Origin of the sequence: Sinorhizobium sp. 22678, assembly GCF_052044265.1 — a bacterium.
Taxonomy (GTDB): Bacteria; Pseudomonadota; Alphaproteobacteria; order Rhizobiales; family Rhizobiaceae; genus Sinorhizobium; species Sinorhizobium meliloti_A.
On the sequence record NZ_JBQEMS010000007.1, the window covers coordinates 1 to 83,032 of the forward strand.

Annotated in this window: 65 protein-coding genes and 5 pseudogenes; 31 read left to right on the forward strand and 39 right to left on the reverse strand. The window is 60.2% G+C overall.

Annotation, left to right across the window (positions count from 1 at the left end; genetic code table 11):
• The 4 genes from ACTJKL_RS12295 to ACTJKL_RS12310 all read left to right on the forward strand — a co-directional run.
• Positions 1 to 897: molybdopterin dinucleotide binding domain-containing protein (locus ACTJKL_RS12295; protein ID WP_440852975.1), on the forward strand; the 897-nt coding region annotated here is incomplete at its 5' end.
• Complete coding sequence (locus tag ACTJKL_RS12300) at positions 867 to 1,370, forward strand: nitrate reductase cytochrome c-type subunit (RefSeq protein ID WP_100673470.1); 504 nt, start codon at positions 867 to 869, stop codon at positions 1,368 to 1,370. The genes ACTJKL_RS12295 and ACTJKL_RS12300, both read left to right, overlap by 31 nt.
• Positions 1,371 to 1,373: 3 nt before the next feature.
• Positions 1,374 to 2,075, forward strand: a complete 702-nt coding sequence (locus ACTJKL_RS12305) for a cytochrome c3 family protein (RefSeq protein ID WP_100673471.1) — start codon at positions 1,374 to 1,376, stop codon at positions 2,073 to 2,075.
• A gap of 367 nt (positions 2,076 to 2,442) precedes the next feature.
• The gene (locus ACTJKL_RS12310) at positions 2,443 to 2,880 is read left to right on the forward strand and encodes a hypothetical protein (protein WP_440852976.1); all 438 of its coding nucleotides are present in this window, start codon (positions 2,443 to 2,445) and stop codon (positions 2,878 to 2,880) included.
• A gap of 22 nt (positions 2,881 to 2,902) precedes the next feature.
• On the opposite strand, the gene ACTJKL_RS12315 is transcribed toward ACTJKL_RS12310, so the two are convergent.
• Positions 2,903 to 3,547, reverse strand: coding sequence for a helix-turn-helix domain-containing protein (locus ACTJKL_RS12315; RefSeq protein ID WP_440852977.1), 645 nt, complete (start codon positions 3,545 to 3,547; stop codon positions 2,903 to 2,905).
• A gap of 133 nt (positions 3,548 to 3,680) precedes the next feature.
• Positions 3,681 to 3,959, reverse strand: coding sequence for a hypothetical protein (locus ACTJKL_RS12320; protein WP_440852978.1), 279 nt, complete (start codon positions 3,957 to 3,959; stop codon positions 3,681 to 3,683).
• Positions 3,960 to 4,106: 147 nt separating this feature from the next.
• On the opposite strand from ACTJKL_RS12320, the gene ACTJKL_RS12325 reads away from it, so the two are divergent.
• Positions 4,107 to 5,864, forward strand: coding sequence for a hypothetical protein (locus tag ACTJKL_RS12325; RefSeq protein WP_440853084.1), 1,758 nt, complete (start codon positions 4,107 to 4,109; stop codon positions 5,862 to 5,864).
• A 45-nt stretch (positions 5,865 to 5,909) separates the two neighbouring features.
• Here ACTJKL_RS12325 and ACTJKL_RS12330 read toward each other — a convergent pair whose 3' ends face one another.
• A complete protein-coding gene (locus ACTJKL_RS12330; RefSeq protein WP_411921339.1) occupies positions 5,910 to 7,049 on the reverse strand; it encodes an AI-2E family transporter in 1,140 nt (379 codons plus the stop codon).
• Positions 7,050 to 7,494: 445 nt separating this feature from the next.
• Here ACTJKL_RS12330 and ACTJKL_RS12335 point away from each other — a divergent pair, with 445 nt between their 5' ends.
• The 4 genes from ACTJKL_RS12335 to ppk2 are packed head-to-tail and all read left to right on the forward strand — an operon-like array spanning position 7,495 to position 11,856.
• Positions 7,495 to 7,995: a hypothetical protein gene (locus tag ACTJKL_RS12335; protein ID WP_440852979.1), complete on the forward strand. Its 501-nt coding sequence runs from the start codon at positions 7,495 to 7,497 to the stop codon at positions 7,993 to 7,995.
• A gap of 3 nt (positions 7,996 to 7,998) precedes the next feature.
• Positions 7,999 to 9,228, forward strand: coding sequence for an HlyD family secretion protein (locus tag ACTJKL_RS12340; protein WP_411921337.1), 1,230 nt, complete (start codon positions 7,999 to 8,001; stop codon positions 9,226 to 9,228).
• 16 nt (positions 9,229 to 9,244) lie between these two features.
• The gene (locus tag ACTJKL_RS12345) at positions 9,245 to 10,942 is read left to right on the forward strand and encodes a SulP family inorganic anion transporter (protein ID WP_440852980.1); all 1,698 of its coding nucleotides are present in this window, start codon (positions 9,245 to 9,247) and stop codon (positions 10,940 to 10,942) included.
• Positions 10,943 to 10,998: 56 nt separating this feature from the next.
• Complete coding sequence (ppk2, locus tag ACTJKL_RS12350; protein ID WP_411926995.1) at positions 10,999 to 11,856, forward strand: polyphosphate kinase 2; 858 nt, start codon at positions 10,999 to 11,001, stop codon at positions 11,854 to 11,856.
• A gap of 169 nt (positions 11,857 to 12,025) precedes the next feature.
• Here the strand turns inward: ppk2 and ACTJKL_RS12355 are convergent, their stop codons facing one another.
• From ACTJKL_RS12355 to ACTJKL_RS12380, 6 genes are all read right to left on the reverse strand, one after another.
• Positions 12,026 to 12,496 carry a histidine kinase gene (locus ACTJKL_RS12355; protein WP_100673480.1) on the reverse strand — a complete coding sequence of 157 codons (471 nt, stop codon included), beginning with the start codon at positions 12,494 to 12,496 and terminating at the stop codon, positions 12,026 to 12,028.
• 117 nt (positions 12,497 to 12,613) lie between these two features.
• On the reverse strand, positions 12,614 to 14,107 hold the full coding sequence (locus ACTJKL_RS12360) for a Na+/H+ antiporter NhaC family protein (RefSeq protein WP_411921334.1): 1,494 nt from the start codon (positions 14,105 to 14,107) through the stop codon (positions 12,614 to 12,616).
• Position 14,108: 1 nt separating this feature from the next.
• On the reverse strand, positions 14,109 to 15,071 hold the full coding sequence (gene arcC / locus ACTJKL_RS12365) for a carbamate kinase (RefSeq protein WP_411921333.1): 963 nt from the start codon (positions 15,069 to 15,071) through the stop codon (positions 14,109 to 14,111).
• 2 nt (positions 15,072 to 15,073) lie between these two features.
• Positions 15,074 to 16,078, reverse strand: coding sequence for an ornithine carbamoyltransferase (locus tag ACTJKL_RS12370; protein ID WP_411921332.1), 1,005 nt, complete (start codon positions 16,076 to 16,078; stop codon positions 15,074 to 15,076).
• Between the two features lie 39 nt (positions 16,079 to 16,117).
• Complete coding sequence (gene arcA, locus ACTJKL_RS12375) at positions 16,118 to 17,347, reverse strand: arginine deiminase (RefSeq protein ID WP_440852981.1); 1,230 nt, start codon at positions 17,345 to 17,347, stop codon at positions 16,118 to 16,120.
• Positions 17,348 to 17,396: 49 nt separating this feature from the next.
• Positions 17,397 to 17,852: an amino acid permease gene (locus tag ACTJKL_RS12380; RefSeq protein WP_440852982.1), complete on the reverse strand. Its 456-nt coding sequence runs from the start codon at positions 17,850 to 17,852 to the stop codon at positions 17,397 to 17,399.
• Between the two features lie 418 nt (positions 17,853 to 18,270).
• On the opposite strand from ACTJKL_RS12380, the gene ACTJKL_RS12385 reads away from it, so the two are divergent.
• Positions 18,271 to 18,516, forward strand: a complete 246-nt coding sequence (locus tag ACTJKL_RS12385) for a hypothetical protein (RefSeq protein WP_440852983.1) — start codon at positions 18,271 to 18,273, stop codon at positions 18,514 to 18,516.
• A 110-nt stretch (positions 18,517 to 18,626) separates the two neighbouring features.
• Here ACTJKL_RS12385 and ACTJKL_RS12390 read toward each other — a convergent pair whose 3' ends face one another.
• Both ACTJKL_RS12390 and ACTJKL_RS12395 read right to left on the reverse strand, forming a co-directional pair.
• The gene (locus ACTJKL_RS12390) at positions 18,627 to 18,773 is read right to left on the reverse strand and encodes a hypothetical protein (protein ID WP_440853087.1); all 147 of its coding nucleotides are present in this window, start codon (positions 18,771 to 18,773) and stop codon (positions 18,627 to 18,629) included.
• Positions 18,774 to 18,835: 62 nt separating this feature from the next.
• Positions 18,836 to 19,063, reverse strand: a pseudogene (locus ACTJKL_RS12395) (LysR substrate-binding domain-containing protein); the annotation flags it as partial.
• Between the two features lie 302 nt (positions 19,064 to 19,365).
• Here ACTJKL_RS12395 and ACTJKL_RS12400 point away from each other — a divergent pair.
• A pseudogene (locus ACTJKL_RS12400) lies at positions 19,366 to 19,608 on the forward strand (integrase core domain-containing protein); the annotation flags it as partial.
• Here the strand turns inward: ACTJKL_RS12400 and ACTJKL_RS12405 are convergent.
• The 6 genes from ACTJKL_RS12405 to ACTJKL_RS12430 all read right to left on the reverse strand — a co-directional run bounded on the left by ACTJKL_RS12405 (position 19,605) and on the right by ACTJKL_RS12430 (position 31,557).
• Positions 19,605 to 21,953 carry an ethanolamine ammonia-lyase gene (locus ACTJKL_RS12405; RefSeq protein WP_411921328.1) on the reverse strand — a complete coding sequence of 783 codons (2,349 nt, stop codon included), beginning with the start codon at positions 21,951 to 21,953 and terminating at the stop codon, positions 19,605 to 19,607. The pseudogene ACTJKL_RS12400 and the gene ACTJKL_RS12405 sit on opposite strands and share 4 nt — an antisense overlap.
• Before the next feature lie 66 nt (positions 21,954 to 22,019).
• Entirely contained in the window at positions 22,020 to 23,339 is a 1,320-nt protein-coding gene (locus ACTJKL_RS12410; RefSeq protein ID WP_440852984.1) for a glucoamylase family protein, read from the reverse strand.
• A 2-nt stretch (positions 23,340 to 23,341) separates the two neighbouring features.
• Positions 23,342 to 27,214 (reverse strand): GH36-type glycosyl hydrolase domain-containing protein, encoded by a 3,873-nt coding sequence (locus ACTJKL_RS12415; protein WP_440852985.1) that lies wholly within the window; start codon positions 27,212 to 27,214, stop codon positions 23,342 to 23,344.
• Between the two features lie 43 nt (positions 27,215 to 27,257).
• Positions 27,258 to 29,720: a phosphoketolase family protein gene (locus ACTJKL_RS12420; RefSeq protein WP_440852986.1), complete on the reverse strand. Its 2,463-nt coding sequence runs from the start codon at positions 29,718 to 29,720 to the stop codon at positions 27,258 to 27,260.
• Between the two features lie 58 nt (positions 29,721 to 29,778).
• Positions 29,779 to 30,807 carry an alcohol dehydrogenase AdhP gene (adhP, locus tag ACTJKL_RS12425; RefSeq protein WP_440852987.1) on the reverse strand — a complete coding sequence of 343 codons (1,029 nt, stop codon included), beginning with the start codon at positions 30,805 to 30,807 and terminating at the stop codon, positions 29,779 to 29,781.
• Positions 30,808 to 30,885: 78 nt separating this feature from the next.
• Positions 30,886 to 31,557 (reverse strand): CBS domain-containing protein, encoded by a 672-nt coding sequence (locus ACTJKL_RS12430; RefSeq protein WP_440852988.1) that lies wholly within the window; start codon positions 31,555 to 31,557, stop codon positions 30,886 to 30,888.
• A gap of 848 nt (positions 31,558 to 32,405) precedes the next feature.
• On the opposite strand from ACTJKL_RS12430, the gene ACTJKL_RS12435 reads away from it, so the two are divergent.
• Complete coding sequence (locus tag ACTJKL_RS12435) at positions 32,406 to 33,362, forward strand: phosphate acetyltransferase (protein ID WP_411921322.1); 957 nt, start codon at positions 32,406 to 32,408, stop codon at positions 33,360 to 33,362.
• A gap of 4 nt (positions 33,363 to 33,366) precedes the next feature.
• The gene (locus ACTJKL_RS12440) at positions 33,367 to 34,551 is read left to right on the forward strand and encodes an acetate/propionate family kinase (RefSeq protein WP_411921321.1); all 1,185 of its coding nucleotides are present in this window, start codon (positions 33,367 to 33,369) and stop codon (positions 34,549 to 34,551) included.
• Between the two features lie 289 nt (positions 34,552 to 34,840).
• Here ACTJKL_RS12440 and ACTJKL_RS12445 read toward each other — a convergent pair.
• Positions 34,841 to 35,006 (reverse strand): annotated as a pseudogene (locus ACTJKL_RS12445) (arginine deiminase); the annotation flags it as partial.
• 679 nt (positions 35,007 to 35,685) lie between these two features.
• On the opposite strand from ACTJKL_RS12445, the gene ACTJKL_RS12450 reads away from it, so the two are divergent.
• From ACTJKL_RS12450 to ACTJKL_RS12465, 4 genes are all read left to right on the forward strand, one after another.
• Positions 35,686 to 37,080, forward strand: coding sequence for a DUF3300 domain-containing protein (locus ACTJKL_RS12450; protein ID WP_440852989.1), 1,395 nt, complete (start codon positions 35,686 to 35,688; stop codon positions 37,078 to 37,080).
• Between the two features lie 18 nt (positions 37,081 to 37,098).
• Complete coding sequence (locus ACTJKL_RS12455) at positions 37,099 to 38,043, forward strand: DUF2950 domain-containing protein (protein ID WP_411921319.1); 945 nt, start codon at positions 37,099 to 37,101, stop codon at positions 38,041 to 38,043.
• A 65-nt stretch (positions 38,044 to 38,108) separates the two neighbouring features.
• The gene (locus tag ACTJKL_RS12460; protein ID WP_440852990.1) at positions 38,109 to 38,324 is read left to right on the forward strand and encodes a hypothetical protein; all 216 of its coding nucleotides are present in this window, start codon (positions 38,109 to 38,111) and stop codon (positions 38,322 to 38,324) included.
• Complete coding sequence (locus ACTJKL_RS12465) at positions 38,321 to 38,998, forward strand: VIT family protein (protein WP_440852991.1); 678 nt, start codon at positions 38,321 to 38,323, stop codon at positions 38,996 to 38,998. Before ACTJKL_RS12460 ends, ACTJKL_RS12465 begins: the two co-directional genes overlap by 4 nt.
• 606 nt (positions 38,999 to 39,604) lie before the next feature.
• On the opposite strand, the gene ACTJKL_RS12470 is transcribed toward ACTJKL_RS12465, so the two are convergent.
• From ACTJKL_RS12470 to ACTJKL_RS12490, 5 genes are all read right to left on the reverse strand, one after another.
• Positions 39,605 to 40,543, reverse strand: a complete 939-nt coding sequence (locus ACTJKL_RS12470; RefSeq protein WP_411921316.1) for an amino acid ABC transporter substrate-binding protein — start codon at positions 40,541 to 40,543, stop codon at positions 39,605 to 39,607.
• A gap of 33 nt (positions 40,544 to 40,576) precedes the next feature.
• The gene (potE, locus tag ACTJKL_RS12475) at positions 40,577 to 41,932 is read right to left on the reverse strand and encodes a putrescine-ornithine antiporter (protein ID WP_411926984.1); all 1,356 of its coding nucleotides are present in this window, start codon (positions 41,930 to 41,932) and stop codon (positions 40,577 to 40,579) included.
• Positions 41,933 to 41,961: 29 nt separating this feature from the next.
• Positions 41,962 to 44,325 (reverse strand): ornithine decarboxylase, encoded by a 2,364-nt coding sequence (speC, locus tag ACTJKL_RS12480; RefSeq protein ID WP_440852992.1) that lies wholly within the window; start codon positions 44,323 to 44,325, stop codon positions 41,962 to 41,964.
• Positions 44,322 to 46,583 carry an Orn/Lys/Arg family decarboxylase gene (locus ACTJKL_RS12485; RefSeq protein WP_411921313.1) on the reverse strand — a complete coding sequence of 754 codons (2,262 nt, stop codon included), beginning with the start codon at positions 46,581 to 46,583 and terminating at the stop codon, positions 44,322 to 44,324. Before ACTJKL_RS12485 ends, speC begins: the two co-directional genes overlap by 4 nt.
• Positions 46,584 to 46,813: 230 nt before the next feature.
• Positions 46,814 to 47,740: a cation diffusion facilitator family transporter gene (locus tag ACTJKL_RS12490; protein ID WP_440853085.1), complete on the reverse strand. Its 927-nt coding sequence runs from the start codon at positions 47,738 to 47,740 to the stop codon at positions 46,814 to 46,816.
• Positions 47,741 to 48,022: 282 nt separating this feature from the next.
• Here ACTJKL_RS12490 and ACTJKL_RS12495 point away from each other — a divergent pair, with 282 nt between their 5' ends.
• The 4 genes from ACTJKL_RS12495 to ACTJKL_RS12510 all read left to right on the forward strand — a co-directional run bounded on the left by ACTJKL_RS12495 (position 48,023) and on the right by ACTJKL_RS12510 (position 54,794).
• Positions 48,023 to 49,339, forward strand: coding sequence for an amino acid permease (locus tag ACTJKL_RS12495; RefSeq protein WP_440852993.1), 1,317 nt, complete (start codon positions 48,023 to 48,025; stop codon positions 49,337 to 49,339).
• 782 nt (positions 49,340 to 50,121) lie between these two features.
• Positions 50,122 to 52,233, forward strand: coding sequence for a mechanosensitive ion channel family protein (locus ACTJKL_RS12500; RefSeq protein ID WP_440852994.1), 2,112 nt, complete (start codon positions 50,122 to 50,124; stop codon positions 52,231 to 52,233).
• Positions 52,234 to 52,717: 484 nt separating this feature from the next.
• Complete coding sequence (locus ACTJKL_RS12505; RefSeq protein ID WP_440852995.1) at positions 52,718 to 53,851, forward strand: patatin-like phospholipase family protein; 1,134 nt, start codon at positions 52,718 to 52,720, stop codon at positions 53,849 to 53,851.
• Positions 53,852 to 54,389: 538 nt separating this feature from the next.
• A complete protein-coding gene (locus ACTJKL_RS12510; RefSeq protein ID WP_440852996.1) occupies positions 54,390 to 54,794 on the forward strand; it encodes a tyrosine-type recombinase/integrase in 405 nt (134 codons plus the stop codon).
• Positions 54,795 to 54,901: 107 nt separating this feature from the next.
• Here ACTJKL_RS12510 and ACTJKL_RS12515 read toward each other — a convergent pair whose 3' ends face one another.
• Both ACTJKL_RS12515 and ACTJKL_RS12520 read right to left on the reverse strand, forming a co-directional pair.
• Positions 54,902 to 55,387, reverse strand: coding sequence for a YidB family protein (locus tag ACTJKL_RS12515; RefSeq protein WP_440852997.1), 486 nt, complete (start codon positions 55,385 to 55,387; stop codon positions 54,902 to 54,904).
• Between the two features lie 28 nt (positions 55,388 to 55,415).
• On the reverse strand, positions 55,416 to 55,667 hold the full coding sequence (locus ACTJKL_RS12520; protein WP_411921308.1) for a GlsB/YeaQ/YmgE family stress response membrane protein: 252 nt from the start codon (positions 55,665 to 55,667) through the stop codon (positions 55,416 to 55,418).
• Between the two features lie 446 nt (positions 55,668 to 56,113).
• On the opposite strand from ACTJKL_RS12520, the gene ACTJKL_RS12525 reads away from it, so the two are divergent.
• Complete coding sequence (locus ACTJKL_RS12525) at positions 56,114 to 56,464, forward strand: DUF2200 domain-containing protein (protein WP_411921503.1); 351 nt, start codon at positions 56,114 to 56,116, stop codon at positions 56,462 to 56,464.
• A 164-nt stretch (positions 56,465 to 56,628) separates the two neighbouring features.
• Here the strand turns inward: ACTJKL_RS12525 and ACTJKL_RS12530 are convergent, their stop codons facing one another.
• The 5 genes from ACTJKL_RS12530 to ACTJKL_RS12550 all read right to left on the reverse strand — a co-directional run bounded on the left by ACTJKL_RS12530 (position 56,629) and on the right by ACTJKL_RS12550 (position 61,580).
• Entirely contained in the window at positions 56,629 to 57,216 is a 588-nt protein-coding gene (locus ACTJKL_RS12530) for a DJ-1/PfpI family protein (RefSeq protein WP_440852998.1), read from the reverse strand.
• 120 nt (positions 57,217 to 57,336) lie between these two features.
• Positions 57,337 to 58,305 carry a substrate-binding domain-containing protein gene (locus tag ACTJKL_RS12535; protein WP_411921306.1) on the reverse strand — a complete coding sequence of 323 codons (969 nt, stop codon included), beginning with the start codon at positions 58,303 to 58,305 and terminating at the stop codon, positions 57,337 to 57,339.
• Between the two features lie 29 nt (positions 58,306 to 58,334).
• Positions 58,335 to 59,330 carry an ABC transporter permease gene (locus ACTJKL_RS12540; RefSeq protein ID WP_440852999.1) on the reverse strand — a complete coding sequence of 332 codons (996 nt, stop codon included), beginning with the start codon at positions 59,328 to 59,330 and terminating at the stop codon, positions 58,335 to 58,337.
• A complete protein-coding gene (locus ACTJKL_RS12545) occupies positions 59,296 to 60,891 on the reverse strand; it encodes a sugar ABC transporter ATP-binding protein (protein WP_440853000.1) in 1,596 nt (531 codons plus the stop codon). The genes ACTJKL_RS12540 and ACTJKL_RS12545 overlap by 35 nt, the downstream gene beginning before the upstream one ends.
• Complete coding sequence (locus ACTJKL_RS12550) at positions 60,888 to 61,580, reverse strand: GntR family transcriptional regulator (RefSeq protein ID WP_411926980.1); 693 nt, start codon at positions 61,578 to 61,580, stop codon at positions 60,888 to 60,890. The genes ACTJKL_RS12545 and ACTJKL_RS12550 overlap by 4 nt, the downstream gene beginning before the upstream one ends.
• A gap of 94 nt (positions 61,581 to 61,674) precedes the next feature.
• Between ACTJKL_RS12550 and ACTJKL_RS12555 the strand changes: the two genes are divergently transcribed.
• The 5 genes and pseudogenes from ACTJKL_RS12555 (at position 61,675) to ACTJKL_RS12575 (ending at position 68,576) form a co-directional block, all read left to right on the forward strand.
• On the forward strand, positions 61,675 to 62,703 hold the full coding sequence (locus tag ACTJKL_RS12555; RefSeq protein ID WP_440853001.1) for an Ldh family oxidoreductase: 1,029 nt from the start codon (positions 61,675 to 61,677) through the stop codon (positions 62,701 to 62,703).
• Positions 62,700 to 63,899, forward strand: a complete 1,200-nt coding sequence (locus ACTJKL_RS12560; protein ID WP_440853002.1) for an iron-containing alcohol dehydrogenase — start codon at positions 62,700 to 62,702, stop codon at positions 63,897 to 63,899. Before ACTJKL_RS12555 ends, ACTJKL_RS12560 begins: the two co-directional genes overlap by 4 nt.
• 16 nt (positions 63,900 to 63,915) lie before the next feature.
• Positions 63,916 to 65,379, forward strand: coding sequence for an NAD-dependent succinate-semialdehyde dehydrogenase (locus ACTJKL_RS12565; protein WP_440853003.1), 1,464 nt, complete (start codon positions 63,916 to 63,918; stop codon positions 65,377 to 65,379).
• A 15-nt stretch (positions 65,380 to 65,394) separates the two neighbouring features.
• Positions 65,395 to 66,233: pseudogene (locus tag ACTJKL_RS12570) on the forward strand (alpha/beta hydrolase).
• 249 nt (positions 66,234 to 66,482) lie between these two features.
• A complete protein-coding gene (locus ACTJKL_RS12575; protein ID WP_440853004.1) occupies positions 66,483 to 68,576 on the forward strand; it encodes an oxidoreductase in 2,094 nt (697 codons plus the stop codon).
• Positions 68,577 to 68,640: 64 nt separating this feature from the next.
• On the opposite strand, the gene ACTJKL_RS12580 is transcribed toward ACTJKL_RS12575, so the two are convergent.
• The 8 genes from ACTJKL_RS12580 to ACTJKL_RS12615 form a co-directional block, all read right to left on the reverse strand.
• Complete coding sequence (locus ACTJKL_RS12580; RefSeq protein ID WP_440853005.1) at positions 68,641 to 69,618, reverse strand: 3'-5' exonuclease; 978 nt, start codon at positions 69,616 to 69,618, stop codon at positions 68,641 to 68,643.
• A 126-nt stretch (positions 69,619 to 69,744) separates the two neighbouring features.
• Complete coding sequence (locus tag ACTJKL_RS12585) at positions 69,745 to 70,425, reverse strand: DUF2161 domain-containing phosphodiesterase (protein ID WP_440853006.1); 681 nt, start codon at positions 70,423 to 70,425, stop codon at positions 69,745 to 69,747.
• Between the two features lie 158 nt (positions 70,426 to 70,583).
• Positions 70,584 to 71,588, reverse strand: a complete 1,005-nt coding sequence (locus ACTJKL_RS12590; protein ID WP_100673505.1) for a TRAP transporter substrate-binding protein — start codon at positions 71,586 to 71,588, stop codon at positions 70,584 to 70,586.
• Between the two features lie 51 nt (positions 71,589 to 71,639).
• Positions 71,640 to 72,917: a TRAP transporter large permease gene (locus ACTJKL_RS12595; RefSeq protein WP_411921296.1), complete on the reverse strand. Its 1,278-nt coding sequence runs from the start codon at positions 72,915 to 72,917 to the stop codon at positions 71,640 to 71,642.
• Positions 72,917 to 73,450, reverse strand: a complete 534-nt coding sequence (locus ACTJKL_RS12600; RefSeq protein WP_100673507.1) for a TRAP transporter small permease — start codon at positions 73,448 to 73,450, stop codon at positions 72,917 to 72,919. The genes ACTJKL_RS12595 and ACTJKL_RS12600 overlap by 1 nt, the downstream gene beginning before the upstream one ends.
• Positions 73,451 to 74,647 (reverse strand): fumarylacetoacetate hydrolase family protein, encoded by a 1,197-nt coding sequence (locus ACTJKL_RS12605; protein WP_100673508.1) that lies wholly within the window; start codon positions 74,645 to 74,647, stop codon positions 73,451 to 73,453.
• Positions 74,648 to 74,794: 147 nt separating this feature from the next.
• On the reverse strand, positions 74,795 to 75,520 hold the full coding sequence (locus ACTJKL_RS12610; RefSeq protein WP_275598201.1) for a FadR/GntR family transcriptional regulator: 726 nt from the start codon (positions 75,518 to 75,520) through the stop codon (positions 74,795 to 74,797).
• Positions 75,521 to 75,534: 14 nt separating this feature from the next.
• Entirely contained in the window at positions 75,535 to 76,980 is a 1,446-nt protein-coding gene (locus ACTJKL_RS12615) for an FAD-binding oxidoreductase (protein WP_100673510.1), read from the reverse strand.
• A gap of 195 nt (positions 76,981 to 77,175) precedes the next feature.
• Between ACTJKL_RS12615 and denD the strand changes: the two genes are divergently transcribed.
• The 4 genes from denD (at position 77,176) to otsA (ending at position 82,682) form a co-directional block, all read left to right on the forward strand.
• The gene (denD, locus tag ACTJKL_RS12620) at positions 77,176 to 78,159 is read left to right on the forward strand and encodes a D-erythronate dehydrogenase (RefSeq protein ID WP_440853007.1); all 984 of its coding nucleotides are present in this window, start codon (positions 77,176 to 77,178) and stop codon (positions 78,157 to 78,159) included.
• Positions 78,156 to 79,037, forward strand: a complete 882-nt coding sequence (locus ACTJKL_RS12625) for an NAD(P)-dependent oxidoreductase (RefSeq protein WP_440853008.1) — start codon at positions 78,156 to 78,158, stop codon at positions 79,035 to 79,037. The genes denD and ACTJKL_RS12625 overlap by 4 nt, the downstream gene beginning before the upstream one ends.
• An 8-nt stretch (positions 79,038 to 79,045) precedes the next feature.
• Complete coding sequence (locus ACTJKL_RS12630) at positions 79,046 to 80,824, forward strand: IlvD/Edd family dehydratase (protein WP_440853009.1); 1,779 nt, start codon at positions 79,046 to 79,048, stop codon at positions 80,822 to 80,824.
• A 466-nt stretch (positions 80,825 to 81,290) separates the two neighbouring features.
• Entirely contained in the window at positions 81,291 to 82,682 is a 1,392-nt protein-coding gene (otsA, locus tag ACTJKL_RS12635) for an alpha,alpha-trehalose-phosphate synthase (UDP-forming) (RefSeq protein WP_100673514.1), read from the forward strand.
• A 52-nt stretch (positions 82,683 to 82,734) separates the two neighbouring features.
• Here otsA and ACTJKL_RS12640 read toward each other — a convergent pair.
• A pseudogene (locus tag ACTJKL_RS12640) lies at positions 82,735 to 83,032 on the reverse strand (transcription elongation factor GreAB); the annotation flags it as partial.

An 83,032-nucleotide genomic window follows, 5' to 3' on the forward strand; every position in this document is an offset into this window, starting at 1 on the left:
GAAGGCGCCTACGGCAATGCGGAGCGCCGAACCCATGTCTGGCACCAACTGGTGAATGCCCCCGGCGAAGCACGTTCCGATCTCTGGCAAATGGTGGAGTTCTCCAAGCGCTTTACCACCGACGAAGTGTGGCCGGCCGAGACCCTCGACGCCAATCCGGGCTATCGGGGCAAGACCCTCTACGATGTGCTCTTCAAGAACGGCAATGTCGACCGTTTCCCCGCAAGCGAAATCAATATGGAATATGCCAACCGGGAAGCGGAGGCCTTCGGCTTCTACATCCAGAAAGGCCTTTTCGAGGAATATGCCTCCTTCGGGCGCGGACACGGGCATGACTTGGCGCCCTATGACCGCTACCATGAGGAACGGGGCCTGCGCTGGCCGGTCGTCGACGGCAAGGAGACGCTCTGGCGCTACCGGGAAGGGTACGATCCCTACGTGAAGCCTGGGGAGGGCGTGAAGTTCTATGGTCGCCCGGACGGCAAGGCGGTGATCCTCGCCGTTCCCTACGAGCCGCCGGCGGAATCTCCCGACGACGAATACAATGTCTGGCTGGTGACGGGTCGCGTCCTCGAGCACTGGCACTCCGGCTCGATGACGATGCGGGTGCCGGAACTCTACAAGGCGTTCCCCGGTGCCGTCTGCTTCATGAATGCCGGTGACGCCCGCGATCGCGGTATCAACCAGGGCGCCGAGGTCAGGATTGTTTCCCGCCGCGGGGAGATTCGAGCGCGCGTTGAAACGCGCGGCCGCAACCGCATGCCGCCCGGCGTCATCTTCGTACCCTGGTTCGACGCCAGTAGGCTGATCAACAAGGTGACGCTCGACGCAACCGATCCCATCTCCAAACAGACGGATTTCAAAAAATGCGCGGTCAAAATCGTCTCTGTCGCATGATGAGAACCCCTGGACCGACGCTGGGGGCGCTGTTGGCGATCCTGTTCGTCGCAACGGGAGCAATCGCGCAAATGGCCGACAAACGGGTGCCGGAGCTTTCCGGCCCGCCGCAGGAAATGGGCGAAGTAGAGGCGCACCCGATCCCGAAATGGGTCGTCGACGACGTCCGCAAGGAGCGCGCCTATCCCGACCAGCCGCCGGTCATCCCGCATTCGATCGAGGGCTACCAACTTTCGGTCAACACCAACCGATGTCTTTCCTGCCACAAGCGCGAACTCACGCAGGAGTCCGGCGCGCCAATGATCAGCGTCACCCATTACATGACGCGCGAAGGCCAGATGCTCGCGGACGTTTCGCCGCGGCGCTATTTCTGCACAGCCTGCCACGTGCCGCAGGCCGACGTGCGACCGCTCGTCGGCAACACCTTCCGGGACATGAGCGAGATGGGCGTCAAACAGGCGGGGAGCGAGTAGGCCATGGCCCGCATCAAGCGCCTCCTGCTCTGGGTGTGGAAGATTCTGACCACGCCGGCCGCAACGCTCAGCCTCGCCTTTTTGACACTCGGCGGCTTCGTCGGCGGTGTGGTCTTCTGGGGCGCCTTCAACACCGCCTTGGAGCTTACCAACACGGAGGAGTTTTGCGTCTCCTGTCACGAGATGCGGACCAACGTCTATGAGGAGCTGACGCGCACCATCCATTTCTCCAACCGCTCGGGGGTCAGGGCATCCTGTCCCGACTGCCACGTGCCGCATGAATGGACGGACAAGATCGCCCGCAAGATGCAGGCCTCCAAGGAAGTCTGGGGCAAGATTTTCGGGACCATCAACACCCGCGAGAAGTTCCTAGACCACCGCCTGGAACTCGCCAAGCACGAATGGGCGCGGCTCAAGGCTAATGACAGCCTGGAATGCCGCAACTGTCACTCGTCACCGGCGATGGACCTGTCGAAGCAGACGCAGCGCGCCGCAGAAATCCATACCCGCTATCTGCTGCCGGGCAGGGCGACCTGCATCGACTGCCACAAGGGCATCGCCCACGAGCTGCCGAACATGGAGGGCGTCGAGCCCGGCTGGAAACTCCCGCCCGAACTCGAAGGAGAGACGATGCCTTCTGCTTCGGCAATCAACGATCTTAAAAAGGCAATGAATGATGCCCACAGGGTAGCCTATGGAAACTGATGAGCAGCTCGCAAGATTGCGCGAAGCGTTCCAAACTGCTGATGGAACGCTTGCGAGCGGCTTCGCTACGAACGAGCTACAACACCTATGGGGACACGATCCTGGCGCGCGTGCCTGAAGCTTCGATGCTTTCCTGTATTCTAACTGACTTTAGCGCTGCCCGGTATAACTGAGGCCATTCGACGGTTTACTGGGAATTGTCGACCGCTCTTGATTACAATCAACGACGACAATGGTTCGCGAGCTTAAGGTAGCTGCAATGCGTGCTTTTGAGGCGCTCTTTCGAGAAAACCAGGTTTTTGGGCAGTTTCACTGTGGACCAGACGCTGCCCCCTGGTCTTTCTAAGAGAGACTATGGAGATCACAGATGCGACCATTGCTGGGCATTTTGGTTGCCCTACTGGCAATCGGGGCAGAGCACTCCAACGCCGCTGCAGGAGAGGAAGCTATGCAGGACTCAACCGAATACATTCCAACTCTCCGCGAGATCATGACGAAGATTGAGCTCAGTCGCTCCAAACTCTGGTATTCCGTAAAGCTGAGGAACTGGATGTTGGCCCGCTACCAACTTGGAAAAGTCAAAGCTGAATTTGGCGCCGCCACGCGATTTCATCTCCTACCGGCTTCAGCACTTGCCGGCACTAATAATGTTGTGGATTTGATTGAGAGCTCCATAAGGGCAAAAGACGACGAGCTATTTGAAGAGTCCTTTGCCAAGATGACGGCCGAATGCAACAATTGCCACAAGGCAGCAGGGAAGTCTTTCCTGCACGTTGGGACGCCCAGTGCTTCGCCTCTGCCGTGACAAAATTCCAATCGAGCAAACACTAGAGACATAAGTTCTGAAGCACGCGGTACTCCACGATTTCAATGCCTCGAGCGCCGTGCAACTTGATGATGCCCTTGTTCTTCAGCTTTGTAAGCGAACGCGAGACGGTTTCGATCGTCAGCCCGAGGTAGTCGGCAACATCAGTGCGGGGCATGAACAAGTCGAACCGATGCGAATGACCTGAGCGATCCGACATTTCGAGCAGGAAGGCAGCGACCCTTTCAACGGCACTTTGGCGGCCAATGACCAGTTGGTGTTCCTGAGCAGACACGAAATTCTCCAACACCGCAGGAAATAAGCCCTGCCATATGTGCGGGCCTTCGTGGAGACTGACGCTCTTTAAGCCAGTGACGCCTATCGCTTCGGCGGTGGACCGGTGCAGGTCCTCGTTCTGCAAGCCGAACCAGTTTCCCCCAAAATGGAATGCTAGGATCTGTCGTCTCCCGTTTGCAAGCACGCGGTACACGCGGACGGCCCCGTATTCTACGTGGTAGGCTTGACCAGCCTTCTCTCCGGACGAGTAGATGCTTTGTCCGTCGACAAAGCTGCTGATCCGCCTCGACTCGAGGCCACCATGCGTGCGCCGTCCCACGTGGATGGCGCCCGTAAGCCTTCGCGAGGAAGGCAACAATGAAGTGTGCATCAATTCGACTCCCAAACTATGCCCGTCGCCCGCCTACGACCCGATACGGCAGATCTTCATTGTGTTCGCGCGTTGAGCGCGAACTCCGCTCTCACCACGGCTCTGACGCCCAGGTGAACAGAAAAAGCTCGAATTAGATGGGACCACTTGGCGCCCCGAGGGCCTGCTCAATTTCCGCCGCGAGGCTCTCTACCAGGCTCCTGAACTCCGCGCGACGCTCGTCGCGAACATGGAAAGGGAGCTGATCGGCGTGAGCAAGCGCATTTTCTGCGGCAGCGAAGTCCTCGCACATCCCCCTGAAACTCTCATCGCGGATCGACAACTCCCTAATCTGCAATGAGCGCGCCGGGAATCGACGCAAGGCTGCTGCCAGGCCGTGTTCTCCGTCGCTCCCTCCCAATCGAGCGTTCATTTCGCTCCTCCCCTCCGGATTCGAAATGAAATACAACTTTAATATATCGCTGTAATATATATTCCCTTTGGTCGGGTGCGGACGTAAGATACGGGAGTTTACAATTCCGCTGGACACAATCTTGCATTGTGGCCATGGGGGACGGACATGCTACACGCAGACCAGCAGGGCGTCCGGGTCGACCCCACAACTGCTCTACCCACGGACGCGGAAATTCTTGCACAACTCGATCGAATTCGGTTCAGCACCGAGTTCGAAGCGCCGGAACGCGCCCGCAAATTTCTGGCCTATGTCATTGAGGAGACGCTCGCAGGCCGCTCGGACCGCATAAAGGCCTATTCGATCGCAACCGAGGTCTTCGGCCGCGACTCTTCTTTCGATGCACAGACGGATCCGGCCGTACGGATTGAAGCGGGCCGTATTCGACGGGCGCTCGAACGCTACTACCTGGTCGCGGGGCGGATGGACCCTATCGTTATACGAATACCGAAAGGCGCCTACGTGCCGACATTCGAAAGGCACGGCAACGCACAGGCCGAGGCCGCTCTCGACCCCTTCGCGGACGCGGGTCCGATTTCCTCCGTTGAGCGCTCTCGGCAGATATGGATTTGGGGCGGGATGGCAGCGCTCGCTTTCGCACTCGGTGGTCTCGCCGCAAACACCATGCTTCCCCCAACAACGACTGCAGAAAATACCGTGAACAGCAATCGTGTTCGGCCAAACATCCCGAAACTGATTGTCACACCATTCGAGGATCTCTCCGGAACACCGCAGTCAGCCATGATCACACGAGGGCTTGCCGACGAGGTCGTTGGAAAGATCGCCAGGTTCAAGGAGATCATCGTCGTCACCCATCACAAAACAAGGGACTCACCGGAGACGGCCGACGACCCCGCCTATGCGCTGGAGGGGCGGGTTCGCATCGACGGCGGAAGGCTTCGGCTTGGAATACGGCTTGTCCACCGGTCCGATGGATCGGTGGTGTGGGTGAGCAACTACGATGAAAGTTTGGAAACGCACAAGATAATCGATCTTCAGGAGAATGCCGCCGCCGCGGTGGCGACCGCTGTGGCACAACCCTATGGCGTCGTCTTCCAGGCAAACGCGACACAGTTCACACAGTCGATTCCGGACGATTGGGAAGCATATGCCTGCACTTTGGCCTATTACGGCTATCGCAGTGATTTGAACCCGCAAACGCACGGGTCCGTTCAAGAGTGCCTTCAGCATGCGACTCGACAATTCCCAAACTACTCCACGGCTTGGGCGCTTTTGTCGATGACTTTTATCGACGAGCTTCGATTCCGGTACCGCCTCGAACCTTCGTCATCAGTATCGTTGGAGCAGGCGATCGAGGCGGCAGCGCGGGCCGTAGAACTGGATCCGCAGGACGTTCGCGCTCTGCAGGCGCAAATGCTCACTTTGTTCTTCCGTGGCGAAGTCGATGCAGCCCTGGCTGTTGGCGCGCGCGCGTTTGCCATCAATCCGAACGACACTGAACTCGCCGGCGAATATGGTTTCCGGCTCGCGCTTTCCGGTCAATGGCGTCGCGGCTGCGAGCTCGTGTCCGAGACTGTGGCGCGGAACCCCGGTCCGGTGGGATATTTCGAGTCAGCCTTGGCGGTCTGTTCCTATATCAACGGCGATTACGTGGCCGCTGAGCGGTGGGCGCGCTTGGCCGACCTTCGCGCGAACCCAATCTATCGAGTTATATTGCTCGCCATACTTGGAAAGCTCGGCAAGACGGACCAGGCGCATGAGGAGCAGAAATGGCTTGAGGCGAACGTGCCAGGCTTCCTCAATAACATCCGAAAGGAGGTCGCCTTACGGATTCGCCGTCCCGAAGACCAAAAACGCTTCATCGAGGGGTTGCGTGAGGCGGGTGTATCAATACCGGAAATGTGAACAATGGTCGTTGCCGGAAGGACAATCCAATTCGACCAACCACGCTCATGTTGCACGCGGCAATCGTGAAGACGCGGGCATAGCCCTTTCCGCCGCCGTATCCGGACGCATCCAGATCATCAGCAAGTCGTGGAACACACTCAGGATAATCGGTCCCAGGAACAGGCCGATCAAGCCATACGAAAGCGTACCTCCGAGCACCCCTAGCAAGATGACAAGCGTCGGGGTTGAAAGGCCGCGCGCCACGAGGATCGGCTTCATCACATTGTCAATGATAAAGAGCGGCATGAGCAAAAGCGTGAGCAGGACGGCCGGACCGAAGTCCATCTGCACCCAAGCCCAGATCATCACTGGCACTAACACCAGCGCAGGCCCGATCTGGACGATGCAGAGAATGAGGACCATGAAGGCGATCGCACCGGGTGCGGGAACCTTGAACAGATGCAGGACTAACGCGCAGAGAAACGCCTGCAGCAGCGCGACGCCGATTACGCCGCGGGCTACGTTGCGGATCGTTGCCGCCGCCAACCGGACGAAACCAACGCCTCTGTCTCCACCCACCCTGTCGGCGAGGCCTTCCGCAGTCTCCGCGAGACGCTCCCCGGATCTGAAGAGAAATCCAGCAACAAGGACGGAAACCACGAAGCCTAGCAAGTCGATACCTATACTTGCGAGCTTGCCCAAAACCTTGCTCCCCGCCTGCAGCAGCGACGGCTCGATTTGCCTCAGAGCGGCTTCAAGGTTGTCTGATGCCATGCTCCAGCCAGCATGAATGCGTTCGCCGACCAGCGGCCAGTTCCGGATACTTTCCGGCGGTACAGGCACCAGCAGCGAACCCTCGTCCAGCCTTGCAAGCAGCGCCTGAACTCCTTCTGCAAAGCTTATGGCAATCGCCGCGAGCGGGCCGACGATGATGACCAGACAGACCAGCGTGATCAGGGTCGCTGCCAATCGAGGCCGCTGCCCAAGCATGACTGAAAGAGCAAAATAGGCCGGATAAAGAGCGACAGCCAGTATCGCGGACCAGATAAGAATTATCGCAAACGGGGCGATCAAAGTCAGGGACCAATAGGCGAACAGTCCCACAATGCCGATCCGCGCGATCTCCGTGATCTTCGCCTCGATCGATGATCGACCGGCTGGATCGTCCCGGACCGGACTCGTTGGTGATGGGTCCTTGTCCATTCTTGCGCCCTCATTCGAAGAGCAGAAAGAGCGACCCGGTAAGCTGCCGATGCGCCCGCGAGCTGCCCGCATTTTCGACTTGCTGCAAAGCAACTTTAACGAAATTCTTAGCAAGAACTTCAACCGCCGTCGCCCGTTCGGCTCCAACGATGCTACGCCTCGTGTGGCCGAGTTGCAGTAACATACCGTAGCATACGTCACGCCATGTTTTGCAACTGGATGCCGCTGTTTAGAAATAGACGGAGACGATAAGACCTGTGGTGGGGAGCCGACAGGCGTCGCACTTGACGATTGATTGCGATCAATGCCGGTCGCACATTTTTTGCGTAGCATAAAACCTGAACAATCAAGGCGATGGGTTCCCGCCTCTTTCTGCCTGCTATGGCTTTAAGCGTTCGCCGCAGCAATTGAGTTCTTGCCGGCCCGGAAGAAGGGGAGCGCAGAGATGGAAGATTCCTTGCACCCGGCTGCAACCACTCATTTGCCGCCTTTCATCACCGCGCCGGGGGAAACGGACGTCCTGTTCAATGTGATGATCGTCTTCGTGCTGCTCATGGTCTTCCTGGTCGGCATTCTGTATCTGCGGCTGCACGCGCTTCCCGAACACATGGCACATGGCGCAAGCAAGACGCAGTTGCAAATTATCGGCGCCTTGGGTCTGATCGCACTCTTCACCCACAACCACCTATTCTGGATCGCCGCACTGCTGCTTGCCATGGTCGAGTTTCCGGACTTTGCCTCCCCTGTCAGGTCGATCGCCCGCTCGCTCGCCAAAATAGCACGACGCGAAGATATAGACTCGCGTGAGCCGAAGGAGAGAGCGGCTGCCTCCGAGCCTTCGCCGAAAGCTTCCCCTTCGGAGTCGCCGACGACAAGCGAGCCACAATGGGTGCCGCTCGAAATCGCGCCGGCGCCCCACGACGACAAGATCGGGCGGAGGGGTTGAGCCATGCTGGAGTTCCTGATTTGCTCGCTGCTCACCATCTTCCCTGACTATCTTTTTCGCCGCTATATGCAGGGCAAGCGCATCGGCCGCGAAATTAATCTCTATTCGATGTGGTTCGAGCTTCGTTACGGCATCACCGCCTGCGTGATCCTCACCGTCTCGCTGATCACGATGATCTTCTACTTTCATCCCTCGACCAGCAACGTTACCGCAATCTTCCGGACCATCACCATCCTGCCGGAGTCGAACGGCCGGGTGGCAGAGGTCTATGTCGCCACCAACGAGAAGGTAGCGGCCGGCGCCCCGCTCTTCCGTCTCGATAACAGCGAGCAACAGGCGGCTGTCGAAACAGCACGGCGGCGCGTCTCGGAAATTGAAGCCGAGACGACCGTGGCGAGGAGCGAGCTGGCCTCCGCGGACGGCCTGATCGCCCAGGCTGAAGGGGCCTACCTTCAGGCGCTGAACGAGCTTACGACGCAGGTCGAATTGAACGAGCGTAATCCCAACATTGTGGCGAGGCGGGAAATAGAGCGGCTGCAGGTCGCCGCGGACGGCCGCAAGGGCGCGCTTGCCGCGGCCGTCTCGAACAAGCAGACGCTGGAGACGAAGATCGCCTCCCTCCTGCCGGCGCAAAAGGCGAGCGCCGAAGCGGCGCTTGCCCAGGCTCAGGTGGAACTGGACAAGACGACCGTACGCGCCGGCGTGGCCGGCACCGTTCAGCAATTTACCCTTCGTTCCGGCGACATCGTCAATCCGATGATTCGCTCCGCCGGCATCCTCGTGCCTGACGGTCGGCGTATTGGCCTAATTGCCGGTTTCGGCCAGATCGAGGCCCAGGTGATGAAGGCCGGAATGATCGCCGAGGCAACCTGCATCGGCAAACCCTTCACAATCATCCCGATGGTGGTCACCGAAGTCCAGGAAGTGATCGCCGCCGGTCAATTCCGCCCGACGGATCAGCTCGTCGACGCGCAGCAGTTGGCCCGCCCCGGTACCCTGACGACCTACCTCGAGCCGCTCTATGAAGGCCAGCTTTCCGGTATCCCACCCGGCAGTAGCTGCATTGCCAATGCGTACACGAGCAATCACGAAGAGCTGCATACTCCAGGAATCAGCACAACGCGCTGGCTGTACCTGCATGTCATCGACGCGGTCGGGCTCGTACACGCGGCTATCCTCCGGCTGCAAGCCCTGCTCTTGCCCGTCCAGACGCTGGTCCTAACAGGGCATTGATGCGGAGGCCGGCTGGATGCGTCTGTCCCTCCCCCGCCCTGCCCTTTTTGAAAATCTCGGTAGCTACCAGGTGGGCTGGTTGCGCAGTGACATTTCTGCCGGGCTTGCCATTGCCGCCGTCGGCCTGCCAAGCGCCATCGCCTATCCGGCAATAGCCACCCTTCCTCCCGAGACCGGCCTTTATGCTAGCATCACGCCGCTGGTAGCCTACGCGCTTTTCGGCCCTTCACGGCAACTCATCGTCGGACCGGATGCAGCCACGATGACCATACTCGCCGCGGCCCTTGCCGCGGTGTTCGCCACCCCGGGCATAACAACGGACCGCGTAACCGCGGCGGCTTTGCTCGCGCTCGCCGTCGGGGTTTTGTGCCTCATCGCCCGTGCCGTTCGCCTCGGGGTGCTTGCGACCTTTCTGTCCCGCCCGATTTTGACGGGCTTCTTCGCCGGCATTTCCCTGTCCATCCTGATCGGACAGATCAAAAGGTTCACGGGGGTTGCTATCGAGTCGGAGGGCCTCGTCACGCCCGTGCTTGAGCTGGCGAGGAAGGCTGGTTCGATCCATTTGCCCTCCTTGGCGCTTGGCGTGGGGTGCTTTGCAATGCTGCAGGTCGCCCCTGCGCTGCGCTCCCCGATCCCTGGCCCCGTGATGGTTGTAGTTCTCTCGGTTGCGCTTTCATTTCTCTTCGATTTCGAGGGACGAGGTATCGCCGTTGTCGGCAGCATCCCAGAAGGTCTCCCGTCAATGACATTGCCTGAAATGGGAGACCTCCCTTTGGATGAGTTGCTGGTCGGCGCAGCCGCGATTTTTCTTGTCAGCTTCGGCTCGGGCGTTATCGCAGCGCGCAGCTTCGGTGCGCTTGGGGGATATCGCGTCGATCCGAACCGCGAACTCACCGGGTTTGGCGCTGCGAACATCGCGGCCGGATTTTTTGGAGCGTTTCCGGTTACGGCCTCCGACTCACGAACGGCCGTGAATTTCGCCGTGGGTGGCCGCTCCCAGGTCGCAAGCGTGATAGCGGCGGCGGCCCTAATGGCGGTGTTGCTGTTTCTCGGAGACATCCTGCGTATCCTGCCGATCCCCGCGCTCGGCGCGATTCTGGCTGCGACGGCGCTCAGCCTGATTGATCTGGGCGCGTTGAAGCAGATCTGGCGCGTTAGCCGCATGGAGTTCGTCTTTGCGCTGATCGCCATGTGGGGACCGATCGGGCTCGGGGTTCTCAACGGTGTCGTGATCGCGATCGCAGCGACGCTGGTCTACCTTCTTCGGCAAAGCATGTATCCGCGTGACGCACTCCTCGGGCGCGTTCCCGGCCGCGACGGCTTCTATAAATTGCATCGCGAGCCCGAGGCACGACCCGTGCAGGGCTTCGGCGCGTGCATGATCCAGGGTAGCCTCCTGTTCTACAACACCGACTATATCCAGACGCGCCTGACCGCCATTGCCGATGGTCTGCCAGCGAATACCCGCTGGCTAGTGATAGATGCAAGCGCGATACCGCAGATCGACAGCACCGCAACGGCCATGCTCGAGGAAGTGCACGGAGAGCTAAAGGAGCGCGGCATAGCGCTGGGATTAGCGGAACTGCACACCGATGCCCGAGCCATGCTCGATCGCGCCGGCGTTATCGACAAGATCGGACGTGCAATGATTTTCGAGGGAATGGAGGACGCGCTCCTCGCCTTTGAGACAGGAAACCTTGGTGCTGCCGCTTAGCGGCGTCCGGCTTCAGAAAATTGTTTCGAAAGCAACCGAGAGCAACGGAGGGAAGGATGGGCAAGCGCAAGGACAACAAGAAGAAGAACAACCACTGGAGCCCGGCGAACAACGAGCTTAGCGAGAGGCAGGAGGTCGAGAGACGGTCGAATGGCGACTACGCCAAGGAGCTCGGGCGATTGCAGGAGGAGATCGCCCATCTCCAGGCGTGGGTGAAAAAGACCGGTGCCCGCATCGTCATTGTCTTCGAGGGGCGCGACGCGGCGGGAAAAGGTGGTGTTATCAAGCGCTTTACGGAGCGAGTCAGCCCGCGCGTCTTCCGCGTCGTCGCTTTGCCGGCGCCGACCGACAGGGAGAAGACGCAGATCTATATGCAGCGCTATATTCAGCAGCTTCCGGCAGCCGGCGAAGTCGTGATCTTCGATCGGTCCTGGTACAATAGACCCGGCGTCGAGCGCGTCATGGGCTTCTGTAGCGAGGAGAAGGCCAAGCGGTTTCTTGAACTCGCACCGCGGTTTGAGGCGGCGATGATCGAGAGCGGCATCGTCCTGCTCAAATACTTTCTGGATGTTAGCGAAGATGAGCAGGAACGGCGTTTCCGCCAGCGCATCGACGATCCGCTGCGCCAGTGGAAACTCAGCCCGATGGACATTGAATCCTATCGCCGCTGGTGGGACTATACGCGGGCCTACGACGAGATGATTCGGATGACCGACACCGACTATGCTCCTTGGTGGATCGTCCCATCGAATGACAAGAAGCGAGCGCGCATCAACTGCCTCTCACATATTCTCTCGTCGATCCCCTACGAAAGGGTGAAGTTCGAGGAACCGGATCTCGGCAAGCGCCAGAAGCGGCCTGGCGACTTCGTCTCGGACACCAGGATCCGCCGGACAGTACCGGACGTCTTTTGAATGGAAGCCGCTCTTCCTGAAGAAAACATGTTGAAGTGCGAATTGCCGCGGCCTCGTCAAGTGACCCGCTTGGCAGCGAAGGTGCGGCTTCGGCACTTGAAGTGCCAGAGCCGCACTTCTGAAAGGAGGGCGCTAACCCGTTGAAACGAGGCACTTCCGGAAAACCGCCTCAGACCTTGTCTGGCGCCCAGTTCAGAAAGAAGCCGACGTCACCCGGGATCCCTCCAGGAAAGTTGATGATCATTGCCTTCAGCTTGTAACCCTGCGGCTTCCCGTAGGTCTGATAGCGCTCGAAGAATTCTTTCGCCTTTCCCTGCAAGGTCTCCGGCCAATCGCGGTCGCCGCTGTTGATCGCCCGGCCATTATCCGAACAAAGCTCGGAAGGAAAGCTGTAGACCATCGCCTCGAACTTGCCCGCCTTCACGGCGTTCATGACGAGACGGCGCACCATGGCGATCTCTTCTTCCGTGACGTGCTTCTTCAAAAAATCGGCAGCGAAGTCGGCATGCTTTTGCTCCTCGATCGTCTTGAGCTTTCTATCCCTGTCCATTTCCTCCATTTCGCGCTGGAGGACCTGCTTGCGGAGATCCTCAGCACTCAGAGGCGTTCCACTTGTGTTAACCTTATTCTGTTCCGGCATCGCTTTTTACTCCACTTCTGTTCAGGGGGACGGAAGTCTCTATCCATCAGAAAGATGGCTGTATGCTTTGCATCGACACGCGGTGTTCGACTTGGCCGGCTGTGCTAGAACGTTCATTCAAACGGTCGCCGGATTTGCCTGCCTTGCTTCAGGCACTTTCGTTCTCACCACGCGCCAGCCAAAAATTCCGAACGCAACCGCGAGTAAAGGGCTCACAACATTGAAGAAACAAAAGCTGGCATAAGCAGCAGTCGGAACACCAAGAGTCGCGGCCATATACGCACCGCAACTGTTCCACGGCACAAGTGGCGACGTCACGGTCGCCGAGTCTCCGACCACCCGCGACAGGACGACCGGCGCCATCCCGCGCGAGGCGAATGATGGACCAAACAGCCTTCCTGGAAGTGCGACTGAAATATACTGATCGGATGTTATGACATTCGAAAGTATCGAAGTGCCCACGACGGTCGAGATGAGCCCGGCAGCAGTCTCGGTTCGTGCGACCAAAGGCTCGACCAGTCGCTTCAGCAAGCCGGCGTGCTCCACGACAGCGCCAAACGCCAAGGCCGTGATGATGAGCCAGACCGTGTTCATCATGCTGGACATGCCTCCACGTGTCAGAATGAGATCAATGGACTTCTCCCCGGTCGAGGAAATGTAGCCATTGGCGAGTGCCGACCAGGCGCCCTTCAACAGTGCAAGCCCCAAAGGCAGGTCAGGCGCGGCGGCAAAGGCCGCGACGCTCTCGGGGTCATTCAAAACAGCGACGAGGGCACCCGCGAGCGCGCCGGCAAAGATGGCGACGAATGGTGGTAACCGCAATATGGAGAACAGAAACACCAGCAAGAGAGGGAGAAAGGACAATAGCGACACACTCACAGTGCTATCCATCTTGGCGAGCGCGCGTGTTGCGTCGAAATCGGCAGGCCGCCCGAGGAGGGCGAAGACGAGCAACGAGATTAAGAGCGAAGGTACCGAGGTCCAGAGTGACTCGCGAATGTGACTGTAGATATCGGACCCAGCCGTTGCGGTCGCAAGATTCACCGTGTCCGAAAGCGGCGAAGCCTTGTCGCCGAAATACGCTCCTGAAATGACCGCCCCTGCTGTGATCGCGGGGGACAGCCCCATGCTGGTCGCCACGCCCATCAGGCCGATGCCGATCGTTCCGGCAACCGTCCAGGAACTGCCAATGCTGAACGCAACCACGGCGCAGACGAGCGCGGCCGTCGCGTAGAAGTAGGTCGGATTAAGCAGCATGAGCCCATAGTAGATCATCGAGACGATGGTACCGCTCATCGCCCAGGTACCGATGAGCGCCCCGACGGCGAGAAGGATGAGTATCGCCGGCAGTCCGGCTGCGATGCCCTCGACCACAGCCTGACGAACGCCTGCCCACGGCAACCCGTTCTTGTAGGCTACCCACGCGGCAACGATGCCGCAGAACAGCAAGGCGATCTGATTGGGGCCGGATGATGCATCGTTGCCGAACAGAACGAAGGAAAGCGATAGAAGGATTACAAGCGCGATACAGGGTAAGAGTGCGTCGAACAGTGACGGCGCAACTGGGCCGCCTTGCGGGCCCACGGTGGCCTCGTGGACGTTTTCGTTCATGTTAGCTCCCCATGGACGCCATGTTCCGCTTATGCCAGGTCATGTCGGGGAAACTCGAGTTGATGATGGTGCCCCGCTCGCCGTTTAGGATTGCTCCAATGTCCTGCAGTGCGCCAATCGCGGCGGTCTGGCCGGTTTGCCTGGCGAAGTGGCAAGCGGCCTCGACCTTCGGACCCATCGACCCCGCCGGAAAGGAATAGGCTCCAAGCTTCTCCGGATTGGTCTTGAAAATCGCCTTCTGCTCGGCCGTTCCCCAGTCGGTGAACACGGCTTGCGCGTCCGTCGCCATGATGAGCAGATCCGCAGAAAGCTCGCGTGCAAGCAGCGCTGAGCAAAGGTCCTTGTCGATGACCGCCTCGACGCCGCGGAGCACCCGCTCCTTGTCTCTTTCATACATGGTTGGAATACCGCCGCCGCCGGCGCAGATCACGATGGTTCCATGGTCCAGCAGCCATCGTATCGGGCGAATCTCGAATATTCGCCTGGGAATAGGAGACGGAACCACCCGGCGCCATTTCTTGCCGTCCTGCTTGAAGACCCAACCTTTTTCCTGGTGGAGGTTTCCTGCCTCCTCCGCCTCGTACACAGGCCCGACGAACTTCGTTGGATTCTGAAACGCCGGGTCGCTGCCCTCGACCTCTACCATCGTCAGCAATGTCGCAAGGGGCTGCTCAAACGGAAGTAGATTGCCAAGCTCCTGCTCCAGCATGTAGCCGATCATACCCTCGGTCTCTGCACCGAGCACATCGAGCGGATAGGCCTCGTCAGCCCTATACGCTGCTCCCTGAAGGGCAAGCAACCCCACTTGCGGCCCATTGCCATGCGTGATCACGATCTCGTGCTCGGCAGCAATCGGAGCGATTGCCTCGGCTGCGATCCTGATGTTGCGGCGCTGCACATCCGCGGTCATCGGCTCGCCGCGTTTGAGGAGGGCGTTGCCACCTAATGCGATGACGACACGCATGCTCAATCCCCCAGCGTTGCGACAAGCAGGGCCTTGATCGTGTGCAAACGGTTCTCCGCCTGCTCGAAGGCGATGTTCGCCTCGGATTCGAAGACGTCGTCTGTAACTTCGAGACCATTGTCCATTCCGTAGTCGCTGGCGATCTGCTTTCCGAGCGTTGTCTCGGTATCGTGAAAAGCCGGCAGGCAATGCATGAACTTCACTTGCGCGTTTCCGCTCGCCTTCATCAAATCTGCATTGACCTGGTACGGCGTCAGCAACTGGATTCGCTCTTTCCACACCTCCTTCGGTTCGCCCATCGAAACCCAAACGTCGGTATGAATGAAGTCGACGCCCTGGACAGCCGCCTCCGGTTCGTCGGTGACTGTCAGGCGCGCTCCCGATTGCTCTTTGAGTTTCTCGGCGATGCTCCGATATTCTTCCGAAGGCCAAAGTGACCGAGGGCCACATATCCGCACGTCCATTCCCAAGAGACAGCCCACGATTAGCAAGGAATGCCCCATGTTCGACCGTGTGTCGCCCACATAGGCATATTTGATGTCGGCGATGGGCTTGTCCGCGTGTTCACGCATGGTCATCACGTCGGCGATCATCTGCGTAGGATGATATTCGTCGGTGAGGCCGTTATAGACCGGTACACCCGCATATCGGGCGAGCGTCTCCACACCGTGTTGGGAAGAGCCGCGATATTCAATGGCGTCATACATGCGACCGAGGACGCGGGCCGTATCCTTGAACGATTCCTTGTGACCGATCTGCGAACCGGCGGGATCGAGGTACGTGACGTTGGCACCCTGATCGGAGCAGGCTACTTCAAAGGCGCACCGGGTACGGGTCGACGTCTTTTCGAAGATGAGGCAGATTTCTTTCCCTTCCAGGTGTTTCTGCTCCGTACGCGCATATTTAGCCCGCTTCAGATCTCGCGCGAGATCAAGAAGGTAACGAAACTCGCGCGGTGTGTAGTCCTGCACCGTCAGAAGCGAGCGATTGCGGAGATTGAAACTCATGATGCTGCTCCATTTGCCAAACTCAGGATGGGGAATTCTTCAATAGGCCGGCTCTCGCCAGATTGGACATGTCATGCAATGGCCTCCACCTCGCCCGCGCCCCAGCTCCGCACCCCGGATCGTGATGACCTCGATGCCCGCCTTTCTCAGAAGCGTGTTCGTGTGCGTGTTGCGGTCGTAGGCGACGACGACGCCGGGCTCGAGCGCGACAACATTGTTGCCGTCGTCCCATTGCTCGCGTTCCGCCTCGTAAGCGTTGCCGCCGGTGGCGACTGTTCGAAGCTTCTGAAGGCCCAGCGCCTCGCTGACGACTTCGAGCATAGGACGCTCTTCCACCCGCACCTCGAAATTGCCGTCGTCATCGACCGGGTGAAGGCTGTAGCAGCGGATCTGTTCGACGACGTCGGCAAAAAGTGTCACGACATCACGGTCGCAGAAGCTGAACACCGTATCGAGATGCATGGCCGCCCGGCTCTTCGGCATCAGGCAACCGATGACGCGGCTCGCCGCACTGTTCTTGAAGAGAGCCTGAGCCACCTGGCCCACCGCCTGATAGGTGGTCCGCTCGCCCATGCCGACGAGCACAGTTCCGTTGCCGATTGGCATGACATCACCGCCCTCCATCGTGGCGTTTGCAAACTGATCATCCGAGTCCCCCCACCAGATGCTGAAATCGCCGCCCCTGAAAGTCGGATGGAACTTATAGATCGCCCGCTGTATCAGCGTTTCGGCGCGCCGCGCCGGCCAGAACATCGGATTGCAGGTCACGCCGTTATAGATCCAGCAGGAGGGATCGCGCTGGAAAAGCGTATTGGGAATCGGCGGAACGACGAATTCGAGTGCTCCGAAGGCGCCCACCATCAGCTTCTTGCCGCTACCTTCGGGAAGATCGGCAATAGCGATGCCGCCGATGAGGTACGCAGCCAATTGTTTCGAATCCATTTCGTCGAGCCACGGGCGCATCGCTTCGGCGATTTGGGAGCCCATGACGTTGGGCGTGATTCGACGATCGAGGACGAACTTGCGCGCATCCGCATCCGCGAGCGTCTCGCCCAGGAGATCATGGAGTTCGAGAACCTCAACTCCTCTTTCCTGCATCTTCAGAACGAAATCGAAATGATCCTTCTGCGCTTCGTGAACCCAGATGACATCATCGAACAGCAGGTCGTGGCAGTTGGCCGGCGTCAACCTCTGATGCGCGAGTGACGGCCTGCACACCATGACGGTTCTGAGCTTGCCCACTTCCGAATGGACACCAAACTTGCGCATGCGCGTTTCCTCCTTCGACCGGAATCTCTCTTGCCTTGACCGATCAGGCTCAGAGCGGACTTAATTTTCCGATCCACAGCAGATAAGCGGCGATGACCGCGAGCACGACGAGCGGTGCGGCAAGCCACATTTCAAATCCGGCAAACACCTGTTCTCCTTGTTCTCTTCTGGCCCTCGCGTAGACGAGGAGACCGGGGGCGAACAGGACCGAGCACATCAGGAGGTAACTGAGACCGGCGGCATAAACCAACCAGACGCCGTAGAGTGTGGCCAGTGCTCCTATGGCGATGTCCCGGCTTCGGCCGGGCACGCCCTGATACGTCTCTCCGCTCAATGCCAGCTTGAGGGCAAAGGCTCCGGGGGGCGCGGCGCGCGACATATCCGACAGCAAGTTGAAAACACCGCCCCCGATCATCGAGCCCACGACAAGAGCTGTGAGCGGGAGGAGAGTGAGTTTGTCGGAATGCACCTCGGTTTTGAAGGTGCCCTCATGGGCGATCGCCATGTCCCCTCCAAATCGCATGCAGTTGTTTGCATTCAGGCGTTTTCAGCTCGTCGGGCCTAACCTTGCGACGGCCGTCTTTGCGCGAGACGTGCCCGTTTGACAGCGGCAACTTTAGGAACGAGCAGAGTGAATGTCATTGATTTGAGACAAATGCGGATTCGCTCTCAGGTTCTCCCGGGAGCTCCCGCTCGGTGACGCGTCGACGAAGCCGTCGGCTGATGGTTGGGGCGCGCAGAGGTCCACGGAGATCACGGCCGGCGACATTTGGGAAATACTGGTCGTTTGCTATCGCATCCACGAAAGCCACATGCGCCACAAATGTGTGAGGAATTCTGCCGCCTCTTGTCTGCGATTAACGACTTCAGCTGCGGTCACTAATAAAAGGGAGAACTGCCAACACGCAGGAGGGATTCGAGCGATGTGCAAACTCTCGAGAATTCGCACGGCGGTGGTTGCACTCTTTGCGGTGCTGGGCGCCCCGGTACCAGCTTCGGCGGAATTCGACTATTACGAAGGCATCGACATCAACCAGCGCGTCATCAACGGGCAGCTCGAGCCGATCAACAAGTTTCTCCTCAAGCGCAGAGTCGCTGTAGAACGGCCGCATCCGGGCGCTACGGGTGCGATAAACACTGAATTAGAGGCTGAGCCGCGCCGCTGCTGATCGCCTGGATGGCGCCGCGCCTGCCGGCGATCGCATCCGCCGCGCTCAAGTGCGCATTGTCGCCGCTCGCCGGCGGGGTCCGCAACTTCCCCCAGCGGACATGCGGAATTCTAGGTCCGCCGCAGCGCTCTCACCGTCTCCAGGAAGGCGATCAAAGCACGGCGGGCGCCGCGCTGCTTCCACACCATTGCAAGATCCCAGGTGAGATCATCCGGCATTCCCGCCAGCGGCACCATCGCCACACCCTCCACCGGCATCGAACGGGCCCCTTAGGAACAAATGCCACGCCCATACCCGCCGCGAGCAGGCTCAAGATAGTGTGCATCTGGCGAGCCTCCTGGCTGACGCGCGGCACGAAACCGGCCTGCCGATAGGCACTCATCAGCCGGCCGTGGAGCGTTGGCCCCTGCATATGCGGAAAGAGCACGAAGGACTCTTTTGAGAGTTCGTGCGGGTCCACAGGGCTCCGCGTGGCCAAGGGACTTGAAAGTGGAACCGCAAGGCAGAAGCGGTCGCGATCGATCAATTCGACCTTGAGCCCCGACACCCTTCAGGGCGGCGTGACGAACCCGACATCGACTGAGGCGTCCAGCAATCCTTCGAGCTGCGCGTCCGTCGACCGCTCGTCCAGGCAGACTTCAACCGTCGGGAAGCGTTCGCGGTGGGCGCGCAGAGCCGCAGGTAGAGGGCGGCGCTCGTGAATGTCAGCGTGATTTCGGCCAGATCCTCCGACGCGGCGCGACGAGCCATCCGTACGCTCTCGTCCACCTGCTGCAGCGTGCGCCGCGTCTCCGCCAGAAATACCTGGCCCGCAGGAGTGAGTTCGACGCGTCGCTGCGTGCGCGTGAAAACGGCCAGGTCGAGAGGATGAACCGAACCATCAAGGACGACACCGTCAGGCGCTCCCACTACCAGAACCACGACCAGCTCCGCCAGCATCTCCCCGACTTCGTTGCCGCCTACAACTTCGGACGCAGGCTCAAGACACTCAAGGGCCTCACCCCATACGAATTCATCTGCAAGGCATGGGCGTCGCAGCACGAACGCTTCACCCTTAATCCGCTCCACCAGATGCCGGGACTAAACATCTAGCCGTAACGGCGGCTACCGTTCACCTCTTTGCCGACGATTTCCCTGAGGATGGTCAAGGTTTCTCTGGCCGCTTCCTTGGGCGGCAGAGCCGTGTCGGCAACATTGCTGACAAGCTTCGTAATGTCGTGGTCGATACCCTTCTCCGACCAACGCCTTCCTTTGGCAACGGTGATGTAGACGGAGTAAGCGTGGTGCATCGTCCCGGGTCGTTCGCCGATAATATGGAGGATTCCCCTCAAGCTGTTTGGATCTGCCTTTTCGAACAGGACTTCGCCAATGCGGTAGCCGGCCCGTACTCTTCCGCTGGTGACCACGATGTTCTTGTCGCTCACCGTCACCCCAGCCTCGACAAGCAGCCTGCGCATCTCCTCGAGGTAGGGCGCAAGATGACCGTCATCCATGATAGCCTTGGCATTCAGACCATCCGAGATGACGATCTGCCCTTTGGGCATATCGTCTCCCCAGCCAGCTCTTATCTTTTCAATCTCCCGGACTGCTTCCGGACTAAGCAATTCACCTGTGCTCGGGTGGGCTATGTAATCGTTGCGGTCCTTCGACAAGGTCCGGACAGGCACGACATCCGGGACCGCGCCGATAAAGGCCGGCGTGAGCTCAGCCCAGAGAGATTGTTTCGCGTCGTCGTACAGATTCTTCACCTTGGCTGCGAGCGTCGGATTGAGATCGTAGATTTTTTCTCCGTGCCCTGTCGCAATGTCGACGCCTCTTTCTTCAACTTCTCGCATCTTCTGGCCGCCTTCGACGTAGATCGCGTCCTTGGAACGTTCATCCCCCTTGGCGAGGCGGTACTGGTAGTAAACCCAAAGGGGATTTCCGTAGTTTGCGGTGTAGCTGTTGTCTTCGCCAACGATTCCGATGCGCTTGTAAAAATCCCACATCGCATCATTGACCTTAAAGCCAAACTTGTCCCGCAGCCGCACATGATCCTGGAATGACGTGGAGAGATAGCTCAACATCGGGTCGTTCTTGGTGGGCAGAGCAATCAAATAAGCAGGATTTGCCGGCATAATCTGGTCCTGGCACCAATCCAGGTCTTCAAGGCTGACGGTCATGTGCAGCGTGGTGCATATATCGAGGCCGATAGTCAGGCCATGGAGCTTACCCATGACCATATCTTCGAGACAGCACCTGACCAATTGTTCGCGGCTCTTGAAGACCTCCGGTCCAATGAATCCGGCAACATCGTTGACATGAAGCCATGCACCCTCGGGCTGAACCTTCGCGAGCTCGATGCCTACGGCCCTGCTGAAGCCGTACTTTCGCGACTCAAGCACCATCATGTCAACGCCATTCGCTGCGCCGTTGGTGAATTCCGAACCCTGCCCGGTTTCGAAGTAAAGACCATATCTCTCCCCCTCCTTCGAACGTGCGTAGCTCAGAATTTTCTCGTTCGTGATGTCGAAGATCTTGTTGCAGTCATCTGTTCCAGCAAGACTTTGGAACATAGTGGAAACTGTTCCCGGGAATCTGTCGCCCGTTTCGGCTTGGACATCGATGTGGGCCAGGACACACCACGGGATCACATCCGACAGTCCGAACGTATCGACGATGTCCTTGAGCGCACGTTCAACCGCTACGACGCTGCTGACGGTGCTGTCCACTGGGTTGGTGCCAATGACAATGTCGCCGGTTGCATAAGAGAAGGCATCGAAGACCTGCCACATGATGTCAGCGGGATGGTCCGTGGGAGAATTCGGCTGGATTCGGGCGCCCATGTAACCCTTCGAACCCATCTTCGTGCCGGGCATCACATTGAATATCTTTTGACTGACTGAGACCAATTCCTCGTTGCTCATCAGCTTCGGGACTATGCCTATGGTATCGCTGGTCAGGCCATTCATGAGACCTTTGATCTTTTCCTCGGTCTCGGTCAGCAGAAATTCCTTCAGTTGACCCATCGTCCAGTCTTTGAGCTTCTCAAACTTGGCCTGATCCGTTGTCTGCCAGATTAACTTCTGCAGATCGTCCTCAAACAGCGGACGCTGGTGTAGATCCCGGATTCTCGTGTTTGCCAGGAGAGCGCGAGCATTTCTCCGGCTCGCCTCATTTTCGGCTCCCACTCCGATTGTATGATCTCCCTCCTTGAACTCATTCGCAGCGCCGATCACTTGTTGGTAAGCCGCTTGATCGAAACCACCTTTTATCCGACCGATATAGGCAAAGACGTCCTCGCCATGTTTCACGTCGTCGATGACAACGGTGCTTTCGTCAGAAGCGCTCTTAGCAACACGGCCGTAGCTTGCGAGGGTGGCGGCACCTCCCACCATCACGAGCAGATCTCTTCTGGTAAGCCCGCCACGCTGATGAGAGAACAAGCGCTTGCTCATCGCCAATTCCTTTCTCTGAAGGTTTCGCGCAAATCAATTTCGTTGGCCTGTGGGCGTTCGATTGCTTCATAGCCATCCGCCCGAGAAGCCGGCTCGTCTCAGACCCACCACCAGCGGCTCGCACCTGCGCATGATGTTCCACAGCAATCCGCTTCTGTAATTCTCGATCATCAGAACGACGGGACCTTGGTCGATCCCAAAATGGTGGGGACTGACCCACCACCCGGCCTCGGTGTTATCCACGGCATAGGTCCGGTTGAAAGATGGTTTGAACCCATAGAGCCGCGTCATGCCGAGATTCATGCGCGCAAAATTGCGAACCGTCGGGATCACGATTTCTGGCGCAAATGGCAATGAAGCGACGACCACCCACGGGGAGACGGTTCCGTCATCCGGTCCGTAGGGCGCGCCGCGGGCGATATAGTCGAAGAACTCCCTTTCGACACCGTCTATGTGTCGCCTGGCGCAACCGGGGCCGTCGCTGGCCGTGAAGCCCCAGCAGTATTCGCCATACCCGACAAAGTTCAAGGGATTGCGGATTGCGTATTCCTGCTGGACAAATGTCGCGTGGCGGCTGTTTTGAAAATAGTCGCTGTCGTGCTCGCGCATGAATTCGTCACGGATGCCGCGAAAGTCGATCCACATGTGCGAAAGCTGGTGCGTGAACAGCGGTCCCGAATAGAGCAGTTCTCGACCATAGAGGTTTCGCCACTCATAGCTCTCGGTATAGGCGGTATAGGATTCTGGCGGCAACGGATAGGTCGGCGAACCGAGACCGAGGATATATAGGAGCAACCCTTCGTCGTAGCCGCGCCATCGATAGGGAATGAAGCCGTTGTCCGGCCGCCAACCGTGGGTAAGCGTCAGGCCATGATCGCAGGCCCAGTTCCAGTCCGCCCGTTCGTAAAGGGCGTTTGCAAGGCGGCGAATTTCGGCCTCCTCCTCCGCATCGTCATCAAAATAAGCGGCCACCGTCAGCGCTCCTGCGAAAAGGAACGCCGAGTCGATCGTCGACAATTCGCAATCCCACACGCGTCTGCCGGTTTCGATGTCAAGGAAATGGTAGAAGAAGCCCTTATAACCGGTCGCGTCGGGATCAGGCCCCTGCGGGGACTCCAGGAGAAACTTCAGCCGTCTCCGCGCTATCTTCGCGGCGAACCTGCGAATGATGATGCCCCGCTCCACGAGCACGGGAATCGTCGCGAGCGCCATGCCGATTGCAGCAATGCTTGCCGGAGCGTCGGTCTGGGTTTTGTCGCGAACGAGGCCGTTGTCCGGGTTGGTGCAATGCAGATAGTACAGCAGCGTGGTGAACTGAAGTCGAGCAAGGTCCTGGTCGGTCGGCATTCGATTCAGTTCGGGATCGGTCGACAGCAATTCCGACATGGCTAGCCAACCACCAGGTGGACATTGTGGTTTCGTCCGTCATCCACGAGTGGAACGCTCCGCGCCGTTTGGTGCTGGCCGTCCACGGACAGCGAGCGCCGCGTGCCCCTAGGTTCGCCATCCCTGCTCACCTTTATCCGATAGGTGGCCGTTCCGTAGCGGAAGTCGACCGCATACCCAGGCCATTCTTTCGGCATACACGGCTCGACAAAAAGATTTCCCCCTTGTCGGCGAATGCCCAGAATGGCCTCGAGACCAACGCGGTACAGCCAGCCCGCCGATCCAGTATACCAGGTCCAGCCTCCACGGCCGGTATGTGGAGACGTCCCATAAACGTCTGCGCTTATAACGTAGGGTTCGACCATGTACCGCTCCATATCTGCGAGCGTCAGGGCATGATTGATGGGATTCAGCATGCTCCAGAGCTCGAACGCACGATCGCCCTCCCCCAACAATGCAGTGGCCCAAACGACCCAGGCGGCCGCGTGCGTATACTGGCCGCCATTCTCGCGGATTCCCGGCACATACCCCTTGATATAACCCGGTTGCAGAGCCCCTTTGTCGAAGGGCGGGTTGAAAAGCTGGATCAGCTTGTTCCCGGGACGAACGAGGCGATCCCAAACCGCCCGCATTGCAGTGGCAGCGCGGTCGGCATCGGCAGCCCCGGAGATGACCGCCCATGCCTGCGGAATGGCGTCGATCTGGCACTCGTCATTCTTGCAGGAGCCGAGAGGAGTGCCATCGTCGAAATAGGCCCGGCGATACCAGGAACCGTCCCAAGCGTGGGCTTCCAATGAAATGCGCAACGCTTCCGAGCGCTCGCTGCACCACACGGCCCGTTCTTCGTCTCCCATCGATGATGCGATTGTGGCAAACGCCCGGAGCACCGTGAGAAAGAACCAACCGTTCCAGACGCTTTCGCCTTTGCCCTCCGCTCCTACCCGGTTCATGCCGTCGTTCCAGTCACCCGTTCCCATGAGCGGCAGTCCGTGGCACCCAAGATGAAGTCCCCAATCCAATGCGCGGCAGCAGTGGTCATAGAGGGTCCCGCTTTCCTCGCTGACCTGTGGACAGCCGAAGCTTTCCTCCTGGTCTTTGTCCAGGAGCGGCGAGGTGATAAAAGGCACGCGCTCGTTTAAAAGCGCATAGTCTCCGGTGATCGAGACGTAGTGCTGGACGACATAGGGCAGGAAATAGAGGTCATCGGTCATGCGGGTCCGCACCCCGACGCCTGATGGCGGATGCCACCAGTGCTGCACGTCTCCCTCGGTGAACTGACGCTCGGCGGCACGAAGGATGTGGGCGCGCGCCTCGTCGGGCGCGCAATGCACCAGGGCGGCCACGTCCTGCAGCTGGTCACGAAATCCGTATGCGCCGCCGGACTGGTAGAAGCCGGTTCGCGCCCAGATGCGGCAGGACAAGACCTGATAAAGCAACCAGCGGTTCATCATGAGATCAAAGGCGGTGTCGGGCGTTCGAACCGTGACCGCGCTCAGCATCTCGTCCCATTGCCGAGAGACGATCTCCACAGAGTGTCGGGCATCACCTGGCTCGGCATATTCGCGCACGAGCCGGCGGACCTCGTCGCGACTGTCTGCTTGGCCAAGCACGAACACCAGTTCGACAGTTCGGGCGGGAGGAATTGAGATTTCGGCCGTGAGCGCGGTGCAGGGATCGTTCAGAGTGCCGACCGCCCCGCCGAGAGCCGAGCCGTCCAGTCCCACCGGCTGAAAAACTGAGCCATTCCGGCCGAGAAACGCGGGGCGGTCGCAAGTGAACGACCGCGGTGGCACGCTCGAGGCAACAAACGTCGATTTTTGGGAGAAGGCATTTTCCCAGATGTTGCGCGCAATGACCGCACCGGCGTCGCTGTCAAATTCACATGCGACGCGTGCGGAAGCGTTCTCGCGCAAAGTGCCGAGAACCCATTCGATGAAATAGGTGGCCGTAAGAATACGTGCTTCCGTTCCATCGTTACGGATCGCAATGCGAACGATCTTGATCGGGTCGGAGGGCGGGACGTGAACCATCATTTGATGGTGCAGACGGCCCTGAGTGCCATCGTAGCGACTGTAACCCTGCCCATGCCTGACGGCGATTGCGGAAGATTGGCCAAGAGGCAAGGGTGTCGGCGTCCAGAGCTCTCCGGTTTCTTCATCGCGCAGGTAGATGACCTCACTGGGAGAATCCGAAACCGGATCGTTCGACCAAGGTGTGAGCCTGTTCAATTGGCTGTTGCCCGCCCAAGTGTAGCCAAGGCCGCTTTCGCTGGTCAGGCAGCCAAACGCGCGATTGGCTATGACATTGCACCAAGGCATTGGCGTCGCTGACCCGCCGTCCGTTGCGATCACATACTCGCGCCCGCCGTCAGCGAATCCTCCCCGACCATTCCAGAAAAGCAGGTCAGTCCGCGCTGTCGTCCCGCGTTGTCTGTCGCAAGCCCCGTGAAAGGGTTTCTTCGTTTCTTTCAACACTCGAGGAGCCGTCGACCTCCCCTGAGCCTGGTCAGCAAGTGATCCTCGGCTGCAATGAAGGATGACGCGCGCCGCAGCGGCAATCGCGTCTGCTTGGCTATCCGCCATGGTGCCCCCGGAAAGGAAATGAACGCCTCCCGTCTTTCCGAGTATCTTCTCGACCCGGACCTTCGCCTCAATACTCGAGCGCATTGCTTCGCTAGTGCCGCTGGCGTCGAGGAGAACAAGGTCGAAAGGGAGCCCGCGGCCGGTGATGAACGCGTGCGCGTCGATGACATCCTCCAGTAAAGTATTTCCGTCGGTGTCATCGATGCGCAGCAGCAGGATAGGGAGATCTCCGGATATCCCCACCGACCACAGGCTCTCAGTGTTCAGCGGTTCCTTGAAGATAAGACCGCCCTCTCGAAAGCCGGGATCAGAAAACGCCAAGCTTCCGGCGAGCCGGTTGTAGACCGCGACGTTTTTCACAGACAGGTTCGATGAAGACGTTTTCCTGACATAGCATTTCATCGCATCTGAAAACGCTCTTCCGGCCACGTCGATGTCTACAAACCGCTTTGCGATGGCTTCTGCCTGCTCTTTATCGTCAGCCGCTCCCGTGACGAATGCTACCCGCGCCATTCCGGATGGCTTTAGACGCACTCTTCTGCGTAGGCTGAAAACAGGATCGAGCACGGGACCCGTCGTGGCTGATAGACGTGCTCCAAGCTCCAGCGAGCTCGGATTTATCGGCGTCCGTCCGCGGCCAAGGAAACGGTAGCGGTCGGTGTCGTATTCGACTGGCCGGTGGTCGTACTCGCTTGATGCCGAAACATGCACGGACCAGATTGGCTTCTCCGAGCCGCTGCGTGGCCTACGCCGGGCGAACAATGCGGTGGATCCAGCGTCAAACCATGTTTCGACGAACAGCTTGGCAAACGCCGGATGCGCGCTGTCGGCGCGCCGATCATGGAGGCAGATTTCAGAATAGCTCGTGAGCTCGAGTTCTTTCGCCATCGTTCCCCTGTTGAACAGTCTCAGCAATCGCACTTCGGCGTCGTAATCCGTTGCGACGCAAACCTCCCACCTGATATCGATGTCCCCGGCAGAACAGCGAAACTCGGCACGGTCACCGCGGAAGCCGTGCTCATAAACGGCGTCCGCCCGACATATCGGCTGCCGGCCGATCGTCCAGACCATTTCGTCATCAAGATCCCGGACATAGCAGAACTGGCCCCAGCAATCGCGCGTGCCGTCTTCCCGCCAACGCGTCACATCGAGGCCGCGCCAGGATGCGTAGCCGGAACCAGCCTCCGTAAGAAGCACGCTGTATCGACCGTTCGAAAGCAAGGCGGTGTCGGGAGGTGCGCCCATCGGATACGCAGCACCACCGTCTTTAAGTTTGTCAATCGACTGGACCATCAGACTGATCCCTCAATCGATGCACGCACAGCTCCTTCGAAGGCTAGGCGTTGTCACCTTCCGTTGAAGTCGCTGCACTCACTTGTTCCGTGCTCCTGACGCCCCATGTCCATCCGCTGATCGATGGCATGTCGTCGCCATGTTTCTCGATGTATTCCCGATGTTCGATGAGCTTCGCCTGAATAGCCTGCTTGAAGTAAGCAGCCCGTGCACCGAGCTGCGGCAGCCGATCAATAACATCGCTGACGAGATGGAAGCGATCGAGTTCGTTCAGCACGACCATGTCGAACGGAGTCGTAGTCGTACCTTCTTCCTTGTAGCCACGCACGTGAAGGTTCCCATGGTTTGTCCTTCGATACGTCAAACGATGGATCAGCCAGGGATAGCCATGGACGGCGAAAATAATAGGCTTGTCCCTCGTAAAGAAGCCATCGAAATCCCGGTGTGAGAGACCATGGGGGTGCTCCTCTGCCGGCTGCAGTTTCATCAGATTAACGACATTGATGACCCGGACTTTCACCTCAGGAAGGTGCTCACGCAGCAGCTGCACCGCCGCCAGTGTTTCGAGCGTCGGAACGTCGCCGCAGCAGGCCATGACCACATCGGGATCGCCGCCTTTATCATTGCTCGCCCAATCCCATATACTGAGGCCCATGCTGCAATGCCGCACGGCTTGCTCCATTGTCAACCACTGCGGTCCGGGCTGCTTGCCGGCCACCACGACGTTGATGTAGTTGCGGCTGCGCAGGCAATGATCAGTGACCGAAAGGAGCGTGTTTGCATCCGGCGGAAGATAGACGCGGATGACGTCGGCCTTTTTGTTGACGACGTGATCGATGAAGCCGGGGTCCTGATGGCTGAACCCATTGTGATCCTGCCGCCAGACATGGGAACTGAGGAAGTAATTTAATGAAGCTATGGGCCTGCGCCAAGGTATTTCGTTGCACACTTTCAGCCACTTGGCGTGCTGGTTGAACATCGAGTCGATGATGTGGATGAATGCTTCGTAGCAGGAGAAGAACCCATGCCGACCGGTAAGCAGATAGCCCTCGAGCCAGCCTTGACACTGGTGTTCGCTCAGGACCTCCATTATGCGGCCATCCGGTGAGAGGTGGTCATCTTCCGGACGGATTTCGGCCATGTAGCAACGGTTGGTGACCTCGAGCACGTCCTGCCAGCGGTTTGAGTTGTTTTCGTCGGGACTGAACAGGCGGAAGTTCCGGCTGTCCATGTTTAGCTTCATTACGTCCCTCAGGAACTTGCCCATGACGCGCGCGGCTTCCACCGTGGTCCCTCCCGGGCGCGGTACCTCGACCGCATAGTCCCTGAAAGCCGGCATCTTGAGGTCGCGCAACAGCAGCCCGCCATTGGCATGCGGGTTGTCGCTCATCCGACGACGCCCGGTCGGCGCCAGTGCGGCCAGTTCCGGTTTGAGCCTGCCGTCGTCATTGAAAAGCTCCTCCGGACGGTAGCTTTTCATCCATTGCTCTAGGATGTGGATGTGCTCGGGCCTGTCCATTTCACCCATCGGCACCTGGTGCGATCGCCAGTAGTCTTCGCATTTCTTGCCGTCGATCTCTTTCGGGCAGGTCCAGCCCTTGGGCGTGCGGAAGACGATCATCGGCCAGGCTGGCCGTCTGAGATCGCCTTTGGTGCGGGCCCTGTCCCAGATCTCGCGAATTTCGGCGACAGCCGTGTCGAGCACGTCGGCCAATTGCCGATGAACGCTCTCCGGCTCGTCGCCTTCCACGAAATACGGTTTGTAGCCCATGCCCTCGAAGAACTTCTGCAGCTCCTCTCTGGGAATGCGTGCGAGAAAGCAGGGATTGGCGATCTTGTATCCGTTGAGGTGCAGGATGGGCAGGACGCACCCGTCGCGCGCCGGGTTCAGGAACTTGTTGCCTTGCCAGCCGGTCGCAAGGGGTCCCGTTTCCGCCTCGCCGTCCCCAACGACGCAAGCCACAATGAGATCGGGGTTATCGAAAGCCGCGCCATAGGCATGGCTGAGCGCATAACCAAGCTCGCCACCCTCGTGGATACTGCCGGGCGTCTCCGGGGCGACATGGCTCGGAATGCCGCCGGGGAAGCTGAACTGCTTGAACAGCTTTCGCAGGCCCTCGGTATCTTGGCCAATGTTCGGATAGAATTCGCTGTACGTCCCCTCCAGATAGGCATGAGCCACCAACGACGGCCCGCCGTGCCCTGGGCCGATGATGTAGATCATGTCGAGATCGTCACGTGTGATGATCCGGTTGAGATGCACGTAGAGCATGTTCAGGCCCGGCGACGTCCCCCAGTGGCCGAGTAGACGCGGCTTTATGTGCTCGCGTTTCAACGGCTCTTTGAGGAGGGGATTGTCGAGCAGGTAGATCTGGCCAACCGAGAGATAGTTCGAGGCCCGCCAGTAGCCGTCCATCAGATGAAGTTCCTCTAACGACAGTGAGGTCGCTGCATGTGATTTGCCTGATGATGTCTCGTTCGCCGCTGGCGTTCCAAGCGAAGCCATCTGAACCTCCCGATCACAATGACATTCCTTAATTCTTGTCGGCCTGCTGTGAGGCAAGCTAGTGCAGTCGCATGACGATGCGGCCGTCGATCTTGCCTGCTTCCATGCGTTGAAAGATGTCGTTGATGCGCTCTAGGTTCTCCCAGGAGAAGTGCGGCTTTACCTTGCCTTCCGCCGCGAACATGAGCGACTCCTCGAGGTCCTGGCGGGTGCCGACGATCGATCCGCGCACGGTTATGCGCTTGAGGACGGTCTCGAAAACCGGCAGGGACATCATCCCAGGGGGAAGGCCGACCAGGGCCATCGTGCCTTTCGACCGCATGAACCCGAAAGCCTGTTCCATCGCGGCGGGAGAGACAGCGGTTACGAGCACACCGTGAACGCCCCCGTTTGTGGCTTTCCTTACCTCTTCAACGGCATCCTCGGTACGGCCATTTATCGCGATGTCGGCGCCAAGTTGTTTGGCGAGCGCCAGCTTGTCATCGAATATATCGGCGGCCACCACGTGCATTCCCATTGCCTTGGCATATTGCACTGCCATGTGGCCGAGACCGCCGACACCGGAGACTGCCACCCATTCACCGGGACGGACTTCCGTTTCCTTCAGCCCCTTGTAGACGGTCACGCCCGCGCATAGAACGGGTGCGGCGGCTCCGAATTCCAATCCAGCTGGAATCTTGCCGACAAACTCGGGATCCGCCAGTCCGAATTCCGCGAAGGTGCCGTTCACCGTATATCCGGTGTTGGATTGCGAAGCGCAAAGCGTTTCCCATCCTGTCCGGCAATAGGGACAATAGCCGCACGCACTGTGGAGCCACGGCACGCCAACCCTGTCACCTTCCTTCACCCTTTTCACACCAGCGCCCACGGCGGCAACGAAGCCTACACCCTCATGCCCTGGTACGAAGGGCGGCGTCGGCTTCACGGGCCAATCACCGTTAGCTGCGTGTAGATCGGTATGGCACACGCCGGTCGCTTCATATTTGACGAGGATCTGTCCCGCTCCAGGAGTTGGAACCTCCACCTCCTCGATGGTCAGCGGAGCGCGGAACTGCCGGACGACGGCCGCCTTCATCATCTGTGCCATTGCTATGCCGCCTCCATCTCGTAGTTTTCCAGAGATACTCTCTGGGCTGGCCAAGGGTTGGTTTTTCAAACCGGCAGGCTATTGAGTGTAGGGATCGGGAAAATGCTCGACGATGCCCCTGACTCCGTGGACGCCCTCAGCCACGATCCGCACGGCCCTGCGACAAGCGGCGGTCTGGACTTGACCCCAAAAGTGCACGATCCCGTCAGTGACCGTGACAGTCACGTCCAATGCCTCCAGACCGGTGTTCTCGCCGAGGCGAACAAGGATGCTGCGCCGAATGGCTTCGTCGCCCGCCGCCGTCTCGTCCGGCTTTGTTGAAAAGATTGCCCGCAGCAGGTCGGCCCGGCTGACGATGCCGACCAGTTCTCCATTGCGCATTACGGGGATGCGCTTGATACCGCGGTCCTGCATGAGCCCTGCAACACGGGAAAGGGGCGCTTCCTCCTCGATGGTGACGGGGCTGGAAGTCATAACGTCGCCGACGCGCCATGAGCATCGCTTGACGAAGGCGTTCGCCCTTGCGTCGGGATCGATCGCCACGTCCGCTATCAACACGGATGCTCCACTGCAGAGTTCCGTTCGCCGGATCAGGTCCCCCTCGCTGATGACTCCGAGCAAACGCCCCATGTCGTCAACGACGGGGACGCCGCTTACGTGATGGTCGAACATCAGCTTGGCTGCCTGTCTAACGCTGTTGTCAGGCGACAGCTTGACGACCTTTGTCGTCATCACATCCTTGACAAGCATGTCGATCGAACTCCGGTAGACCCATCGTGACTACAGGGCCGCGCCCTATCAGACGCGCGAGGATTGCCGTGCCAATTTGAATCGCTGCGACGCAAGTTAAACCTGTTTCAAGCACCTTATCGACACCGACTTCCTCGACGTGAGGATAAAACAAAAGGGATCGATCGGCATTGACCGCAGTCAATATATCGACGCTTGGGTCAGCGAATCGAGGCGCTTGTCCCGGGCTGATTGCGTCAACCGGCGGGTTGCCAAATGCTCCCGACAAAAGTTGCCCAGCGTCTGCCACGGTATGGTGCTGCTGCTGTGAGGAAGCGCGCCCGGTCCGATAGATTGACGGAGATCAATGCTCGAAAGACAGTGTTGCTGTATGTGCGATTAGAAACCGGGACCGCCTTCGTTGAAGCAGAGGACTAGACCGAATGCCTCAGCCGACTATATCCCGTCATCCGCATTCGCCCATTCGTTCGACGCTTGGCAGCGTACTATCCAGTTTCCTGACGGCATGCGCCAGCATCGTGGCCACTACCGGGAACACAGCACGCAGACCGCTCCGCAAATGCTGGACCATGACGCCAAACGCGTCGCCGACGATTGCACGCTCGATAGAACTCGCAAATATGCTCGCTTGCTGCAATTCCGAGACTGCTGGCGAAAGACCCCGTCGGGCGTTGCTCCGCCTTGGATGTGCTGCGCGACGTGCTCAAAGCATCCGGAGCCATCACCGGGCCGCCGAGCGAATGCAGCGCACGGAAGGGCTGTTCGGCTTGGAAGAGGTCGCGCCTTCGTGGCGCGCAAGACTGCACGGGAGCGCAAGACGTCCTGATTCGATATGAGGGAGTTCGCAAGTGTCTGAGGTGACTGCACTGACGGCCGTGCCGTCCAAGTACGACCGCCTGATCGCTGCGGCGCAAGCCGAGACGCCCGCAGTCACGATCGTGGCCCACCCCTGCGACGAGACTTCGCTCCGCGGGGCGCTCGAAGCGGCTGAAATGGGCCTCATCAAACCACTACTCGTGGGACCGGAAGCGAAGATCCGCTATGTCGCCGCGGAGCACGGAGTTGAATTTGGCGGCTGTGAGATCGTGGACGTACCGCATAGTCATGCCGCCGCAGCCAAGGCGGTTGCGCTCATTCGCGAAGGCAAGGGCGAACTATTGATGAAAGGGAGCCTTCACACCGACGAGCTGATGCATGAGGTCGCCGCTTCCGTCTCCGGCCTCAGGACCGATCGCAGGATTAGCCACGTCTTCGTTATGGACGTCCCGGGTCATCCGGAGACGCTCTTCATCACGGATGCAGCCATCAATATCTTTCCAGACCTCGATGCCAAGCGCGACATCGTGCAGAATGCGATCGATCTCTGGGCGACGATCGGGCTCGGCGAGCCGCGGGTCGCGATCGTTTCAGCGGTGGAGACGGTCACCGCCAAGATCCCATCGACCATCGAAGCGGCGGCGCTCTGCAAGATGGCCGAGCGCGGCCAGATTACCGGCGGCCTCATCGACGGACCGCTCGCCTTCGACAACGCGATAGATCCGGAGGCAGCCCGGATCAAGGGCATCAGATCGCCAGTGGCGGGCCACGCGCAGATTATTGTCGTGCCGGACCTGGAGGCCGGCAACATGCTCGCCAAGAACCTGACCTTCCTTTCCCATGCCGACGCAGCGGGCATTGTGCTCGGCGCGCGCGTGCCGATCGTGCTGACGTCGCGGGCGGATTCGGTACGCACCCGCCTTGCTTCTTGCGCTGTGGCCGCACTTTACGCAGCCCGGCGGCGGGCAAAACAAGTGCCGGCGGTCTAGCACCATGGACACGATCCTCGTTGTCAACGCCGGTTCATCGAGCCTGAAGTTCCAGGTCTTCGGCATCGAAGGGGCAGTGCTCAACCGGCAGGTGCGTGGCCAGATCGGCGGCATCGGTACGCGACCGCGTCTGCAGGCGAAGGGTGCAGACGGAAGCGTGCTTGTCGATCAGAGCTACGCCGGGGAAACCGTTCGCGACCTGCCAGGAGCAATCGCCGCGGCACGCGAATGGCTGCTGACGATTAAAGGAATCGAGCTGCGTGCTATCGGTCATCGCGTCGTCCATGGCGGCCCCGACTTCGCTCAACCCGTGCTGATCAATGCGACCATCCTCGACCGCCTCGCCAGCTACCAGGACCTCGCGCCGCTGCACCAGCCGAACAATCTAGCGCCGATCCGGCTTGCCATGGAGATCAACCCGAACGTGCCGCAGGTCGCCTGCTTCGACACCGCCTTCCACCGAGGACACCCTGAGCACGCCGACCACTACGCACTGCCACGAGCGTTTTATGATCAGGGCGTCCGGCGCTACGGCTTTCACGGGCTATCCTACGAATACATTGCGGAGCGCCTGCGCGAGATCGCGCCCGAAGCAGCGCGCGGCAAGGTCATCGTCGCGCATCTTGGAAGTGGCGCATCGATGTGCGCGCTGCGCGATGGCCACAGCATCGAGAGCACCATGGGCTTTACGGCGCTCGACGGCCTGCCAATGGGCACGCGGCCGGGCCAGCTCGATCCAGGCGTCGTACTCTTTCTCATCTCGGAAAAGGGCATGGGTGCTGACGCCGTTTCGGATCTGCTCTATCACGAGGCTGGTCTCAAAGGGCTCTCCGGCATCTCGAACGACATGCGCGAACTGCTGGCCAGCAACGATCCCCGCGCTGCCTTTGCAATCGACCATTTTGCGCACCGATGCAGCCTCAGCGCTGGCACGCTCGCTGCAGCGCTCGGTGGTGTCGACGCCTTTGTGTTCACGGCAGGGGTCGGGGAGAACTCGGCGCCGATTCGCGCACGAATCGCCGAGGGCCTCGCCTGGCTCGGCGCCGACCTCGATCCGGCGTCGAACGACGCCGGCGCCGCTCTAATTTCGACTCCTGCGAGCCGTGTCCAGCTCCTGGTCGTTCCGACCGACGAGGAATTGATGATTGCTCGCCATACGATGGCGCTCATCCGCAGCAACGCACCCTGAGATACGCCCATGTCGTTCCGCCGTAAACGCCAGACTGCCCGACGGCCGCATGGCCCCTTCTCCGGCATCGCCAGCGATAGCTCCATCTATCATTCGGAATTGATGATCAGAATTCTACACCAGTGATTTCAATGGATTGGAGTGGCATTTGATTTGAGAGCGGGCACTTAATCGGAGAGGTGGCTGGATTTTGCCACTTAATGTGAGAATCAGATGGTCGAAATGATCCACAGTGTTCCTGCAATGAGTAAACCCATTTTTTGACGAGGTCTACCGGACCTGCATTTGTCAGGTCTAAATCATAGTGATCCTTCTGCGCCCGTGGATTCAGATGACATCGTCAAACAGAAGGTCATAACATGTGTAAGCCCCTGATGTGCCAACCAGGGTCTGCACACCATGACTCTTCTGAGCTTTCCGACTTCCAAATGTACACCGACAGTCCATCTTGGCATTATTCCCTCCTGAACTTCAGATTGAATGCCGAACTTTTTGCCAGTCAACTGTGTTTTCCGCGAGCTTGAATGATAAGCAGTGCGCGCGAGCGAATGCGATGCACCGATATTCGTGGGCAATTGCTCGAATGAATCCCGACCTGGTGACATTTATATCGCGGACCGAAGAAACCGCGACGGTGGACGAGGGGAGTCCAGAGTTTTTGCGCTCTCTTGATTGCAATCAACGACACTCGTGTGGAGCACGTAATAAGAATAAGAATCTTTAAGTCGCAGAAGGGGATTCGAAAATGAACACGAATCCAGGAAAGTGGACGGGGATCGTTGCCCTCTGTGTGATCCTAGGCGCCGCCACCCCAGTGCCTGCGGACGAATATTATGAAGGCATCGACATCAACCAACGAACCGTTGATGGTGTGCGCCAACCCATCAACACGTATCTCCTCAAGGGTAGAGCCGCACGTAACCCCGACCCAGGGGCCAAAGGCACTATACCCAAGCAGACGCCGCTGCCTCAGAAGAAGACTAAGACGACGGTCCAACCGTAAGCATGCATAGGCATTGGATCGAAGACTCCTCTCCGTTTGCGGGCGGATGGTTGATTGGAGAAAAACTGGCGCCGCTAACGTCGAACGCTTTTTCGGGGCGGCGATTTTTGTGCCCGATCGGGGATAAACAGATGATCAGAAACACTGTCATTGCACTTGGTAGCGCATTGGCAATCAGCCTCCCACTGCTCGTAAACGGCGCGTTCGCCCAGAAGATGCCCGCAACAGCGGCTCCGCCCGCAGAGCAGCAGGCAGCGCCCGAGCCGCTCACCGATGACGAGCTCGAGGTGCTCGTCGCCCGGATCGCACTTTATCCGGACGAACTGGTGGCGCTGGTCTCCGCCGCCTCGCTTTTTCCACTGCAGATCGTCGAGGCGGAACGGTTCCTCGAGAACCGGAAGAAGAAATCCGAGCTGAAGCCGAAGGAAAGCTGGGACGGGAGCGTGATCTCGCTTCTGAACTATCCCGAGATCGTCGAGATGATGAGCGAGGATCTCGAATGGACGCAGAGCTTCGGTGAGGCGATCGCCAACCAGCAAAAGGACGTGCTGATCGCCATACAGCAATTACGCGATGAGGCGGTCGCCAAGGACATTATCGAGACCGATGACAAGATCAAGGTGGTCGAGGAGGGCGACAACATCGTCATCCAGTCCGCGAGCCCGGAAGTCATCTATGTGCCGCAGTATCCGCCAGAGATGCTCTACGAGCCGGACTACGCGCCGGTGCCGATCGACTATTACGACGAGCCCTATCCCGCTTACTGGTATCCGGGTGCGGCCTTCTTCGCCGGTGCCGTCACCGGCGCGATCTTCGGCGCCATCGTCGACTGGGACGACTGGGGTGTCTGGGGCGGCGACTGGGACGGCGACATCGACGTCGACTGCAACAAGTGCTTCAACAACATCGACTTCGACGGCAAGCTCAACTTCAACGACATCGACTGGAAGAATGTCGATCGCAGCAAGCTCAGCTTCGACCGCGACCAGCTCAACAAGTTCGACCCGACGAACATCAAGAATAGCATCAAGGCCAGGGGCGACAACAATCTGCGCAGCCGCGCCGCCGAGATCAACCGAGACCGGCCGCAGGCGCGCCCGGGCGGCGGCGGCGGGCAGCTCAAGGACGTGCGCAAGAGCACGCTCGAGGGGTTGAAGGCGCAGCCGAGACGGGACGCCACGGCACGAGCCTCCCCACGCCCGAGCGGCGGCCAGGCGGTGGCAAAGGCGCGGGCCGACGGAGGCAAGCCGAGTGTCAATCGCCCCAAGGGCAAGAAATCCTCGGTCAACCGGCCGGCCGGCAAGAAGAAGATGGCCTCGAAGGCGCAGAAGCGGCCGAAGAAGCCCTCGGGTCTTGGCAATGTCAATCACGGCCGGCGCGAGGTCGCCTCGTCGCGGCGTGGCGGCCACAGCATGGGCGGCGGCCATCGTGGTGGCGGGCGGCCGCAGATGAGCCGTGGCGGCGGCAGGCCACCGATGGCGCGCGGCGGCGGTGGCCGCGGCGGCGGGCGCGGCGGCAGACGGTGAGCGAGGGGGAGCACGACCATGATCAGGTTTCTGAACGGATTGCTTCTCGGATCGACGATGACACTGACACTCGCCACTATCGGTCCGGCGCTCGCGCAGGTGAAACCGCCGGAAAATTTCGATGACTATGCCGCGGCCGAGGACCCGCCCGCCTTCGACGATCCGGCCAAGGCGGTGGAGGCCTTCAAGGAGCGACTTGCCGCCAACGACTTCGACGGACTTGCAAAACTCCTGGGCCTCGACGCGGCAAAGGTCAGGACCGGCGAAGACGCGATGGAGACCTTCGCGGAGATTCGCGAGGGGGTGGCCCGCAATGTCCGGGTGCGTGACCTCGAGGGCCGCAAGATCATTGAGATCGGCGATCGGCTGTGGCCGCTGCCCTTCCCGATCGTCAAGGGGGAGGACGGCAGATGGGCGTTCGACACCTATGTCGGTATTGAGGAGATTGTCAACCGCCGGGTCGGCGAGAACGAGCTCGAGGCGATCGAGACGGTGCGCGCCTATGTCGAGGCGCAGAAAGACTATGCCAGCAAGGACCGAGATGCCGACGGCGTCCTCGAATACGCGCAGAAGCTGATCAGCGGCGAGGGTCAGACCGACGGGCTCTACTGGCCCGCCGCCGAGGGCGGGGAGACAAGCCCGGTCGGCGACGCGATCAATGAGGCGGCGCTGGAAAAAGCCAAGGCGGGCGAGGGCTATTTCGGCTACCGCTATCGTGTCCTGACCTCTCAGGGCGACAATATCGCGGGCGGCCGCTACGACTATGTCATCAACGACAACATGATCGCCGGCTTCGCGCTGATCGCCTGGCCGGTCAGCTATGCCGAGACCGGCGTTAAGACCTTCCTCGTCAACCAGCAGGGCATCGTCTACGAGAGGGACCTCGGCGCCAGCACCGCGGCGATCGTGCCGTTTATCGATCGCTTCGACCCAGACGACACCTGGATGGTGGTGAACGATTGAGGGCCGGAAATGCAATGACCCTTCGGGAACAACTGTGGGGCTCCGAGAACCCCCGAGGAGCGTCAATGGGCATTCTCGAGGAGGACATCCGGCCGTGCCGCGGCGCTCTGCGTTTGACCGAGCTTCGGCGAGCGCCGCTGCTCGGGCTCCTCGTTTTCGTGCCCGCCGTCGTGCTTCTGGAGCAGGTCTTCCCGGTAGCCCGTACCCGGCTGTTGGCCCTGGCGGCTTATGCCGCCTCCGGGCTCACGCTGCTTCTCCTGCCTCCCGGAACCGCGCGATGAGCCACAAGACGCCCGAGGAAGGAGGAAAAGAGGGCTTGTTTCGCGGCGTCCTAAATCCAGTCGATCGCTCGACCGAAGTTCTTTTCGGATTGATCATGGTCATGACATTCACGAATTCGATAAATGCCACGGACGCAGGGCGTGCAGACGTACGGTCGATGCTAATCGCCGCACTTGGCTGCAACTTGGCTTGGGGCATCATCGACGCGGTAATGTTCCTGATGAGTTCGTTGGCTGAGCGAAAGCTCAGCGAGCGAACTGTGCAACGTGCGCGGACGGCTGACGATGCCAAGACAGCTCGCTACATCATTGCAGAGGCCCTACCGCGGATTATCCTGCCGGCGCTTTCCGCCGATGATTTCGATCGGATTCGGATGCACTTGGCCAGTTTGTCTGCAGATGAAGTGCGTGCAAGGCTTGGGGCACGCGACATTATTGCCGCGCTGGGTGTCTTTCTCTTGGTCTTCTTGTGCACATTTCCCGCCGTCACGCCGTTCATCATGATGGCCGACACCGCCATCGCGGTCAGGGTCTCCAACTCGATTGCCTGCGGGCTGTTGTTTTTAACCGGGTACTCCCTTGGGCGACAATCCGGACATCCATTTCGTCTTGGGGCTTCAATGGTTGCGGTCGGATTGACGCTGGTTGCAATAGCATCAGTCCTGGGTGGGTAACTGCCCGCCCAAGCTCCGTAGGGAAGCTAGGTTTGTGGTGCGCGCTTGGAAACCGGTCCAATGCTGTCAAACCGTAGTCTCGTGAGCTGCCGCGGCGAATGTTGTACTCGTGCGGATGCTCGCATGGGGTAAGACCGTATGGGCGGTGTTTCTTAGCTTCTTAGCTAAACCAATGACTCACGCGCTTGAGGATTTGCTGTCGATTTCCCTTGTCTTGTTCATGATGCAGCATGATCGAGATCGGCCTCGTCGCGTTCCTGCTAAATTCGAGATAAAATGCGGGACGCGACCGGAACGTGGTCGATCGCAGCGCAAATCCTCTACCATTGCGTGCTCGCCGCTTGATCGCACGCCTTTTCCGCTGGGCTCTCGCATGAAAAGAGAACGGTCATTGCTCTCGGCTGCACCCGGGATGTTGGCGCAGCGATGGTACCTTTGAGGCTCCTCGCCGACGGGGATCCTCTATCGCTCACGATGTGCATCATGGCTGCGTTCAGCGCAGTTCGGTTGCATTCGCCGTAGCAAAGGTGCTCGCCCGCCTCTCTCCTGTCCAATCAATGCGCCGGCAATTTCCATAAGCGGTCGGTCGATACATACTCCGAGCGGTCATTCAGGCAATGTCGTCTGCCGGAAAAATGTGACAATCGCCTCATCCGGTGGGCCGAACCATTCCGTGAAGAATGCGCGAAAATCCTCTGACCGGTAGGCTCCGCTCAGCGCCTTGTCGACGACGAGCCGGAAATCCTCGTCATTGCGCCCGAGTACCAGGCCCAATGGCTCGTAGGTGAAATGGCGCTCCAGCACGATCAGGTTGCCCGAACCCTCGCTGCGCGCCGCGGCATCGAGCAGCAGGGGCAGGTCGCCAAAGAGCACGTTGGAGTTGCCGTTCAGAACACCTTCGATCCCCTCATCGTATGTTGCCACTGGTACGACGGTCGCCGAGAGCTGGAACGTCTTGATGCGCTCGGAGAGCCAGGCTTCACTGGTGGTGCCGGCAATCGGCGAGAAAATCTTGTGCTCTAGGAGCGTTCTTGCCGGCGAACCACGCCAGATCGGCCGTTCGGAAGGCCGGCCATGGACCAGAACCTCGCGCAGGGCCATGGGAGCGCTGGAGCTCAGGACAGCTCCGGTTCCGCTGGGAAAGATCGGGATCGAGAAGGAGACCTCTTTCCGGCGCGTCAAGGTGACCGGCTCCGCGCCACAGAACAAGTCTATCGAACCGTCCTGAACGGCCCGGTAGGCCGCGTCCTTGGCAAGAGGAACCCATTCAATCCCCAGATCGGTGCGTCCGAGTTCGCCCTTGAGCCCGTCAGCCACCTTTGTGCAAAGTGCGACGGAATAGCCTTCCGCACTTTCGCCCTCGGCCTTGAACGAAAAGGGTCTTGCCTCCGGATCGTAGCCGAGCTTCACGACCGCTTGGCTGCGGACGCGCTCCAGGGTCTGGGCTTGCGCTGCACTCGGCAAGCCAACAGCAACAGTTGTAGCGAACAGTGCGCCGATGCAGAAGGCCCTTTTCAGGTAGCCCGTGGTTCGTGCGAATAGCATGATGCACATCCCTCCCACCCTTCCGTCCGACAGTCACACTGTCCGCATTTGCACCGCGCTGGACATAAATCTCGGCGCGATGAGGCCATAAATGATGAAGCCAATACCCGTAACGAGCATGCCGCCCAGAACGGCATCTTTGCCCGACGCATAGATCGCGAAGACGCTGTAGAGCATGCCGACGATCACGACCGCCGCGTTGAGGCGGAACTTGCGTTCCGGCACTCCGGCCGCCTTCATCATGACGAAGAGCGCGGAAAGGGAGATGATGTAGGGAAGCACGTTCGTCACGACTGCGAGATTGACGAGCGCGGCAAACTGTTCGCTGAGCGTCGGCGAGATCGTCATCAGCGCCAGAAGAGACTGAACGACACCCATTACGATCATGCCGGTTACCGGCGCGCCCATCTCATTCACCCTCGAGAAGAGAGCTGGGAACATGCGCTCGTCCGCAGCGCTCCTGGCGGTCTGCGCGATGGTGAACTGCCAGCCGAGCAGTGAACCGAGGCAGGCGAGAACCGCAAGTGCCATGATGACCGAGCCAATGGCCGGATTGAACATTTTTGCATAGGCGAGCGCGAATGGTCCGGTCGAGGCGGCGAGTTCGGCGTTCGGCACGATACCCTGGATCACGGTCGTCGAAAGGATGTAGATGATGGCCGCGCCGAGAGTCCCAAACATGCAGGCAAGCGGCACATCTCGCTTGGGATTCTCAACCGCGTTGGAGTTTTGCGCGGCCGATTCCATCCCGAGGAAGGCCCATAGCGTCAGTGAGATGCTCGACCCCATGCCCTGGGCCAGCGTGAGTCCCGTGGGGTTCCAGGCGGCCGCGAAGGTTTCCGAGCTGAACCAGGCCCAGCCGAGGATCGAGATCAGCCCGACGGGAATTATGACGCCCCAGACGGTGATCGATCCGATGCGACCGGTTACGCGCGGGCCACCGAAGTTGGCGACGGTTGTCAGCCACAAGAGAGCAATCAGGCTTATGCAGGTCGTGACCGGAGTTGTCGTCAGCCACGGGAAGAATCCTGCCAGATAGCCGACTGCAGAAATACCGATCGCCACGTTGCCGACCGCGAGCGAGAGAAAATAGAGGAAGAAGACGAGGAAGTAGCCCGGCTTGCCGTAAGCGTCCTCGGCATAGGCCGACATGCCACCGGGACGTTGATTGAAGAGCCCTGCTTGTGCAAATCCATAGGCAATGGCCATAGAGCCGACAGCAGTGACCAGCCACGACAGGAGTGAAATGGCGCCGACCTGTGCCATATTTGCAGGCAGCATGATTATTCCCGACCCCATCATGTTCACCGCAACGATGAACGTCAGTTGGATTAGGTTCATTTTCTTCGTAGTGACGCCTGCAGCAACATTGATCGAATGTTCGGACATGGCCTCAGTCCTTCCCTCGTGCGAACCGTTCATTCGCGTACGACATAAGTGTGGAACTTGATGCGCCCGTCGACTCTTTCCTGAAAGACCCCCTGTACCTCGTAATTGAAGCCGGGGAAGCGATTGAACGATTCCTCGAACGCCTGAAAATAATCGCGCATCGGCTTTGCTCTTTCATCCCAGCGCTCTCCTGGAACAATGACGCCAATGCCGGGCGGGTAGATGAGAGCCAGCGTGGCGGAGATCCTGCCAACCGCTCCATCCAGCGCCACATAGTCGACGTCGTTGGCGACCAGCGCTTGGTAAGCCTCTTTCGGAGACATTGCCGGTTCGGGAAAGCTCTCCGCGCGGAAGCACAGTCGCTGCAGTTCCTTGATCCCCGCTTCCCGATAGAAGTTGTGCATCTCGGTGCAGACTTGACGGAGCGTGTAGCCCGCATAGCGGTCCCGGTTTGCCGCGTAGACCGTCGGCAGAACTTCCGCGAGAGGCGCATCTCGATCCCAGAGGTTCTTGAACTTGACCAGCTTCGCGATGAGCGTGTTGAGCTTGCTCTCGTCCTCAGCCGGAGTCAGCAGGAAGAGGATGCTGTTGAGATCGCACTTCTCGGGAACCACGCGCTGCTCGCGCAGATAGTTCGCAACAACCGTCGCCGGAACGCCGAAGTCGAGGTACTCGCCGCTTTCCCGGTCGATGCCGGGCGTCAACAAAGCGAGCTTATTTGGATCCACCATCGTGTATCCGTCCGCATAGCCCGAATATCCGTGCCATGACGCCTCGGGGCGGAAACGCCAGCACTGCTGCTCCCGCTTCAGGAGCTCGGTCGGGAGTTCCTCCCAACGCGCCTCGGCGACGTCTTCCGTGTGCCGTGAGCCCGAAATCGTCACCAGATCGGGAACGAAGGGATCGAAGAACCACTGCTCGTGAGGTCCGGCACCGGTCGTTTCATAATGACGGACGAACTCTCTAAATTTCTTGCGGGTTTCGATGCCCAGCTCGATGCAGCGGTCCCAGAGCATCTCGCCCGCCTTGCCCTCGTGAATTTTCGCGTTGACGTCAAGTGAGGCAAACAGCGGATAGAAGGGAGAAGTCGAGACATTCATGAGGAAGGATTCATTGAAGCGCTTGTGCTCGATGAAACGGTGCTGATCCCGAATGTGTTCGTCGCGCTTGTGGATCTGCGAGGCTTGCGAAAACCCCGCGCCCTGTTTGTGTACGGACTGCGTCGAGAACAAACCTGGCATTTCCGGGCCTAAAGTCTCGATCCGCATAGGACTGTGATTTTCGAAGAGCGGGTGGAAGGCGTTGTAGCCGATCCAGGCCTCGTCCCAGAGAACGTAGTCGCAAAGGTGCCCGATCTTTTCCATGACCGTGCGCACGTTGTAGATCGTACCGTCGTAGGTGGCGAGCTGGATGCACGCGAGACGGAAGGGCCGCTCTGCATTCGCTCGTGCCTTGTCCGTCACGAGGGGATGATCCGCGATCCGCTTGCGCAGATCTGACTCGTCCCATGCCGCCCAATCGACCGCTCCGATCATACCGAAGGCATTGCGTGCGGTAGGCAGATAGATGGGAACTGCGCCCGCCTGTACGAGCGCACCTTGATGCAGGGACTTATGGTTGTTGCGATCGAAGAGGACGAGGTCGCCGGCACGCAGCACCGCGTTCGTGACCACCTTGTTCGACGTGCTCGTGCCGTTCAGAATGAAGTAGGTGCGGTCCGCCCCAAAGATGCGCGCCGCATTCTTTTGCGCTTCGACTGCAGGTCCCTCGTGGATGAGGAGATCGCCAAGATCGACATCGGCATTGCAGAGATCGTTGCGAAAGATGTTTTCGCCGAAATACTTGAAAAACAGCTGGCCCGCCGGTGATTTCCGGTAAAACTGACCGCCCTGGTGACCGGGGCAGTCAAAGGCTATGTTCGCCTCCCCGTCATAGGCCATCAGTCCGCCGAAAAAGGGCGGCAAGAGCGTCTTGCCGTAGTTGACCAGACTCGAAATGATCTGCTTCGCATAGAAGACCGGGGTTTGCTGGCCAAGGTAAACGAAACCATCGACTTCGCCCGCCAGTTCCGCCGCAGCGATGTCAGCTATTCCGCGCGCGTCGGCCAACGCCCACAACGGCGTGCGAAAGCCAATCCCCCTCACAGACCGAACGAACTTTCGGGCGGCATCGAGCCGACCGCCCTCCACCGAACCGATATAGGCGCCGACCGAGGCGTCCTCCGAGACATCGTCTGTGAAAGTGTCGCGTATCTCGACCTCGAAATTCATAGCCGCAATCTGTTCGAGCAGTTCCCTCGTCTGGGCGTTGGCTGCGTCGACGATTGCTACGACCTTCAGCAAGCTGTGGAATGGGATCGCCACTGTCGGTGCCTTGACGTCACGCGGGATCATTGTGGTTTCTCCTCGACGACGCAATCCACGAGGTAGCGCCGCCCGCCGCTGCCCTGGGTGAAGCGGAGCCCATGGATGTCGGTCTCAAATCCCGGGAACTTGCGGTCAAAATCGCGGGCGTAGACGAGATAGTCCTGAATCGATTTCGTGGCCGCGGTGATACGTTCGCCCGGCATGATGAGCGGGATGCCCGGCGGGTAGGGCACGATCATTACCGCGAGCGTCCTGCCCATCAGCTCGTCGATGTCGACGCTCTCGACACGGCCCTTGACAAGGCGGTCATAGGCGTCCGCGGGCCGAAGTGCCATTTCGGGCAGTACCGTGTACATGTCTCGTTGAGCCTTTGGCACGTCGTCCTGGCGGTAGACTTCATGGATCTGCAAACAAAGGTCCCGAAGTCCAATAGACCCGTATGCTTCCGGGTGCGCCAAAGCAAGTGAGGGCAGAGCGCGCGTCAATGGCGCATTGGCATCATAAAGATCCTTGAAGTTCATGAGCTCGGTGACAAGCGTGCTCCATTTACCTCGTGTGATGCCCATGGAGAAAAGCACCAGGAAAGAGTAAAGCCCGGTCTTCTCGATCTCGATCCGGCGAGAGGAGAGAAATTTCGTCACGACTGCAGCGGGGACGCCGTGCTCGTCCATCGTCCCGGCAGCCGAAAGCCCAGGCGAGAGAATCGTGACCTTGATCGGATCGACCATCACGTGGTTCTCGGCAAGCGTTTCGAAACCGTGCCAAGCGTCCCCCGGCTTCAGGAGCCAATCCGCCCTGGAATCGCTTGGTGTCTCCTCCGCGATGGCAGGCTCCCACACCTCGAACCACCAGGACCCCGCCATCTGTTTTCTGGCGTTGTTCATCGCCCTGCGAAAACTGAGCGCCTCGTCGAGCGTCTCCTGCACCAGCGCCCGGCCAGCGGGCTGCTCCATCATCGCCGCGGCCACGTCGCAGGAGGCGATGATACCGTATTGCGGCGACGTCGACGTGTGCATCATGAAGGCTTCGTTGAAGCGCGTGATATCGAGCCGCTGCGCTTCCGCGTTTTGCACGTGGATCATCGAAGCCTGGGAGAAGGCCGCCAGCAGCTTGTGCGTCGAGTGGGTGGCGAAGGTTATCGCATTTTGAGACCGCGCCGGCTGCTGCGAGGAGATCGCGTGATAGCCATCGTAGAACTCGTGGAAGTTCGCATAGGCATACCAGGCTTCGTCAAAATGGAGGATTTCTACGGCATCGTCCAGGGCGGTCTTGATCCCGTCGACATTATAACAGAGCCCGTCATAAGTGGAGTTGGTCACCACCATCAAGCGCACCTTGCCGTTCGTTTCCCCGGCGAACGGGCTCGCAGCAATCTTCTGAGCAATGGCTTCGGGTGTGAACTGATCCTTGGAAATCGGTCCGATGATGCCGAGGCCATTCCGTGAAGGCGTCAAATAAATGGGCGTCGCGCCGGTCATGATCAGCGAATGCAGTATCGACTTGTGGCAGTTGCGATCGCACAGGACCAGGTCGCCTCGGCTTACCACACCATGCCAGATAATCTTGTTGGCGGTGGACGTTCCGCCGACCACGAAGAGCGTCTCATCCGCGCCGAATATTCGAGCCGCGTTTCGCTCGCCCTCGGCGATCGGGCCGACATGATCGAGGAGCGAGCCGACGCTGCCGACGGAAACCGAAATGTCGGACCTCAGTGTGTTTTCACCGAAAAAGGCATAGAACAGCTGCCCGACCGGGCTCTTGCGAAAGGCTACCCCGCCACCATGTCCCGGGGTATGCCAGGAATAGGCGCCATGAAGGGTATAGTCCATGAGCGCCTTGAACATCGGTGGCGGAAGTCGATTGAGATAGTTCTGCGCCGCACGCACGATCGCCCTGGCCATGAATTCGGGAGAATCTTCAAAAAGCCGCATGAATGCATTGGCGTGGCGCAGTACGTTCGCCGGCACCATCTCCGCGGTCGTGTCGTCGCCAAATAGAAAAATGGGCAGCCGGTTGTTCTTGCAGCGCTTGGCGGCTAGCACTTCTGCCAAGACCTCCCAACGCGTCAGGTTGTCCTCGATACCGTCGACTGAAATCAGCCAGCAGGATTCGGTATTGAAGACATTCACAAGGCGCCGGGCGTCTTCATAGGTGACGCCAGCAACAACGCGGAAACCTTCACGTTCGATCGCCTCCGCCAAACTGCGCATCCCGCGTCCTGCGGCGTTCTTGCCTTCGAAATCTTCATCGATGACGGCTATCGGGAATGCCTTGTAGAACTCCATGCCCCACGCTCCCCTGCGGACGATGGCGCCAGCTCTGAGGCTTCACGCTCGATTGAATCTATATACGCGCCGCGCTGTTACGTCGTTGATTCCAATCAAAATCGAATGCTTGCGAACTCGGGGATCAATGACTTTGCTTTCTATGTGTATCGACAAGCATCGGCGCAGCCCTGCGCGGTGGAAGGGTCCTCGATCGCAATATTTCGGCAGGCCGAGCACAGGGACGGAGTTCACTCCGCCCATTCGACATCCGCCGTGAAGACAATCGTCAGCCAACGATTGTGGCCTTCATCCCCGATTGCCGCGCCAATCTCGTCCCGCACCCGATCCCATGCCTCTATGGATCTCGGCGGCAAGTTCGCCGGCACGATGAAATAGAGTTCGATCTGCGTGGCCCGTCCGACCTTTGCGACATAGGCGCGATGCGACACAAATCCATGCCGCTGCACCACGTCGCAGGCGACGCAATCGACATGCGCCTTGAGGTCTCTCGGCGTGATGAGCAGAATATCGGACAAGGCTTGCCATACAGTGCCAATAGGCAAGGGTATGATCACGATACATACCAAGGCCAGGACGACCGGATCCACATAGGCGGAGATCCAGCCGTAGGGAGTTCCGTGCGCAGCATAGCCGACCAGAAAAGCGAGCAGGAGGGCGGAAGCGATACCGCCCGACATAATCCAGGCTTTCACGTCGAGCGCAATGAAATCCGATTGCAGCTTGCGGTTAACCCGAGCGCCGGTGATCGCCATGATCACGCAGGCGAGGACCGTGAAGGCAGCATAGACGATTGCGAAGCCAAACTGTAGTTCGTGGCCCCCCTTCAGGATGCTGATCACAGCGTTGATCAGCGCGTAAATCGCGACAACCATTAGCAGCGTGCCATTCAAGAGGAGAACGATTGGCTCAAGGTGCCAGAAACCCATGGTGAAGCGATCACGCATCCGCCCGGAAAGTGGATCGCCTGCGGCTGATGTTGCAATAAGGCTGGAAACCCAGAGGGCTAGGACCGTCATTCCAGCGTCAGCGAGCGAGTAAACACCATCAAAGGCAATCGAGAACGAGCCCGACAGCAGACCGAAGATGATGCCGAAGGCCGCGACAACGCCGGTAGCGGCTATGGAAGCACGTAGGAAACTTTGCTCGTCAAACATAACGCTCCCCATGAGTTTGTCACTGGTCAGGCGTTCGCCGCGATTATTCACATTTAGCCGGACTTTGAAGAGCATGCGCAAGTCCCGCAATCTAGCGCGTCCCCTTTCTGGAGTAGGCGACCTCTTCCGCCTGCGTAGGGCCGAAGCCTAACCTCTTGCCTAAATGACCAAGTCGCGAGATTGTGAAGGCGCGGACGCTCAGGTGGGGCCGCCTGACATTTCGACTATGGCAACCCTTCCGGGAGGCGTCGCGATGAGCGGTGCTGTCGAAAGGATCGGTTGATGTCGACACCCCAAAACGGCAAGAGCCTGGGATTGGCTGCATGCACGGCTATCGTCGTGGGCAATATGGTCGGCTCAGGCTTCTATCTCTCACCGGCTGCCGTCGCACCTTACGGTAATCTGGCCATCGTGATATGGATCGTCATGGGGGCCGGTGCGATCTGTCTTGGCCTCACTTTCGCTAGGCTCGCGGCCCTCGCGCCGGCGGTGGGCGGGCCCTACGCCTACACCCGGTTGGCCTATGGGGATTTTCCGGGTTTTCTCATAGCCTGGGGATACTGGATTTCGATCTGGGCATCCTTGCCGGTGATCGCCTTTGCCTTTGCGGGCGTGTTCGTCGATCTCTTCCCCCTTCTGCGCGGCCGCACGATCGCGGTTTTGCTGACGCTGGGCGCCATCTGGGCCGTTGTACTCGTCAACCTCCGCGGCGTTCATGCCGCTGGCTTGTTCTCGGAAGTCACGAGCTACGCAAAGATGATTCCTTTTGGAGCCGTCGCCCTGCTGGGCCTGTTTTTCATCGATACGTCCCATTTCGCCGAATTCAATCCAAGCGGACAGCCGCTGCTTCAGGCGAGCGCCGCTCTGGCGCCGCTCACAATGTTCGCCTATCTGGGACTCGAATCTGCAACGGTGCCTGCCGGTGACGTTCGCGACGCTGAACGTACAATTCCACGCTCGACAGTCCTGGGCATTGCGATTGCTGCGACCCTTTACGTGCTCGGAACGATTGTCGTTATGGGTCTGGTCCCGCAACAAGAACTGGTCAAATCCGTCGCTCCATTTTCAGAAGCTGCCAGGATCATGTGGGGACCGGCAGGCGAGCTCGCGATATCGTTCGCTGTCGTCTTGTCTTCGATCGGCGCTCTCAATGGGTGGACGCTGCTGATGGGTCAGGTACCGATGGCAGCGGCGCGGGACGGATTGTTTCCTGAGTTCTTTGGCAGGCTCTCGACGCGAAATGTACCTGCCACAGGCATCGTCGTCTCGGCTCTCTTCGCCACCGCGCTCGTCCTCGTACAGGCTGCAGGTTCCGAAGGGTTTGCGTCTATTTACCGTCTGTTCGTAGGCCTTAGCACCATGACAGCCGTCGTCCCCTACGCCTTCTGCGCGCTAGCGAGCAGTCTCGTTTCCGCTCGGGTTACCAACGGCGCGAGGGTACCGCGCGTGACGATTGTCGAGCTTGTCGCCTTCGCATTCGCGATGTTCACGCTCTATGGCTGCGGCGCCGAACCCGTTCTCTTCGGACTGATCCTTTTGCTGCTGGGAATCCCGGTATACATCTGGCAGCATCGGCGTCTCAACGTGCCGTCACGCTAGGTTCTTCGGTCAAAATGCGAAAACCAAGGTCAGTCTGCCGGTTTGCGCCAAAAGCGCCCATCAACCATTCAACCCACTCGCGCTGCGGACCCGTCTGGCGCGAATTGCTCCGCAGATCGCGACCATGAGTAGACGGGCTAAATCCTTCTGATGAATTGATGAATGATGACTGCGGTGTAGCAACAGTAGCACCTAGGCCCACAGGCATCGTGCAACTGCGGAAATGGTACAGTCGCGCAGCGATAGCGCAAACTTCGTTCCTCTTGGCGCAACTGCCGCACTTTAGAATTGTGGCAGCGAATGTCCCCAGAGCCACTCTCAAAGTTGCTTCTCGAAGTACGATCCGTCCGCTGGGTGCTCGGGCGCTGCGGTGGGGGGGGGGAAGGAAGATCTAACTCTAGCTGCTGGAACTCGGGCCGAATATCGGTCAGAAGCTTCCCTTGAAGCCAAAGGAGATCTGGGCCTCAGAGGTTGCGTGCAGTGCGCGACCTGGCGCTGTTCAACTTCGAGATCTCTGAACAAGTTGAGTTAAAGTACTTAAAATAGGCTTCGCCTGCGACCGATCTCGCCACCTCGACCGAAGGAATCGGTGTCGCTGAGGATGCAGATGCAGTAGATTGTAGACGCGGTCCAAGACGAGACGAGGCCTATAAGCCCTTCAAGTGAGACTCGTTCAGCTTTTTGAGCCCGAGATCGCACCGCATTATTGACGGATAAGCATAAATCGTTGCGGCTTGTGAGCCTCTGAAGTAACAATGACCCGGCCACAGTGGGAGCGATCGATGAGCGCAGCCTTCGAGCGTGGACGTCGAGGAATTTTTATCGCTTTAGCCCTTCTGTTCCTCCAACAGGGTTTTGGCCACCTGCATGTCGTGGCGGCGCAAGAGCCGGCCACTATAGCTTCCCCCGCCAAAGTACAGCAGCTATTTCAGTTGCTTGATGATCCGGAAGTACGCGAATGGCTCTCGACGAAGCAGACAGTTCCGCCGTCGACCGCGGTGCCAGCGGCCGGCTTGGCCTCGCGATGGATCGGAGAGATCCGGCGGCACCTTGGCGGTTTGCGGGATGCCGCGCCACGAATGGTCCCGGAATGGCAGGCGGCGAAGGCCCGCATAGCGAGCAACATGCCTAACCAGGGCGCGATGCCGATCCTCAGGAGCCTGGTATTCATACTCCTTATCGGTTACGGCGCGGAATTTCTCCTGCGTTACCTCCTACGCCGCAGTGCAAAGGCACATTCGGGCCGATTCGGGCACAGCCTTGCCGCCTTAACGCGTATCGTGCCCGTAATGGCTTTCGCCATCGCGAGCGTCTCGGCTTTCGCGCTTTCCGATTGGCCGGCGAACCTGGAGGCGGCCGTCGCGCCCCTGCTAATCGCTTGGATTGTCGCCCGCCTGCTGATTTCAATTGTCTGGGCGGCATTCAAGCCTGCATTTGAGGTCGCGACTGAAGTCGCACAGGAGGGAAATGGGACCAGCGTCGCCCCGCGCATGGCTCACTTCTGGTATAGACGGTCCGTTCTTTTCATATGCGCACTGGCTTTCCTGTGGGCTGTCCGGGATCTGATGCGGGCGCTCTCGTTTCCAGATGACGTCAATGATCTCGTTACAGCCGCTCTCGGCTTCGTTGTCCTGGCGATGGCAATCGAAGCCACGCTGGGCCGCCCGATAGCGGCGATGACGCCAGCACGGCGAACATTGCACAATGCGATTATCATTGCCTTCCTCGTTCTGCTGTGGCTGCTCTGGGTCGCCGGCATGAAGGTGCTCTTTTGGGTCGGCGTTTATATTCTGGCCCTGCCGCCGCTGTTGCGTTCCACTAGCGCGCTGACCAAGGCGATGCTCCTTGTTTCGGCTCCTGACGACGCTCCCGTTATGCGCAATGTCCTGATCGACCGGGGTGCAAGGTTCATAATTATCGTGCTGGCTGCTGCCTGGCTTGCCGTGGTCTTCCGGTTCAACGGCACAGCGATGATGCAGGACGATGAATTCAATCGGATTTTCCGCGGCGTCCTCGCTGGTGTCGTCATTCTGCTTGCCGCAGATCTGATCTGGCAACTGGTGAAGGAATACATCAGTCTCCGGATTAATAGAGCCAGTATAGACGTCGCGGATCCGGCGCAGCTTGCGCGCAGTATGCGGCTGCGGACGCTGCTGCCGATCCTGCGCAACTTCCTCGCAGCCTTCATCGCCGTCGTTGCCGGCATGATGGTTCTTTCCGGCCTTGGCGTCGAAGTCGGTCCGTTGATAGCCGGCGCGGGAGTCTTTGGCGTCGCCATCGGCTTCGGCTCGCAGAGCTTGGTCAAGGATATCATCAGCGGCATCTTCTACATGATGGACGATGCCTTCCGGGTCGGCGAATATATACAGAGCGGCAGCTATATGGGAACGGTCGAATCATTCAGCATACGCTCCGTCAAGCTGCGTCATCACCGGGGACCTGTTTTCACAGTACCCTTCGGAACGCTTGGCGCCGTGCAGAACATGAGCCGCGACTGGGTGATCGACAAGTTCATGATCAACGTCTCCTACGATGCCGATATTGCCAGGGTAAAGAAGGTTGTGAAGGGCGTCGGGGCTACGCTACTGGAGGATCCCGAACTCGGGCCGACGGTGATAGAGACCGTCAAGATGAAGGGCGTCGAGCAGTTCGGCGACTACGGCATTACCCTAAGCTTCGCCATGACCACCAAGCCAGGATTTCAATCGCAGATCCGACGCCGCGCTCAAGCCTTGATCAAAGAAGCATTCGACGCTAATGGCATTCACTTCGCCTCGCCAACTGTTCAGGTCGCCGGCGACGACGTTCAATCGACGGCGGCGGCCGCAACAACGCGCGACGCGATCACCAAGAAGAATCTGGCCGCACTGGCGGCGGAGGCGCCGGCAAAATAGATCGGAGCTCGACCACCAAATGGCGAATCCGTGCCATTCCGCCACTCGGAGTCCCCTCTCCAGTAGTCGCCACGACGCGCGAAGGCTGATGATGATCCAGTCGTCCGCAAATCAAGATCGGGCACGTCGGAATCAGTCGGGCGAAATGAAAAACTGACCCCCCCTATTGCCTCACTGAGGAATGTTACCGAGCACTGCCGACGCCGACGTGCCCGTTCCTACTCAAATGGTCGTGCCCGAGGAAAATCGGTTGACTGACTGTCGTATCAGGTCAAGGTTAAACCATCACTGCAGCGTCGAAGACAGTCATGGTGTGGGCCTTGAGGTTGCGGTGTCGCGGGAGTGTTCAAAGGTGACCCTGAATCGGTTCATTACGACAATGAGGAGTGCCCTGGTTCCCCAGGCAAGTTCCGCTCGTTTGCCGATCTACCAAATCGCTAGGGTTTCGATTGTGGCCGTGGCGGCAGCAGTTCTCGCTGGTTGTATGAGCAGCATCGCCCGAGTGGCACTACCCGAGGCGGAAGTCGCTCGCGCCAACGCGCTGATCACCCCTTCGGCAGCCGATTCTTCCATTCGCATATGGGGGGACGAAGAACCGGTATGGTTCGAAGCCATGATCGGTGCGCCGCAGGAAGTTCTCATGCGACGATTCCCTGGCATATACGGTAAGCCCCATGCTTATCTGGCGCTGTCGGGGGGAGGCGAAAACGGAGCTTACGGCGCAGGGTTACTTAATGGATGGACAGCCTCCGGGACCAGGCCGGAGTTTACGATGGTGACCGGTATAAGCACAGGTTCGCTCATCGCGCCCTTCGCCTTTCTCGGTCCAGAATATGATGATGAGCTCACGGAGGTCTACACGAAGTACTCAACAAAAGATCTCCTTAGGAAGAGGCCTCTGCTCAGTATCGTATCGGCTGCGTCCGCGGCCGATTCCGCGCCATTGCGGCGCCTCATCGCGAGCTATGTGGATAGCGTCATGATCGCTAAAATCGCGGCGGAACACAGGAAGGGAAGGCGGTTGTTCATCGGCACGACAAATCTTGACGCCGGCCGCCCCGTGCTCTGGAACATCGGCGCGATCGCCAACAGTCGGGACCCTGCTGCTGCCGGCCTCATACATGACGTGCTGCTTGCGTCGGCCTCCATTCCGGGTGCTTTCCCGCCGGTCCTGATTAACGTCAAGACCAATGGGAAGAAATTCGACGAACTCCATGTCGATGGCGGCACAACCACGCAAGTGTTTCTCTATCCGGCGGGCATCGATTGGCGACAGGTCACCCGCAAACTTGAGGTGCCAGGTCCCCCCGACGTGTATGTGATCCGTAATGCTTCACTCAACCCGGTCTACGATCCGGTCAGGCCTCGCCTCATACCGATTGCCAGTAGATCTATCTCGGCACTAATCCGCACGCAGGGAATAGGAGACATGTATCGGATCTATTTGGGAGCGAAACGGGACGGCCTCAACTACCACCTGGCATTCATACCGGATGAATTCGACGTCAAATCTGACGAGCCGTTCGACCTTGACTACATGCGTCAACTTTATCAGCTAGGATACACGCATGGAAAATCAGGCAAGAACTGGCACTCGGCCCCGCCGGGGTTTGAATGATGCGCAGCGCACCGTGTATTTTTCGTTTTTCGCATACGGTACCCCTTTAGCGACGCGAGTGGGGTTGCCCCCTGGAAACCGAGCTGGAGAAGGCGTTCGTCGGAACGCCCTTCGCTGCACATAACCTGTGCCCTAGTTCTAGTAAAGATAGGCAATGAGCGGAACTCCACGATCTCGATCACGGGAGACGCAGCGCAACTATCTCCGCGATATCGGCGCTTGGCGACGTTCCTTGGGCGTTCACCAGACACAGCGATCTCCGACGATCTGCGCCGGTTCCAAATCGAGCAGCAGCAGGACGGCATTCCCGTGCCCACCATGAACAGCATCGTGTCGGCGCTACGCTTCTTCTTCACGCATACGGTCGATCGTCCCGATCTGGCGCGTAGGCCGTTCAACTGGCGCACCCGCGTAAGCTGCCAGTGGTGCTCAGCCGCGACGAGGTCGCCCGCCTCCTCAACGCCACTACCTGCTTGAAGCACCAAGCCGCTCTGTCGGTCGCCTATGGTGCAGGTCTTCGCGTCGCGAAGTGTCGATGTTGAAGGTTGCCGACGTCGATAGCGAACGCATGCTGCTCAGGGTCTCGCGCGGCAAGGGCGGCCGGTATCGCAACGCCATGCTGTCGCAAAACCTGCTCTTGTTGCTGCGCCAGTGGTGGAAGGTCGGGCGTCAGCGGGGGGTGATGCATCGCGATGGCTGGCTGTTCCCCGGACAGCATGCAATGAAGCCGATCAGCACGCGGCAGCTTTATCGTATCGTCGTCGAGGCGGCCCACGCCGCCGACATCGCCAAGCGCGTCGGGCCGCACACGCTACGCCACAGCTTCGCCAACCCACCTATTGGAAGAACGGCCCGACATCCGGATCATTCAGGTCCTGCTCGGAGCAACGTTAGGACGGGACGCACAAAGATTCGCTCGCCGAGCCTTCGTTCGCGCAGATAGCCGCCCGCCGAAACAGCGGTGGGACGTGCAGTCAGCGTTCGCGAGAGACGTGCCGAAGCGTGGGAGCCGCGTCGGCGGGAGACACGTGGCGCATCCCGCCGACCTGGCTATGCGGAAGTGGGACCCGCCGATCGCCCGAGGACTTCCTCATCGGTCTGCGGCAACTGACCGTTCGGAGTCATTTTGTCCACCGCGTCAGGAATCGATGTCGATAGGCGCTTCAGCAGCTCATTGTAATCAAGGCCCGTCTTCGCGGCCAGTTCCTGAAGGGTGTCCTTGCCGATCGATGACTCGACCTGTTCGGCGGAAATGCCCTGAGACGGCTTCTCGGCGCTTACCCAGGAGTCCGCCGCCTCCTGGTTCCCACCGTTCTTGAACGCATCGACGAGTTCTCCCAGGCCTTTGCTGAGCGAACCTTCCTCCGAGCCACCGAACATCTTCCCGAGTTCGCCGAGAATGCCACCGCTGTTCTGAGCGCCCCCCTTTGCGTCGTGAAAGATTTGTCTCAGCTTGTCCCGGTTCTGGTAGCCAGCGACCGCGAGCAGGCCCAATAGCGCCGCGAGCGACGGCATGGTGTTGCGAGATGAGGCCATTGTCGGTTCCTTTCTGCTTGGTGAACCATTAAGCGCGCCGAGCGACGGCACCCCATACGAGCAAGACGATCACGGCGCCGACGATGGCTCCGATGAACCCGGCGCCCTCATTGGCATTGTACCACCCCAATGCCTGCCCCAGGTATGAGGCGACGAAAGCCCCTACAATGCCCAGGATTGTCGTCAGGACGAAGCCTTTCGGCTCGTTTTCGCCGGGCACGATGATCTTCGCCACGATACCGGCGGCAAAGCCAATGATGATGGTCCAGATTATACCCATTCCAGAAGTCCCTCGTCTAAGTAGCAAGTCTGCTAATTGCAACGGCGGGCTCCGAGGCTCCCGTCTCTTTGGAAACAACCAAATGCGGCATCAGGAAAACACACATAGCGCGGCCCGACAAGGAGCAGCCTTATGCCTTATCCATGTGTGTGGCGCCCATAAGTCCCGACGGGGACGACATCTAATCCTCGGCTGGCGCCACCATGTGGGAGAAGTGGACGCTCGCATCCGGAGTTCTCACCGCCGGCATTGCCGCAGACAGAACGTTTCCGCTGGCGGCCGCCGGTTACGATGGAGGGCATGTGGGCCGTCTCTTCGGCACTTGCCAAGTACACGGATGCCGCGCCGTTTGGCGACCTCTGGAGGGTTGTTTATTGTCGCCGTTTGTCGTGGTCTTGAAGTCAGCTATTCTGGGCTGCAGGAATCGGGAACGTTCGGGAGGACGCATGGAGAGGCATCGAATCTATTCGGTCAGCGTCGCGAGCGTCTATCCCTACTATGTCGCCAAGGCTGAGAAGAAAGGACGCACGAAGGCAGAGGTCGATGAAATCATCTCTTGGCTGACGGGGTATGGCCAACAGGCCCTGGACAATCAGTTGGCGAAGAACACCGACTTCCAGAACTTCTTTGCGCAAGCACCTCGGATGAATCCCTCCCGATCGTTGATTACAGGGGTGATCTGCGGCGTCCGAGTGGAAGAAATCCAGGATCCGACCATGCGGGAAATCCGCTACCTGGACAAACTGATCGATGAACTCGCGAAGGGGAAGGCGATGGAGAAAATCCTGCGAAAGTAGTCAGCCTCGATTCACGATCATGGAGCACGCGTTCGACACGAACGACGTCCGGTCGAGCCGCCGTCCTAGTACAGCAAAAGCGCACATACCGACCGGCTTTGGCAGCAAACTCCCTCGGGCCGACTACCCGAGGGCACGCAGTTGTCGATCTCACCCTCAAACCGTTACGTGTGGATGATCTTCGTGCCGAGCACGTTCAGGCACTCGCGCATGAATGCGGCGAGGCCCGTCCAGCCCTTCGCCGAGACCATGTTACCGTCGACATAGGCCCCGGTGGGCTCCACGTCGATGTAGATGCCACCGGCAGCCGTCACCTCCGGCTCGCAGGCGCCAAGGCCGGCGACCTTGCGGCCCTTCAGCACGCCAGGCACGGCCATGAGGATCTGCACCCCATGGCAGATCGTGAAGATCGGCTTGCCCGTATCGTGGAAGTGCCGCACCATGTCCTGAACGCGCTTGTCGGTGCGGATATATTCCGGGCCGCGTCCGCCTGCTGCATAAACTGCGTCATATTCCTCGACCCGCACCTCGGAAAACGTCTTGTTGATGTCGGCGTAATGGCCGAGCTTCTCCGTGTAGGTCTGGTCGCCCTCGAAGTCGTGCAACGAGGTCTTGATACGGTCGCCCGCCTTTTTGTCCGGGCAGACGACGTGCACCGTGTGGCCGACGGCCTCCATGCCCTTTTGAAAAACGTAGATTTCATACTCTTCGGTGAATTCGCCGGTTAGCATGAGGATCTTCTTGCCGCTCATGTCATATCTCCTGTTGCCTTGGATAAGTCGAGACACGGGATGCGGGTGGAAAACCGCACATATTTTTCCTCACCCCGCTCTCGTGGTTGATCGATGCCCGGCCAGGAGGCCGGGCAACACTCAGAATGGGGAATTGGGGAAGTAGAACTGGTCGGCGTTCTCGGGAGTGATAAGCGGTGCACCGAGCAGGAACGAACCGCGCATCGGCGCCTGACCGGCGAACTGTGCCGCTGTCATATAAATGGCCGACTTGATCATCGACGGCGGATAGGGAGTCGAGACCGGTGTGCGCTCGTTGCCTTCCTTCACCATTTCGATGACTTGCTTCATGCCGTTGCCGCCGAGGGCATACTTGATGTCCTTGCGGCCCGCACGGTCGACGGCCTCGATGACGCCGAGCAACATGTCGTCGTCGTTGGCCCAGACGGCGTCGATCTTCGGGTACTTTGCAAGATAGTCCTGCATGAGCTTAAAGGCTTCGTCCTGGTTCCAGTTGGCGTACTGGATATCGAGAATCTTGATGTTCGTCTTGTTGATGACGTCCGAAAAGCCTTTGATGCGTTCGTCGTCGATCACGGTCGGGATGCCGCGCAAGACAACGATCTCGCCCTCCCCGCCAAGTTTGTCGGAAAGCCACCGCGCCGTATTGGCACCTACGGCGATGTTGTCGCCGGCGACATAGAGGTCCTGGATCGTCGGGTCGGTGAGGCCACGGTCGACCACGGAAATGAAGGTGCCCTTTTCCTTGATCTGCTCGACCGGTCCGGTCAGTTCCTCCGACGTAAACGGCAGAATGACCAGCGCGTGGAGCTTGCGGGTCGCCGACAGGTCTTCAAGCGCGGAGACCTGCGCTGTCGCCGATGACGCGGTCGACAGCACGACGTCTACATTCGGAAAGGCGGCCTCGACCTCCTTCTCAGCTTGCTCTGCATGGTAGACGACTCCTCCCGTCCATCCATGCGTTGCGGCCGGAATTGAGACAGCGACAGTCACGTTCCTCTCCTGGGCCTGAGCGCTGCCCAGTGGCAGAGCCAGGACCAGGGTAGCCGTCGATAACAAGAGTCCAGCCTTGCGGATAATAGACTTCATTTTCTCCTCCTTCGAAGTCGGTGCTGTTTTCAGCGGTTGGCAGTAAAGCGGTGCGCCAGCATGGCGATGATGATGATCGCTCCTTGAACGGCGGCGACAAGGTATTCCGAGACCATGTCCGACAGGACCATGACGTTGGCGATCACCTCGAGGATGAGGGCGCCGGCCACCGTGCCGCCAATGCGTCCCCGCCCGCCGCGGAGCAGCGTGCCGCCGATCACGACCGCCGTGATAACCTGCAGCTCCCAGAGCTGTCCGGTCGTTGGCGTCGCCGCGCCGAGGCGGGGCACATAGCAGATCGCAGCGATTGCGACGCAGAAGCCCTGAATCACGTAGGCGACGGTTCGCACTCCGGCGACGTTGACGCCTGAAAAGCGCGCGACCTCGACATTCGATCCCGCCGACTTCAAGCGGCGGCCATACTTGGTCTTGTAGAGCAGGAAGGCGCCGGCCACGACGACGACGAAGGTGATGAGCACCGGATAGGGAATGCCGAAGGCGCTGCCGAAATAGACCGGACGATAGGCTTCCCGGAGACTGCGATCGATAGGCAGCGAGCCGCCGTCGGTCATGAAGGTGATGAAGGCGCGGAAAATGCCCATCGTGCCCAGCGTAACGATGAAGGGCTCTATTCGCCCAACGGTCACGATAAGCCCGTTGAAGAGGCCGCACAGCGCCCCCACCAGCAGCGCGACGCCCGCTCCCATCGGAATCGCCCAGGTTCCAAATGCCGGGGCGAGATGGTTCATCGCCATGATCATGATACCGGTAACGAAGGCCATCATCGAGCCCACGGACAGGTCGAGCCCGCCGGACGAGATAACGAAGGTCGCCCCGACGGCGATGATCGCGATGAAGGCGCTCCGCGTAATGACGTTGATCAGGTTGGCCGACGACACGAAATTGGAGTTCACCAGCGCACCGAACAGCACGATCATCGCAAGGGCGATGAAGGGCGCCAGATCGGCCCAGCGGATGCGCGCTCCGTCGTCAGTGAGCGCGAGTGTTGCTGTCGCTGCGGTCATGTTTCTCCTCCCCGACGTCTGCGCGGCCATCGGTCGTGGCGGCGTAGACGACATTTTCCTCATTGATTTCATTGCCGCTCAGCTCTGCGACGATCCTCCCGGCACGCATCACCAGAACGCGGTCGGAAAGACCCACCAGTTCCGGCATTTCCGACGAAATGACGATGCAGGCTTTGCCGGCGCGCACCATCCCGTCGATGAATTCATAGATCTGGCTCTTGTTGCCGATATCGATCCCGCGCGTCGGCTCGTCGATGATGATCACCGAGGGGTCGGCCATCATCACCTTGGCAAGGAGCAGCTTCTGCTGGTTTCCACCCGAAAGCTGGCTGGCTTCGAGGCGTAGCGAGCGCACGCGGATGTCGTAATCGGTCACCGCCTTTCGAAGGCGGGAAAGCTCTCCCCGCTTATCCAGAAGGACACCCGGATTGATCGTGTCCAGCGCCTGAAGGGTGAGGTTGGGACCGAGCTTCTCCTCCAGGAGCAGGCCTTTGCCCTTGCGGTCCTCGGTGAGGTAAACCAGGCCGGCGTCCATTAAGGTGCCGACAGAACGGCTCCCGATCTGCCGGCCGTTCAGGACAATGCTTTCAACCTCTGACGGACGAAGACCCATCAGGCCCTCGATCAGTTCGGTACGACCCGCCCCGATCATGCCGCCGATACCCAGCACCTCGCCGGGCCTGACGCTAAATGAGACCTTCTGCGAGCCGTGGTCGACGGCAAGGTTGGTGACTGACAGGATCGGAGCCGCAGTCGCGGTTGGCCGCTTATGCGGATAGAGCATTTCCAGCTCCCGCCCGACCATCAGCTCCGCCATTTCACGCTGGCCGAGGCCGGCCGCCGGCCAAGTCCCGATCATGCGGCCGTCCCGAAGCACGGTGACGCGGTCGGCAAGCGCCTGAACCTCATCGAGGCGATGGGAGATGTAGAGCACCGCAACCCCGTGATCGCGCAGGCTGCGAACGATGTCGAGCAGCGCCGCCACTTCGTCGTTTGCGAGAACCGCAGTCGGCTCGTCGAAGATGACGACCTTTCGATCGTCCAGAAGGGCGCGCGCGATCTGCACGAGCTGGCGCTGGGCGAGCGGCAGCTCACCCACACGGTCGCGCGGCCGGGCCGCTGAACCGACCCGCGCGAGGAGTTCGGCGGCACGACTGTTCATCGCCTTGTCATTGACCAGCAGACCTCGGCCGACCTCGCGACCCAAATACAGGTTTTCCGCAACGGTGAGGTCCCCAGCGAGCAGGATTTCCTGGTGCACGAGTACGATGCCGGCATTCTCTGCCTCCACCGCGTTTCGGAACTCAACCGACTTGCCCTCCAGGAGCAGGTGGCCGGCCGTTGGGACGACATGGCCGGAAAGGAGCTTCATCAGCGTCGATTTTCCGGCGCCGTTCTCACCGATAATGGCGTGAACCTCTCCAGCATGAACCTCGAGCGTGACGCCCGAAAGGACGGTAATCGGACCGTAGGCTTTGCCAAGACCCTCTGCCGCGAGTGCGGCAACAGCAGCAGGGTTTGGCGGCGGCGCTACCGCATTGGAAGGCAGGGCGGCGTTCATTCGAAAGCCGAAAGCAAACGATCGCGCGAGCGTTCGATGTGGACGCGCATGGCATCGTATGCGGCCTGCGGATCGCGCGCCCGGAAGGCAGCCAACAGGCTCTCATGCTCTTCGAGCGCCTCCTGAGTCACCCGGATGTGGAACATCAGCCGGAAGATGTGCAGATGGACATGCTGGTTCGACAGAGTGCTGCGGATCACGTCGTTCCCGGCGATCTTCAGGATCGCGTCGTGGAACTGCGCATCGGCGCGGGCAAAGCGGGAGTAGCGTGTGTTCCGATCGACCGGCGCCTCGCCGTGGCCCATGTCGGCCGCGGAATTCTCGAGCTGCTGGAGCGCCTCCGCAGTCATGTTGACGGCGGCAAGCCGGGCAGCTTCGGGTTCGACCAGCAGGCGAAAAGCATAAAGGTCTTCGAACTGCTTGCGCGTCCATTGCGGGGCTGCACTATAGCCGATCAGATGCTCTTTGCGAACGAGGCCCTCGCGTTCCAAGCGGCTCAGCGCCTCGCGGATCGGCGTCTGGGATACGCCGAGTTCGCGAGCGAGGACATCGATCGGAATGCGTGCACCAGGCGCAATATCGAGGGACATCAGCCGGTGATAGATGCTGTCATAAACGCCTTCGACCACACTCGTCGGGCGAATACCAGCCCCCCTGCTTGCCCTCTCCGCTGCAATTGCCACTGCCATTCTCCGACTGCTTATTGACATACGACGTTTTGTTGCAAATAACATATCGCATGTCAAATACAATATCGTATATGATCTGATATAGGATTACCGAATGAGGCTGCCGCCCTCCTGCCTGAGGAATTTGAGCGTCGCTCTACTGGAAAAGCGGGGTGTTCCCGCCGACGCCGCTAGTCTTCAGACAGATCTCCTCCTGGAGGCCGAGCTGCGCGGATTGCCCTCCCACGGCCTGCAACGCCTGCCATTGCTTCTGACCCGGCTGGATAAAGGGCTCGCGAACCCCACGACGCGCGGAAACGGAATCTGGCGAAGAGACTCATTTCTGAGCGTCGACGGCGAACGCGGCCTGGGCCCGGTCGTGATGATGAACGCCCTGCGCGTCATGCAACGCACCCTTAAGGAGACAGGACTCGCCATTGCCGCGATCCGCAACGCCAATCACCTGGGAATGCTTGCCTATTATGCGGAGGCCGCCGCAAGAGACGGCCTGATCGGCATTGTCATGTCGACCAGCGAAGCGCTCGTGCACCCATTCGGCGGAACGCAAGCCATGGTCGGCACCAATCCGGTCGCGATCGGCATTCCTGCGGGTGACCGCCCTTTCGTACTGGATCTCGCAACCAGCATCGTTTCCATGGGCAAGATCAACAACCATGCGATGCGCGGTCTAGCGATCCCCGCTGGCTGGGCAGTGGACCGAGACGGTCGCGCCACAACCGATCCGCACGCGGCACAGGCAGGGGCGATCGCGCCGTTCGGCGACGCGAAGGGATATGGTCTGGGCCTTGCGATCGAGCTTCTTGTCGCGGCGCTTGCCGGATCCAATCTGGCGCCTGATGTGCATGGAACGCTCGACGACATTCATCCCGCCAATAAAGGCGACCTTCTCATTCTGATCGATCCTTCGGCAGGCGCGGGTAGCACACCGCAACTTGCCGCCTATCTCGACCGCGTGCGCCTATCCCGCCCGCTCGACCCTGCGCAACCAGTCGCCATTCCGGGAGACGGGGCACGAGCACGCCGCGTTGCAGCAGCGAAGACTGGCATCGAACTGCCGCGGCCGCTTTTCGACCAACTTACGGCCCTTGAGGTCGCTGAATTCATCGGAGGACATACGGAATGAACCTATTCGGCACACTAAGGGCGCCGCGCGAACTGCTTTTCGGCGCCGGGCAGCGCCATGCCCTTGGCGGCATCGCCGCCAAGCTCGGTCGACGCGCGCTGATCGTCACCGACACGCGCCTTGCAGTGGATGCCGACCTGCTTACGCTGGTGCGGCGACTGGAGGAGGCAGGGCTTGAGGTGATGGTGGACAGTTCCACCCTGCCGGACGTCCCCGTGGAATCGGCCATCGCGAGCGCTGCCGCGGCCAGGGGCTTTGCGCCGGACCTCGTCATCGGCATCGGTGGCGGGTCCTGTCTCGACATGGCGAAATGCGTCGCCCTCCTCCTTACCCACGGCGGGCGGCCACAGGACTATTATGGCGAACATGTCGTCCCAGGCCCAGTGATGTCATTGATCGCCATTCCCACCACCGCCGGCACCGGCTCGGAGGTGACGCCCGTCGCCGTGCTTTCGGATGCCGAACGTAGCCTGAAAGTTGGCATTTCAAGCCCGCATCTGATCCCGGCGGTATCGATCTGCGACCCCGAACTCACCCTCTCCTGCCCATCCGGCCTGACTGCAATCGCCGGCGCGGACGCCCTGACGCATGCGATCGAAGCCTTCACGGCGATCCGGCGCGAGCCCGTCCCCGGTATCGCGCAGCAGCGCGTCTTCGTCGGTAAAAACGAGATTTCCGATCACTTTGCTCTTAGCGCCATTACCCTCCTGTGGCAGGGGCTGGAGAGGGCCTGCAAGGACGGCGCCGACGCCGGCGCGCGCGAAAAGGTGATGCTCGGCGCAACGCTCGCCGGTCTTGCTTTCGGGGTGGCGGGCACTGCCGCGGCCCACGCCATCCAGTACCCCGTCGGCGCGCTCACCCATACGGCCCATGGCCTCGGGGTCGCCTGTCTCATGCCCTATGTCATGACCTGGAATGCGCCGCTCATCCGCGACGAACTCGCGCAGATCGCGCATGCGGCCGGGCTCGGCGGACCGGATGAAGTGATCCCTGCCCTCGTTTCGCTCTTCGAACGCATCGGCATTCCCGCCACGCTGCGGGATCTCGGCCTCGAGGAAGACCGGATCGACTGGGTGGCGGAACAAAGCTCGGGTATCGCACGCCTCATCCAGAACAATCCCCGCCCCCTGAACCCGCACGAGATGCGCAACCTCGTCGCCGCCGCCCATAGCGGCGACCGCTCGCGCCTGAACTGAATCGAAAGGACCCTCCATGACCTTCCACGCCAAGTTTTCCGGCTACGCCGATCCCGCCCTGCATGCCGCGGGCCTCTACATCGGCGGCAAATGGCAAAGCGGCAGCGGAATAGCCGTTCTCGACCCTTCGACCGGTAATCTGCTGGCCGAGGTCGCCGACGCCTCCACCGAGGACGCACAGCGCGCAGTCGATGCCGCGCATGCCGCTGCCGCAGGGTGGCGCACCACTCCGGCTCGCCAGCGCTCGGAAATCCTGCGACGCTGGTATCAGCTGATGACACAGCACGCCGAGGAGCTTGCAACTCTCATCGCACTGGAAAACGGCAAGGCCCTGGTCGACGCACGCGGCGAAGTCGCTTATGCCGCCGAATTCTTCCGCTGGTACGCTGAAGAGGCGACCCGCATTCCGGGCGAATTCCGGCGCACTCCCTCCGGGTCGCACAATATCCTCGTTGACCATGAGCCGATCGGCATTGCCGTCCTGATCACGCCCTGGAATTTCCCTGCCGCTATGGCGACGCGCAAGATCGCGCCCGCCCTTGCCGCCGGCTGCACGGTGATCCTGAAACCTGCCTCGGAGACGCCGTTGACGGCCTACGCCATGGCCCGACTCGGCGAAGAGGCGGGTGTCCCGCCTGGCGTCGTCAACGTGCTGACCACAAGCAATCCAGGCGGAATGACGAATGCGATGCTCGCCGACTCGCGCGTTCGTAAGCTTTCATTCACCGGCTCGACCGGCGTTGGCCGCGTTCTTCTTGCCGAAGCCGCCAAGTCAGTCGTCAGCTGCTCGATGGAGCTCGGCGGCAATGCGCCCTTCATCGTGTTCGACGACGCGGACCTCGAGGCGGCGCTCGACGGTGCGATGATCGCCAAGATGCGAAACGCTGGAGAAGCCTGCACTGCCGCCAATCGTTTCTATGTCCAGGCGGGCATCCATGATGCGTTTGTCGCCGGCCTCACGGCGCGGATGATGTCACTGAAGATCGGCCCCGGCTACGATCCCGAGACGCAATGTGGACCGATGATCACGCAAAACGCCGTCCGCAAGATCGACCGGCTCGTCTCAGAGGCACTCGCCGCGGGTGCGCGGGCAACGACCGGCGGCAAACCGCTTACGGAAAACGGGTACTTCTATCCGCCGACGGTACTCGAAAACGTCCCCGTAAACGCGTCGATCGCACGTGAGGAAATCTTCGGACCGGTCGCGCCTGTCTACAAGTTCGAAAGCGACGACGAGGCGATCCGCCTCGCAAACAATACGGAGTATGGCCTCGCCGCGTACATCTACAGCCGCGATCTCAAACGTGCGATGACGGTCGGCAAGTGCATCGAAACCGGCATGCTCGGCATCAACAGGGGCCTGATGTCAGACCCCGCCGCTCCCTTCGGCGGCGTTAAACAGAGCGGCCTTGGCCGCGAAGGCGGCGTGACCGGCATTCTGGAATTCATGGAGCCGAAATATTATGCAGTTGATTATTGATCGGCGGAGCAGACGATGACAGCACAGGACCTTTACCGCATTCGCGACTTCGTGCCCGATTTCGACACCATCGCCGCAGAGTTCGCCGAACGCAGCCGGGCCCTATCGGNGATGTGCGGGCAGATATACCGTACGGCGCCGGCGCCCGCGAGGTCGTCGATGTCATCTTGCCGGAGCGCCTGCAGGCCGGCGCGCCCCTGCATGTGTTCGTTCACGGCGGATATTGGCGCTCCGGCGAAAAGATCAATTATCGTTTCGTCGCTGCCCCGGTTCTTGCGGCGGGGGGCATTGCGGCCCTGGTCGAATACAACCTGATGCCTCGCAGCCGCCTGGACGTGCTGGTGGATCAGGTTCGGCGATCGGTGCTCTGGCTTCAGGCCCACGCAATCGATTTCGGCGCGGATCCTGCGCGACTGACCGTCAGCGGTCATTCGGCAGGCGCGCATCTTGCTTCCTTCCTCGCAGCAACCGGTCCCGAGGAAACCTACCCGCCCTCCCTGCCGGCGCTTCAAGGCTTGCTGCTTCTAAGCGGAATCTACGACCTGTCAGGCATACCGGACAGCTTCCTTCGACACGAAGCGGAAATGACACCGATGGAAGCTGCCGCATGGTCCCCTCTCACCAGCTCGCAGCTCCCCTGCCCGACGCGCGTCATCGCCTATGGCGCGGACGAGACGACGCCATTCCAGAGTCAGGCGGCCGGGCTATGTGAGCTGCTGCGTGCCCGGGACGAAAGTGCCGAACTGCTCCCGGTTCCTGATCTCAACCACATGAGCGTCGTGCTCGATCTTGCCGATACCGACGGCATACTCGGCCGGCAGCTTCATAATTTGGTGGCCCGACCAACCCAGTGAATCCGGAAAGCGCCTTGGGGCGAAATGCTCGCCGCGAGCGCCGAAGAAGTTCGGCGCTGGTGCGTTGGGCCATGTCGGCCGCATTGAAGGGATGCGCACCGCGGACCACATCAGAAACCTCGCCGCAGCATAATATTATACACTCGTATAACAAATCTCTTGCCTGACGGAAGGTTCCCGATATCTTGCCGCCACCCCAACCGCGGCGCTCCGGCGCCGTGGACGCAGCTCCCTTCAGGATCCAAGGAAATGCCTCGAGACACCCGCTTCGATATTCTCTTCGAACCCGTCAAGATCGGCCCGGTCACAGCGCGCAATCGCTTCTATCAGGTGCCCCACTGTTCCGGCATGGGCTACCGCTACCCCAATGCGGAAGCCCAGTTGCGCGGTACGAAGGCGGAAGGCGGTTGGGCGGTCGTCTCCACCCAGGAGGCGGAAATCCACCCGACATCGGACCTGACGCCTGCCAACGAAGCTCGTCTGTGGGACGACGGCGATCTGCCGGCCCTTTCCGCCGTCACGGAACGTATCCACGCCCATGGCAGCCTCGCGGCCATCCAGCTCGTGCACAACGGCCTTCACGTCGCCAACCGTTTCAGCCGGATGATCCCGCTCGCTCCCTCGCACGCCGTCAGCGACAGCCTCGATCCCGTCCAGGCGCGCGCAATGGACAAGGCCGACATCAGCGACATGCGCGGCTGGTATCGCAATGCCGCGCTTCGCGCCAAAAAGGCCGGCTTCGACATCGTCTATCTCTATGCCGGCCACGACATGAGCGTGTTGCAGCACTTCCTGTCCCGCCGCCATAACGATCGCAGCGACGAATATGGCGGCTCCTTCGAAAACCGGCTCCGCCTGTTCCGAGAGATTCTCGATGATGTGCGCGAGGCGATCGGTGACACCTGTGCGCTCGCGGTGCGCCTTGCCGTCGACGAACTGATGGGCCCCTCCGGGATCACCTGCGAGGGAGAGGGGAAAGACATCATTTCGGCGCTCGGCGAACTTCCGGACCTTTGGGACGTCAATCTCTCCGACTGGTCGAACGATAGCCAAACAGCTCGTTTTTCCGAGGAAGGCTACCAGGAGCCCTATATCCGCTTCGTCAAATCCGTCACCACCAAACCGGTGGTCGGCGTCGGCCGTTATACGTCGCCGGACAGCATGGTGCGGGTTATCAAGCAGGGCATTTTGGACTTCATCGGGGCCGCGCGCCCGTCGATCGCCGATCCCTTCCTCCCGAAGAAGATCGAGGAAGGGCGCATCGATGACATCCGCGAATGCATCGGCTGCAACATCTGCACTTCCGGCGACAATACCAACGTGCCGATGCGCTGCACGCAGAACCCCACGGTTGGCGAGGAATGGCGCAAGGGCTGGCATCCGGAGACCATCGCGGTGTCCGAAACTCCCGAACCCGCCCTCATCATCGGCGGCGGACCGGCGGGCCTGGAAGCGGCACGGGCGCTTGCCCAGCGCGGCGTCGATGTCGTGCTGGCGGAAGGCGGCGGCGAATGGGGCGGTCGCGTTGCTCGCGAATGTCGGTTACCCGGTCTTGCGACCTGGGGCCGCGTGCGCGACTGGCGCATCGGCCAACTCAGCACCCGCGTCAATGCCGAGCTTTACCTGCACAGTCCGCTTTCGGCCGCCGACATACTGCAATACGGCATCCCCCATGTGGCGATCGCGACCGGAGCGAGCTGGCGCACCGACGGCGTTGGCCGCACCCACCGGGTGCCGCTCGATTTTCTGTCGAAAGGCATCCTCGTCTCTCCCGACGCAATTCTCTCCGGGGGCGCCGAGGCGGTGCCCGCCGACGGCCCCGTCATCGTCTTCGACGACGATTGCTTCTACATGGGCAGCGTGCTCGCCGAACTGCTCGCCAGGAGGGGACGCACGGTCACCTTCATAACCCCCGAATCCCAGGTTTCGCCCTGGAGCAGGAACACGCTGGAGCAGGCACGTATCCAGAAGCGCCTCATCGATCTCGGCGTCGAGATCGTCACGGCCATGGCCCTCGCCGGCCGGACGAAAGACCAGCTGGAACTATCCTGCGTCTACAGCGGCAGGACCCGTCCGGTCGATTGCGCCACTGTCGTCCCGGTCACCGCCCGCCTGCCGGACGAAACGCTGTGGCTGGAACTCAAAGCACGCGAAGACGAGTGGGCCGATGCCGGCATCAAGACCGTCACCCGCCTTGGCGACTGCCTCGCGCCAGGCCTGATCGCCGCTGCCGTCTATTCCGGCCATCAATATGCCCGGACCTATCAGGAACAGGTCGACAAGGATCGGGCGCCATTCATGCGGGAAGATATTGCAAGGCTTTACGGTCTTCGCTCGGCGTAGGATGGTCCGGGGGGGCGGCCGCCCGCCACCGAATGGGTTGGGCACGCTCGACCGCGATGCTCGATTATCTTCGCGCTCGGTATCTGTCGAACGCCGTCAGCCGCTGCGTCGGAGGATCTGCCTCGTCCCAGCGATAGATTTCCTTCCGAAGGAAGCCGAGTTCAGCCTCGAGCTCCTCCTCGGCGACCTCTGTCCACCATGATTTTGGGCGGCCGTCGCTGCCGTCAGACCAGCGGTACCCGCGAGCCTTCAGTACGTCCTTCAGGTCGAACGGCGCATTCTCCGCGAAAATCCTGACCCGTGAACGCTGGCTCGCTTTGTAAAGTTCGGCAAACGGCGGCAGCTTGGCGCCGTCCGCAGACTGCTCAAGTACCTCGAGGAGAGCGAAGCAGTCATCCACAGCCCGATGCCCGTCATGGAAATGTCCGCTCTGACCGATCAGATAGCCGAGCTTCGTGCCTTCGAAACCTCGGCCGCTCCAATCGATTTCGGAGACCGAGCATGCCCAGGCCTTGCGGACAAACACATCCGAAAGTGCCTCGCAAAACGGCCGATCGAAGCCGGCATTGTGGGCGATGATGAGATCCGCAGGCCCAACGATCGCTTGGACTGCAGCAATATCGATCGACTGGCCGGCGACCATGGCATCGGTAATACCCGTCAGCCGGGTGATGTCGGGCGGAATGGCGATGGTCGGCTGCTGCAAACCGCCATAAACAGCGACCACATCGCCGATCTCACCCTCTGCGTTGTAGGTGAATGCGACCAGCCCGATCTCGATGACCTCGCATCTGCGGGCATCGAGGCCGGTTGTCTCGGTGTCGAGGATGACGCCCCTCAGGGGAAAGCCGGGTCTCACGTCGGACACGACCGTGCGGGCTTCAAGCTTTCGCAATATCCTGTAGCGACCGGTCGCCTTCAACGCGGCAAGCATCTCGGTTTCCGAAAGGGAGGTCGATGCCTGCCGCCGGGCCCGGCTTCGCTCGGTTCTCGCGGCTGCTGGTCGCACATCTCGGGCACACATGTCGAGCTGAGAGGTCATCCGGTCCCCATCGTTAAGGTGCTCCAACTCTAAAGCGCCAGTTGCCCTGTGAACACCTCCCCCATGCTCATACCCACCGATAATGCGATCGAGCACCCCACATGCGGTCAGCGCGTCGGCAAAAAATCATGCCGGGACGGCCGTTCTTGCCTGCGCGTCCTGCTGCGGCCACCGCTGCAGTGCTTCGCGTCCGGCCTCCGTCAGGCCATAGACGCCTCTGTCGAGCCGTTCAAACCAGCCATAGACATTCGAAAGCAGTATCTTCCCGGCATCCGGTACGCCGGATCTGATTTCACGCACGCGCAGCGGGCCTGATTCCAGCGCCAGCGCACAGCCGAGCGCCTGCTGGCGGTACGCGGTCATGACAGGCGCGCGTGTGCTCCCGCCTATTGCGGGATCGCCGCGCCGCCTCTGGTGTTCGCGCATGAGCTTCGAACGCCGTTTCGGATTGGTTCGCGGCATCGGCGATACGGAGCCGACGATCACGCTGACGTCGCCGGCATCGGAAATGCCGAGCATGCCGACCCCGAGCCTGCGACAGAGATCGCGGTAGCGTTTGTCGGCCTCGCGACCTTTTCCCTTGGCCGAGACTCGCGCCGCGATCCAGACCTCGTCCGCGACAGCAGCGCGATCGACGGCCTGCAGTATGAGCTCCAGATTGAAGCGCAGCTTCAGCTCGCAGATCACGACCACGCGCGGATCGTCGTCGCTCAGGCCGACGAGATCGCAGCCGTCAACCTCGCCCTTGACGACGTAACCTGCCTTTTCGAGAAAGCCTTTGACGGGGAGATAAAGCGACGTTTCCATATGCCTGCAGGTTGAAGCGAAGAATCGCTCTGTAAGCTATATCGATCCGCCCCTACCGGACAATCATCCTAACCGGATAAAACCCGCGGCCGGGCGGCCGCGGGTCTCCTGGAAGCATAGAGAAAGGCCACGCACCGTGACGCAGCCTGTTCTTTTGTTTACTTGCGGATCTCTTCCAGCTTGGCGAGAATGGCGTCCACCACGTCGGCACCGATCTCAGCCTTGTGCTTTTCATAGACGACCATGGACTTCTCGCGGATGCGAGCCTGTTCTTCAGCAGACAAGGTGTTCACTTCGAGACCAGCTTCCTTGATCTTCTCCAGCGACTTCTTGTTGAGCTCCTGGATGACCTTGCGCTCCTCATCGCGACCGACCACTGCGCATTCACGCAGTGCTGCCTGCTCTTCCGGCGTGTAGCTGTCGAAGATCGGCTTCGAGAACAGGAAGAGGAAGGGCGTGTAGGCGTGGTTCGTCTCGGTCACGTACTTCTGCACTTCGAAGAACTTCGACGTATCGATCGTCACATAGGGGTTTTCCTGCGCATCGATCGCCTTGGTTTCGAGCGCCGAGAAGACTTCGCCGAAAGCCATCGGAGTGGCATTGGCGCCGAGGTTCTGGAAGGTGTCGAGGAAAATGTTGTTCTGCATCACGCGAACCTTCATCCCTTCGAAGTCTTCCCACTTGGTGACCGGACGAACCGAGTTCGACAGGTTACGGAAGCCGTTTTCCCAGTAGGCGAGATTGACCAGACCGGCCGCTTCCAGCTTCTCGTTCATCATGTCGCCGAAATCGCCATCGAGCACCGTGTAGGCTTCCTGAGCGTTGCCGAAGAGGAACGGCAGATCGAATACGCCGAGTGCCGGTATGATGCCGACGAGCGGCGAGGACGAGGTGACGACGGCCTCCTGCACGCCGGAGCGCAGGGCCTGTGTCGCCTGAAGGTCGCCGCCGAGCGCGCCGCCCCAGAAAGCGGTGAGCTTCAGCTTGCCACCGGATTTCTGATCGAGACAGGCCTGCATCGCCTTGATGCCGTTACCGACCGGATGGTCTTCGTTGATGCCGTTCGACACGCGGATGTTGCGGTCGTTGAACTCGGCGAAAGCCGGCGCCGCGGCCGAAAGACCGAAAGCGATGGCAGTCGTGGCAAGAAGCAGTTTTCTCACGGGGGTATCCTCCCTTGGATTGTTGGTGAGGGGTTGCGGGTTAAAGCCCTTCTAATGGAGCCAGCGTGCGGGCACGATGACGATGTCCGGGAACAGGACCAGAAGGAAAAGCACGAGTATCTGGGCTACCAGGAATGGCGTCACGCCGACAATTACCTTGCCGAGCGGAACCCGGCCGACGCCGCTGACGACGTTCAATACGACGCCGACCGGTGGGGTCAGCAGTCCTATGCAGGTATTCATGATGAACAGGACACCGAAATAGACAGGATCGATTCCGGCCTGCTTGATGATCGGCATGAGCACCGGCGTCAGGATCAGAATCGTGGGCGTAAGGTCGAGTGCGGTGCCCACCACCAATACGACCAGCATGATGACGAACATCAGAAGCGTCGGGCGGTCGATCAGCGGAGAGATGAAGCCGGTGATTTCCGCTGGTATGTTCGCTGCAGTGATCAGCCACGAAGAAACGAGCGCGGCGCAAACGAGGAACATGATCACAGCGGTGGTCTTCGCCGCCTGGAGTATGACACCCGGCAGGTCACGGGGCTTGAGTTCCCGATAAATGAACATGCCGACGAAAAGGGCGTAGACTGCGGCGACCACGGCGGCTTCGGTCGGCGTCACGACGCCGGCCTTGATGCCGCCGAGGATGATGACCGGCATGCCAAGAGCCCAAAGCGCCCGCCCGGTGGCGCGGAGCCGCTCGTTCGCCGGGGTGCGTGGAAGCGGTTGGATATCATCCTTGCGCACGACCAGCAGCCACGTGGCAACAAGGGCAATACCCATGATGAGACCGGGCACGATACCTGCCATGAAGAGCTGCGTAATCGAGACGTTCGCCGCCACCCCGAATACGATGAAGGCCATGGATGGCGGGATGACCGGGGCAATGACACCACCTGCAGCGATCAGGCCCGCGGAGCGGGGAACGTTGTAACCGGCCTTCGCCATCATCGGGATCAGGATCGCCGCAAGTGCCGCAGTGTCGGCTGCCGCCGAACCCGAGATACTTGCCATGATCACGGCCGCCATGATGGCAACGATGCCGAGACCGCCGCGTATATGACCGACACAGGCGATTGCGAAATCGATGATGCGCCGCGACAGTCCGCCGGCGTTCATCAATTCACCGGCGAGAATGAAGAACGGGATGGCGAGGAGCGTGAAGGTATCGGCGCCCGCGATCATGTTCTGAGCAATGATCTGGGTATTGAACATGCCCATGTACCACATGAGCATGACGCCGCAGAACATCAGCGAGAAGGCAACCGGCACGCCGATTGCCATGGCGCCGAGCAGCGAAACGATGAAGACGACAAGAGTCATTAGGTACGCTCCGCCAGCTGCTCGAGAGTCATGTTTTCACCGGCGAAGGCGGCGATTTCTTCTTCCGTGACGCGCCCCGTCAGCAGGCGGAAAAGGCGCTCGAGCGCGATCAGGACCACGCCCGCTCCGGTGAAATATCCGATCCCGTAGACCCACAGCATCGAGATGCCGGTAACGGGTGCGGCCATCGAGGCATTGATCGGCGACTGCTTCCAGGTGCCCCAGAAGAAGATCGCCGACACGGCGATGACGACGATATTGGAGAGCATCATGCAGATGATGCGGCCCTTGCGGCCGAACAGCGAGACCAAGGTCTCGACCCCCACATGCGAATTTTCACGGAAGGTGACAACCGCACCGATGAAGGTGAGCCACACGAAGAAATACCGTGACATCTCGTCTGAGACGTTGATGCCGGAATTGAAGCCGTAGCGCAGCACGACGTTCAGGAACACCATCACCGCCATGCCTGCGAGCAGCACGATCAAGAGCAGCTCGAGCAGTTTATAGAACGTATCAATCGCTTTTTGCATCTACCCCTCCCGTTTCGCCTGCAAGAGCCCGCGTTCGGCCAGGTTCTTCATCAGAGCGCCCAGGCCGAAGCTCCATTTCGGGCAGCGGTCGCTATGATCAACCCAATTCACGAGGCGTCCGAGGCGCGGCGTCGAGATCTCGACCCGGTCTCCTATTTCATGCGTGAAACCGAGCCCGGCGCCCCGACGATCCTTCACGGGCGCAAACATCGTTCCGAGGAAGAAGACCACGCCATCCGGATACTGGTGGTTGTCGTTGAGAAGCTGCGAAACGAGGTCTTCCGGGCTGCGGCTGATGGCCGACATCGGGCTGACGCCGGTCATCTTGAAACCCTCTTTGCCGTCGACCACGAGCGAGACTTCCGCCTGTTTCACGTCCTCGATCGTGAAAGCACCGTCGAAGAGCCGGATGAAGGGGCCGATCGAGCAGGACGCATTATTGTCCTTCGCCTTGCTGAGAAGCAGTGCGGAGCGGCCTTCGAAGTCCCGAAGATTGACGTCGTTGCCGAGCGTCGCACCGACGATCCTGCCCTTCGACGTGACGGCCAGCACCACCTCCGGCTCCGGATTGTTCCAGTCGGATTTGGGGTGGATACCGATATAAGCGCCACAACCGACCGAAGACATGGGCTGCGCCTTGGTGAAGATTTCAGCATCGGGACCGATACCCACTTCGAGGTACTGCGACCAAAGACCAAGCTCCTGGAGCAGTTTCTTGACCTCGGCGGCCTTGTCGGAGCCGGCTACGAGGCCTTTGAGATTGTCGCCGAGGACGGGGGCCAGCCGGCCGCGAATTTCCTGCGCGCGCAGCGGATCGCCCTTGGCCTGCTCCTCGATCACCCGCTCCAGCATGCTGTCCGCAAAGGTGACGCCAGCCGCCTTGACGGCCTGCAGATCGGCAGGCGCCAGAAGATCGCCCGCCTCGCCACGGAGGAATGCATCGAGAGAGCCGAGGCTGGCAAAGCGCGACGGGTCGCGCAGCGCGTCGACAAGGCCGTCGATCTCAAGAAGCTCGGAAATCGTTGCTGCGAGTGGGGTCAGGTCGAAAACCTCTCCATCCGAGATCAGGACCGGGCAGGGTCCGCCGGCGGTTTTGGACCAGACGCGCCCGACGAGCATCGCGCCGGATGCGTCCGCGGGCTGGATTGATTCAGCGCTCAGTGCCTGTTCGAAACTCACGAGAAATCCTCCGCTCATCTCGTACCTCGAAGGTACGGGTCTCCTATTGTCAGGATGTCTGACAACGAGATGACCTGCTTCTAGTATGACTTTTTGGCCATGTCTAGGCCATCGGTAAGTAAAGTCTGAAACGCCCCTCACGGGCTGCGCCGCCCGACCCGAACCTCAGGACGAGAAGCTTTCGATCGTCAGGTCCAGGCGGGCCGCAGCCCCGTTCAGATGGTTGCGCATCGCCTCCTCGGCCTTGGCCGGATCCCGCGCCGCCACGCCATCTCGGATAGAGACATGTTCCGCAATCGTGACTTCGACGATCTCCTCCAATATTGCAGCGGCGCGTGCCGCGTTGATCGCCAGGCTGATCCGCTCGGCGATGAATCCGATGAAAAGCAGGAAATATTCGTTATGGGTGGCCGCCGCAATCGCCCGATGAAATGCGAGGTCGGCGACGATCCCCTGCTCCGTCCATTTCTCCGCGCCGGTCATCTGCTGCAACGCCTCATCGATCTTGCCCAATTCCTGCGGCGTATGATTGATCGCCGCAAGCCGGGCCGCCTCCACCTCAAGCGGAATACGGAGCTGAAACAGATCCCGGAAACTTCCCCGATTGGCGAGATCTCCCTGCTCTATACGAAGCGATTGCCGGCGCTCGATTTCCGTGGCGAAGGCACCGACGCCCTGGCGCGTTTCCACCAGGCCCTCATTTCGCAATTGAGCTATCGCCTCCCGCACCACCGAGCGGCTGACTCCGAAGGTCGTGGCGAGCAGATGCTCCGTCGGCAGTTTCTCTCCGGGTGCGATACGTCCTTCGGTGATCTCCCTGCCGATCTTCGCCGCGATGCGCGCGGGCAAATGCTCGCTCCTGCTGATCTGGCCGAAATCCATTGCCGCCAAGATTGCTCTCCCTTTTAGAATCTCAGTTGACAACCGGGATTCATGATCATCTCCGGGTCAACGGCATGCTTGAGCGCCGTCAACAGCTTTCGGCGGGTCTCCGGCAGCCTGGCGTCGAAATCCGGTCGCTTCAGGCGCCCGATACCGTGCTCGGCGCTGATGCTTCCGGTATAGCGATCGAGCACCTCGTTCACGACCGTCTTGGCCTTGTAGATCAATTCAATCCGCTCGTCGGGCGTACTGCCGGCCGGCGGCAGGACGTTGAGATGCACATTGCCGTCGCCGACATGGCCATAGGAAACGCTGACGGCGCCGGGAAGTGCGTCGGAGACCGCCTTTTCCGCCTCCTCTACGAAGGATGCCAGCTGCGAGAGCGGAACGGAGATATCGGTGCGCATATGAGCGCCGCGTTTCGCCTGGCCTTCGTTCATGCCCTCGCGGATCAACCAAAGATTGCGCGCCTGCGTCTGCGAGGCGGCGATCGTTCCGTCGAGGACGAGCCCTTCCTCCATCACACCTTCGAGGAAGCGCTGCATCAGATCGTCGACATCGACGAGGCCGGAGCCGGAGATCTCCATTAGCACATAGGCTGGATATTCCGCCGAGACCGGGATCGGCAAATCCGGCATCGCCTCCTGCGCCAAGGTGAAGGCGAGCGGCGGCATGAATTCGAACGCCGACATCAGGTCGCAGCAGTCCCGACGCGCCCGGCGATAGAGCTTGATGGCATCTTCCAGGGAGGCAAGACCGAGCAGCGCCGTGGCCACGTGATCCGGATAGGGCGTCAGCTTGATGGAGACGGCGGTGATGATGCCGAGCGTGCCTTCCGCACCGATGAAAAGCTGCTTCAGGTCGATGCCGCGATTGTCCTTCCTCAACGTCGACAGACCTTCGAGGATGCTGCCGTCCGGGAGGACCACTTCGAGTCCCAGCACCAATTCGCGGGTCATGCCGTAGCGGAGCACGTTGATGCCGCCGGCATTCGTCGAAACATTTCCCCCGATCTGGCAGCTTCCCTGGGCACCGAGTGCAAGCGGAAAGAACATGCCCATCTCCGCAATCGCATCCTTGAGTTCGGACAGGATGCAGCCGGACTCGACCACCGCCGAAAAGTCGGCCGCATCGATCTTGCGGATGCGGTCCATGCGAGAGAGGGAAAGCACGACCTGCCTCTCGGGAGCATCGGGGATCGCGCCGAGCACGAGGCCGGTATTGCCGCCCTGCGGCACGATCGAAAGCCCAAGCTCACGGCAGGCCTTCACGGCCGCCGCCACCTGCTCCGTCGAGCGCGGACGAATCACCGCCACGGTGCCGCTGGTTACGTCGCCATGCCAGTCGCGGCAGTAACGGAGCATTTCCTCCGTTTCGCTCAGCACGATATCCTCGCCGAGCATCTGACGTAGCACCAGGCGCAGTTCCGCAGGGCCGTTTGCTTCCTCTATCGTGCCTGCGCTCGTCATGCTCCTTGCCCCTCCTCGCGCGTCTCTGCGAATGCGTCCGCCATATGCCTGCAGGCGATCGAGATTCTTTCGCTCGAACCGCCAGTCTCCTGTTTTCAACCGAAGCATATAAGGTTATCAGACAACCGTACAAGACATATTTTCGACCGCATGAAGACCTGATCGCATGCGGCCTCACTCAAGGAGGAAACATTCATGCATATCCTGATCATCGGCGCTGCCGGCATGGTCGGCCGCAAGCTCACGCAGCGCCTCGTCAAGGACGGCGCTCTCGGCGGAAGGCCGGTGGAGAAGCTGACGCTCGTGGACGTGGTGACACCAGAAAGGCCGCAGGGTTTTGCCGGTACCGTCGTTGCACGCGAAGGCGATCTTTCCGCTTCCGGCGAAGCCGAGAAGCTAGTCGCGGGGCGCCCGGATGTCATTTTTCATCTGGCGGCAATCGTCTCGGGTGAAGCCGAGCTCGATTTCGACAAGGGCTACCGGATCAATCTCGACGGCACGCGCTATCTCTTCGACGCGATCCGCCTTGCTCACGATCAGGATGGCTACAAGCCTCGCCTTGTCTTTACCTCGTCGATCGCCGTGGTCGGAGCGCCGCTCCCCTTCCCCATCCCGGACGATTATCACCTTACACCGCTTACGAGCTACGGCACCCAGAAAGCGATCTGCGAGCTGCTGCTCTCCGACTACAGCCGCCGCGGCTTCTTTGATGGCATCGGCATCCGCCTGCCGACGATCTGCATCCGCCCCGGCAAGCCCAACAAGGCGGCTTCCGGCTTCTTCTCCAATATCCTGCGCGAGCCGCTGGTCGGCCAGGAAGCCGTGCTGCCTGTTTCGGAGGATGTCCGCCACTGGCACACTTCGCCGCGTTCGGCGGTCGGATTCCTCATTCATGGCGCGACCATCGACCTTGAAAAGGTCGGCCCGCGGCGCAACGTTTCCATGCCGGGTCTCAGTGCCACCGTGGGCGAGCAGATCGAAGCGCTGCGCCGCGTTGCCGGCGAAAAGGCCGTGAAGCTCATCCGCCGTGAACCCGACGAGATGATCATGAAGATGGTCGCCGGTTGGGCGCCGGGCTTCGAGGCCAAACGCGCCACCGAACTTGGCTTCACTGCCGAAAAGAGTTTCGATGAGATCATCCGCGTGCACATCGCGGACGAACTGGGAGGGAAGCTGTGAGCGGGACGACGAAGGTTGCGTTTCTCGGCACTGGCTTGATGGGGGCACCGATGGCGCGGCGCCTGCTCGGTGCCGGTTTTCCGGTTACGGTGTGGAACCGTGACGCCGCCAAGGCCGAGCCGCTGGCCGCCGACGGTGCTGAAATCGCTGCCTCGCCGGCCGATGCCGTCGCCGGCGCAGCTGTCGTTTTCACCATGCTGACCAACGGCCAGGCCGTATCCGAGGTCCTGTTCGAGCGCGGCGTCGCCGATGGCCTAGCCGAAGGTACGATGGTCGTGGATTGCAGCTCCATTGCCCCGCAGATCGCCCGCGAACATGCGCGCAGATTGGCGGAAAAGGGCATCCGTCACCTCGACGCACCGGTCTCAGGCGGCGTGGTAGGCGCGGCCGCCGGTACGCTCGCCATCATGGCCGGCGGTGATGGCGCCGCGGTCGAAAGACTGAAGGACGTGTTTGCGGCGCTCGGTCGCGTAACCCACGTTGGCCCAAGCGGTGCCGGCCAGGTCTGCAAGCTCGCCAACCAACAGATCGTCGCCGTCACCATCGGCGCGGTGGCCGAAGCCATGATCCTGGTGGAAGCCGGCGGTGCCTCTCGCGCGGCCTTTCGGGACGCGATCCGCGGCGGCTTCGCCGAAAGCCGGATCCTCGAACTGCACGGCGCCCGTATGGTGGAGCGCAACTTCGTGCCCGGTGGCGCTTCGAACAACCAGCTGAAGGACCTGAACGCCGTGATGGCCATGGCGGATGGGCTCTCCCTCGAGCTTCCCCTGACCAAGCAAGTGCGGCAGGAATTTGCCGATTTCGTCGAGTCCGGCGGCGGCGAACAGGACCACAGCGGACTGCTTCTGCATCTCGAAAAGCTCAACCCAAGGAATTAGGTCCCGCCATGACTGACAAACCCCAGCGCCGCCTGCGCTCACAGGACTGGTTCGACAATCCGGACCATATCGATCTGACGGCGCTCTATCTGGAGCGCTTCATGAACTACGGCGTGACGCCGGAGGAATTGCGTTGCGGCAAGCCCATCATCGGCATTGCCCAAAGCGGCAGCGATCTCACCCCATGCAATCGGGTGCACATGGATCTGGCGAAGCGCGTGCGCGACGGCATCCGCGATGCCGGGGGGATTCCGATCGAGTTCCCGACGCATCCGATTTTCGAGAACTGCAAGCGCCCGACGGCCGCCCTCGATCGCAACCTCGCCTATCTCGGCCTCGTTGAAATTCTCTACGGCTATCCGCTGGATGGCGTGGTGCTGACCACCGGCTGCGACAAGACCACTCCGTCCGCCCTGATGGCGGCCTCGACGGTCGACATCCCGGCGATCGTGCTCTCCGGCGGCCCCATGCTCGACGGGTGGCACGAAGGCGATCTCGTCGGCTCCGGCACGGTGATCTGGCGCATGCGCCGCAAGCTCGCGGCAGGCGAGATCGACCGCGAGGAGTTCATGCAGGCAGCACTCGATTCGGCTCCCTCCGTCGGCCATTGCAACACCATGGGCACGGCTTCGACAATGAACGCGATGGCCGAAGCGCTCGGCATGTCGCTCACCGGTTGCGGCGCTATCCCCGCTGCCTATCGCGAGCGCGGGCAGATGGCCTATCGTACCGGACGCCGCGCCGTGGAACTCGTCTTCGAGGACCTGAAGCCCTCCGACATCCTGACCCGGGACGCCTTTCTCAATGCCATCCGCGTCAACTCGGCGATCGGCGGATCGACCAATGCCCAGCCGCATCTTGCCGCCATGGCGAAGCATGCCGGCGTCGAGCTTTATCCGGACGACTGGCAGGTCCATGGTTTCGATATCCCGCTGCTCGCCAACATCCAGCCGGCGGGTGCCTATCTCGGTGAACGCTATCACCGCGCCGGCGGCACACCCGCGATCATGTGGGAACTCCTGAAGGCCGGAAAGCTCGACGGCGGCTGTTGCACCGTCACGGGAAAAACCATGGCCGAGAACCTCGAAGGGCGCGAATCCACGGATCGCGAAGTTATTCGCCCCTTCGACGAGCCCCTCAAGGAAAAGGCAGGCTTCCTGGTACTGAAGGGCAATCTCTTCGACTTCGCCATCATGAAGATGAGTGTCGTCTCCGACGATTTCAGGAAGCGCTATCTTCAGGAGCCGGGCCGCGAGGGCGTTTTCGAGGGCAAGGCCGTGGTCTTCGATGGCTCGGAGGACTACCACAAGCGCATCAACGACCCTGAACTCGAGATCGACGAGAACACCATCCTGGTGATCCGCGGCGCCGGCCCGCTCGGCTGGCCGGGGTCGGCGGAAGTCGTGAACATGCAGCCGCCGGATCACCTCTTGAAACGCGGCATCCGGAGCCTGCCTACCATCGGTGACGGACGTCAATCCGGCACAGCCGACAGTCCCTCCATCCTGAACGCCTCGCCGGAGAGTGCGGCCGGCGGCGGTCTCGCCTGGCTGCGGAGCGGTGATGTGATCCGCATCGATTTCAACCTGGGTCGCTGCGACATGCTGGTTTCCGACGAGGATATCGAAAGGCGCAAGGCGGACGGCATTCCCGCCGTACCGGCCGATGCCACGCCCTGGCAGCGCATCTACCGCAAGTCCGTCACCCAGCTTTCCGACGGCGCGGTGCTCGAAGGTGCAGCAGACTTCCGGCAGATCGCCAAGAACCTGCCCCGCCACAATCACTAGAGCACTTCCGGGAAAAGTGTTTTCCGTCCGGAAGTGCGTTGGATCAAATGGTTCCAAGAAGTTGAGACACGGGATGAGGAAAACCGACACACTTTTCCTCATCCCGCTCTAGCGCAATTCCAGGAAGCGTTCGTAGGTTTCAAATCCCTGATGATGAAGTGGCGGCTCCGGCCGCCCTTTTTTTATTCAACGGATAGCTCCCAGCCAGAAGCCGGGTGGGGCATGAAAGTGCGGCGGCGCGGACATCATCGCGCACCGCCGAGAAACCCGTTATTCATCCAGTTCGTCCATGGAATGATCGGCGCTGAATACGCCTTCGACACCAGAGCGGCCGTCGCCGCTCCACGCGCGGGTTGCATCCTCTCGGCGATTTTCCCGCCGTCGGGATCGTCTGCGTCGGAAACGCGTTCTCTCCCTGAACGTTTGAGCGCCAAGTCTATATTTTCTTGAATGAAAGGAACTCGGCATGAGCCGTCTCGTCATTGTTTCCAATCGTGTACCCGTTCCTGACAAGGGCGGCATTGTGCCTGCCGGCGGGCTGGCGGTCGCGCTGAAAGTCGCCCTTGAAGAGCATGGCGGCATCTGGATGGGCTGGTCGGGACAATCGAGCGGAGAGCACGAGCCGCAGCCGCTTGCTCAGTTGCAGCAAGGCAATATCACCTATGCACTCACGGATCTGACCGATACCGACGTAGAAGAATACTACCGAGGCTTTGCCAATCGCGTTCTCTGGCCGATCTGTCACTACCGGCTTGATCTTGCCGAATACGGCCGCAAGGAGATGGCCGGCTATTTCCGCGTCAACCGCTTCTTCGCCCACCGGCTGGCGCCGCTCATCAGGCCCGATGACGTGATCTGGGTGCACGACTACCACTTGATCCCTCTCGCCGCGGAACTGCGCCAAATGGGCTTGAAGAACCGGATCGGCTTCTTTCTCCACATTCCCTGGCCGCCTGCCGACGTGCTCTTCACGATGCCCGTTCACGAGGAGATCATGCGCGGCCTGTCGCACTACGATGTCGTCGGCTTCCAGACCGATCATGATCTTGAGAACTTTGCCGGCTGCCTCCGGCGGGAAGGCATCGGCGATGAACTCGGCGGAGGCCGCTTCAGCGCCTATGGCCGCGTGTTCAAGGGCGGCATCTATGCAATCGGCATCGAGACTGCGGCCTTTGCCGAATTCGCCAAGAAGGCATTGACCAACAAGACCGTCAGGAAAGCGCGAGAAAGCATCGAGCACCGCAGCCTGATCATCGGTGTCGATCGCCTGGATTACTCGAAGGGAATCACGCAGCGGATCGACGCATTCGAGCGCTTCATCCTGGCCAATCCGGCCCAGCAGGGGCGTGTCACCTATCTGCAGATCACGCCGAAGTCGCGCTCCGAAGTGCCGGAATACGAAGCCATGCAGCGCACTGTGGCCGAACAGGCCGGCAGGGTAAACGGCGCGCTCGGCGCGGTCGATTGGGTGCCCATACGCTATATCAACCGCTCGGTGGGCCGGAATATTCTTGCAGGGCTTTACCGGCTTGGCAAAGTCGGCCTCGTGACACCGCTTCGAGACGGGATGAACCTGGTTGCGAAGGAATACGTGGCCGCGCAGGACCCGGACGATCCGGGCGTGCTCGTGCTTTCGCGCTTCGCCGGAGCCGCCCGTGATCTGAGAGGTGCCCTGCTCGTCAACCCCTACGACATCGAGGGGACCGCAAACGCTATGGCGCGCGCACTCAGCATGCCGCTGGAAGAGCGGAAGGATCGCTGGAAGACAATGATGGATCACTTGCTGGAACACGACGTCTCGCGCTGGTGCCGGGACTTTCTCGATGATCTGAGGACATCACCGGATCCGTCGCGTTAGATCGCTGCTCTCTATCTTTGGCCCTGTACAGCCATGACCGGCTGCCTCAAGATCATGCGGCCGTGGGACCCGGATCATCGTCATGTGGAATGGCCGCTTTCCTGGGCCGCGGCCGGAAATTGACCACTTGCGGAGCGTGGTCGATCAGTTGCACGGGTTCGTTGCTCGTCTGTTGCAGGCGAGCCTCCGACTCGGGTTTAAGGACGATGCGCTCGACCGCGAGGATTTCGGGCCAGCCGTCCTCTCCGAGGATCTCGGTCCTCTCGCCGACGGCCAGCCCAAGCAGCGCCAAACCCCGCATCGTCCGAACGGAGATGGCGGAGTCGGCAGGTCTACTCGCTGTGCTGCGG

Coding starts and splice junctions, on each gene's coding strand:
- ACTJKL_RS12580 (WP_440853005.1), bottom strand. CDS start 69,618: ATGACCTCTCAGCTCGACATGTGTGCCCGAGATGTGCGACCAGCAGCC.
- adhP (WP_440852987.1), bottom strand. CDS start 30,807: ATGGCACAGATGATGAAGGCGGCCGTCGTCCGGCAGTTCCGCGCTCCG.
- ACTJKL_RS12490 (WP_440853085.1), bottom strand. CDS start 47,740: ATGTTTGACGAGCAAAGTTTCCTACGTGCTTCCATAGCCGCTACCGGC.
- ACTJKL_RS12430 (WP_440852988.1), bottom strand. CDS start 31,557: ATGCTTGTCAAGGATGTGATGACGACAAAGGTCGTCAAGCTGTCGCCT.
- ACTJKL_RS12450 (WP_440852989.1), top strand. CDS start 35,686: ATGATCAGAAACACTGTCATTGCACTTGGTAGCGCATTGGCAATCAGC.
- ACTJKL_RS12415 (WP_440852985.1), bottom strand. CDS start 27,214: ATGGTCCAGTCGATTGACAAACTTAAAGACGGTGGTGCTGCGTATCCG.
- ACTJKL_RS12345 (WP_440852980.1), top strand. CDS start 9,245: ATGCGTCTGTCCCTCCCCCGCCCTGCCCTTTTTGAAAATCTCGGTAGC.
- ACTJKL_RS12320 (WP_440852978.1), bottom strand. CDS start 3,959: ATGAACGCTCGATTGGGAGGGAGCGACGGAGAACACGGCCTGGCAGCA.
- ACTJKL_RS12520 (WP_411921308.1), bottom strand. CDS start 55,667: ATGGGTATAATCTGGACCATCATCATTGGCTTTGCCGCCGGTATCGTG.
- ACTJKL_RS12455 (WP_411921319.1), top strand. CDS start 37,099: ATGATCAGGTTTCTGAACGGATTGCTTCTCGGATCGACGATGACACTG.
- ACTJKL_RS12555 (WP_440853001.1), top strand. CDS start 61,675: ATGAGGCTGCCGCCCTCCTGCCTGAGGAATTTGAGCGTCGCTCTACTG.
- ACTJKL_RS12605 (WP_100673508.1), bottom strand. CDS start 74,647: ATGAGCGGAGGATTTCTCGTGAGTTTCGAACAGGCACTGAGCGCTGAA.
- arcA (WP_440852981.1), bottom strand. CDS start 17,347: ATGCGCAAGTTTGGTGTCCATTCGGAAGTGGGCAAGCTCAGAACCGTC.
- ACTJKL_RS12380 (WP_440852982.1), bottom strand. CDS start 17,852: ATGGCGATCGCCCATGAGGGCACCTTCAAAACCGAGGTGCATTCCGAC.
- ACTJKL_RS12335 (WP_440852979.1), top strand. CDS start 7,495: ATGGAAGATTCCTTGCACCCGGCTGCAACCACTCATTTGCCGCCTTTC.
- ACTJKL_RS12585 (WP_440853006.1), bottom strand. CDS start 70,425: ATGGAAACGTCGCTTTATCTCCCCGTCAAAGGCTTTCTCGAAAAGGCA.
- speC (WP_440852992.1), bottom strand. CDS start 44,325: ATGATCCCGCGTGACGTCAAGGCACCGACAGTGGCGATCCCATTCCAC.
- ACTJKL_RS12405 (WP_411921328.1), bottom strand. CDS start 21,953: ATGAGCAAGCGCTTGTTCTCTCATCAGCGTGGCGGGCTTACCAGAAGA.
- ACTJKL_RS12420 (WP_440852986.1), bottom strand. CDS start 29,720: ATGGCTTCGCTTGGAACGCCAGCGGCGAACGAGACATCATCAGGCAAA.
- ACTJKL_RS12470 (WP_411921316.1), bottom strand. CDS start 40,543: ATGCTATTCGCACGAACCACGGGCTACCTGAAAAGGGCCTTCTGCATC.
- potE (WP_411926984.1), bottom strand. CDS start 41,932: ATGTCCGAACATTCGATCAATGTTGCTGCAGGCGTCACTACGAAGAAA.
- ACTJKL_RS12305 (WP_100673471.1), top strand. CDS start 1,374: ATGGCCCGCATCAAGCGCCTCCTGCTCTGGGTGTGGAAGATTCTGACC.
- ACTJKL_RS12355 (WP_100673480.1), bottom strand. CDS start 12,496: ATGCCGGAACAGAATAAGGTTAACACAAGTGGAACGCCTCTGAGTGCT.
- arcC (WP_411921333.1), bottom strand. CDS start 15,071: ATGCGTGTCGTCATCGCATTAGGTGGCAACGCCCTCCTCAAACGCGGC.
- ACTJKL_RS12310 (WP_440852976.1), top strand. CDS start 2,443: ATGCGACCATTGCTGGGCATTTTGGTTGCCCTACTGGCAATCGGGGCA.
- ACTJKL_RS12630 (WP_440853009.1), top strand. CDS start 79,046: ATGACTGACAAACCCCAGCGCCGCCTGCGCTCACAGGACTGGTTCGAC.
- denD (WP_440853007.1), top strand. CDS start 77,176: ATGCATATCCTGATCATCGGCGCTGCCGGCATGGTCGGCCGCAAGCTC.
- ACTJKL_RS12330 (WP_411921339.1), bottom strand. CDS start 7,049: ATGGACAAGGACCCATCACCAACGAGTCCGGTCCGGGACGATCCAGCC.
- ACTJKL_RS12410 (WP_440852984.1), bottom strand. CDS start 23,339: ATGTCGGAATTGCTGTCGACCGATCCCGAACTGAATCGAATGCCGACC.
- ACTJKL_RS12530 (WP_440852998.1), bottom strand. CDS start 57,216: ATGAGCGGCAAGAAGATCCTCATGCTAACCGGCGAATTCACCGAAGAG.
- otsA (WP_100673514.1), top strand. CDS start 81,291: ATGAGCCGTCTCGTCATTGTTTCCAATCGTGTACCCGTTCCTGACAAG.
- ACTJKL_RS12500 (WP_440852994.1), top strand. CDS start 50,122: ATGAGCGCAGCCTTCGAGCGTGGACGTCGAGGAATTTTTATCGCTTTA.
- ACTJKL_RS12535 (WP_411921306.1), bottom strand. CDS start 58,305: ATGAAGTCTATTATCCGCAAGGCTGGACTCTTGTTATCGACGGCTACC.
- ACTJKL_RS12460 (WP_440852990.1), top strand. CDS start 38,109: ATGGGCATTCTCGAGGAGGACATCCGGCCGTGCCGCGGCGCTCTGCGT.
- ACTJKL_RS12515 (WP_440852997.1), bottom strand. CDS start 55,387: ATGGCCTCATCTCGCAACACCATGCCGTCGCTCGCGGCGCTATTGGGC.
- ACTJKL_RS12325 (WP_440853084.1), top strand. CDS start 4,107: ATGCTACACGCAGACCAGCAGGGCGTCCGGGTCGACCCCACAACTGCT.
- ACTJKL_RS12540 (WP_440852999.1), bottom strand. CDS start 59,330: ATGACCGCAGCGACAGCAACACTCGCGCTCACTGACGACGGAGCGCGC.
- ACTJKL_RS12495 (WP_440852993.1), top strand. CDS start 48,023: ATGTCGACACCCCAAAACGGCAAGAGCCTGGGATTGGCTGCATGCACG.
- ACTJKL_RS12615 (WP_100673510.1), bottom strand. CDS start 76,980: ATGACGAGCGCAGGCACGATAGAGGAAGCAAACGGCCCTGCGGAACTG.
- ACTJKL_RS12485 (WP_411921313.1), bottom strand. CDS start 46,583: ATGGAGTTCTACAAGGCATTCCCGATAGCCGTCATCGATGAAGATTTC.
- ACTJKL_RS12370 (WP_411921332.1), bottom strand. CDS start 16,078: ATGAGTTTCAATCTCCGCAATCGCTCGCTTCTGACGGTGCAGGACTAC.
- ACTJKL_RS12505 (WP_440852995.1), top strand. CDS start 52,718: ATGAGCAGCATCGCCCGAGTGGCACTACCCGAGGCGGAAGTCGCTCGC.
- ACTJKL_RS12360 (WP_411921334.1), bottom strand. CDS start 14,107: ATGAACGAAAACGTCCACGAGGCCACCGTGGGCCCGCAAGGCGGCCCA.
- ACTJKL_RS12600 (WP_100673507.1), bottom strand. CDS start 73,450: ATGCAAAAAGCGATTGATACGTTCTATAAACTGCTCGAGCTGCTCTTG.
- ACTJKL_RS12575 (WP_440853004.1), top strand. CDS start 66,483: ATGCCTCGAGACACCCGCTTCGATATTCTCTTCGAACCCGTCAAGATC.
- ACTJKL_RS12525 (WP_411921503.1), top strand. CDS start 56,114: ATGGAGAGGCATCGAATCTATTCGGTCAGCGTCGCGAGCGTCTATCCC.
- ACTJKL_RS12565 (WP_440853003.1), top strand. CDS start 63,916: ATGACCTTCCACGCCAAGTTTTCCGGCTACGCCGATCCCGCCCTGCAT.
- ACTJKL_RS12440 (WP_411921321.1), top strand. CDS start 33,367: ATGGACACGATCCTCGTTGTCAACGCCGGTTCATCGAGCCTGAAGTTC.
- ppk2 (WP_411926995.1), top strand. CDS start 10,999: ATGGGCAAGCGCAAGGACAACAAGAAGAAGAACAACCACTGGAGCCCG.
- ACTJKL_RS12545 (WP_440853000.1), bottom strand. CDS start 60,891: ATGAACGCCGCCCTGCCTTCCAATGCGGTAGCGCCGCCGCCAAACCCT.
- ACTJKL_RS12385 (WP_440852983.1), top strand. CDS start 18,271: ATGTGCAAACTCTCGAGAATTCGCACGGCGGTGGTTGCACTCTTTGCG.
- ACTJKL_RS12340 (WP_411921337.1), top strand. CDS start 7,999: ATGCTGGAGTTCCTGATTTGCTCGCTGCTCACCATCTTCCCTGACTAT.
- ACTJKL_RS12595 (WP_411921296.1), bottom strand. CDS start 72,917: ATGACTCTTGTCGTCTTCATCGTTTCGCTGCTCGGCGCCATGGCAATC.
- ACTJKL_RS12300 (WP_100673470.1), top strand. CDS start 867: ATGCGCGGTCAAAATCGTCTCTGTCGCATGATGAGAACCCCTGGACCG.
- ACTJKL_RS12550 (WP_411926980.1), bottom strand. CDS start 61,580: ATGGCAGTGGCAATTGCAGCGGAGAGGGCAAGCAGGGGGGCTGGTATT.
- ACTJKL_RS12560 (WP_440853002.1), top strand. CDS start 62,700: ATGAACCTATTCGGCACACTAAGGGCGCCGCGCGAACTGCTTTTCGGC.
- ACTJKL_RS12390 (WP_440853087.1), bottom strand. CDS start 18,773: ATGCCGGTGGAGGGTGTGGCGATGGTGCCGCTGGCGGGAATGCCGGAT.
- ACTJKL_RS12315 (WP_440852977.1), bottom strand. CDS start 3,547: ATGCACACTTCATTGTTGCCTTCCTCGCGAAGGCTTACGGGCGCCATC.
- ACTJKL_RS12465 (WP_440852991.1), top strand. CDS start 38,321: ATGAGCCACAAGACGCCCGAGGAAGGAGGAAAAGAGGGCTTGTTTCGC.